The sequence below is a fragment of the Paenibacillus polysaccharolyticus genome (assembly GCF_900102085.1).
Lineage (GTDB): Bacteria > Bacillota > Bacilli > Paenibacillales > Paenibacillaceae > Paenibacillus > Paenibacillus polysaccharolyticus.
Genome location: NZ_FMVM01000003.1, coordinates 57,672 through 173,014, shown reverse-complemented (window position 1 = coordinate 173,014; position 115,343 = coordinate 57,672). Strand labels below are relative to the sequence as shown.

Annotated in this window: 102 protein-coding genes and 2 riboswitches (2 of these 104 cut by a window edge); of the genes, 90 read left to right on the top strand and 12 right to left on the bottom strand. The window is 43.5% G+C overall.

All coding sequences use genetic code 11. The annotated features are described in order from the left end of the window. From BLQ13_RS05425 to glnA, 19 genes are all read left to right on the top strand, one after another. Positions 1-547 carry the 3' end of a carboxypeptidase M32 gene (locus tag BLQ13_RS05425; protein ID WP_090916848.1) on the top strand. Its footprint begins 968 nt before the window's first position, so only the last 547 of its 1,515 coding nucleotides appear in the window; its start codon lies beyond the left edge, outside the window; it ends in the stop codon at positions 545-547. Between the two features lie 132 nt (positions 548-679). Continuing rightward, entirely contained in the window at positions 680-1,687 is a 1,008-nt protein-coding gene (locus BLQ13_RS05420) for an ABC transporter substrate-binding protein (protein WP_090916847.1), read from the top strand. A gap of 6 nt (positions 1,688-1,693) precedes the next feature. Then, positions 1,694-2,488: an ABC transporter ATP-binding protein gene (locus tag BLQ13_RS05415; RefSeq protein ID WP_090916844.1), complete on the top strand. Its 795-nt coding sequence runs from the start codon at positions 1,694-1,696 to the stop codon at positions 2,486-2,488. A gap of 80 nt (positions 2,489-2,568) precedes the next feature. Beyond that, entirely contained in the window at positions 2,569-3,333 is a 765-nt protein-coding gene (locus tag BLQ13_RS05410) for an ABC transporter permease (protein ID WP_090917310.1), read from the top strand. Between the two features lie 356 nt (positions 3,334-3,689). Next, positions 3,690-4,670, top strand: a complete 981-nt coding sequence (locus BLQ13_RS05405; protein ID WP_090916842.1) for an aromatic acid exporter family protein — start codon at positions 3,690-3,692, stop codon at positions 4,668-4,670. 72 nt (positions 4,671-4,742) lie between these two features. Continuing rightward, entirely contained in the window at positions 4,743-5,303 is a 561-nt protein-coding gene (locus tag BLQ13_RS05400; protein WP_090916840.1) for an outer spore coat protein CotE, read from the top strand. A gap of 216 nt (positions 5,304-5,519) precedes the next feature. Then, a complete protein-coding gene (locus tag BLQ13_RS05395) occupies positions 5,520-6,770 on the top strand; it encodes a putative amidoligase domain-containing protein (RefSeq protein WP_090916838.1) in 1,251 nt (416 codons plus the stop codon). Positions 6,771-6,971: 201 nt separating this feature from the next. Continuing rightward, positions 6,972-9,719 carry a DNA mismatch repair protein MutS gene (gene mutS, locus BLQ13_RS05390; protein WP_090916835.1) on the top strand — a complete coding sequence of 916 codons (2,748 nt, stop codon included), beginning with the start codon at positions 6,972-6,974 and terminating at the stop codon, positions 9,717-9,719. A 22-nt stretch (positions 9,720-9,741) separates the two neighbouring features. Then, positions 9,742-11,970, top strand: coding sequence for a DNA mismatch repair endonuclease MutL (gene mutL / locus BLQ13_RS05385; protein WP_090916833.1), 2,229 nt, complete (start codon positions 9,742-9,744; stop codon positions 11,968-11,970). 16 nt (positions 11,971-11,986) lie between these two features. Further along, positions 11,987-12,772: a class I SAM-dependent methyltransferase gene (locus tag BLQ13_RS05380; protein ID WP_090916831.1), complete on the top strand. Its 786-nt coding sequence runs from the start codon at positions 11,987-11,989 to the stop codon at positions 12,770-12,772. Continuing rightward, positions 12,753-13,709: a tRNA (adenosine(37)-N6)-dimethylallyltransferase MiaA gene (gene miaA, locus BLQ13_RS05375; RefSeq protein ID WP_090916828.1), complete on the top strand. Its 957-nt coding sequence runs from the start codon at positions 12,753-12,755 to the stop codon at positions 13,707-13,709. The genes BLQ13_RS05380 and miaA overlap by 20 nt, the downstream gene beginning before the upstream one ends. 544 nt (positions 13,710-14,253) lie before the next feature. Further along, complete coding sequence (hfq, locus tag BLQ13_RS05370; protein WP_090916826.1) at positions 14,254-14,496, top strand: RNA chaperone Hfq; 243 nt, start codon at positions 14,254-14,256, stop codon at positions 14,494-14,496. Positions 14,497-14,662: 166 nt separating this feature from the next. Beyond that, positions 14,663-17,335 (top strand): transglycosylase domain-containing protein, encoded by a 2,673-nt coding sequence (locus BLQ13_RS05365; RefSeq protein WP_090916823.1) that lies wholly within the window; start codon positions 14,663-14,665, stop codon positions 17,333-17,335. A 301-nt stretch (positions 17,336-17,636) separates the two neighbouring features. Beyond that, on the top strand, positions 17,637-18,200 hold the full coding sequence (locus BLQ13_RS05360) for a ribonuclease FAU-1 family protein (protein ID WP_090916821.1): 564 nt from the start codon (positions 17,637-17,639) through the stop codon (positions 18,198-18,200). Between the two features lie 113 nt (positions 18,201-18,313). Further along, positions 18,314-19,285, top strand: a complete 972-nt coding sequence (locus tag BLQ13_RS05355; protein WP_090916819.1) for an AAA family ATPase — start codon at positions 18,314-18,316, stop codon at positions 19,283-19,285. 112 nt (positions 19,286-19,397) lie between these two features. Next, complete coding sequence (gene hflX, locus BLQ13_RS05350; RefSeq protein WP_090916817.1) at positions 19,398-20,684, top strand: GTPase HflX; 1,287 nt, start codon at positions 19,398-19,400, stop codon at positions 20,682-20,684. 86 nt (positions 20,685-20,770) lie between these two features. Beyond that, positions 20,771-22,024, top strand: a complete 1,254-nt coding sequence (locus BLQ13_RS05345) for a methionine gamma-lyase family protein (protein WP_090916816.1) — start codon at positions 20,771-20,773, stop codon at positions 22,022-22,024. An 82-nt stretch (positions 22,025-22,106) separates the two neighbouring features. Then, the gene (locus BLQ13_RS05340; protein ID WP_056689944.1) at positions 22,107-22,520 is read left to right on the top strand and encodes a MerR family transcriptional regulator; all 414 of its coding nucleotides are present in this window, start codon (positions 22,107-22,109) and stop codon (positions 22,518-22,520) included. Between the two features lie 130 nt (positions 22,521-22,650). Beyond that, positions 22,651-23,979 (top strand): type I glutamate--ammonia ligase, encoded by a 1,329-nt coding sequence (glnA, locus tag BLQ13_RS05335; RefSeq protein ID WP_090916813.1) that lies wholly within the window; start codon positions 22,651-22,653, stop codon positions 23,977-23,979. A gap of 144 nt (positions 23,980-24,123) precedes the next feature. Here the strand turns inward: glnA and BLQ13_RS29145 are convergent, their stop codons facing one another. Beyond that, complete coding sequence (locus BLQ13_RS29145; RefSeq protein WP_090916810.1) at positions 24,124-24,360, bottom strand: tyrosine-type recombinase/integrase; 237 nt, start codon at positions 24,358-24,360, stop codon at positions 24,124-24,126. A 908-nt stretch (positions 24,361-25,268) separates the two neighbouring features. Between BLQ13_RS29145 and BLQ13_RS28425 the strand changes: the two genes are divergently transcribed. Beyond that, positions 25,269-25,421 (top strand): hypothetical protein, encoded by a 153-nt coding sequence (locus tag BLQ13_RS28425; RefSeq protein WP_167375647.1) that lies wholly within the window; start codon positions 25,269-25,271, stop codon positions 25,419-25,421. A 21-nt stretch (positions 25,422-25,442) separates the two neighbouring features. Here the strand turns inward: BLQ13_RS28425 and BLQ13_RS05320 are convergent, their stop codons facing one another. Further along, positions 25,443-25,736, bottom strand: coding sequence for a hypothetical protein (locus tag BLQ13_RS05320; protein ID WP_139168856.1), 294 nt, complete (start codon positions 25,734-25,736; stop codon positions 25,443-25,445). 1 nt (position 25,737) lies between these two features. On the opposite strand from BLQ13_RS05320, the gene BLQ13_RS05315 reads away from it, so the two are divergent. The 14 genes from BLQ13_RS05315 (at position 25,738) to BLQ13_RS05250 (ending at position 45,231) form a co-directional block, all read left to right on the top strand. Next, positions 25,738-26,247 carry a hypothetical protein gene (locus BLQ13_RS05315; RefSeq protein ID WP_139168855.1) on the top strand — a complete coding sequence of 170 codons (510 nt, stop codon included), beginning with the start codon at positions 25,738-25,740 and terminating at the stop codon, positions 26,245-26,247. 1,110 nt (positions 26,248-27,357) lie between these two features. Further along, positions 27,358-28,821 carry a citrate/2-methylcitrate synthase gene (locus BLQ13_RS05310; protein WP_208606753.1) on the top strand — a complete coding sequence of 488 codons (1,464 nt, stop codon included), beginning with the start codon at positions 27,358-27,360 and terminating at the stop codon, positions 28,819-28,821. Then, a complete protein-coding gene (locus BLQ13_RS05305) occupies positions 28,821-30,449 on the top strand; it encodes an amino acid adenylation domain-containing protein (protein WP_090916801.1) in 1,629 nt (542 codons plus the stop codon). The genes BLQ13_RS05310 and BLQ13_RS05305 overlap by 1 nt, the downstream gene beginning before the upstream one ends. 9 nt (positions 30,450-30,458) lie before the next feature. Beyond that, positions 30,459-33,146, top strand: coding sequence for an aconitate hydratase AcnA (gene acnA / locus BLQ13_RS05300; RefSeq protein ID WP_090916799.1), 2,688 nt, complete (start codon positions 30,459-30,461; stop codon positions 33,144-33,146). A gap of 7 nt (positions 33,147-33,153) precedes the next feature. Further along, complete coding sequence (locus BLQ13_RS05295) at positions 33,154-34,617, top strand: DUF6025 family protein (protein ID WP_090916797.1); 1,464 nt, start codon at positions 33,154-33,156, stop codon at positions 34,615-34,617. Continuing rightward, on the top strand, positions 34,614-35,624 hold the full coding sequence (locus BLQ13_RS05290; protein ID WP_090916795.1) for a mandelate racemase/muconate lactonizing enzyme family protein: 1,011 nt from the start codon (positions 34,614-34,616) through the stop codon (positions 35,622-35,624). Before BLQ13_RS05295 ends, BLQ13_RS05290 begins: the two co-directional genes overlap by 4 nt. A gap of 22 nt (positions 35,625-35,646) precedes the next feature. Further along, the gene (locus BLQ13_RS05285) at positions 35,647-36,615 is read left to right on the top strand and encodes a D-2-hydroxyacid dehydrogenase family protein (RefSeq protein WP_090916793.1); all 969 of its coding nucleotides are present in this window, start codon (positions 35,647-35,649) and stop codon (positions 36,613-36,615) included. 37 nt (positions 36,616-36,652) lie between these two features. Further along, positions 36,653-37,990: an LLM class flavin-dependent oxidoreductase gene (locus BLQ13_RS05280; RefSeq protein ID WP_090916791.1), complete on the top strand. Its 1,338-nt coding sequence runs from the start codon at positions 36,653-36,655 to the stop codon at positions 37,988-37,990. Positions 37,991-38,039: 49 nt separating this feature from the next. Beyond that, entirely contained in the window at positions 38,040-39,224 is a 1,185-nt protein-coding gene (locus tag BLQ13_RS05275) for an ATP-grasp domain-containing protein (protein WP_090916789.1), read from the top strand. Between the two features lie 7 nt (positions 39,225-39,231). After that, entirely contained in the window at positions 39,232-40,443 is a 1,212-nt protein-coding gene (locus BLQ13_RS05270) for an ATP-grasp domain-containing protein (protein ID WP_090916787.1), read from the top strand. After that, positions 40,440-41,714, top strand: coding sequence for an MFS transporter (locus BLQ13_RS05265; protein ID WP_167375646.1), 1,275 nt, complete (start codon positions 40,440-40,442; stop codon positions 41,712-41,714). The genes BLQ13_RS05270 and BLQ13_RS05265 overlap by 4 nt, the downstream gene beginning before the upstream one ends. Then, the gene (locus BLQ13_RS05260; protein ID WP_090916783.1) at positions 41,715-42,908 is read left to right on the top strand and encodes an ATP-grasp domain-containing protein; all 1,194 of its coding nucleotides are present in this window, start codon (positions 41,715-41,717) and stop codon (positions 42,906-42,908) included. It begins immediately after the preceding gene. A 112-nt stretch (positions 42,909-43,020) separates the two neighbouring features. After that, positions 43,021-43,239 (top strand): hypothetical protein, encoded by a 219-nt coding sequence (locus BLQ13_RS05255; protein WP_090916781.1) that lies wholly within the window; start codon positions 43,021-43,023, stop codon positions 43,237-43,239. A 687-nt stretch (positions 43,240-43,926) separates the two neighbouring features. After that, positions 43,927-45,231, top strand: a complete 1,305-nt coding sequence (locus BLQ13_RS05250) for an aldehyde dehydrogenase (protein WP_244159229.1) — start codon at positions 43,927-43,929, stop codon at positions 45,229-45,231. Between the two features lie 157 nt (positions 45,232-45,388). Here BLQ13_RS05250 and lexA read toward each other — a convergent pair whose 3' ends face one another. Further along, positions 45,389-46,015, bottom strand: a complete 627-nt coding sequence (lexA, locus tag BLQ13_RS05245; protein ID WP_090916776.1) for a transcriptional repressor LexA — start codon at positions 46,013-46,015, stop codon at positions 45,389-45,391. A 295-nt stretch (positions 46,016-46,310) separates the two neighbouring features. Here lexA and BLQ13_RS05240 point away from each other — a divergent pair, with 295 nt between their 5' ends. The 8 genes from BLQ13_RS05240 (at position 46,311) to BLQ13_RS05205 (ending at position 53,343) form a co-directional block, all read left to right on the top strand. Further along, on the top strand, positions 46,311-46,688 hold the full coding sequence (locus BLQ13_RS05240) for a LysM peptidoglycan-binding domain-containing protein (RefSeq protein WP_090916774.1): 378 nt from the start codon (positions 46,311-46,313) through the stop codon (positions 46,686-46,688). A gap of 95 nt (positions 46,689-46,783) precedes the next feature. After that, positions 46,784-46,993 carry a DUF896 domain-containing protein gene (locus tag BLQ13_RS05235; protein WP_090916772.1) on the top strand — a complete coding sequence of 70 codons (210 nt, stop codon included), beginning with the start codon at positions 46,784-46,786 and terminating at the stop codon, positions 46,991-46,993. A gap of 132 nt (positions 46,994-47,125) precedes the next feature. Beyond that, on the top strand, positions 47,126-47,638 hold the full coding sequence (locus tag BLQ13_RS05230; protein WP_090916770.1) for a hypothetical protein: 513 nt from the start codon (positions 47,126-47,128) through the stop codon (positions 47,636-47,638). Between the two features lie 28 nt (positions 47,639-47,666). Further along, positions 47,667-48,458, top strand: a complete 792-nt coding sequence (locus tag BLQ13_RS05225) for an HAD family hydrolase (RefSeq protein WP_090916768.1) — start codon at positions 47,667-47,669, stop codon at positions 48,456-48,458. Positions 48,459-49,066: 608 nt separating this feature from the next. Then, positions 49,067-49,996: an ABC transporter permease gene (locus tag BLQ13_RS05220; RefSeq protein WP_244159238.1), complete on the top strand. Its 930-nt coding sequence runs from the start codon at positions 49,067-49,069 to the stop codon at positions 49,994-49,996. A 12-nt stretch (positions 49,997-50,008) separates the two neighbouring features. Continuing rightward, positions 50,009-50,881, top strand: a complete 873-nt coding sequence (locus BLQ13_RS05215; RefSeq protein ID WP_090916763.1) for a carbohydrate ABC transporter permease — start codon at positions 50,009-50,011, stop codon at positions 50,879-50,881. A 47-nt stretch (positions 50,882-50,928) separates the two neighbouring features. Further along, positions 50,929-52,563 (top strand): ABC transporter substrate-binding protein, encoded by a 1,635-nt coding sequence (locus tag BLQ13_RS05210; RefSeq protein WP_244159228.1) that lies wholly within the window; start codon positions 50,929-50,931, stop codon positions 52,561-52,563. Between the two features lie 105 nt (positions 52,564-52,668). After that, complete coding sequence (locus tag BLQ13_RS05205) at positions 52,669-53,343, top strand: GntR family transcriptional regulator (RefSeq protein WP_090916761.1); 675 nt, start codon at positions 52,669-52,671, stop codon at positions 53,341-53,343. Positions 53,344-53,411: 68 nt separating this feature from the next. On the opposite strand, the gene BLQ13_RS05200 is transcribed toward BLQ13_RS05205, so the two are convergent. Then, on the bottom strand, positions 53,412-53,957 hold the full coding sequence (locus tag BLQ13_RS05200) for a cupin domain-containing protein (protein WP_090916759.1): 546 nt from the start codon (positions 53,955-53,957) through the stop codon (positions 53,412-53,414). Positions 53,958-54,135: 178 nt separating this feature from the next. On the opposite strand from BLQ13_RS05200, the gene metH reads away from it, so the two are divergent. The 26 genes from metH to BLQ13_RS05070 all read left to right on the top strand — a co-directional run bounded on the left by metH (position 54,136) and on the right by BLQ13_RS05070 (position 81,678). Continuing rightward, the gene (gene metH, locus BLQ13_RS05195) at positions 54,136-57,576 is read left to right on the top strand and encodes a methionine synthase (RefSeq protein ID WP_090916757.1); all 3,441 of its coding nucleotides are present in this window, start codon (positions 54,136-54,138) and stop codon (positions 57,574-57,576) included. A 76-nt stretch (positions 57,577-57,652) separates the two neighbouring features. Further along, positions 57,653-58,597, top strand: a complete 945-nt coding sequence (gene rnz, locus BLQ13_RS05190; RefSeq protein ID WP_090916755.1) for a ribonuclease Z — start codon at positions 57,653-57,655, stop codon at positions 58,595-58,597. A 367-nt stretch (positions 58,598-58,964) separates the two neighbouring features. Beyond that, positions 58,965-59,774, top strand: a complete 810-nt coding sequence (locus tag BLQ13_RS05185; RefSeq protein WP_090916753.1) for a TIGR01457 family HAD-type hydrolase — start codon at positions 58,965-58,967, stop codon at positions 59,772-59,774. A gap of 7 nt (positions 59,775-59,781) precedes the next feature. Further along, complete coding sequence (locus tag BLQ13_RS05180; RefSeq protein ID WP_090916751.1) at positions 59,782-60,603, top strand: Fpg/Nei family DNA glycosylase; 822 nt, start codon at positions 59,782-59,784, stop codon at positions 60,601-60,603. Further along, complete coding sequence (locus BLQ13_RS05175; RefSeq protein ID WP_090916749.1) at positions 60,593-61,441, top strand: deoxyribonuclease IV; 849 nt, start codon at positions 60,593-60,595, stop codon at positions 61,439-61,441. The genes BLQ13_RS05180 and BLQ13_RS05175 overlap by 11 nt, the downstream gene beginning before the upstream one ends. A gap of 18 nt (positions 61,442-61,459) precedes the next feature. Continuing rightward, the gene (locus BLQ13_RS05170) at positions 61,460-61,801 is read left to right on the top strand and encodes a cyclic-phosphate processing receiver domain-containing protein (protein ID WP_090916747.1); all 342 of its coding nucleotides are present in this window, start codon (positions 61,460-61,462) and stop codon (positions 61,799-61,801) included. Beyond that, entirely contained in the window at positions 61,798-62,115 is a 318-nt protein-coding gene (locus BLQ13_RS05165) for a thioredoxin family protein (RefSeq protein WP_090916746.1), read from the top strand. Before BLQ13_RS05170 ends, BLQ13_RS05165 begins: the two co-directional genes overlap by 4 nt. Next, positions 62,112-62,891: an ABC transporter ATP-binding protein gene (locus tag BLQ13_RS05160; protein WP_090916744.1), complete on the top strand. Its 780-nt coding sequence runs from the start codon at positions 62,112-62,114 to the stop codon at positions 62,889-62,891. Before BLQ13_RS05165 ends, BLQ13_RS05160 begins: the two co-directional genes overlap by 4 nt. A 6-nt stretch (positions 62,892-62,897) precedes the next feature. Further along, on the top strand, positions 62,898-63,947 hold the full coding sequence (locus BLQ13_RS05155) for a 23S rRNA (cytidine(2498)-2'-O)-methyltransferase RlmM (protein WP_090916741.1): 1,050 nt from the start codon (positions 62,898-62,900) through the stop codon (positions 63,945-63,947). Positions 63,948-64,133: 186 nt separating this feature from the next. Next, positions 64,134-65,621 (top strand): serine/threonine protein kinase, encoded by a 1,488-nt coding sequence (locus BLQ13_RS05150; RefSeq protein ID WP_090916739.1) that lies wholly within the window; start codon positions 64,134-64,136, stop codon positions 65,619-65,621. A 16-nt stretch (positions 65,622-65,637) separates the two neighbouring features. Further along, positions 65,638-66,660: an SAF domain-containing protein gene (locus tag BLQ13_RS05145; protein WP_090916737.1), complete on the top strand. Its 1,023-nt coding sequence runs from the start codon at positions 65,638-65,640 to the stop codon at positions 66,658-66,660. A 60-nt stretch (positions 66,661-66,720) separates the two neighbouring features. After that, on the top strand, positions 66,721-67,434 hold the full coding sequence (locus tag BLQ13_RS05140; protein ID WP_090916735.1) for a hypothetical protein: 714 nt from the start codon (positions 66,721-66,723) through the stop codon (positions 67,432-67,434). Further along, on the top strand, positions 67,431-68,261 hold the full coding sequence (locus BLQ13_RS05135) for a hypothetical protein (RefSeq protein ID WP_090916733.1): 831 nt from the start codon (positions 67,431-67,433) through the stop codon (positions 68,259-68,261). Before BLQ13_RS05140 ends, BLQ13_RS05135 begins: the two co-directional genes overlap by 4 nt. Positions 68,262-68,295: 34 nt before the next feature. After that, positions 68,296-70,095 (top strand): P-loop NTPase family protein, encoded by a 1,800-nt coding sequence (locus BLQ13_RS05130; protein ID WP_090917304.1) that lies wholly within the window; start codon positions 68,296-68,298, stop codon positions 70,093-70,095. Next, on the top strand, positions 70,085-72,151 hold the full coding sequence (locus BLQ13_RS05125) for a hypothetical protein (RefSeq protein ID WP_090916731.1): 2,067 nt from the start codon (positions 70,085-70,087) through the stop codon (positions 72,149-72,151). The genes BLQ13_RS05130 and BLQ13_RS05125 overlap by 11 nt, the downstream gene beginning before the upstream one ends. A gap of 62 nt (positions 72,152-72,213) precedes the next feature. Then, complete coding sequence (locus BLQ13_RS05120; protein ID WP_090916729.1) at positions 72,214-72,699, top strand: ABC transporter permease; 486 nt, start codon at positions 72,214-72,216, stop codon at positions 72,697-72,699. Positions 72,700-72,715: 16 nt separating this feature from the next. After that, positions 72,716-73,114, top strand: coding sequence for a hypothetical protein (locus tag BLQ13_RS05115; protein WP_090916727.1), 399 nt, complete (start codon positions 72,716-72,718; stop codon positions 73,112-73,114). Next, positions 73,111-73,662: a hypothetical protein gene (locus BLQ13_RS05110; RefSeq protein WP_090916724.1), complete on the top strand. Its 552-nt coding sequence runs from the start codon at positions 73,111-73,113 to the stop codon at positions 73,660-73,662. Before BLQ13_RS05115 ends, BLQ13_RS05110 begins: the two co-directional genes overlap by 4 nt. Then, on the top strand, positions 73,649-74,671 hold the full coding sequence (locus BLQ13_RS05105; protein ID WP_090916722.1) for a hypothetical protein: 1,023 nt from the start codon (positions 73,649-73,651) through the stop codon (positions 74,669-74,671). Before BLQ13_RS05110 ends, BLQ13_RS05105 begins: the two co-directional genes overlap by 14 nt. 54 nt (positions 74,672-74,725) lie before the next feature. Further along, positions 74,726-76,279 carry an ABC-F family ATP-binding cassette domain-containing protein gene (locus BLQ13_RS05100; RefSeq protein WP_090916720.1) on the top strand — a complete coding sequence of 518 codons (1,554 nt, stop codon included), beginning with the start codon at positions 74,726-74,728 and terminating at the stop codon, positions 76,277-76,279. Positions 76,280-76,318: 39 nt separating this feature from the next. Further along, positions 76,319-76,428: riboswitch (TPP riboswitch) on the top strand. Positions 76,429-76,677: 249 nt separating this feature from the next. After that, positions 76,678-77,412 (top strand): thiamine phosphate synthase, encoded by a 735-nt coding sequence (locus BLQ13_RS05095; RefSeq protein ID WP_090916718.1) that lies wholly within the window; start codon positions 76,678-76,680, stop codon positions 77,410-77,412. A gap of 79 nt (positions 77,413-77,491) precedes the next feature. After that, positions 77,492-78,736: a glycine oxidase ThiO gene (thiO, locus tag BLQ13_RS05090; RefSeq protein WP_167375645.1), complete on the top strand. Its 1,245-nt coding sequence runs from the start codon at positions 77,492-77,494 to the stop codon at positions 78,734-78,736. Beyond that, positions 78,733-78,936 (top strand): sulfur carrier protein ThiS, encoded by a 204-nt coding sequence (gene thiS / locus BLQ13_RS05085; protein WP_090916713.1) that lies wholly within the window; start codon positions 78,733-78,735, stop codon positions 78,934-78,936. The genes thiO and thiS overlap by 4 nt, the downstream gene beginning before the upstream one ends. An 83-nt stretch (positions 78,937-79,019) precedes the next feature. Beyond that, entirely contained in the window at positions 79,020-79,787 is a 768-nt protein-coding gene (locus tag BLQ13_RS05080) for a thiazole synthase (protein ID WP_090916711.1), read from the top strand. Further along, entirely contained in the window at positions 79,784-80,833 is a 1,050-nt protein-coding gene (locus BLQ13_RS05075; RefSeq protein ID WP_090916708.1) for a ThiF family adenylyltransferase, read from the top strand. The genes BLQ13_RS05080 and BLQ13_RS05075 overlap by 4 nt, the downstream gene beginning before the upstream one ends. A gap of 140 nt (positions 80,834-80,973) precedes the next feature. After that, positions 80,974-81,678, top strand: coding sequence for a response regulator transcription factor (locus BLQ13_RS05070; RefSeq protein WP_090916706.1), 705 nt, complete (start codon positions 80,974-80,976; stop codon positions 81,676-81,678). 126 nt (positions 81,679-81,804) lie between these two features. Here BLQ13_RS05070 and BLQ13_RS05065 read toward each other — a convergent pair whose 3' ends face one another. Continuing rightward, positions 81,805-82,305, bottom strand: a complete 501-nt coding sequence (locus BLQ13_RS05065; RefSeq protein ID WP_090916703.1) for a C40 family peptidase — start codon at positions 82,303-82,305, stop codon at positions 81,805-81,807. 339 nt (positions 82,306-82,644) lie between these two features. Further along, on the bottom strand, positions 82,645-83,286 hold the full coding sequence (locus BLQ13_RS05060; protein ID WP_090916701.1) for a thiamine diphosphokinase: 642 nt from the start codon (positions 83,284-83,286) through the stop codon (positions 82,645-82,647). Between the two features lie 191 nt (positions 83,287-83,477). On the opposite strand from BLQ13_RS05060, the gene BLQ13_RS05055 reads away from it, so the two are divergent. From BLQ13_RS05055 to BLQ13_RS28420, 3 genes are read left to right on the top strand one after another with little or no spacing between them, the layout of a single operon-like run. After that, positions 83,478-84,173 carry a trimeric intracellular cation channel family protein gene (locus BLQ13_RS05055; protein ID WP_090916699.1) on the top strand — a complete coding sequence of 232 codons (696 nt, stop codon included), beginning with the start codon at positions 83,478-83,480 and terminating at the stop codon, positions 84,171-84,173. A gap of 6 nt (positions 84,174-84,179) precedes the next feature. Beyond that, positions 84,180-84,650, top strand: a complete 471-nt coding sequence (locus BLQ13_RS05050) for a low molecular weight protein-tyrosine-phosphatase (protein WP_090916697.1) — start codon at positions 84,180-84,182, stop codon at positions 84,648-84,650. 42 nt (positions 84,651-84,692) lie between these two features. Beyond that, a complete protein-coding gene (locus BLQ13_RS28420) occupies positions 84,693-84,863 on the top strand; it encodes a hypothetical protein (RefSeq protein ID WP_167375644.1) in 171 nt (56 codons plus the stop codon). 35 nt (positions 84,864-84,898) lie between these two features. Here the strand turns inward: BLQ13_RS28420 and BLQ13_RS05045 are convergent, their stop codons facing one another. Then, positions 84,899-85,633, bottom strand: coding sequence for an alpha/beta hydrolase (locus BLQ13_RS05045; protein ID WP_090916694.1), 735 nt, complete (start codon positions 85,631-85,633; stop codon positions 84,899-84,901). A gap of 254 nt (positions 85,634-85,887) precedes the next feature. On the opposite strand from BLQ13_RS05045, the gene pdhA reads away from it, so the two are divergent. From pdhA to BLQ13_RS05000, 9 genes are all read left to right on the top strand, one after another. Continuing rightward, the gene (gene pdhA / locus BLQ13_RS05040) at positions 85,888-86,955 is read left to right on the top strand and encodes a pyruvate dehydrogenase (acetyl-transferring) E1 component subunit alpha (RefSeq protein ID WP_090916691.1); all 1,068 of its coding nucleotides are present in this window, start codon (positions 85,888-85,890) and stop codon (positions 86,953-86,955) included. A gap of 105 nt (positions 86,956-87,060) precedes the next feature. After that, positions 87,061-88,038, top strand: a complete 978-nt coding sequence (locus BLQ13_RS05035) for an alpha-ketoacid dehydrogenase subunit beta (RefSeq protein WP_090916689.1) — start codon at positions 87,061-87,063, stop codon at positions 88,036-88,038. Between the two features lie 176 nt (positions 88,039-88,214). Then, complete coding sequence (locus BLQ13_RS05030; RefSeq protein ID WP_090916687.1) at positions 88,215-89,540, top strand: dihydrolipoamide acetyltransferase family protein; 1,326 nt, start codon at positions 88,215-88,217, stop codon at positions 89,538-89,540. Between the two features lie 3 nt (positions 89,541-89,543). Further along, positions 89,544-90,959: a dihydrolipoyl dehydrogenase gene (gene lpdA, locus BLQ13_RS05025; protein ID WP_036613658.1), complete on the top strand. Its 1,416-nt coding sequence runs from the start codon at positions 89,544-89,546 to the stop codon at positions 90,957-90,959. Between the two features lie 284 nt (positions 90,960-91,243). Then, entirely contained in the window at positions 91,244-92,038 is a 795-nt protein-coding gene (gene thyA / locus BLQ13_RS05020) for a thymidylate synthase (protein WP_090916685.1), read from the top strand. Between the two features lie 37 nt (positions 92,039-92,075). Further along, positions 92,076-92,564 carry a dihydrofolate reductase gene (locus BLQ13_RS05015; RefSeq protein WP_090917302.1) on the top strand — a complete coding sequence of 163 codons (489 nt, stop codon included), beginning with the start codon at positions 92,076-92,078 and terminating at the stop codon, positions 92,562-92,564. A gap of 594 nt (positions 92,565-93,158) precedes the next feature. After that, entirely contained in the window at positions 93,159-94,646 is a 1,488-nt protein-coding gene (locus BLQ13_RS05010) for a glutamate synthase subunit beta (protein ID WP_090916683.1), read from the top strand. A 366-nt stretch (positions 94,647-95,012) separates the two neighbouring features. Then, entirely contained in the window at positions 95,013-95,504 is a 492-nt protein-coding gene (gene fur / locus BLQ13_RS05005) for a ferric iron uptake transcriptional regulator (protein ID WP_090916681.1), read from the top strand. Positions 95,505-95,628: 124 nt separating this feature from the next. Continuing rightward, positions 95,629-97,929 carry a type IA DNA topoisomerase gene (locus tag BLQ13_RS05000; RefSeq protein ID WP_090916678.1) on the top strand — a complete coding sequence of 767 codons (2,301 nt, stop codon included), beginning with the start codon at positions 95,629-95,631 and terminating at the stop codon, positions 97,927-97,929. Positions 97,930-97,976: 47 nt separating this feature from the next. Here the strand turns inward: BLQ13_RS05000 and BLQ13_RS04995 are convergent, their stop codons facing one another. Both BLQ13_RS04995 and BLQ13_RS04990 read right to left on the bottom strand, forming a co-directional pair. Further along, positions 97,977-98,741, bottom strand: coding sequence for an HAD family hydrolase (locus BLQ13_RS04995; protein WP_090916676.1), 765 nt, complete (start codon positions 98,739-98,741; stop codon positions 97,977-97,979). A 67-nt stretch (positions 98,742-98,808) separates the two neighbouring features. After that, positions 98,809-99,729 carry an ArsR/SmtB family transcription factor gene (locus BLQ13_RS04990; protein ID WP_090916674.1) on the bottom strand — a complete coding sequence of 307 codons (921 nt, stop codon included), beginning with the start codon at positions 99,727-99,729 and terminating at the stop codon, positions 98,809-98,811. A 221-nt stretch (positions 99,730-99,950) separates the two neighbouring features. On the opposite strand from BLQ13_RS04990, the gene BLQ13_RS04985 reads away from it, so the two are divergent. The 5 genes from BLQ13_RS04985 (at position 99,951) to BLQ13_RS04965 (ending at position 105,533) form a co-directional block, all read left to right on the top strand. Beyond that, positions 99,951-101,132 (top strand): MFS transporter, encoded by a 1,182-nt coding sequence (locus tag BLQ13_RS04985; RefSeq protein ID WP_090917300.1) that lies wholly within the window; start codon positions 99,951-99,953, stop codon positions 101,130-101,132. A gap of 83 nt (positions 101,133-101,215) precedes the next feature. Continuing rightward, positions 101,216-101,941, top strand: coding sequence for a phosphonate ABC transporter ATP-binding protein (locus tag BLQ13_RS04980; RefSeq protein WP_090916672.1), 726 nt, complete (start codon positions 101,216-101,218; stop codon positions 101,939-101,941). Between the two features lie 57 nt (positions 101,942-101,998). Then, on the top strand, positions 101,999-103,270 hold the full coding sequence (locus BLQ13_RS04975) for a hypothetical protein (protein ID WP_090916670.1): 1,272 nt from the start codon (positions 101,999-102,001) through the stop codon (positions 103,268-103,270). A 14-nt stretch (positions 103,271-103,284) separates the two neighbouring features. Next, entirely contained in the window at positions 103,285-103,983 is a 699-nt protein-coding gene (locus BLQ13_RS04970; RefSeq protein ID WP_090916668.1) for a response regulator transcription factor, read from the top strand. Beyond that, the gene (locus BLQ13_RS04965) at positions 103,980-105,533 is read left to right on the top strand and encodes a sensor histidine kinase (RefSeq protein ID WP_244159227.1); all 1,554 of its coding nucleotides are present in this window, start codon (positions 103,980-103,982) and stop codon (positions 105,531-105,533) included. The genes BLQ13_RS04970 and BLQ13_RS04965 overlap by 4 nt, the downstream gene beginning before the upstream one ends. A 113-nt stretch (positions 105,534-105,646) precedes the next feature. On the opposite strand, the gene BLQ13_RS04960 is transcribed toward BLQ13_RS04965, so the two are convergent. After that, positions 105,647-106,873 carry a glucose-1-phosphate adenylyltransferase gene (locus BLQ13_RS04960; RefSeq protein ID WP_090916666.1) on the bottom strand — a complete coding sequence of 409 codons (1,227 nt, stop codon included), beginning with the start codon at positions 106,871-106,873 and terminating at the stop codon, positions 105,647-105,649. A gap of 196 nt (positions 106,874-107,069) precedes the next feature. Here BLQ13_RS04960 and glgB point away from each other — a divergent pair, with 196 nt between their 5' ends. Beyond that, entirely contained in the window at positions 107,070-109,091 is a 2,022-nt protein-coding gene (gene glgB, locus BLQ13_RS04955; protein WP_090916664.1) for a 1,4-alpha-glucan branching protein GlgB, read from the top strand. Continuing rightward, a complete protein-coding gene (glgA, locus tag BLQ13_RS04950) occupies positions 109,088-110,518 on the top strand; it encodes a glycogen synthase GlgA (RefSeq protein WP_090916661.1) in 1,431 nt (476 codons plus the stop codon). The genes glgB and glgA overlap by 4 nt, the downstream gene beginning before the upstream one ends. 83 nt (positions 110,519-110,601) lie before the next feature. Here glgA and BLQ13_RS04945 read toward each other — a convergent pair whose 3' ends face one another. After that, on the bottom strand, positions 110,602-111,777 hold the full coding sequence (locus tag BLQ13_RS04945) for a M20 family metallopeptidase (protein WP_090916659.1): 1,176 nt from the start codon (positions 111,775-111,777) through the stop codon (positions 110,602-110,604). Positions 111,778-111,975: 198 nt separating this feature from the next. On the opposite strand from BLQ13_RS04945, the gene BLQ13_RS04940 reads away from it, so the two are divergent. From BLQ13_RS04940 to BLQ13_RS04930, 3 genes are all read left to right on the top strand, one after another. Then, positions 111,976-113,442, top strand: coding sequence for an ABC transporter substrate-binding protein/permease (locus BLQ13_RS04940; RefSeq protein ID WP_090916657.1), 1,467 nt, complete (start codon positions 111,976-111,978; stop codon positions 113,440-113,442). Then, complete coding sequence (locus BLQ13_RS04935; RefSeq protein WP_090916655.1) at positions 113,429-114,151, top strand: amino acid ABC transporter ATP-binding protein; 723 nt, start codon at positions 113,429-113,431, stop codon at positions 114,149-114,151. The genes BLQ13_RS04940 and BLQ13_RS04935 overlap by 14 nt, the downstream gene beginning before the upstream one ends. A 185-nt stretch (positions 114,152-114,336) precedes the next feature. After that, positions 114,337-114,533: riboswitch (cyclic di-AMP (ydaO/yuaA leader) on the top strand. Between the two features lie 2 nt (positions 114,534-114,535). Beyond that, entirely contained in the window at positions 114,536-115,207 is a 672-nt protein-coding gene (locus BLQ13_RS04930; protein ID WP_090916653.1) for a 3D domain-containing protein, read from the top strand. Between the two features lie 131 nt (positions 115,208-115,338). On the opposite strand, the gene BLQ13_RS04925 is transcribed toward BLQ13_RS04930, so the two are convergent. Further along, a protein-coding gene (locus tag BLQ13_RS04925) for a polysaccharide deacetylase family protein (RefSeq protein WP_090916651.1) crosses the window boundary here: on the bottom strand, positions 115,339-115,343 show its final stretch. Its footprint extends 814 nt past the window's final position; only the last 5 of its 819 coding nucleotides appear in the window; its start codon lies off the right edge, out of view — the gene reads right to left on this strand; its stop codon occupies positions 115,339-115,341.

Sequence of the window (115,343 nt, the reverse complement as noted above, 5' to 3'; positions counted from 1 at the left end):
ACAGCAACATTTCCCGCAACTGAGCGAAGTGAAGCTGGAAGATTTCTACCGTGCAATAAACCGGGTGGAGAGTTCTCTAATCCGGATTGAAGCAGACGAGCTGACTTACAATCTGCATATCATTATTCGATATGAGATTGAGAAAATGCTTTATAATGAAGGGTTGGAAGTGAAGGATCTGCCAGAAACATGGAATAAAAAATACAAGGAATACCTCGGAATTCTGCCAACGAACGATGGTGAGGGTGTGCTTCAGGATGTACACTGGTCCGGTGGAGATTTCGGTTATTTTGCTTCTTATTCTTTAGGCAATATGTATGCTGCACAGATTATGCATACGTTACGTCGGGAGATGCCGGAGCTGGATCGTCTGATTGAAGAAGGGAATCTGATTCCAATCAAAGAGTGGCTTACAGACAAGATTTATCGCTACGGTAAGAGCCGCACCCCTTCCGAACTCATAGTTGCAGTGACAGGTGAAGAACTGAATCCGGATTATTTGGCAGACTATTTGGAAGCCAAGTATGCTGAGATTTATAAATTATAAAGCGTCTGAATGAAGGTCAGCCAGAAAATTCTGGTTGACCTTTTTTTGTGTGCAAGTTCTTAACCTTTTACTGGGCCTCGGCATATTCATAGTAAAGAGAAACTGCTGAACTCAGAAAAGGAGGGAAATCGAATGAAATATACGCCATGGTTTGTCCGGGGGATTGTAATTTTGTTGATTCTCATTGTAGCGCTGACGAGCTGCAATAAGGAAGAGAATGAAGCCAAGATTACGATTGGTGAAGTGACTCGTTCTGTATTTTATGCACCGGAATATGTAGCCGCGGCTCAAGGTTTTTTTGCAGAAGAAGGGCTTGAAGTGGATATCCAAACAACGGCTGGTGGAGATAAAACGATGGCGGCATTGCTCGCAGGTTCGGTAGATATTGCACTGGTTGGTGCAGAAACATCCATCTATGTCTATCAACAAGGGGCAGAAGACCCGGTCATTAACTTTGCTCAGCTCACGCAGACCGACGGAACGTTTTTATTCGCACGAAATGCCCAGAACAGCTTTGATTGGGAACAATTGAGGCAAAGTGTATTTCTCGGACAGCGCAAGGGTGGCATGCCGCAAATGGCCGGGGAGTTTGTTTTAAACAAACATGGCATTAACCCGTCAAGTGATCTGGAATTGATTCAGAATGTGGATTTCGCGAATATTGCTTCTGCCTTTGCTTCAGGCACAGGGGATTATGTACAGCTATTTGAACCGCAGGCATCGATCTTTGAACAGGAGGGCCGAGGTAAAGTGGTGGCATCGTTCGGAACGGAAAGCGGGCATCTGCCTTATACGGTTTTTATGACCAAACAAAGTTATTTGAACGAAAACAAAGAACTTGTACAAAAATTCACGAATGCATTGCACAAGGCTCAACTTTGGGTAGATTCTCATACAGCGGAGGAGATTGCACAAGTGATCACCCCGTTTTTCAAAGACATTGATCCAGCGATTCTGACCAGCAGCGTAAGCCGGTATAAGGAACAAGGCACGTATGCCATAGATCCGATCATTGATGGCGATGAGTGGAACAATCTGCTGAATGTCATGAGCGCTGCCGGAGAATTAAAAGAGCGGGTTGAATTGAACACCATTGTTGATCCGTCTTTTGCAGAACAGGCGCTCCAGGGAAGGAAGTGAGGAGCAATGCCTGATTCCGGGAACGTAATTCGACTGGACAATATTTCTCAAGTGTATGTCAGTGAACGCGAAGCATCACTCGTCATCGAGGATTTGAATCTGGAGATCAAACAAGGAGAGTTCGTCAGTCTGGTGGGACCGAGTGGTTGCGGAAAAACAACGTTATTGTCGATCATCGCCGGACTGCTAAAACCGACTCGGGGAAAGGTTGAAGTCGAAGGCAAGCATGTTCAAGGTCCCTCTGCCAATATGGGTTATATGTTGCAACAGGACTATCTGTTCCCCTGGCGGACGATTCTGGATAATGCACTGATCGGGCTTGAGTTGACAGGAAATCTGGACGCACAGAGCAGAGAGCGTACCCGTGAACTTCTCGTTAGTATGGGACTTGGCGGGACAGAAGAGCAGTACCCCTCTGAATTGTCGGGTGGCATGAGGCAACGGGTAGCCCTCGTTCGAACATTGGCCACAGACCCTGCGATACTCTTGCTTGATGAGCCGTTCTCGGCCTTGGATTATCAAACCAAACTACAACTGGAAGATCTTGTATCGGATACGTTAAAACAGTATGGCAAAACTTCCGTGCTGGTCACACACGATTTGTCTGAAGCTATTGCAGTCAGCGACCGGGTCATCGTACTTGACCGCAACCCCGGACGCATTCGGCGTGAATTCGATATTCCTGAACAGATTCGGCTGGCACAGCCTTTCCATGCAAGGGAGCAGGCAGGCTTTAATGAGTTGTTCCAGTCACTCTGGGATGAACTTGTTCAGTCTGGAGGAGGTGAGAAAGATACGTGAGTCAGAAAATTCCAGATCAAGGAAAGCAGGAAGTACGTGAAATTTGGCTGGAAGAACTCCATCGTGACCATCATCGTAAGATGGTTAGATGGCGGCAACATATTTTTGCGGTTCAGCTGTCCATGTTAGTCGCTATGTTTTTACTCTGGGAGCTGGCGGGCAGATTACGGTGGATTGATGTATTGCTCTTCAGTTATCCGAGTAAAATCTTTGCTCAGATTGGCAAGGATGTCGTCAGCGGCGAAATATGGGCACATGTCGGGGTAACCGTAGGTGAAACGGTCGTTGGATTTTTACTGGGGACACTTGTCGGAACGTTGCTTGCTGTTCTGATCTGGTGGTCTCCTTTTTTGTCCAAAGTGCTCGATCCTTATATGGTTGTGTTCAACAGCATGCCTAAGGTCGCGCTCGGTCCGATTTTTATCGTTATGTTCGGGGCAGGATTTACAGCCATTGTGATGACAACCCTCTCTATTACGGTCATCATTACAACGCTCGTTGTGTACAACAGCTTTAATGAAGTAGATCCCAATTATGTGAAGGTTATTCGCACGTTTGGCGGTGAACGATCTGAAATTTTTGCCAAAGTTGTGTTTCCTGCTTCATTCCCCACAATTGTATCTACGTTAAAAGTCAATGTGGGTATGGCCTGGGTTGGGGTCATCGTCGGTGAGTTTCTGGTCGCCAAACAGGGTCTGGGATATTTAATCATCTACGGATTCCAGGTGTTCAACTTCACACTTGTGTTATCAAGCCTGCTCATTATTGCAGTCGTAGCTACCGCTATGTATCAACTGGTTGTATATGCAGAACGCAAGTTACTATCGTCTGGTCGTAGATCATAGCTCGAAAATGAAAAGTGACTGACAGAGCCATTTTACAAGTATTCATCATATGTATACAATTTCACAAGAGGTGTCACGTTGCCCCCAATTGTAAAATCAAGTAGGATATTTGATGGAAGGAAAACCTTCATGCCGGGCAGAAACACATGGGATGAGTATAGGTCGGTTACAGGTTTCGACTCTTTCGGTTATCGCAATTGAAAGGGCAGTGTTTCTTCTTCGTGGCATGTTTCTGTGACCGGCATGTGTTGTGCATGCCGGTTGATGTCGTCTAGTTTGTAACTGGTTGAGTTATACTAAATGGACGACCTATGGATCACGAACTTTTGTACAGCTTAGAGGAGATGGAATGTTAAATGGGTTTTAGAGTCATTAAAACGGCAATCGCAGCGCTGATGGCTGTACTGATAGCGGACTGGTGCCGCCTGCCAGGACCAACATCAGCAGGCTTGCTTGCGATTCTGGGTGTGGATGTTACACGAAAAAGGAGTATTCGAACGATATCGGCACGTTTTTTTGCATCCGTGGTTGGTCTTTTGTTTGCAAGTGTACTTTTTCACTTTCTGGGCTTCCATTATTGGGTGTTGGGCGTATACATACTCACGGCTTTTCCGGTGATTGTTCGGGTGGGCTTTAAGGAAGGTATTGTGACAGGTTCAGTCGTGGTGTTTCGGGTATTTAGCGGTGGAGAGATGGATGTGCATGTCATTCTTGTACAGATTGCGCTGCTCTTGATTGGCCTTGGTTCAGCGATGGTTGTGAATCTGGCGTATATGCCTGCGGCTGATCCACAGATGTTCCGTATACGTAAACGTATCGATGAATTGTTCTCGAAAATTTTCCGGGAGTTCGCCACAACGTTGCGTAACCCCAATGAAGTATGGGCAGGCAAAGAATTAATTGAAGCGGATAAAGCCGTACTCGGCGGAATTGAAGCGGCCAAACGTTCACTGGAGAATCAGGTCATTCATCCCAATGAAGGCTGGAGCGTATACTTTTATATGCGTAAAACCCAGCTGGATTCCATACAGCACATGATGCATCTTGTATCCCAGGTCTATCAGAAAATGCCTCATGCCGAGATGGTAGCGGAGCTGTTCGATCAGCTCAGTCAGGACGTGTTGACCGAATCGTACACGGGACGAACGGAAAAGTTGCTTGCTGATGTGCAGGAAGAATTCAGACAAATGGAGTTGCCGGATACAAGGGAAGAATTCGAGATGCGTTCCGCTATTCTCCAGCTGTGCCGGGAGCTCTCCATGTATCTGAAAATCGCCAAGAAGGACAAAGCGCCTTCTCCAATCTCAGACCGCTCGCAATCTGTAAACGAATCATAGAAAATAGTTGTCACCCTAGACGGATGTCCTGCATACACTTGTAGTGAATGATTGTATGGAGGAGGTTTAAAGATGTCATTGAGTCATAAACATCAATGTAGAGAGATTATCACGAAGGCGATCTGCGGCAAAGGTCGTAAGTTCTCTACCGTAACACATACCGTGACTCCGCCCAATGGTCCGACCAGCATTTTGGGGGCTTGGATTATCAACCACCAGTATGAAGCCGTATCAGCGGGGGACGGGATTGAAGTTATTGGTACTTACGATATCAACATTTGGTATTCCTACGACAAAAATTCACAGACAGATGTAGCTAAAGAAACGGTATCGTATGTAGAACATGTACCTTTGTCCTATCTAGACCCGAAACACCGGACTTCCACTGTAGAGGTATCTGCGGATGCAACGCAGGAGCCTAGCTGTGTGGAAGCCACAGTGTCCTCGGGGGGCGGCAGCGTAATTATCCGGGTTGAGCGGGAATTCGCTGTAGAGCTTGTGGCTGAAACGAAGGTCTGTGTCAAGGTATGCACGGATGGCTGCGGTGATTACGAAGACAAGGATTATGACTATGGCAGCGCGGATGGAGACTATGATGATCTCGATCCAGACCTGCTGGATGATGAGTTGTAAATCGCTCATTCGAAAAAGGAAAGTGAATGTTCATAACCTAAGGTATCATATGCACCATAAGGTGCGGCGAAGAGGGCGTAAGCCCTCTTTCTTTCATAAAGTACAAAAAATGGGTTGTGACGAGCCTGATTATGTGCCTGAAGAGTTTAACGGGAAGGCTCCGCAGCTGCGGGGTCTTTTTTTGATAAGCAAGAACATGGCGAAGGGAGGGACGGAATGGACTTCATGGAAGAAGCCGAAAAGGGTGTTCAAGCTTATACACGTCTGGGCGCTGGCGAACGGATAACGCGTTTAAAACAGGCAGGGATCGAAGTGCTGTCCATGAGTGAGCAACGTAAGCGGGAAGCTGGACTCCGTGTGCGGTATGATGTGCATATCAGCTGTCTTCAGGCAATTCGTATCCTACGCAGAGACACCAGCGGGATGGGAACGAGACAGGAAGACGAACTGGTTCGTGAAGCGGCATCATCTGTTTATAAACGGGTAGAGCGCCTTGCGATCAAGACGTTGTATACATTAGGTCTAGATCATGGGGCTGTCCGTTTGGAAGCTTCGGGTAATGGCGGGTGTGCAGTCATTTCGGTTAATCCCGAGCCGTGGAAAGGTGTGACAGACCTTGCTCTGCTTTATAGGGAAAGCTGGCAGCAAAATCAGACGTTATTGAACCAGGAGCGGCAGGAGAACCTGGTTCCTGTGCTCGGCATGGACCCTGAGTTTCTACTGGTGCAGATGCCTGAGTCCAAAATTGTACCTGCTTCTCGTTTTCTCGAACGCACGGGTATCGCAGGCTGTGATTCAGTAACGATTGGTGGCAGACGGGTGTACCCCGTTGCCGAGCTTCGTCCAGCTCCGAGTGCAGAACCGCGTGAGTTGTTGTCGCATTTGTTGCGAGCCTTTGCGGTTGCCTCACGCAGCATAAGTGACTCCTCTTTGATCTGGCAGGCAGGTGGAATGCCGCAACGAGGATTGCCGCTAGGTGGCCACATTCATTTTAGTCGCTTGCATCTAACGGGGGGATTACTCCGTGCTCTGGATAATTATTTGGCACTACCACTGGCAGTGTTGCAAGATCCACGCGGATCAGGAAGAAGACCAAGGTACGGAACGTTAGGTGACTTTCGTCTGAAAGCCTATGGTGGATTCGAATATCGGACACTGCCGAGTTTTCTTGTTTCGCCGGTTGTTGCTAAAGGGGTTGTTGCTCTTGCAGGTCTGATTGCATGCCACTACGATCTGTTAAAACAGCGTCCTTTAGCAGAGGAGAAGGTTCATTCTGCGTTTTACAAAGGACAGCGTGATGTCATGATGACCTGTATCCCGTCACTGATGAACGATCTGAAACAGCTACCCGGATATGCTAGGTATGAACGATATGCTGCGCCTCTCATGCGGCAATTCAAACGGGGGCATACCTGGGATGAGAGCCGGGATATTCGTAAACTTTGGAATATTCGGGCAGGCTCATGAAGAAGCGTCAATTTTTTGTTATAATGAAATATAGGACTTTTAATACGTTAAGATACGGAAGAAATGAAGCAGTAAGCCCATGAAGGAACAGGCGGATAGCCGAACATAAGGCGGAGGTGCGCGATCTTGGTGCCTGACGCCTTATTGCCTTCCAGGGAACTTTCTTCCTGACATCATAGGAACGGATGGTGGATCGATATCATGGCTCAGTACACGCCAATGATTCAACAATATTTGCAAGTCAAATCCGAAGCACAGGATGCATTTCTTTTTTTCAGATTAGGTGACTTCTACGAAATGTTCTTCGATGACGCAATCAATGCTGCAAGAGAACTGGAGATCACGTTAACAGCACGCAACGGAGGCACGGACGACAAAATTCCGATGTGTGGTGTGCCCTATCATTCGGCGGAAAATTACATACAGCGTCTGATTGAGAAAGGGTATAAAGTAGCCATCTGCGAGCAGATGGAAGATCCGACAGTAACCAAAGGCATGGTACGCCGCGAGATTGTTCGTGTAGTTACACCCGGAACGGTGATGGAAGGAAAGACGCTGGGGGACAAGTCTAACAACTACATGGTATGTCTAACCGGTAACCAAAACACGCTCGCTCTTGCTGCCTGTGACCTCTCTACAGGAGAACTGTACGTCACATCAGTTCCATACTCCAAGGAGTGGCTTAAGGACGAAATTGGCATCTATGAGCCGTCTGAACTTGTTGGAGATGAAGCCCTGCTGGAGCTCGTAGAATCCGAATCATCTCCAATCGGCCGTCCGGTAGTATATACCTCATGGACTAAAAGCAAGGAAGACCTCGTGCGTCAGCAGTTTGGCGAGTCGGTATGGGCAAGGCTGGAGCCGGAGCGTCAAGCATGTGTAGCGCGTCTTTTCTCGTATCTAAGTGAAACGCAGAAGCGCTCGCTCGGACAATTGACACAAATCTCTACGTATGAGCCGGATCATTATATGATTCTTGATCCGTTTACACGCCGTAATCTGGAGCTTGTAGAAACGGTGCGAGAACGTTCGAAGAAAGGCTCCCTGCTGTGGTTGCTGGATCGCACGGAGACGTCTATGGGCGCCCGCATGATGCGGCGCTGGGTGGATAAACCTCTTTTGCAAAAAGGAAAGATCAATGAAAGACTGGAAGCAGTAGATACCTTGTATAACCAGTTTATTCTTCGTGAGGATCTGCGAGCTGAGCTGAAAGACATCTATGACTTGGAACGTCTGGTGGGACGAATTGCTTTTGGGAATGCGAATGGTCGTGACCTGAACGCGCTCAAATCGTCACTGGACAAAATTCCGAGTCTGCGCCACCACTGCGCGGCATCTTCGTCTGTAACGCTCCAGCATATCGCTGAAATGATGGATGATTGCGCTGATTTGCGTGATGCGATTGGACAGGCTATCGTGGATGAACCGCCCGTGTCGGTTAAAGATGGGGGCTTGATCCGCGAAGGATACCACGCCCGTCTGGATGAGCTTCGGGAAGCTTCGGTGAATGGTAAACAGTGGATTGCCGAGCTGGAAGCAAGAGAACGTGAAGCAACGGGCATCCGCTCGCTGAAAATCGGGTACAACAAGGTGTTCGGTTATTATATTGAAATCACTAAATCGAATCTTGCTTCACTTCCTGAAGGACGGTATGAGCGTAAACAAACACTTGCGAACGCTGAACGATATATTACACCTGAACTGAAAGAGAAGGAGACACTCATTCTTGAAGCTCAGGACAAAATGGTCGATATCGAGTACGGTCTGTTTGCAGAGCTACGCGAACGTCTTAATCAAGAGATTGCACGTCTACAAAAGCTTGCTGAGCAAGTGGCTGAAATTGACGTATATCAATCGTTTGCAGTGATTAGTGCAGAGCGTAACTTTGTGCGTCCCGTGTTGACAGATGGATATAATCTGGTCGTCGAGCAAGGACGGCATCCGGTCGTGGAGGCCGTCATGCGTGATGGGGCGTTTATTGCAAACCATACTGCGATGACTGAGGAGGAGGCACGTATTCTGCTGATTACCGGACCGAATATGGCTGGTAAAAGTACGTACATGAGACAAGTTGCACTCATCTCGATTCTGGCGCAGATTGGTTGTTTTGTACCTGCTGGTCAAGCTGAAGTTCCGATCATGGATCGTATCTTCACACGGATCGGTGCTGCCGATGATCTGATCGGTGGTCAGAGTACGTTTATGGTGGAGATGGCCGATATTCAGGTCATGACCGAAAAAGCAACGCCGCGCAGTCTCATCATCATCGATGAGTTGGGCCGAGGGACTTCCACCAGTGAAGGCATGGCGATAGCACAATCGGTCATTGAATATGTACATGACGTGATCGGCTGTAAAGCTCTTGTATCCACCCACTTTCATGAGCTGGCTCATCTGGAGGGAAGTCTGGACAAGCTGGCAAATTATTCGATGGCGGTTCAGGAGAGCGGTGACAAAGTAAACTTCCTGCGCAAGTTGATTGCGGGTGCGGCAAGTAGCAGTTACGGCATCTATTGTGCAAGGCTTGCGGGTCTCCCTGACAGCATTATTGAGCGTGCTAATGGACTACTGCATGGTTTCGAACAAGCAGCTTCACAGGTAGCGGTTGGCAGTGAGTATGTGACTGAGAACAGAGCGTCAACCGAACAGTTGGCAAAGGTGCAAGCGGCGACTCGTTTGGAGTCATCGAACGTTGCGGAGGAGCCGTTCATTCGGGAGGAAAGCCCGAAGAGTCTATCCAAACAGGGACAGCAGGAGGTTGTACAGCTGTCGATCTTCGACGACGAGCAGTCAGCAACTGTGCAACCTACAAAAACAGTTATAGTTGAAGATAAACCTGCACGCGAACTGATCCGTCATATGAAAGAAATTGATGTGATGAACATGACGCCTTTGCAGGCGATGCAAATCTTGAATGAACTTAAATTAAAGGCACAGCAATTATCCTGATTAACCGGGAGGAGGAGAATCTGTGGCTAAAATTCATGTGCTTGATGAACATATTGCCAACCAGATTGCGGCGGGTGAGGTGGTTGAACGGCCTGCATCTGTCGTAAAGGAACTGCTGGAGAATGCAGTAGATGCAGGGGCCTCCAAGATTGAAGTGGCAGTGGAGGAAGGCGGTCTGCTTCGCATCCGGGTAAAGGATAACGGCTCAGGCATAGAGCCGGATGATCTGGAGACAGCTTTCTACCGCCATGCGACCAGTAAAATAACCCACGGACGTGACCTGTTTCAGATCACAAGTCTCGGGTTCCGCGGAGAGGCGCTGCCAAGTATTGCAGCCGTCTCCAAGGTGGAAGTGCTGACCGCTAGTGGAGACGACGGGCGGGGACGACGAATCGTGATTGAAGGCGGCAAGCTCTGCACTCACGAGGATGCTGCATCACCACAAGGAACGGAGTTTGTGGTTAAGGAGTTATTTTACAATACGCCTGCAAGACTAAAGTATATGAAAACCATTCAGACCGAGCTGGGACACATCTCGGATGTGTTATATCGGATGGCGATGTCGCATCCGTATATTTCGTTCACTCTTCGGCACAATGAGAATACGTTACTGCAAACGCTGGGTAATGGTGATCTGTTACAGGTGGTTGCGGCGATCTATGGTACGAGTGCGGCTAAAGCGATGCTTCCTATTGAGGGCGAAAATCTGGATTACAAGATCAGCGGTCTGATCAGTCTGCCGGAATGGACACGTGCGAATCGTGCGGGGATGTCAACGATTGTGAACGGACGATATATTCGCAACTATGGATTAAATCAGGCGATTCTGAAAGCCTATCACACGTTGCTCCCTATTAATCGTTTTCCGCTCGTGGTACTGCAGTTGGAAATGCACCCTTCACTCGTGGACGTGAACGTTCACCCGGCGAAGCTGGAGGTTCGTTTTAGCAAAGAGGCGGAACTATACGAGTTTGTGGAAACCACGTTGCGTGGGATTTTAAGGCAAGAGGTATTGATTCCGCAAGTAAGGAAACAGCAAATTAGACGTGGAGATGACAGTTCATTTATCCAAGAACAATTTTTGTTCCCTCGTGGACCCGTGAAAGAGCAGGAAGTAAGTGAAGGATATGGCCAACAAGGACCGCTTGGTAAACCGGTTTTAGAAGATGATCATTCTGACCTGGATGCGCCAGCGGAAATTGAAACAGGAGCAGGAATAGCTACAGTAACAGGAGTCGGCGCAGGAAATGGCCCAGAACCAGCATTACAGCAAAGTTCTTCCGATTTCTCGCAATCGGCTCCTTTGCCCGAAGCACCACCGGAATCTACTCCAGCGTACGGTTCGCTCGATCTCTTGAACGGAGCCCAGTTTGATCAAAGGAATGATTCTGAGCAGGAGAGTAAGGGTGAGGATCATCCAGGCCAACATTCTCGGAACAATGCGGGTGAAAGTGCTGGCGAAGTAGCTGCCACGAGAACAACTGGAACCCGAGCGGCTACCGAGAGTCAAACCGAAGCGTATCATACGCCATCCTACGGCGCTCCAGTAAGGGAAAGCCGTACGCCGTACACTTCGGCAGGTCAAAAAGGAGAACGCAGCTGGAAAAAAGCATCGATACCTGATCCAGCCAAACTGTCGGCTGCAATGCACGCAGATCCTTCTATGCCTGCGTTCCCTGAACTTAGTCTGATTGGTCAGCATCACGGAACGTACTTGATTGCACAAAACGATGAAGGGTTATATTTGATCGACCAGCATGCGGCGCATGAACGGGTAAATTACGAGTACTATTACGAACAGTTTGGCAATCCGGCTCAGGCCTCACAGGAGTTGCTACTGCCGATTACCCTTGAATTCACACCTTCCGAGACAGAAAAGCTAAAAGCAAGACTCGCCTGGTTTGAACAAGCGGGGGTATATTTGGAGCATTTCGGCGGCCAAACCTTCCGTGTGCGTTCTCACCCCTACTGGTTCCCTAAAGGAGATGAAAAAGACATTATTGAGGAAATGTCGGAATGGGTTCTAAGTGAGCGTAGTATTGATGTGGCTAAGATGCGTGAAGCCGCTTCGATTATGTGCTCCTGCAAAGCTTCCATCAAAGCGAATCAAAAGCTTACCGACCGGGAAGCGGAAGTGCTGATTCAGCGTCTGGGTTCATGTCGGCAGCCATACACGTGTCCGCACGGGCGGCCAATAGTAATTTCTTTTTCAACATATGATCTGGAAAAATTATTTAAACGAGTGATGTAGTTTTTAGGGGGATATTATGTATATAACGACGGGTGACAAGGAGGCGGCTTCTCTGGTAGAACGTGCGCGTGCACTGGCTGCTGCGACTGGCGGCACCTATGTAGCACGCAACAGAACATCTCTGCCCAAATTGCTTGAGCAGTATAAGGTTCAGGAGATTCTGGTGGTGCTGAAAGGGAGAGCGCGATTGTTCCGGAAAGATGCATCCGAGCTTGAATTTCACCCGAGTATGGGATTTGTACGTGCCAAACGAGTGTTGAGGGGAGAGCCTGATCCGATGCTTGAAGCAGGTGCTGTTCGCGAAGGAGATACGGTTGTGGATTGTACCGCAGGGCTTGGCTCGGATTCACTCGTTTTTGCGGTGGCGACAGGTGTTCGAGGGCATGTGATTGCCTGTGAAAGCTCCGCGCCACTCTATACACTTTTACTTGATGGCATGTCCCATTATGAGAGCAACGAACCATCCATAGACGAGGCGTTCCGGCGCATTGAACTGCGAAATCAGGATCATCTGGAACTGCTTCGTTCATTGCCTGACCATAGCTGTGATACGGTTTATTTTGATCCGATGTTTCGTGAACCGATGATGGATTCGAGTGCAATCAAGCCTTTACGGGACTATGCCAATGCCCGTGCATTAGCGGAAGAGAGTATTAAAGAGGCGAAGAGAGTCGCACGCAAGCGAGTGGTCATGAAAGAAAAACGCGGCAGCGCAGAGTTTGAAAGGCTTGGATTCCAGGTGCTGGATCGGGCGAATGCAAAAACCTTGTACGGAGTGATTAATGTTGAAACCGGAAGTTGAAAAAAAACCAAAGCTACTGGTGCTGGTTGGACCGACAGCTGTAGGCAAAACAAGATTGAGCATTGAGCTGGCACAGGCTTTTAACTGTGAAATCATATCGGGAGATTCCATGCAGGTTTATCGTGAGATGGATATCGGAACGGCGAAAATAACGACGGAAGAAATGAAGGGCATTCCCCATCATCTGATTGACATTCATGAGCCGGAATATCCGTATTCCGTAGCGGAGTTTCAGGAAAGCTGCACACGTTTGATTCCTGAAATTCATGCCCGGAGTAAACTGCCTTTTATCGTGGGTGGCACGGGATTATATGTGGAATCGGTCTGTTATGGCTTTCAATTTTCGGACAGTGGTTCAGATGAAGCTTTCAGGGAAGAGCAGTTCAGTTATGCTCTGCAGCATGGGGCACAGGCACTTCATGATCGGCTCAGGGAAGTTGATCCAGCCAGTGCGGATCGTCTCCATGCGAATGACCAACGGCGAATTGTACGTGCGCTTGAAATCTTCCATCTTACAGGAGAGAAATGGTCGGAGCAGCTGGCTGTTCAGAAAAAAGAGTCTCCATACGATCTACTCATCATCGGTTTGACGATGGATCGCCAGAAGTTATATGCACGAGTCGAAGAGCGAATCGATCTCATGATCGAGCAAGGACTGGTCGATGAGGTAAAAGCGTTGCTGGAACGCGGAGTCGCGCGAGGTCATATTTCTATGCAGGGCTTGGGATACAAGGAGATTGCTGCATATTTGCAAGGTGAAGTTAGCTGGGATGCTGCGATAGAGTGGCTTAAAAGGGATACACGCCGCTTTGCGAAACGTCAGTTGTCCTGGTTCCGTCATATGAAAGATATTCACTGGGTGGACATGACGGACACCGGGAATTTTGAAGGCCAGTTTAAGCAAATAAATGATTTGATTACACATACATGGAAATAAACTTAGTCAGACAAGACCTCTACTTTTCGATGAAAAGCTGGAGGTTTTTTTATTTTTGATTAGGTATGCTACCCATATATGAAAAAGGGTTCTATCAATATGATTCAAATCGCTGATTTCAGGATAAGATTTAAGTGATCATTCTTCGGAAATCTGAGGTTTTGAGATCGAATGTAGGGGGAACTGATCTGCGATTCAGTCTGCTACGTAACTTTCTCATAGAGCAAATGGTCGTTCCTGTGTGGAACCATTTACTAGTAGTGTGATATTACTTAACACGGTATAAGGCATTAAAACTTGTTTAGTGGAGCCTTGTTATACGGTTATTACGTGAAATTTGTTCCTCTTTTGCAAATCTGTAAGGCAGTGTATAATGGATAAGTCTACTAATTTTATAGCCTCTCCTCTGGGAGATGTGAAAAAGGGACAAGGGGTTTTTGTGGATTATATGAAACTGTTCATGATATAATAGCACGAAAGCTACTCAGCGATATTGAATAATACTTACACTACGAATTCAAATGAACCAATGGGGGTACGGCTAATGAACAAGTCCATCAACATCCAAGATACGTTCTTGAACCAACTGCGGAAAGAAAACATTCCAGCTACGGTCTATCTGACCAATGGCTTCCAAATCCGCGGGACGATCAAGGCATTTGACAATTTTACGATCGTCATTGACAGCGACGGACGCCAGCAAATGGTCTACAAGCATGCCATCTCCACGTTCACGCCGCAACGCAGCGTATCGCTGATGCAGCAAGACAACGGCGGCGAAGCTTAAAAAATCCGAAACCTTTTCACAAACCATTTCGTCTACAAGTATAGGATTGAAACAGAGCAACCTAATAAGGGTTGTTCTTTTCATTCCGGGCAAAATAGGTTTAATATAAGCTTGTGCTCGCCAGAGAAATAGAAAACATGCAACTGAAAGGGAGTCAGGAGGTAACATGCCAAACGATCCGTTATCGAGGTCTAATAATCGCAACACCAATAACAAGTCAAACCAAAAAGCGAAACCTAAGACCTCTAAAAAGAAAAAAATTACGGGGAAACGCGTTGGATGGACTTTGTTTTTTACCATGGCAGTCGCCATATTCTGTGCGCTAGGCGGATATTTGTTTATTTTAATTAGTGGTGAACGCCTGCTCACAGCCAACATGGATAAAACAACAATCAATGAAACGTCAAAGGTTTATGATCGCAACAATAATATTATGGGCGAGCTGTCCATCAAAAAGCTGGAACCTGTGGAATCCGATGATATTCCGAAATTGGTCAAAGAAGCCTTTGTTGCTACAGAGGACAAACGGTTCTATGAGCACCAAGGGGTAGATATCTGGTCCATTGGTCGTGCAGCCGTCAAAGATATCATGGCACGTTCCATGGTAGAGGGCGGTAGTACGCTGACCCAGCAACTGGCTAAAAATATGTTCCTGTCGCGTGATAAAACGTTCTTCCGGAAAGCAACCGAGGTATCGATTGCGATGGCGCTGGAACGTAAGTTTTCCAAAGATGAGATTTTGACGATGTACCTGAATCGGATTTTCTTTGGCCATCAACGTTATGGAATCAAGGCTGCATCGGAGTTTTATTTTGGAAAGAGTAACCTGAACGACCTTAAGCTGTGGCAGATCGCTACACTGGCTGCTATGCCTAAAGGGCCATCTGCATACAATCCGCTGAGTAATCCAAATGATTCGAAAACACGTCGGGGTGTGGTATTGCAATTAATGTATGAGCAAGGTTACATCACCGAGGCGGAGATGAACGAAGCGAAGGCTGTGGTTTATAAATATACGCCGCCTGAGAAAGACAGAAAGTATCAAGCTTTTATTGACTATGTGCTCCGTGAAGCAGAGCGTGTAACGGGCATGACGGAAGACGATCTCAATATTGGCGGTTTCAAAATCTATACAACGATGGATGCGCAGGCTCAAACAGCTGTGGAGAATGCTTTCTCGGATGACAGTTTGTTTGAGGCAAGCAAGGATGATCAACAGGTTCAAGGTTCGATGGTCATTATGAATCATGAAAATGGCAGTCTTGTTGCCTTGTTAGGCGGACGTGATTATCAGACCAAAGGATATAGTCGTGTAACGCAAAGTCGGAGACAGCCAGGGTCAGCGTTTAAACCAATTGTATCTTACGCTCCGGCTCTGGAGACAGGAAAATACAGTGCGAACTCGCCGCTGAGCAATGAGAAGCAGTGTTTCGGAAATTATTGTCCGGGTAACCTGCATGGATACTCTTCTACGATCAGCATGACCGATGCCATAACAAAATCGGAAAATATACCTGCTGTGTGGTTACTGGATAAGATCGGGGTAAATACGGGAGTTAATTTTGCGAAAAGTGTAGGCATTCAGCTGACGGACCAAGACAAAAACCTGGCAATCGCTCTGGGTGGTCTTAGCAAAGGTACGAATACACTGGAGATGGCTCAAGCTTACAGCTCCTTTGCTAACCTTGGGGAGTATCAGCAAGCCTACTCCATAAAAAGTATTGTGGATAGTAGCGAGAAAACCATTTACAAACATGATAAATCAGAAACCAAACGTGTGATGAGTGAACAGAACGCATATCAACTTACGCAGATGTTGCAAAACGTAGTAAATGACGGTACCGGACGCTCCGCTCGTCTGGATCGGCCAGTAGCCGGTAAAACGGGAACTGTGCAAAGTGGTATTGCTGGCAACAGTTCGAACCGTGACGTATGGTTTGTCGGGTACACTCCTGAGTGGACTGGTGCTGTCTGGATGGGTTATGACAATCCGGATGCAAAACATATGCTTAAGAACAGCAGTAAGCTGTCTGCAGCGTTTTTCGCCAAAGTCATGGGAGATGCATTAAAAGGTGTCCCTGTGAAAGAGTTCAAAACGCCAGCTGGCGGTCAGGCACCTCCTCCCGTGGAGCAACCACAGCAACCGACATTATCAGTGAGCGGATTGAATGGATCCTATGATCCATCTACTCAGACCGTTTCACTTAGCTGGACTGGAACTGGAGATGCGAATACGCAGTATCGTGTCTACCGGAAGGAGACATCGGAAGCTCAGTTTACTCATCTGATCGATGCTGTTGGCTCAACAAGTGCGCAGGATTTAAGTGCATTACCTGGGCTAACCTATGAGTATTATGTAACGGCTTATGATACGGCTTCCGCACAGGAAACTAGCCCATCCAATACCATTTCGCTTATGATCGAAGCTCAGGAGATTAATCCGCAGCAACCAGATCCAGGTACAGATCCTGAAACAGGTACAGATCCTGAAGTGCCAGGTACGGATAATCCGGACAATGGTGCCGGCGATAATGGTAACCCGAATGGTAACAATGGTAATGGAAGCGAGAATGGCAACAATGGTAATGGGAATAACGGAAACAACGGAAATGGTAATGGCAACAATGGTAACAATGGTGGATCGGGTCCTGGGAATGGTCAACCGGACGGTGGTGGTACTCCGCCAGGACAAGGAACGACTGATCCTGGAAGTGACGGCTCAAGTGATGGTGGAGTGAGTACCCCGGGCCAAGTCGTTACACCACCAGACAGTGGAACCAGTGGAGACGGCGGAGGAACAGAAGTTCCTTCTACCCCTCAATCCGGTTCGGGAGGATAAAAATCCTATTTCACAATAGTATATATGTGTACTCAAAACTGCTTCCCGGTTCGCCGGTGAAGCAGTTTTTGTTTTGTATGTACAAAAGGAAGGTTGCAATTCGATATCCAAGATCATGTGAACCATGAATAGCGGCACAACAAGCTTAGTTTTGAGTGTATCCTTTAAATATGGTAAGCTGTAGCTATTCGTAATACGTTGTATAGAGCAGATTCATAGCACTTGTTCTCTAGCAGACGTATAAATGTTCACCAATCCAAAATGCAGATCATAGATCTGCAGTCGGCAAAGAGGGGTTCGTATGAAACGGAAATTCGGGGATCGCGCAAACTGGCGCCGGATTACGAACCGACAATTTACATGCCGGTTCGTTCAGTCCAAAATTTTCACAGGTTACATTACGCTGTACACCATACAGGATTTGAAAGAACCTTTGTGGAAGACGTATGGAGGTACAACCTTCTGTATCGCTGACAAGGGATATTCCTGGCTTCAGTATTATCCGAAGGGAGAACACTTTGTTGTTACAGCCATGTTTGATGATCAGCAGCAAATTGTAGAATGGTACATCGATACTTGCCGAAGCCAGGGAATTACCGATCAGGGCGTTCCGTGGTTTGATGATCTCTATTTGGACGTTGTTGTGCTGAAGGACGGAGAGATCTTTTTGCTGGATGAGGATGAGCTTGAGGATGCCTTGTCACGCAAACATATTACAACCGGAGATTATGATCTCGCGAACAAAACGGCGAAGGAACTGCTCCATGCCATTGATGCTCATGTGTTCCCATACTTTCAGTTATCACTGAAGCACAGACAAACGTTGTTTGAGAACGGTGAGTTTCGCAAAAACATCCAGGTCTAAAACGAATTTTTCTGACCAGAACTTTTCTTGTACATCCTTCTAATATCTGGACACCTGATAGAATACATTAATAATCAGGAGAGATCAGCCCGATAAAATAGAGGTGATGGCGAATGAACGGACGGGTCATGGCTGCAGGAGGGCAACCGGGAGGCAGACCATCCAGGCAAATTAATGTGGTACTACGTAACCAGGAACCTCAAATACTCGCTAAAGATGAAGCACTCTCGGTACAAGCGGCTAAAAGTTTAACAAAGCATGCGCATTTTCAGGAGATTCAGGGTGAACTTGAGCAACTGGTGGGACTCGAAAATATCAAAGATTTGGTGTTCGAAATTTATGCATTTCTTCAGATTGCGCAGATGCGCTCCGAGGCAGGTCTGCTAAGTGGTGCACACGTGTATCATATGATCTTTAAAGGCAACCCCGGAACGGGCAAAACCACGGTAGCCAGAATCGTAGCCAAAATGTTTCAGAAGATGGGCGTGCTGAACAAAGGACATCTTATTGAAGTGGAACGTGCTGACCTTGTGGGGGAATATATTGGTCATACGGCTCAGAAGACCAGAGATTTGGTTAAGAAAGCCCTTGGAGGCATTTTGTTTATCGATGAGGCGTACAGTCTGGCTCGCGGCGGGGAGAAAGATTTTGGCAAGGAAGCGATCGATACACTTGTAAAATCAATGGAGGATCATAAAAACCAGTTTATTCTGATCTTGGCGGGATACTCGGAAGAAATTGATTTTTTTCTACAAACGAATCCAGGTTTACCTTCTCGCTTTCCGATTCAGGTTGAATTTCCAGACTATACGATTGACCAGTTGATCCAAATCTCTGAGATTATGGCCAAAGAGCGTGATTATATTTTGATGCCTCAGACCATACTCAAGTTAAAGCAACATCTTCTTCAGGAGAAGAATGATTCGTTGCACGCGTTCAGTAACGCCAGGTATGTAAGGAATGCAATCGAGAGATCAATCCGGCATCAGGCTGTTCGTTTGCTGGAGCAGTACTCGGATGGAAGTCCGGGTAAGCTGGAGCTCATGACTATTCGTACAGAAGATTTGAAGTTTGAACGAAAGTAAGCGATAATAACCTTTTAACAGAGCCGGCCGGGCTAACCGGTTCGGCTTTAACCATGCCACGGGCATTTCGTGGTTTAATGTATTTATACGGAGCAGGGGAGTTGGTATATATATGACAATGGGTACGCACGATACAGATACAACCAAAAAAGACCGCGCAATATTGGTCAGTCTGGTTACCGATGAAGTGAAGCGTTCAGGCATTAATCATGAGTATTCATTACAGGAACTTGTGAAGCTGGCTGAAACCGCAGGCGTTGAAGTTCTCAATGTATTAACCCAGAACCGGGAAACAAGGGACACGAAATGGTTTATTGGTAAAGGTAAAGTGGAAGAACTGCGTTTGGTTGCAGACGAGCTGGGAGCAACGACAGCTATTTTTGATCAGGAGTTGTCTGGCGCTCAGGTTCGAAATCTGGAAGAGGCTTTGGATCTGAAAATTATTGATCGTACACAGCTTATTTTGGATATCTTTGCGCAACGTGCCAGTACACGGGAAGGGATCATTCAGGTAGAACTGGCGCAACATAGCTACTTGTTGCCGCGTTTATCGGGGCATGGTAAAAACTTGTCACGACTTGGGGGCGGTATCGGGACAAGAGGCCCAGGTGAGAGCAAGCTGGAGACAGACCGTCGTCACATCCGGGGACGGATCGATGATCTAAAGCGTCACCTCGAGGAAGTCACACGTCATCGTAAACTGCACAGAGAGCGTCGTAAAAAAACAGGGATTATTCAAGTTGCTTTAGTAGGTTACACAAATGCAGGTAAATCAACATTGTTGAAGCAGTTAACCGCAGCGGATGTATACATTCAGGATCAACTTTTTGCTACGCTCGATCCAACATCACGTACAATGGAGCTACCGAGTGGTAAAGAAATTGTACTGACGGACACCGTTGGTTTTATTCAGAATTTACCTCACGATTTGGTTGCGGCTTTCCGCGCGACATTGGAAGAAGTGAATGAGGCTGATCTGATTTTACATGTTGTAGACGCTTCATCCGAAATGCGTGACGATCAGATGAGCACAGTTCATACCATTTTGCAGCAACTTGGTGCAGGGGACAAGCCTCAGCTTGTTCTGTATAACAAAAAAGATGCCTGCACGCCGGAACAACTACAGATGCTTCCTTTGGATAAAAAGCATATTAAAATAAGTGCACTTGATGAATCAGATTTGATCAAGGTTCGTGAACTGATTCAAGCGGAACTGACAGGCGATACGAAGCGATTCCGTATTCCGGCGGAACGTGGGGATCTGACATCTGTACTCTATAAAATCGGAGACGTTGTAGGAACGGAATATGATGAGAACGATGTTATCTATCAAGTCGAGCTGCAAAAAGGTGAATATGAGAAGTTTGCATATTTACTCGAAGATTTCATTGAACTGTAATATTCATGACATATTAATGTGATAAGTTGACACGAGAATTGATTCGAATGCGTCAGTTTCGTGCTATAAAAGGGGAATGAAGCAAGATGGCAAGGTTTGATTCAACTATTCTAGAACTTCAACATCAGGTGGAACGTCAGATCGAGGGACAACTTCATCAGGTTGATCGTATTGTAGATCACAATCAATGGAAAGTTATCGATGCCTTTCAGCGCAGAAAAGTAAGTGATTATCATTTTGCGGGCTCAACGGGGTATGCCTATAACGATCGTGGACGTGAGGTGCTTGATGAGGTGTATGCGGATGTGTTTGGTGCAGAAACTGCACTGGTGCGTCCTCATTTTGCCTCAGGAACACACACGATAAGTACGGCCCTGTTCGGCGTATTGCGGCCAGGAGACAATCTGTTGTACATCACAGGTAAGCCCTATGACACATTACATAAAGTGATCGGCAAGCCTGGTGATGGAACAGGGTCTCTCCGTGATTTTGGGGTTGGCTATGCTGAAACTGAACTCACAAACGCAGGGCAAGTGGATTGGGGAGCGGTGGAAAAGTCTATTACGCCAGCAACGAAGGTTATAGGCATTCAGCGCTCACGCGGTTACGACTGGCGTTCTTCGTTTACAATTGAGGAGATTGCAGATATGGTGGCACGTGTTAAATCGTTGAAACCAGACGTTATCGTGTTTGTGGATAATTGTTACGGCGAATTTACTGAAGAACGCGAACCTACGGAAGTAGGTGTGGACTTGATGGCAGGTTCGTTGATTAAAAATCCTGGTGGTGGGTTAGCAGAAACCGGAGGATACATATGTGGTAAAGAGAAGTATGTACAACTGGCAGCGTATCGCTTGACTGCACCTGGTATTGGGGGTGAGGTCGGTGCTATGCTGGGGACAACACGAGGCATCTACCAAGGACTTTACATGGCTCCGACCATTGTTGGTCAAGCGATTAAAGGAAGTATTTTTGCTGCGGCGATGTTTGCTGCATCCGGATTTGTAACCAAGCCTGCGTGGGATGAGCCGCGTACCGACCTGATTCAGGCGGTGCAATTCAGCTCTGCGGAGCATCTAATTGCTTTTGTGCAAGGCATTCAGCAGGCAGCAGCTGTTGATAGCCATGTTGTGCCTGAGCCTTGGGATATGCCTGGATATGAGCATCCTGTCATTATGGCGGCAGGTACGTTTATCCAAGGAGGAAGCTTGGAGTTATCCGCCGACGCACCGATTCGAGAGCCTTTTATCGGTTATATGCAAGGTGGGTTGACTTACTCTCATGTTAAATATGGCGTTTTAATGGCATTACAAGCGATGAAAGATCGTAAATTATTGTGAGTTTATCTAACATGTCATTGACACTTTGTAACAACTAAATGTACAATAGGGTCAAGAATAGATGACTGGAAGGTTGATGAACATGGGCGACGAGATTCGCAGAAATATGGCCTTATTCCCGATCGGTATCGTAATGAAACTTACCGACCTGTCCGCGAGACAGATTCGTTATTATGAGCAGCATAGTCTCATTGTTCCTGCAAGAACTTCAGGGAATCAGCGTTTGTTTTCCTTTAACGATGTTGAGAGATTGCTAGAGATTAAAGCTCTGATTGAAAAAGGAGTTAACATTGCAGGCATCAAGCAAGTGATGAATCCTGTCTCGAAAGAGTCTGAAGAGGCAACGGTGATTACGCCAGATACGGAAGTTAAACGTAGAGAGCTGTCCGATACGCAACTGCACCGCTTGCTGAAGCAGCAGCTGGTGTCAGGCAAAAGACCAGGTCAAGTATCTCTCATCCAAGGTGAACTTTCTCGTTTTTTTAATAAAAAATAATCGGTTCACCTAACGAGACGGGTAAGATAAATTTCAAACTTCTGATGTCAGACTCCTTGACCCGTGGAACATTCTAATGTACAAATATAACATGCAAGCCAAATACGCAGATAAGAAAGGGAGAGGAATCATGAGTTATACAAAAGAAGACATTCTCCGCATCTCCAAAGAAGAAAACGTACGATTCGTTCGATTGCAATTCACCGACTTGCTGGGAGCGATTAAAAACGTTGAGATTCCTGTAAGCCAGTTAACGAAGGCTTTGGATAACAAAATGATGTTTGATGGTTCTTCCATTGAAGGTTATGTTCGTATCGAAGAATCCGACATGTACCTCTATCCGGATCTTGACTCTTGGCTTATTTTCCCATGGGTATCCGATAATCGCGTCGCACGTTTGATCTGTGACGTATATCTGCCAGACGGCAACCCATTCCCGGGTGATCCACGTGGCATCTTGAAGCGAAACCTGAAGGAAGCCGAAGAAATGGGATTCACTTCCTTTAACGTTGGTCCTGAACCAGAATTCTTCTTGTTCAAAACGGATGAAAAAGGAAATCCAACAAACGAACTGAATGACCAAGGTGGATATTTCGACCTTGCACCAACAGATCTTGGTGAAAACTGTCGTCGTGATATCGTTATTACACTTGAAGAAATGGGCTTTGAAATCGAAGCTTCTCACCACGAGGTAGCTCCTGGTCAGCATGAGATCGACTTCAAATATGCGGATGCATTGAAAGCGGCAGACCAGATCCAAACCTTCAAACTCGTTGTTAAAACGATTGCACGTCAGCATGGATTACATGCTACGTTTATGCCAAAACCATTGTTCGGTATGAACGGTTCCGGTATGCACTGTAACCAATCCTTGTTCCGTGGCAATGAGAACGCATTTGTTGACGAGTCGGACGAACTGGGCCTGAGCAAAACTGCACGTCACTTCATGGCTGGAACGCTGAAGCATGCACGTGCGTTTGCAGCAATCACTAACCCGACTGTGAACTCCTACAAACGTCTTGTACCTGGCTACGAAGCGCCTTGTTACGTAGCATGGTCTGCAAGTAACCGTAGCCCAATGATCCGTATTCCTGCTTCACGTGGTCTGAGTACTCGTGTTGAAGTTCGTAACCCGGATCCAGCTGCTAACCCTTACCTCGCTTTGGCTGTTTTATTGAAAGCAGGTCTGGACGGAATCAAACGTGAGCTCTCCTTACCAGCTCCGATCGACCGTAACATCTACATCATGTCAGAAGAAGAGCGTGTGGAAGAAGGCATTCCTAGCTTGCCAGCTGACCTGAAAGAAGCATTAAACGAATTGATCCGCAGCGAAGTCATCTGTGACGCTCTCGGCGACCACGCCCTGGCTCACTTCTACGAGCTGAAAGAAATTGAGTGGGATATGTACCGCACACAAGTCCACCAATGGGAACGCGATCAATATATCACGTTGTATTAGAGTGACAAAAGCCTTGGTAATGCTGGATTTTCGGCTTGCCAAGGTTTTTTATTTTCAGCTTGTTTTTAGTGGGATTTTTATTTTGACCGCTGATGTTAATTTTTCTTAGGATACTCCATATATGAAGAATATTTATCAATGCTTCTAGCCCTCTATCACTTCTGTGATGTGCGCATATATATTAGAAGTTACGTTAATTGAGACGTGTCCCAATTTCTTTTGAACTTCTTTCATACTAGCTCCAGATTCTAACATCATGACGGCATGTGTATGTCTGAGCCCATGTATGGTGATTTCTTTATCTATCCTAGCTTTTTTTACATATACGTTTAAGTGCTCTTTGTAAGATTGATTTCGAGAATGGACGACCGTCCCCGCGATGAAAAATTAGTTTCAAGCTATCATCAGTAGCCATTCCAACTTGTTTCTCAAATTCTTCTTGTGAGATAATCTGTTCGTTTAGTTCTTCTGCCAAATTTTTAGTTATCATTATTGATCTTTTTGAAGCAGAAGTTTTAGGCGGGCGAAAATTTTATCTACATTTGTCTGATTGTAAACAATAGTTTTATTAATTGCGATACGTCTATCAGCTATAGTAATGTCATTTCTTTGAAGTGCCAGAGCCTCACCTTTTCTTAAGCCCATATCGATTAGAGTTTTAAACAAAGAATAGTATTTGTGATCATCTTCGTAAGCTGTTGATAGAAATTTAAAAACTTATTCTCTTGTAAGAAAGTTAATTGGATCTGAAGTGTTGATTCTGTTGATATTTGGATCCGGGATGATTATTTTAGAACACGAATTTTTTTAATGATCTCTAGATCGACTGCTTTATTCATCGCGCTTAGCATTGTAGTATGAATAATTTCAACCGCACGTTTACTGAAATTTGAAATTAGAGTGTTAATGAATGTTTGGTACCGGGCATTAGTCAGCTTCGAAACCTTAACAAATCCTAGGTTGGGCACTAAATATTTATTTACGTCGCTGGTGCTATTCGAATTTTAGGTCTTATTGGAATTGTGTGTCCCCCAATGAAACGAGACTTCTCTAAACTATTTCCTGTAGGGCATCTTAAACGTAGTAAACCGTTATAAAAACGGGAACAAATTTGAGCGAGTGCTAATAGGTGCAGCAATCGTTTTGTCAGAGTGGGATCGATCACTTTTAAGATCAAAGTTATTTAAACGATTGATGCAGGAGAGTAAAAAATGTGGGCTTATGTAAATATTTATCAACCCTCAAGTCAGCTAAATTCTGGCTTTTTTTAAAAAATGGAGGTAATTGAAATGAACTTCCAAATCACGCCAATAGATCTGATGAAGGCCCGGAGTTCAAATCCGGGCTTTTACTTTTTCTTACAAGCAGGCTTTGATAAAGCAGTTAAAAGAGAGGGGCTAGGGTTAATATTAATCCGCCATTTGATTCAAAGTTCTGAGTAAGTTTCTGAAATCACTTAGTGATCAATCTCTATCGAAAGCTTCATTTACAGAAATGCTTCTTTTGGCTCTATTCACAAACTCGTCTCCTGATAAGGTATATCCCTCATTTTGGGCAATCTCATAGAGATCCGGAAACTTTTCAGCAGATAAAGCTGCATACTCTTTATTCTCTGATTGATCCAATAGATCTTTACGACCTGTAACTGCATCATTGAACACAATGGAGTATTCATTATTTTCTTCAATGACAAGGACGTTGTAAGTGCTGGCAATTTCACCAACCAGCAAAGAGAGTCCAGCGATTGCAGCGGCCATCGTGACAGTAGCCGCAGTCGAAGCCCAAAAGGAAACCGATGCTTTAGCTGGGATTAATGGGAAGGCATCTGGCACAATTGAGGAACTGACTGAAAAACTAGTTGAGCAAACCAAGGCGCTAAGAGAGTCGGTACAGGTAAGTATTTCTTCTGTTTCCGAACTGAACCAAGTTACATACACACTCTCCAAAGGACAGTCATTAAGTGCGTCTGCTGTAGCAGACTTGATTCTAAAATATCCAGAGTTGGCAGCGCAAATCCGTAAAACCACGGATGGATGGATCTTTGAAGGACAAATATTAGAAAAAATAAGACAGGCTAAATTAAAAAAAGCTATTGACGATTTGAAAGCGGAGGGAGATTCGACACGCGCTGTAGCGATGGAAAGTTTAAAACGGATTCAATTTTATGGTCAGGAGTTTCAATCGATAACAACTTTTGCTGAAGCGCGCGATAAAATTAAAGATATCGAAAAAGAAATTACCGAGGAGCAGAAGAAAAATGCTTCTTAATTGATTAGCACTCTGAGCATTGCCCGGAAACAGAGAAGGGATATCGCATGGATTCCATTTTCCTGACATGCATTTGATGACATAATCTATGAACGAAGAAAATTGAAGTGCAAGATATGATTCAAGTTGCATGTCTTGTCCTTATTATTGGGGAAAGAATCCATCCATGGAGTAGAAGGATTTTCAGATCGAATTATTCGAATCTCTTCGTTTGAGGATCAATCTATACAGCAATTTTTTGATATATGACCAAAGAACAGGACGTACACAACGCGTCCTGTTTTCTTAATGTGAGGAGGTTATAAATATGAAAAGAAAAAGTATTCAGAGAACCACGAAGAGTCTTTTAAGTATGCGTGACCTTGTTCAATTTGATTTGCCACTCAACGCAATAGTATGTGGAAGACTGAGTGGCGCCCGTCCTTAGTCGATCCATAATTCACTACATCCCTTATATCTTTGTTTGGAACAACAGAGAAGGGGGTATCTGGGATTATTGATGGTGGGCGGTAATGATATAGCGGATTTTAATGTGAGCCGTTTGCTCTAAAAATATAACGAATCATCTTCTAATGGGCAATTTCACAGAGACCGAGTTTAGCGAAGAGGCTTTTGAAGAAATAGGGGAGATGTTCTACAGGGGAGGAGCAGTCAGCACTTCTCAAACCTTCATAGAAAAAAGAGTGATTTTTTGATTTAATTGATCATTGATCAATTTCTAATCCGACTAAATAACAAAATATGATTTAACATTTTGTTGCCATGATACAAGATACCTGATTAGGTCATGCTGAGCTAAACTCCGAATCAATAAAATTGTTCTTTTGAATACTCAAATTTTTGTCCCTATTCTCACTGTTGTTCGACTTAATTTTTCCTTTTTTGTAGACAACTAATATTTGGGAATGTATAATACTAACATTATTGTAGTATATTAATTTTTATTTTAAAACTAAGGTTTAAACCCTTGATAATGGGTGATTGCTAGTTTGTAACAATTTAAAATATGTTAGAGCTTTAGTACAGGGACATGCTTGACTGTCTTTACAACTTACCTCAGATTTATTGTGTTAAACAAATTATTGAACAAATGAGGAGAGTGAATTTAGAGTGGAAAGTCTCAGTTCTTCATTTTCTAAAGGATTAAAAGAAAGGGAAAAGACTCTTGAATATGTTATTTCTGAAGCCTTACAGATACCTCAAAGTCAAGTAGAGGATGATTTGGAATATCGATCTATAAGCGAATGGGACTCGATGGGACATGTTAATTTACTCATATCTCTCGAAGAAGAATATGGTGTAACAATTGATGCCCACGACAGATCGAAATTACTTTCTGTCAGAGATCTGCGCAATTTTTTGATGCAAGCAGAAAATAAGGATTCGAATACGGTAGAAATCGTGGGAAATGAGACAAAAGGATACAGTGAGCAGAAACAAACTATATCTAGGGGGCTTGTTGACGTTATTTTAGACAGTACAGAAATAACCTATATTGATGGCGAAAATGGGTTACTCCAATATAGAGGATATTCAATTCACGAGCTAGTTAATAATTCTACTTTCGAGGAAACTGCTTATTTGTTAATGTTCGGCTCTCTACCAACAAGTGTTCAATTAAAAGATTTCGATCAAGAACTGAAGAAAGCTAGAAATTTGCCTGAGCCAATAATCGATTTGCTTATTTCCATGAAAGAGGCTCGGCCAATGGATGCACTTCGAACAGCAGTATCCGCCTTAGGGAATTTTCAAGAAAATTCTTTAAAGCACGATTCCTTAAACAATAAAATTTCACTTCTTTCTCAAATTCCGATTATAGTAGCTTTTCATAATTCAATTCGCTTCAACAGAGAACTAGTAATGCCAAGTGAAAAAATCTCTCATGCAGCAAATTTGCTTTATATGCTCGATGGTAAAATTCCTTCTATAAATGTAGAAAAAGTACTAAATAAAATCCTTATACTTCATGCTGATCATGGTTCAAACGCTTCCGCATTTACTGCTCGTGTTGTTACAGGTACCTCTGCTGATATATATGCGGCATTAACAGCAGCCATTGCTGCATTCTCAGGCAAACTTCATGGAGGCGCTATTGAAGAAGTGTTAACTATGATTAAGGAAATTGGATCTCCGGATAATGCAACTATGTATGTTAAAGAAAAGCAACGTAAAAATGAACCAGTTATGGGTTTTGGGCATAGGGTATATAAAACGATAGATCCACGGGCTAAAATCTTGCGTGAAACGGCACAAGCACTTAGTGAAGAATTTAATACGACTATTTACTTTGAAATACTTGAATCCCTTGTGAGTGCTATGAGACCTTACATAAAAAAAGGAGTCAATGTTAACGTAGATTATTATGCAAGCTTAATATATCAGCTTTTGGGAATTCCACAAGATTTGTTCGTTCCTATTTTTACAATTGGACGTATCCCGGGTTGGATAAGTCAGATTGAAGAACAAAAGTCTAAGAATATCCTAATAAGACCTAAATTAAGTTATACAGGTATAAAAAACCAACCCTATAGGCCAATATCTGATCGAAACCATATTGATAGTGAGGGGTTCTAGTGATAAGTAATTCAATTGAAAAAAGTAATATTGGAAAAAAGTATTTTGGTTTGTATACAGGTTTTTTAAATAATGCACTATTAAAGCCTGATCATACAGCTTTGATAATTGGTAGTAGAGAACTTTCTTATGCTGAAGTAGAGCTTACTGCTCGAAAATGGGCTTCTGCATTAATTGACATATTGGATGGTAGTCCTAAAAGGGTTGGGGTTTTTGCTTATCGTAATGAAACTTCATATATTGGTGTATTGGCTGCGTTATTTTCAGGAGCTACATTTGTGCCTTTAAATCGAAATTTCCCCACTCAACGAACTGCATCGATGATTGAGATAGCGGAGTTAGATGCTTTGATAATTGATAATAATTCACTTAAACAATATCTTGAAATTTCAAATGACGCTAAAAATCTTCCTAAACTCTTGTTATTACCTGATACTGAAACTCAAATAAAGATTAAAAATACTAAAGTATTATCTAAAGAGGTATTGGAGCAGTATGAACCTGAAGAATTTCTACCTACAGTAACAGCTGACTCTCTAGCATACATATTATTTACCTCTGGTAGTACAGGTGTTCCGAAAGGTGTTCCAATCACTCATGAGAATGTTTGTCACTTCATCGAGGTAAATCAAGAAAAGTATAAATTTACTTCTGAAGATAGATTTACTCAAACATTCGACCAGACCTTTGATTTATCTGTGTTCGATTTATTTATGGCTTGGTCAGCTGGGGGCACAGTATGCTCCATGAATCCTATTGATTTAATAGCACCGCTACGATTCATTCAAGAAAAAAAAGTGACAGTTTGGTTTTCGGTTCCTTCAATAGCAGTCATAATGAAGAAACAACATATGTTAACACCAAATGTTATGTCTGGACTTCGTTTAAGTTTGTTTTGCGGGGAAGCACTTCCTAGAGGGATCGTAGAATTGTGGGAACAGGCAGCACCTAATTCAATTATAGAAAATCTATATGGACCAACAGAATTAACAATTGCATGTGCTGCATTTCGTTGGGATTCAGTTAACTCTCCATTAGATTGTATAAATGATATAGTTCCGATAGGCAAATTATATCCAGGTCTTGAAGCTATACTTGTTAATGACACTCTTGAAACTGTCCAAGATAATGAGGGAGGAGAGTTATGTGTGACAGGACCTCAAATGTTTCCAGGCTACTGGCGCAATCCGGAACAAACAAAAGAAAAATTCTTAATATATAAATCAGAATCTGGTTATGATACCACTTATTATCGAACGGGTGATCGTGTACGATATCTCCCTAATGGGAATCTCATTTTTTTGGGGCGAATTGATCATCAGATTAAAGTTAATGGACATCGAGTTGAACTCAGCGAAATTGAAGGTTCTTTAACAAAACTGAAGGGTATTATTTCAGCAGTCGCTTTAGGATGGCCAGAAGAAAACAACACTTTTAAAGGTATAGTTGCTTTTGTCATTGGTCATTCCCTTGAAATCGATTTTATACGGAAATCCTTACAGAATACTTTACCCCCGTACATGATACCGAAGCATATATTTATCGTTGACAAATTTCCAATGAATTCAAATGGGAAAATAGATCGAAATGCGTTGTTAAATAACTTAGATGTAACAGATTATAGTTGAGGTATCATTATGAAAATTAACGATTGTCTAAATATGTTAGAGGAAGTTATCTTTGATGGTGAGCCATACTATTTGTGGTCGTTAAGCAAACTTGAGGAACATATTGGTGTGGATTTTTCATTATTACCGTATTCATTAAGATTATTAGTTGAAGCTCAATTGAGAACTATCGATTCTGATTCAATCGAATTGATGGAAAAAAATGTAATAGAAATGATTCTTTCTAAGAGTACAAATGAAATTAAATTCAAACCGTCTCGAGCTATCATGCAAGATTATACAGGTGTACCAGCCTTAAATGATTTAGCGGCAATAAGAAGTGCCGTTCAGGAAATGGGAGGGGATGCCTCTCAGGTCAATCCTGTAATTCCAACTGTTGTAATTACCGATCATTCAATCATTAACGAAGTAGCTGGATCGAGAGATTCATTTAATTTAAACACCGAGTTAGAGTATAAACTCAATTGGGAAAGATTCTCTTTTTTAAAATGGGCAGAATATGCGTTTGAAAATGTAAAAGTGTTTCCGCCAGGTTCAGGTATTATTCATCAGATTAATCTCGAACATTTGGCAACTGTTTTGAGAGTTGAGGAATCAGAAGAGGGTAAGAAGTTTATGTATCCTGATAGTGTCGTTGGGACAGACAGTCATACAACAATGATAAATGGGCTAGGTCTTCTTGGTTGGGGTGTAGGGGGGATAGAACTTTTGTCCTCTTTATTAGGTGAGCCACTTTCGATGAATATGCCCCAGATTGTTGGTTTTAGCCTAACAGGAAGACTAAATGCAGGTGTGACAACGACCGATTTGGTGTTAATGATTACAGAAATTTTACGCAAAGAAGATGTAGTAGGGAAAATTGTTGAATTTGTTGGCAATGGACTAGAAGTGCTAAGTGTTGCAGAACGTGCAACAATTGCAAATATGGCACCGGAATATGGGGCCATGGTTGCCTATTTCCCAATAGATGAGGAAACGCTTCGATATCTTCGTTCAACAGGAAGACCCCAACACTTAATTAAATTAGTTAAATCTTACTACCAGCATCAGAAGTTATTTCGCTCGAATGTTAGCAAAACACCTCAGTTTGATAAATTGATTTACCTAGATCTTGCTATCGTAACTGCTTCTCTTGCTGGGCCTGCTATGCCTCATCAGCGAGTCGACCTACAAAATTTGAAAGAATCATTTCATAATTGGCTTCATTCAAAGAACTCGAATGCGTATAATAGTTTGCTCTCAAAAAATGATTCTCAAATAAATGAGTTAACTCACGGATCTATTGTTATAGCTTCAATTACATCTTGTACGAATACCTCCAATCCCCTAGTTATGATAGCAGCAGGCCTTGTTGCTCGAAATGCAGTCAAACGGGGGCTGTCCATACCGCCTTATATCAAGACAAGTTTTTCTCCGGGCTCTAAGGTCGTTAAGCAGTATTTACAGGAATCAAATTTGCTAATTGAATTAGAGAAACTTGGATTTTACATTGATGGTTTTGGATGCATGACATGCTCAGGTAGCAGTGGGGCTTTAAGCGAAGAGGTAACCAGAGTTATTGAGGAAAATGACTTAATTGTTTGTTCAATACTCAGTGGTAATCGTAATTTCGAGAGTAGGATACATCCATTAGTTCATGCGAATTATCTTGCATCTCCGCCACTTGTAATTGCATATGCCATCGCGGGTACAGTCAACATAGACTTGACTACAACTCCGTTGGGGAAGGATAGTGACGGAAATTTAGTTTTTCTATTAGATATTTGGCCTCTAGATGAAGAAATTAATACAATTGTGGAATCTTGTATTCAACCTACAATGTATCTTACTCAATATGATCAATCAATCGTTGAAGAACGTTGGGATTCGATAACTATAATAGAAGATCAATTATTTAATTGGGATAAAGAATCTACCTATCTGAAAAAACCACCGTATTTTGAAGGTTTTTACTTTGATGAACCCTTGCAAACATCCATTAATTCTGCTAGAGCATTGGTAGTTCTTGGAGACAGTATTACTACCGATCATATTTCTCCAGGTGGGGCAATTGCGCGCACAAGCATTGCTGGAAAATACCTTGAACAAAGTGGAGTTCATGAAAAAAAATATAATTCTTTTGGGGCAAGAAGAGGGAATCATGAAGTCATGGTTAGAGGCGCATTTTCAAACCCGCGTTTGAAAAATTTGATCACTCCAGAGATTGATGGTGGGTACACCAAATATTTTACCGATAATCAATATATTCCAATATATGAAGCGGCTATGAAGTACAAAATAGATCAAACGCAATTAGTCATCATTGCAGGTGAAGAGTATGGTTCGGGATCATCAAGAGATTGGGCCGCTAAGGCACCTTACTTACTCGGTGTAAAAGCCGTTATCGCTAAAAGTTTTGAGCGTATCCATCGTTCTAACTTGGTCTGTATGGGGATCTTACCTCTCGAATTCGACAGTAATGACAATAAAATTATTGAAGGAAATGAATTGATTACCATTAGAGGTGTTGAAGATTTCTACCCTTCAAAGTATATAATGGCGGAATTAATTCGTGAGAATGGTGATAAAGAAGAAATTTCATTGAAGGTTCGAATAGAATCCGATGAAGAATTAAGATACTTTCAAAATGGCGGCATATTGAAATATTTACTTCGTAATATACTTATCGGTCAAAATATTATTGTTGAATGCAGGTGATAATTGGATGAAAAAGATATTATCCTCGAATATCGTGGAAAATGTAATAGAGCTTTTAAGTGAATCCTATCCGAATTTATTGAATTTATCCGATAGATACCAAGCAAGTTGTTTTGATTGGGTTCATCTTGGAAATTCAGATATTGAAGTGGGGAAGGTTCTTGATTTCATTAGAAAGTCCCCCGAATTAGTTCCTCCCCGAACAGGACATCTTGGAAATTGGGACCCTATAATAGAGGGGAGAGCAGGTGCTCTTGATTTTAACAAAGTGATATGTGACAACAAGTTTGGATACCCGCTTATATATTGTTTTAATCAAACCGAAGATGTAGAGCTCAACCAAGGAGACGCAGTTTATTTACCAGGTTCAAAAATCGAAGGGAATAATCGTGTCTTGTTACCTTTATATACATGGAATGGAGAACAATTTATAGAAAGGGATAGAACGATTCCTTTATTCACACCGTTTGTATTTACTAAAGTTAAAGGTAAGATGCAATCACTTGCGAATTTTCATTTGAACAGATGCAAAGATTTAAACCAATATGAATTTCGTTCAGAAGCAAACATCATTTATTCTCAAAAAGATTTAGTTAAAAAGTTATTATACGTTTTGATGGAAGATGCTGAAAATCAGATCAATTCGAAACGAGCATTTCAGAATTTATTTAGTCATGTTGCAACACTCGAAGGTACGATTAAAAGAGCTGATATTTTGGTTGACTCTAATGGATATAGAATGGGAGAGGCATACTTTAAGAACAAAGATGAATTTATACAATCAGCGATGATTCCATTTCAAGCGGTTGTCGATTCTTGTAACTTTGTTTCGAATCTTCACCAGCTTCCCAATCATGTACCTATCATTTCGAATATTCTTTCAGGAGTATTATCTGCTATCTTTCATTCACATTACAGCTCATCCTCGGTGCAAAGGGATTGTATGACACAACCTTTTAACCCCCATTTTCACTGGGGGGCAAGGGATATGGCAGGTTACCCACCTAGAAGAAAAGGATATTTCGCTGAAAAATCAACAACTAAAAGCTATAAAAAGATTTTACAAGTCATTGTTCGGCATTTTCCGGAAGTCGATCCAGTATTACTTGTGCTTCTGCCATCATCTATCTTTATGCTCTGGCCAGTTGATCTTTATCGCTACGATTTAAGTGCAGTAGAAGAGCTTTTAGAGGATGTTATTGAATCAGGAGACTCGTATGAAAATATGGAACAAATGCATTCGCATATCAACAAAATGGTTGAAAGATGGTTTGAAAAACATAAATATGATATTTCTACTTATTTTTTAAATCGGTTTTATCCGGGTAGTGGGATCCCTTACGGTAGAAATACACATAATTTCAGTAATCCAGTAGAGCCGATGCAATTCAGAAAATTAACTTTTCGCCAAGCTTGTATGATTGTAGGTTGTTTGATGGAGATCGTTCCCAAAAAGGAGAAGAAAGTTTGAAACTTACTCACAAAAACTATATTTTACAATTAGGAGAACCGTTTATTAGTAATAAAGGCATCATATCTATGGTCGAACAACTTATAATTCAGGTCCATTGGGAAACTTATTCCGGGATAGGTACGGCAATCTATGCAAACGAGTATGGATTTACAAAAGAAAATACATCCGAGTTTATGGATTTTGCAAGGGACATCTTATTAGAATATTCACCATATGAATTCGAGAAAGTTACAAAAAAATTATGGGGAATATTCCCTAATTGTGCATCTGCAATATCAGCAGTGGATATGGCTATTCATGATTTGATTGGAAAAGTAACAGGGCTCCCTTTGTATAAGTTATGGGGTTTAGAAAATCTTCCCTTGCCTATGAGCAGTATTTCATTAGGTTCATTACCGAGGACTGATTTGGTTGAAAAAGCAAAGGGCTTGTTAGACTGGCCGATATTAAAAATAAAATTAAAAAAAGATAGTGATTTAAAATGTATTGAAGATTTGCGAAGCATTTATAACGGACGCATATGGGTTGATGGTAATTGTTCATGGAGTCCAGATGAAACTTTAAGAGTATGCGATTACATGTCAAAATATAGTATCGAACTTTTGGAGCAACCCATCGCAAACGGAAATGTACATTCATTACACTACATACACAAACGCTCCCCAATACCGATTATAGCGGATGAAGATTGTGTTAACCCGTCGGATGTTCTTAAATTGCAGGAAAGCGTTAGTGGAGTGAATATTAAACTATGTAAGTGCGGAGGACTTTCACGTGCTGTCGAAATGATCCGTCTCGCGAGATCTCTTAATCTAAAAGTCATGTTGGGATGTAAAACAGAAAGTATAGTCGGGATTAGTGCAATGGGCCAGTTAGCAGGACTTGCGGATTACTTAGACCTTGATGGTCACCTTGATCTAGTTAATGACCCGTTTCAAGGGATTGAACTTCATGAAGGATTAGTTACTCTTCCTTCTTATCCTGGAATAGGAATAACAGTCTAATATAATTTCGGAGGGATAAATTATGAAACTTAGATGTGCAATATTAGATGACTATCAAAATATCGCATTGAAAATAGCTGATTGGTCATCTGTAGCAGGCCGAGTAGAGGTCAAATCCTTTCAGAATCATTTTGAAAGCGAAGCAGAAGCTGTTTGTGAACTAAAAGATTTTGAAATCATTATCATCATGCGGGAACGAACCCCTTTTAAATCATCCCTTCTATCAAAGTTGCCAAGATTAAAATTACTGATCACTACTGGGATGAGAAACGCATCGATAGATATAAAATATGCTGAGGAACATGGTATAGCGGTATGCGGAACTGCGAGTAATTCAGAACCTCCGACAGAATTGACCTGGGCCTTAATCCTCGCATTAACCAAAAATTTAATTCCTGAGAATCAAGCATTTCGAAACAGAGGTGCTTGGCAAAGCACTGTTTGCTCGGATTTAAATGGAAAAACATTAGGATTACTTGGACTAGGGAAAATTGGCTCAAAAATGGCCCTAATTGGGAATGCTTTTGGCATGAAAGTAATGGCGTGGAGTCAAAATCTTACACAGGAACGAGCTGAAGCTGTCGGTGCACACTTTGCAGCAACAAAGGAAGAAATATTAGCCCAAAGTGATATTGTTTCAATCCATCTCGTACTTAGCGAACGTACTCGACACCTGATTGGCGAGAATGAGCTTAAGTCTATGAAGAAAACGGCCTATCTCATCAACACCTCACGCGCTGCTATTATTGACGAGGAAATGCTCATCAAAGCGTTACATAATAACTGGATTGCAGGCGCTGGCATTGATGTATTTAATATTGAACCATTACCCGAGTTCCATCAGTTACGTTCTATTCCTAATTTATTGGCCACCCCGCATTTAGGGTATGTTTCACAAAACAATTACCAAATCTATTATCAACATGCCCTTGAGGATATCAAAGCTTATATTGAGGGGAATCCTATTCGAATAATTAAAAGTAAGAAATAGAATAGCAAGAATAAAAAAAGAAAAGAGGGGATTTTGTATGACCCTATTTAAGAGACAAATGAAACTTGGAGCTTTTTTACCAGCACCCGGTCATCATGTGGCTGCATGGAGACACCCTAACGTAAAACCAGACGGCGGGATGGATTTTGAATACTATAAATCACTTGCATTAAAAGCAGAGGACGGCAAGTTTGATATGTTGTTTCTCTCTGACGGAGTTGGGATAAGAACTCATTACAAAAATAAAGATGAGCTAAGTCGTTGGGGGAGAATTGTACAGTTCGAACCTATAACATTGCTGTCATCCCTAGCTGTAGTTACAAAAAATATAGGTTTAACGGCTACCAGTTCAACCACTTATAACGAACCATATCATGTAGCTCGAAAATTTGCTTCACTTGATCATCTAAGTAATGGGCGATCTGGATGGAACGTTGTTACATCAGTGACGGATGCAGAAGCCCAAAACTTTAATCTTGAACGTCAACCCAGTCACCAAACCAGATATAAACGGGCACGAGAGTTTATGCAAATTGTAACCGGCTTATGGGATAGTTGGGAAGATGATGCTTTTTTATATGATAAAAGGACAGGACGTTATTTTGATCCCGATAAGTTGCATATGTTAAACCATAGTGGTGAGTTTTTTTCAGTACGTGGACCACTTAATGTAACGAGGCCTTTACAAGGGTATCCCGTTATTGTACAAGCTGGATCTTCTGAGGATGGTCAAGATTTTGCTGCCCAATGGGCTGAAGTTATCTTTACTGCGCATCAAACAATTGAGCAAGCTCAATTGTTCTACAAAGATATTAAAAAACAAACTTTAAAGTATAACCGTTCCCCAGAAAATGTTCTAGTAATGCCAGGGGTTTTTCCTGTTATCGGAAAAACACAGGCAGAAGCAGAAGAGAAGTATGCAGTGTTACAAGATCTAGTTGATCCGCAAGTTGGTCTTGGATTATTAACAGGCTTACTTGGTGATGTGGACATCTCACATCTTCCACTTAATAGTTTGTTACCTGAGTTACCCGAAACGGAAGGGAGTACAAGTCGACAAAAGTTGATTTACGAACAAGCTCGCGATCAGGGATTAACTATTCAGGATTTATATTTATCGGTCACTGGCGCACGGGGACATCGTTTTGTAATGGGTTCACCATCAACGATAGCGGATCAACTAGAAGAGTGGTTCACTAATGAAGCGGCTGATGGTTTCAATATTATGCCGCCATATTTGCCAGAAGGTTTGAATGATTTTGTAGATTTCGTTGTGCCTGAATTACAACGAAGAGGATTGTTTCGAAAAGATTATGAAGGACGAACATTAAGAGAAAATCTTGGTCTGCAGAGACCAGTGAATCAGTTCGCATAAAAGTTACTATAATTGCCACTAATTTTTCCTCAACACCGGAGGTGCTTGCATGGGAATTCTGATATTAAATCGATCTGCTTATTACCCGTATAATGAATGGTTAGGCCCACTTAAAGAAGAGTTGTTTCTTTTTACCACGAAGGAAAGAGCAGAAGCATCTGTCGAATTTGAACACGTCGAAGGCTTTAACGAGTATGAGATTAATGATTCCATTGAAGTTCGGGCAATCGAATTCTACCGTAAATATCCTTTTCACACCGTTATCGCAACTTCAGAATTTGATATATTGCGTGCCGCGAGAATTCGTGACTATTTAGATTTAGCTGGGCAAAATGTTGTAAGTGCTCTTACATATCGGAACAAGGTTATAATGAAAGAAACTCTCATAAGACATCAAATTCCAGTTCCTAATTTTGTTAGAGCACAATCTGCAATAGATATTTATAAGTTCATAGAAACAAACGGATATCCTATTGTAATTAAACCTTTTGATGGCTCAGGGTCAGTTGGGGTGGAAATTATTTATAGTGTTGAAGACCTCTATGATTACTTATCGAAAGGGCTGAATTCGAATTTAGAAGTAGAGCAATTTATTGAGGGAGACATGTACCATATTGATGGAATAGTTCTGAGCGGTGAACTGGAGTTTTGTTGGCCCTCAAAATATATAAATGGATGTCTGGCTCATCAAGATAGCAAATTTAACGGGAGCTTTTTATTAGGGCAAGATAATCCTTTAACTGGTCGTTTGATACAATTTATCAAAGACGTAATTAAAGCTTTGCCTACTCCATCAAATACTTCTTTTCATGCCGAAGTATTTCATACCTTAGATGATAAGTTGGTTTTTTGTGAGATCGCATCCCGAACGGGAGGTGGATTCATTCGTGAAACCATTATTCAAGCATTCGACTTAGATTTAACAAAAACAAGTATTCAAGCACAATGTGGAATTATATCTGAATTAAATATGAAAGCAACCCCCAACATCTATAGTGGATTTTTATTGATGCCTTCACAAAAGGGAGAACTTATCAACATACCTGATAGTTGTAACGCAAGTTGGGTAACCAAATACGAAATTGACGCTAAACCAGGAGATTTTTTTGACGGGTCTTCTTCTAGTGTTGATACAATTGCAAAATTTTTAATTATTGGAAGTTCAGAGTCAGAAGTACACTCGCGGATAAATCAACTAGCACTCTGGTTTGAGAAAAATACTTTGTGGGAGTGATATAAAGATGAGAACCGTAGTAATCAATCGCTTATCTCCCGATAAAATTGACTATAGAGAATGCTTACGAGGCATTGTTGGAGAATTTATTTTATTTACAAAACCTAAGCATGCTGAACACTTTAGTTCATGTTTTGATAAGACGATAAGTATTGAAAATATGGACAATAGTGACATGATTTATTCAAAGATAGTAGATTTACATCAAGAAGTAAGAATTGACCACATTATTGCATTGACCGAATTTGAATTGATTAAAGTCGGGCAATTAAGAGATTATCTTAACATTGATGGGCAGAACGAAGTAAGTGCAACGGCATTTCGAGACAAAACTAAAATGAAAGATTACCTTAAAGGTAAAGTAGAAACACCCACATATATGCGAATAAACAACATTTTTGAACTTTTTGAATTCAAAAAAAAATATGGGTTCCCGTTTGTTATTAAACCGGTTGATGGAGCAGGATCTATGGGGGTTAAAGTTATAACAGACGAAGACTCATACCAAAGCTTTCTCCAAGACGGAGTTCAATCAGGATTAGAGGTGGAGACATTTATAAAAGGAGACATGTATCATATCGATGGTTTATTCCATAAAGAACAACTTCTGTTCGCGTGTCCGTCCTTATATATAAATGGTTGTTTAGCTTTTCAAGATAATAAGTATCTGGCTGCAGTCATGTTGGATATAGAAAACCCATTATTTAAACGCCTCAACCAAAAGGTTCTTGATGTGTTACTATCCATGCCGGTTCCAGATCATACCATCGCATTTCATGCTGAATTTTTCCATACTAACGATGATCAGATCATTTTCTGTGAAATTGCAAGCCGAGTTGGTGGTGGGAAAATTGCGGATTGTGTTAAGTATGCGACAGGTGTTGACTTACTGAAGGAAGCATTTCGTGCACAATGTGGATTGGATGTGGAGATTGCTGCACACTATTATCAACCACTCGGATACATTCAAATACCTCCAAAAAGAGGGAGATTACTTGCTATAGATAAAGAGCCTCCTTTTGACTGGGTAATTAATTGCTCAATAAAAAATGAGCATATCGGAGCTTCGTTCAACGGACCGGAGTCAAGCGCTGACACAATAGCTTCGTTACTTGTCCATGGTGAAGGTCATAAAGATATAGTTGAAAAATTCGAGACACTTTATAATTGGTATGAGAAAACTACAGTATGGGAGATACAAGAGGGTCAAGTAAAATGAATTTTTTTGAGTTCCATCCAACAATAAGATTGAGAATTGTTGTGATTTTTTTAAACACCTTGACATCAAATATGGTTTTTCCGTTTATGTCTATTTATTTTGCTCTTAATATCGGAATAGTCTACGCAAGCGCTGCAATTTCGATTGGAATTATTATTAATTTTTTCTCAGGTGTATACTGGGGATTTCATTCAGATCGAATAGGTCGTAAGAAAATAATGATTTATTCAGACGGCTTGAAGATGGCCTCTTATATTGCATTAGCAATTTTTAACTCACCGTGGATATCTTCGCCTGTCTTAACTTTGATTATCTTTCTGTTGCACACATTCTCTACCGGCATGTATGGACCAGCGTCTGAAGCAATGTTATTGGATTTAACCAAGTCAGAACAAAGAAAGTATATGTACAGTATTATTTATTGGACTCAAAATCTTTCAATTGCGATTGCTGGGATCATCGGTTCCTTATTGTTTAAGGAAAAATTATTTTTTCTCTTCATCGGTTTAGTCTTTTCTTCTTTGGTCTCACTCGTTGTTACATGTTTTTTCATAAGTGAATCATTTCAACAACCATCAGAAGCGAAACTAAAACAATCTGGATTCAAAGATCTCTTACAAAATTATCGATTGGTTATCAGTGATCGTGTCTTTATCATTTTCGTCATTTCAAGTATGCTACTATTTTCTATCGAAAGTCATCTTGCGAACTATTTATCCATTCGATTTGAGAGTAGCTTCTCCCAATATACTTTTGAACCGTTGCAATGGTCTTTTAATGGAATTCAATTAATAGGTTATTTAAGAACAGAGAATACGATTGGTATAGTAATTTTCACACTCTTCGTTGGTTTGTTATTGAAACGATTCAGTGATAAGAAATTGTTGTTTATTGGTTATAGTCTTTACCTCATTGGGTATGTAGCCATATCGATTTCTATGCAGCCTGGCGTGTTATTTCTCATGATGTTTGTAGCTGTATTTGGAGAGGTACTATTTACACCGATTCACGAGTCTTTCCTTGGAGATATAACACCAAATCATCTTCGAAGCTCTTATCTTGCATTAAATAAAATCGCGTATAAAGGAAGTGCATTGATTGGGGCAGTTGGAATTTATTTGAGCAGTATGCTACCAGCATGGGCTATGAGCATATTTATTCTAATTTCCGGATTAGTAGCTATTGTACTCTTTTATTCTATATTTCAAGCCATACAAATTAGAAAACTAACTACTCAAACAAATTCAACAGAAGCGGAGGTTACTGGCTAAATGAGAACTGTAATCATTAATAGATTTTCTCCCAAAACTGTAAACTATGAAGAATGGTTAGACGGGATTGAAGGAGAATTTATTTTGATCTGCAAGAAGGAACATGTTGATGATTTTTCGAATTTTTTTGATCTTAAAGTGGGCTTCGATAATTTTGAATACAATGATGCTATTTATAAATACATTGTTGATTTAAATAACGAACAAAAAGTTGATTACATTGTTGCAGCTCACGAATACGATTTATCGAATGCCGGATATCTTAGAGACTACCTTAGGATATCTGGACAAAATGGAGAAAGTGCACTTCGATTTAGGAATAAACTGTTAATGAAGGAGCTCACAAAAGAAATTATAAATACCCCGAATTACTCTCGTGTTAATAATGTATTTGATGTGATTAATTTTGTTGTTCAAAATGGATATCCTATTGTATTGAAGCCGATAGACAAGGCTGGATCCGTTGGTGTTCAAATTGTTCGAGATGAGTATGCTCTTCTTCAGATTTTGGAGAAGGGGATAGAAGAAAATTTTGAAATTGAATCCTTCATTGATGGAGAGATGTACCACGTTGATGGTCTATATCAAAATGGGAAGTTATTATTTGCCCAGCCAGCAAAATATATTAACGATTGTTTTACACTGTTAAACGAAAATAAATGTATCGGATCAATGATGCTAGAAAAGAATAATCCATTGTTTAATCGTTTATGCGATTCAGTAAAATTAATATTAACTAAATTCCCAACCCCATCTCATGCGATCGCTTTCCATGCAGAATTTTTCTACACAACAAGTAATGAAATCGTTTTTTGTGAGATTGCTAGTAGAGCTGCCGGGGGGATGATTCCAGAGACGATTTATCATGCTACTGGAGTTGATATACTTAAAGAATCCATACGTGCACAATGTGGAGGTTCTATTGATTATATTCCTAAAAAAGATCTTCTAGCCGGATCCATATTAGTTCCGCCGAAAAATGGAACTTTAGTTTCTCAAAATCCAATTATCCCCTACGATTGGGTGTTAGAATACTTGAAAAAAACTGAGAATATTGGAAAAAAATTCAACGGTCCAAACACGGGATCACATACAATTGCTTCTGTTATTTTTCGAGGGAAGGACGAGAATGAAATAATGAACCGTTATAAAATGTTAGAAATTTGGTTTGATAACAATTTAGTATGGGAATAAATGAATTTGAAAACTATTTTTTAGCATAGTTAATTATTAAATATCATTTAAAGGATCAAAGACGCGATGTCTTTAATAATAAGGTCCAAGCCGATGATTGTGAGAAAAATTCTTGTTTGCAGTTTATTCAAATATTGGACTTGAGTTAGGTTATTCTGGAAATGACTTTTACGAATGGACAGAATCGTTTTTAATTGATCGATATTATGTGGATTCAGCGTATGGACAGCTTTGCCAGAAAGGTGCGACGAGTATAGCATTCATTGAAAAAAGCAATTGGTTTGATGAAAGAAGATATGAAGCAGTTTCCGTTGCAGATGGAATTGCCTAAACCTTAATTGAAGGTGTATCCGAAAAGAGTCGCTGCATGAAATATGCGCGACTCTTTTGGTAAGCTTATGAAAAATGTTGCACGTTCGTTTCGCTTATTTGCAATTACAACTAACTTATGAAATGGATTTTACTAACCGTGGATGTATGAATATATTTACTCTCATTTACGTTTATTAATCGAAAGTCGAATTTTTTCGATCAAAGTCTTCTTTCTTCCTTATCAATTTTCTAAGCGCGTAACTTTTCTCTTCTTCTTGTTATTTTAGCTTCATCTAACAATCTCTCGCTTTCTTTTCTATATACTCATGCAGACGCTTGGAGTCCGATCACGAATTAGGCTTAAGCATGAAGCGTTGCAAATGATGTTGGAAAAGTGATGCTTGCCACAATAACAGTTAAATCCACAAATAATACATTTTCTTTTTTATACATAAATCTTTTAATATTTGTAATGTATTCATCAGATTTCACTCCATAAATTTCATTATATGAAAAATTCAAAAAAAGATTATACAGAGCAACCAATCAATGAAAAGAATTAAGAATTATTCGTAATTTTTAATCTCTTTTGGTTACTTTATATAAATCCTGTTTCAAAACTATGTTGATAGTTTCATATATAAAAGATATAATTAATTTGATTTTGGACAATATAATTTTTAGAAATTAATTGGAGATGATATTTTTGGAACAACAAGCGAAGCAACTTGTGACTACACAACGTACGTTTTTTAATACAGGACAGACTAAACAAGTGGAGTATCGGATTCAGGCTTTGCAAAACTTGAGAGAAGGGATCGAGAAGTACCAGCAACGTATTCTGGATGCGCTTCGTGCTGATCTCAATAAATCAGAGGCTGAAGGATATGGCTCGGAGATTCGCATTGTATTGGGTGAATTGGATTACACGCTGGAACATCTGCGTGAGTGGGCTACACCACGTAACGTTCCAACGAGCCCTGCAATGCCAGACGCGGCTAGTACGATTTACCCTGAGCCTTATGGAGTTGCTCTGATTATCGCGCCTTGGAATTATCCGTTCCAACTGGCGTTTGGGCCGCTAATCGGTGCAATTGCTGCAGGGAACTGTGCTGTGATCAAACCTTCTGAGCTTACACCAGCGACGTCTCGTTTAATTAACGATCTGATCCAGGACATATACCCTGAGGAGTACATTGCTGTTATGGAAGGAGAGGTTGAAACGAGTACAGCACTGCTTAATGAGAAATTCGATTATATTTTCTTTACAGGCAGTACGGGAGTCGGTCGTATTGTCATGAAAGCTGCAGCAGAGCACTTAACTCCAGTGACGTTAGAGTTAGGCGGTAAAAGTCCAGCCATTGTGCATCGGGATGCTGATCTGAAACTGGCAGCACAACGTCTTGTGCGCGGCAAATTTCTGAATGCAGGTCAAACCTGTGTTGCACCGGACTATTTAGTAGTAGAAGAACAGGTACATGATCAACTCATCGAGGAAATCAGAGCCGAGGTTCGCGATAAATTTGGGGATGATGTGATGCAAAATAAGGATTTTCCTCATATCGTTAACACACGTAACTTTGATCGTTTGACCGCTTTCCTTACGAATGGCAAAACTTTAATGGGAGGGCGCTCGAATCGGGATCAGCTTATGATTGAACCGACTGTTCTTGGCGATATCGATTGGGATTCACCAGTAATGCAGGAAGAGATCTTTGGACCTATTCTGCCCGTATTTACGTATCGTGATTTGAATCCAATGCTCGATGAAATCGCTCGGCGGCCTAAACCACTCGCTTTGTATTTATTTACTGAAAATGAAGCTTTACAGGAGCAGGTATTGAATCAGGTTTCTTTTGGTGGAGGCTGTATTAATGAGACTCTATCTCACATGACCTCGCATTATTTGCCATTTGGCGGTGTGGGAGAGAGTGGCATGGGTTCTTACCATGGACAACAGAGTTTTGAAGTATTCTCGCACCACAAAAGCATTCTTAAACGCACTAAATAATCTCTTGTTCAGCGCATGCACTTATTAGAGTAGTTGGTTAGTAAATGATATGCCCCAATTATTAGAGTAAAAGAAAGAGGTTGTCCTGTTGATCAGGGCAACCTCTTTCGTATTCTATCGGGTAGAACGTATTAGCAATTTAATAAACCAATATGCATTAATGAATATCGCGGAAAAGACCAATGACCTTGCCTAGAATACTAACGTGTTTCAACCGCAACGGTTCTAATGTAGCATTTTCCGGTTGAAGGCGAATATGATCCTTTTCCTTATAAAAAGTCTTTACTGTTGCTTCATCGTCCTCAGTCATGGCAACGACAATGTCACCATTATCAGCGGTTTGTTGCTGACGAACGATTACATAGTCTCCATTAACAATACCGGCTTCAATCATACTGTCCCCAACAACGGAAAGCATAAATACTTTCTGTTCTCCTACATAATGTGTAGGAAGTGGGAAGTAGTCTTCAATATTTTCTGTTGCCGTAATCGGCACACCAGCTGTTACTTTACCCACGACCGGAATTCGTGCAACGCTGTGGGCGAACTGATGAGAATGCTCAGACTCTTCCTGGCTTAACAATTCAATCGCTCTTGGTTTGGTTGGGTCACGTCTGATTAACCCTTTCTTCTCCAAACGATCCAAATGTCCATGCACTGTGGAACTGGAAGCCAGTCCAACGGCTTCGCCAATTTCTCTTACGGAAGGAGGATACCCCTTCAAACGGACTTCATTTCGTATAAACTCCAGGATAGCCTGTTGCCTGCTGGATATCTTCGACATACCGTATCAACCCCATTTTAGTAACGTTTGGGAAAATTATAACATAGAACCTCCGTTCGTACAAACATAAGTTCTAAAGAAATCATATTATTTCTACTTTTTTCGATTCAGACTCATTAGTTTTTTTGGAAAAGAGAGTTTAATTGTTCATTACGCAAGAATTTTCAATACGAAAAAAGATGTTTTAATGTCGAAAAAAGAGCGAACAATTGTTCTAAAAAAGTCTTGAACAAAACAAATGTTCGTGTTATATTGATTCCAAGAGATAGGAACAAACGTTTGGAGGCGGGGGCAAATGAGATATTCTACGTATCAGAGCATTTATAAACCAGTAAATTCAGAAGCTGTAAAGTCTAATATAGGGCAATTCAGAACGTTCATGACACGTCTTAAGTTTTCTAAGGGATTGATTAAGCTGGCAATTGCTTCATTAATTATATTTATTGGATGTAGTACAGTGCTAACTGTCTTTGCTGGTAACGAGAATGATCTACTACCTGGTGGTAAGATTGCTGTATCACAGGGAGAAACATTGTGGAGTATTTCTTTGGAACATAAACCAACGTCGATGGATACGCGTGTATATATAGAAGCAATCAAAAAAGTGAATCAACTTGAATCAGCAACAATCCAGACAGGACAAGTTCTAATATTACCTCAGTTTGTTAAATAGAGTGCGCATCTATGCAGGTTGGCGCGTACTAACTTGACAAGCCGCCTTTCTCATGTCAAAGTTAATATGACTTTGTATTTTTGGAGGGGACAAGCTTGGATATAGATAGTCTGGTAGCACGTATTAACGAATTGGCTCGCAAGCAGAAATCCACTGGACTATCAGAGGAAGAACTTGCTGAACGTGCAAAATTGAGAGAAATTTACCTAGGTAACATTCGTAGCAACTTCAGACAGCAACTCGATTCAATTGAGATTGTTGACGACGACAAGGGCCAAGGCCACCAAGGCAAACTCAAACAATAAATTACGAAACCTAAACTTATCGTTATGATATTTAGGTTTCTTCATGTTAGCTGGGGATGCTTACTATAAGGGGGAACTTCGGTTTGCAGTATAATTATGTAAGCCGATACAAGACACATAAGGGGGATTCACATGTCACGGCGTTCGTTCGAGAGAACGGTTCGGAAAAATTCGAAGCAATTGAATCAGCAACGTAAAAAAAGCGGTCAACCAATCACAGGTAATCCAGGTGAGGATATTTACAAAGGCAGAAGCCTTTTGTTCCCTATCTTTTTAATTGGTTTGGCGTTTTTGTATCTGTTCATGAGTACTTTTTTAGTGAAAGCACCGATGACAACCTGGGATTGGGTCACAATGCTGCTCTATGTATTTTTGGCTGTCATTTTTATGTTGCGCCGTCCTTACGTTAAAATTAGTAGTAATCGGATCATTACAACGAAGGGGAATCGTGAACGATCGATCGGGGTTGACGATATTATCAAATTCCGTTTTGAGCCAGGCACTGTTGTTATTGAACACAACAGTCGTGGAAAAAGATGGGTTTTCACCAAGTTGTTAAATCGTTACGATACAGAAGCGATTACCGAGCGGTTGTTGAAATTTGCAAAAGCACACCAGATTACCGTAGAAACGATTGATAAGTAATTAACGTGTAAAGGGGCAGATGATCGGAATGGCGTTAAAAGCGATTATGTTTGACCTGGATGATACTTTATTATGGGATGAACGGAGTGTACGAGAAGCCTTTCATGAAACTTGTCTAATTGCTGCAGCAGAAACAGGTGTTAATGCTGAGGCACTCGAAGAGGCTGTTCGTAATGAAGCACGTGAACTATATGAATCTTATGAAACGTTCCCTTTTACCAAAATGATTGGAATTAACCCTTTTGAAGGACTTTGGGCGAACTTTACGGGAGGAGAACAACCGGAATTTCGTCAGCTTGAACAATTGGCTCCAATTTATCGCAAGGAGTCTTGGCGCCGTGGTTTACTAAAGCTGGGTGTCGATCATGATGAGCTTGCAGAGCGCCTGGCCTCTCAGTTTGGTGCAGAACGTAGATCGAGACCTCATGTATATGAAGAAACGATGGAAACGTTGCGCCATTTGCAAGGCAAGTACAGATTGTTGCTTTTGACTAATGGATGTCCTGCTTTACAGCAAGAGAAACTTGATGGTGTTCCAGAGTTATCTCCTTTCTTTGATGAGATTATTATCTCAGGTAGCTTTGGTAAAGGTAAGCCAGATCCATCTATTTTTGAGCATGCGCTAAGTAGACTGGGTGTTCAACCAGAAGAAAGTATGATGGTAGGCGATAAGTTAACAACAGATATTCGTGGTGCGTTGTCTTCAGGTATTCGTGCAGTATGGATTAACCGCGAGAACAAAACAAATAATGAAAGTTATTCACCGAACCACGAGATTAAACATTTGTCTGAATTAGAGGGGCTTATCGCAAATTTTTAAAATCATAAATGACATAAAATCTTCGCCCAAATAGCTATTCATTTAACATTGGTTATGACATGAATGATCGTTTGTTCATGTATCGTAACCAATGTTTTTTTGTTTTAATACATTCCATATAAGAGTGTTTTTAATGCATTGTTAGGGGCGATTATTTAAATTTTTAATGAAAAGTTATTGAAATTAAAAAAAAGCTGCTTTAGAATACAACTAACATACTAGTATGACTAGTTTTTAATTATAAAACATTCGAGAGCATTCACTGATCAACTACAAGTACATTTTCAGATGCATGAAAGAAGAAAAAGGCGAATGATTTAATGGCCGTTTTGTAAGCGCTTTATACAATGACTGATTCAATTTAACGACATTCAAGCAATGCATGCTCAGTCAGGTTCACACGTTTGCATATGCTTGAGTGTACATATATCCCAAATTGATACCGTTTACATTTTTGATTTTGTAGTGGAGGTGAATCGAATAGACAGGTATCCTTTGCAACATGAGGGAGAGAAAGACTTGTCAAACAGCGATTAAAGCATTTTTAATCAAGCATGGATCGGAGTGAATGACACATGAAGTCAGAAACATCTAAGGCAACGATACCGATGATATCTTCACGTAAAGAAAGCAAGTTGCGAACAGCTACCATATTGATTCGTAAAGATTGGCAGTTGTACTCGCTACTAGTTCTTCCCATCATTTATCTGATTATTTTCAAATATGGCCCGATGTTAGGCAACATAATCGCCTTTAGGCGATTTGTACCGGGTGGCAGTATTTTTGGAGAAACCTGGGTTGGATTACGATACTTCAAAATGTTCATTGAGGACCCAACGTTCTGGCGAGTTTTTAGTAACACACTTATGCTCGGCGGGCTTGCGTTGTTATTTACGTTTCCCGTGCCGATTATTTTCGCACTGATGCTTAACGAGGTGAAGAGCAAACGATTTAAAAAATTTGTGCAAACAGCGTCGTATCTGCCTCACTTTCTATCGATTGTTATCGTAGCAGGTATGATTCTGCAATTAACGGCAGTGAATGGTTCGATCAACGGTCTGGTTGCATTTTTTACTGGCGATAACATTCCATTCATGCAACGTGCAGAGTGGTTCAGAACCATCTATATCTCTTCTGAAATCTGGCAGGGTATGGGTTGGGGAGCTATTTTATATCTGGCAGCACTAACTACGATTGATGAATCTTTGTATGAAGCAGCACGAATCGATGGAGCGAATCGCTGGAAGCAAACGATACATGTAACCATTCCAGGCATTTTGCCAACGATTGTTACGTTACTGATTCTAAACATGGGGAACTTTCTGGCTGTAGGCTTTGAAAAAATCTTGCTTTTGTATAATCCGCTTATTTATGAGACTTCCGATGTAATATCGACTTATTTGTATCGTGTGGGTCTTGAATCCAGCAATTTCAGTTATGCAACGGCCATTGGTTTGTTCGAATCGATCATTGGACTGACTCTGGTATTCACTGTAAACGCGATCTCACGCAAACTGACACAACGAAGTTTATGGTAAAGGAGGAACACCATGCAGGAATCACGATCATACAAGGTGTTTAAGGTATTTAATGTAACATTCTTGCTATTTATTGTTTTTATTACACTATATCCATTCCTGAATGTTGTTGCACAATCCTTCAGTAGTGAAGCGTACATTAACTCAGGTAAGGTAAGCTTGTTCCCGAGAGGGTTCAATGTGGAAACGTATAAAACCATTTCGAAGGACAATATGTTCTGGTTGAACTATAAAAATACGATCATTTACACAGTGGTGGGGACTTTAATCTCAATGTTTATGACGACGATTTTTGCTTATGCATTGTCCAAAAAAAGATTGATGGGACGTAAATTTCTGACCATGTTTGCGGTGTTTACGATGTTTTTCAGCGGGGGTCTGATTCCTAACTACGTACTCATTAATTCCCTTGGTTTTAATAACACCATGTGGGCACTGGTTGTCCCAGGTGCAATCAGCATATATAACATGCTCATCATGAAATCCTTTTTTGAGAACATGCCAGAAGAGTTAGAGGAAGCAGCCGCCATTGACGGGTTAAACACATACGGTATTTTGCTTCGTATCATTTTGCCTCTCAGTAAAGCGGTCATGGCCACGATGGTGCTGTTCTACGCTGTTGGACATTGGAACTCCTGGTTCCCTGCCTTCTTGTATTTGGACAAAAAAGAGCTGTTTCCGGTCACGATCTATTTGCGTAATATGATTGCCGGGGCAACGAGTGGTGCCACTGCGGGAGCAACCTCTGCGGACAATCTCACTCAGATTGCTGCCAACATCAAATCGGTAACGATGGTGTTAACGATCCTGCCTATATTAACCATCTATCCATTTGTACAGCGATACTTTGTAACCGGTATCATGTTGGGTTCTGTTAAGCAGTAACCTTTTCACACATAGGTTTGGAAACTAAACAAAAGGGGATGAATGGATTGAAAAGAAAGCCTCGTAAACGGATTGGCAAGATGATTCTGGCAATGACAATGTCTGCTGTACTTGCTGCTTGTAGCAGTGGTGCCGGGACTGGCCCAGATGTTACCGAAGTGGGCACGAAATCAGCCATGGAGAGTTATAATGTGGGCGAAACATTCAAAGCGACGGAACCATTTAATCTTTCTATTTTGTATAGTGATCATCCGACGTATCCTTATAAAAAAGACTGGCTGTTATTCAAAAAAATATCGGAGATGACAGGAGTTACGTTGGAGCCAACCATCGTGCCGATGAGTGACTATCCACAGAAGCGATCGCTGTTAATCAGTTCTGGCGATGCTCCGCTCGTTATTCCAAAGACTTATCCGGGTGAAGAATCTGCTTTTGTATCTTCTGGAGCGATTCTTCCGATCAGTGATTACATTGATTTGATGCCAAACTTCAAGGACAAAATTGAAAAGTGGAAACTTGAACCTGAACTTGAAGGACTGCGTCAGGAGGACGGTAAATATTATGTTTTACCGGGATTACATGAGGAAGTATGGCCTGATTATACACTGATCATAAGAACAGACATTTTTAAAGAAAATAATATCGCCATTCCTACAACTTGGGATGAACTCTATACCGCAGCAAAAAAATTAAAAGAAATCTATCCGGACTCCATTCCATTTTCAGACCGTTTCAAATTCAACAGTACACTTGGCATTGCAGCTACGGGTTTTGGGACTAAGGCTGGATGGGGATATGGAAATGGCTTGACCTACAAAGCCGACCAGGATGAATTTGTTGCCACGGCAACGACGCCAGAGTACAAAGAATTGCTGACGTTTTTTAACAAAATGGTTGCAGAAGGACTCCTTGATAAGGAAAGCTTCACGCAAGACGATGATCAAGCTACTCAAAAGTTCGTTTCGGGCAAGTCCTTTATAATTAATGGTAACTCTCAGACGCTTGTGCTTCATCGAAATGATATGGATAAAACGTTGGGTGAAGGGAAATTCTCGATTGCTAAGATCACAGTTCCGGGAGGGCCGAAAGGGCAGCTGATGTCGGGTTCCAGACTCGAAAACGGTGTGATGATTTCCGGGAAGATTAAAGATAGTGACAATTTCAAAGCGATTTTACAATTTATCGACTGGTTGTATTACAGTGATGAAGGACAGGAATTTGCGAAGTGGGGTGTAGAGAACGAGACATACACTAAAGAAGGTGGCAAACGCAAGTTAGTAGATGATATTAATTACAATGGTTTGAACCCTAAGGGTAAGAAAGACCTTCGCGTTGACTTCGGATTCTCTGGTGGTGTATTTGCTTACGGTGGAACAACAGACCTGCTTCAATCCATGTTTAGCGAAGAAGAACTTGAGTTCCAGAAAAATATGAAAGAGACAAAGGAAGTGATTCCGGCTGAACCACCTATCCCTTATTCTTCCGAAGATCGTGAACGTGTAACTCTGATGAGCACGCCGCTCAAAGACTACACAGACCAGAATACGTTGAAGTTTATTATAGGTGAACGGAAGTTATCCGAGTATGATACATTCTTAAAAGAGCTGGAAAGTCAGGGCTTGTCCAATTATGTGAAGATGGCGAACGACACTTATAAGACGTATAAGGAAAACAAAAAGTAATTTGTAAGATTTGAAGCCGAGCTACCGTTTCGCTAAAGTTATTTAAGTGGAGCGGTAGTTTGTGCTAATATGAAAGGAATATGGCTGAGAGAAAGAGGTCAAGGCATGGCATTTAATCAGAAAACAAGAGGCTCTACCAGGGCTTATTCTTATAATTTGCTCAAAGAACGAATTCTTCATCTGGAGCTTGAACCAGGTACCAAAATTTCCGAAAAAGAAATCGCAGATGAATTACAGGTAAGCCGCACACCAGTACGAGAAGCTTTTATGAAGCTTGCCGAAGAAGAACTACTGGATATCATTCCACAGAGTGGCACTATTGTTTCGCATATTAACCTGGAGCATGTGGAAGAAGGCAGGTTTATGCGCGAGAAGATGGAGAAGGAAATTGTCATGTTAGCATGTACTTCGTTTCCTGAAGAGTACATGTTCAAATTAGAAACCAACATTGCCATGCAGGAAGTGTGTATTGGGAAAAAGAACTTCTATCGACTGTTCGAATTGGATGAGGAATTCCACCAGATTTTGTTTCAGGGCACTGGAAAGCTACGGACGTGGAAAATGTTGCAACAGTTGAACATGCCATTTAATCGATTACGATTACTCCGGTTAGCAGAAGACTCGAATCTTGAAGTGATTATCTCTCAACATAAAGAGATTCTGAGGCTGGTTACAGAGCGTCAGACGGAGGAAGCGGCACAGGTCATGGAAGCACATCTCAGGCTTGTAGTATACGAGCAGGAGATTTTAAAGGACAAGTATCCTCACTATTTCATCTAGGTTATCACACTAACCCCCGACTCTTATGAGCAGGGGGTTAGTTAAGCACGTTAACTTTTTAATCAAAGTTAGGCGTTTTTGATAAACGTTGGATCAGGATACGGATCGGCGATCCAGCCATCTTTTTCGATGAACAGGCGCACCGCAATAATTTGTTTGTTCTCCATTAAAGTGAAGAAGTGCGGTGTGTTTTCAGGAACGGAAATAACGTCACCCGGAGACAATTCTACATTGAAGTAACCTGTATCATCAGTTGCTTTAATAACAAAGATACCTTTACCCGCAACAATTGCACGGATTTCATCTTCCGCATGCGTATGGATCTCTTCGAACTTGGCCAGTTTCTCTTCGATGTCTGGTGTTTGCTCGGAAAGGGTGATGACATCCCAGATTTGATAACCGCGGCGTGCCGCCAAGTCTTTGATCTCATAATCGAAGGTTTCTAATACTTCTTGCTTCTGATCATCCGTTAAGCCGAAGTTGTTTTGCAGTTCCGTGTTTAATTTGGAAGCGTCCCACTTCTCGTATAATACGTCATATTTGTTCAAGAAATTTCGAACGTTCTCGTCTCCAGTGATTCTTTCGTTCGTATTTCGGATAACAATTTCAGCCATGCGCTTTCCCTCTTTTCCACTTGGTTTAATTGATATTATATCGGAATGCTCAAAATTTGTCGATTCACATTTCTGCTTCATTCCTGCAAATCCGCGACCTTTCGGGAGCAAAACCGATCTTTCACATTAAGTAAGTTTCTGTTAAACTAAGATTTAACGTTTTGCGGGGGTGAAGATATTGGATAAGCTTAGTCTACACGATGCATTAAAACAACGAATATTAATCCTCGACGGCGCAATGGGGACAATGATTCAACAAGTGGATCTGACCAGCGAAGATTTCGGCGGCGAAGATCTGGATGGATGTAATGAAATGTTGGTTCTAACCCGTCCAGACTTGATCCAACGTATACATGAGGATTATCTGGAAGCTGGTGCCGATTTAATTGAGACCAATACATTTGGTGCAACCTCAGTGGTTCTTGCTGAATACGATATTCAAGATCGTGCACGTGAAATAAATCTCGAAGCGGCCAGAATTGCGAAAGCTGCAGTAGAACGTTTCTCCACACCAGAGTCACCACGATACGTGGTCGGAGCGATGGGACCAACAACCAAAACGCTGTCTGTGACTGGCGGGGTGACATTCCAAGAGCTGGTGGACAGTTATTTCGAGCAGGCCCTCGCTTTAATAGAGGGAGGCGTTGATGCGCTACTGCTTGAAACCTCACAGGATACTCTTAACGTCAAAGCAGGTAGTATCGGTATTCAGCAAGCATTTGATCAAAGCGGTATCAAGCTGCCTCTCATGATCTCAGGAACCATAGAACCGATGGGTACGACCCTGGCCGGTCAGAACATCGAATCTTTTTATATATCCCTAGAACACCTTAACCCAATCTCGGTAGGACTAAACTGTGCGACGGGTCCGGAGTTCATGCGTGACCATATTCGATCTCTGTCTGGCATGGCATCTGTAGCTGTGAGCTGTTATCCCAATGCAGGTTTGCCTGACGAGAATGGTAACTATCACGAATCACCGGATTCACTTGCGCAGAAGATCGGTGCTTTTGCAGAACAGGGTTGGTTGAACATTGCAGGAGGATGTTGCGGAACAACGCCAGCACATATCCGGGCCATGCGTGATACACTCGCCAAATACCCCCCAAGAGAATTGAACGGAACACACCCGCCTGCATTGTCGGGAATTGAACCGGTATATGTCGAACAGGACAATCGTCCATATATGGTTGGTGAGCGCACCAACGTGCTTGGTTCACGGAAATTCAAACGGCTAATTGTCGAGGGCAAGTACGAAGAAGCTTCCGAAATTGCCCGGGCTCAAGTGAAAAACGGTGCACACATCGTTGACGTCTGCGTACAGGACCCTGACCGTGAGGAAACGGAAGATATGATCAAGTTCCTTGAACTTGTGGTCAAAAAAGTAAAGGTTCCGTTGATGATCGACACAACAGATGCCTCAGTTATTGATACAGCGCTTCAATATTCTCAAGGGAAGGCGATTATTAACTCCATTAACCTTGAGGATGGCGAAGAGAAATTTGAGTTGGTAACACCTTTGTTGCATAAATATGGCGGAGCGGTAGTTGTCGGAACGATTGACGAGCGTGGTCAGGCGATCAGCCGCGAGGACAAGCTTGAAGTAGCCAAACGTTCGTATGATTTACTAGTCAACAAATACGGGTTGAAGCCTGAAGACCTGATTTTTGATACACTGGTCTTTCCGGTAGGTACGGGTGATGAGCAGTACATCGGATCTGCGAAAGAAACAATCGAAGGTATACGTATCATTAAAGAAGCGTTACCAGAGTGTCATACGATTCTGGGTATTAGTAACATTTCCTTTGGTCTGCCTGAAGCAGGTCGTGAGGTGTTAAACTCTGTTTTCCTGTACGAATGTACCAAAGCAGGGCTCGATTATGCCATCGTTAATACCGAGAAACTGGAGCGGTATGCGTCCATTCCAGAAGAGGAACGCAGACTCTCGGAAGAGCTTTTATATAATACAAATGATGATACGCTCGCTGCCTTCGTAGCCGCATTCCGTAACAAAAAGGTAGAGAAGAAAGAAAAAATATCTAACCTTTCATTAGAAGAACGTCTCGCATCTTATGTCGTTGAAGGAAGCAAAGAGGGTTTGTTGCCCGATCTGGAGCAGGCTCTCGCCAAATATTCAGCGCTTGAAGTCATCAACGGTCCGTTGATGCGGGGCATGGAAGAAGTCGGGCGTCTCTTTAACAACAATGAGTTAATAGTAGCAGAGGTGCTTCAGAGTGCAGAAGTCATGAAAGCTTCTGTAGCATATTTGGAGCAGTTCATGGAGAAGAACGAAACTTCTGTTAAAGGTAAGATCATTCTCGCCACCGTTAAAGGGGACGTACATGATATCGGTAAAAACTTGGTAGAGATCATCTTGTCCAATAACGGTTACCGGATCATTAATTTGGGTATAAAAGTACCACCAGAGCGTATTATTGAGGCGTATAGGGAAGAAAAAGTGGACGCTATTGGCCTCTCAGGTTTGCTCGTTAAGTCTGCTCAGCAGATGATTCTTACCGCTCAGGATCTGCGCACGGCTGGTATTGATGTGCCAATCATGGTAGGTGGAGCGGCATTGACTCGTAAGTTTACCAAAAACCGGATTCGCCCTGAATATAACGGCATGGTAGTTTATGCGAAGGATGCAATGGATGGTTTGGATCTGGCCAATAAGCTGATGAATCCTGTGACACGGGAAGCCATGCAAGCAGAGATGGATGCGGAAAAAGAAGCCGATGCTTCAAATGCGGGAGAGGTTCAAGCACTACCTGAGTTAACCCGGGTAGAGCGCTCGGCCATTTCAGCTGATCATCCGGTGCTTGTACCACCTGATTTAGATCGTCATACATTGCGGAATTACCCGTTATCACACATCCTGCCTTATGTGAATATGCAGATGTTACTTGGGCATCATTTGGGACTTCGTGGTTCAGTAGAGCAATTGCTCGCTGCGGGTGATCCTAAGGCTACGGATTTGAAAGCGGTCGTTGATGGCATTATGCAGGAAGCGGTTCGTGACGGAATCATTCAGGCTCATGCGATGTATCGTTTCTTCCCGGCGCAGTCGAGCGGCAATAGCGTCATCGTTTATGATCCGCAAGATACGAGCAACATCCTGCATACCTTTACGTTCCCACGCCAGAAGGTGGAGCCGTTCCTGTGTCTGTCCGACTTCCTGAAGCCAGTTGAATCCGGTGAAATGGATTATGTGGGCTTCCTCGTTGTCACTGCGGGACATGGTGTGCGCGAGCTTTCGACGGCATGGAAGGATCAAGGGGATTATCTACGTTCGCATGCGTTGCAGTCTGTAGCACTGGAAGTGGCGGAAGGACTGGCAGAACGTGTGCATCACATGATGAGGGATATCTGGGGCTTCCCAGACCCGGCTGATATGACGATGAAACAACGTCATGGCGCACGTTATCAGGGAATTCGAGTATCCTTTGGATATCCGGCTTGTCCGGATCTGGAGGATCAGGGTCCGTTATTCAAGCTGATGCAGCCTGAAGATATCGGAGTAGAGTTGACGGAAGGTTTCATGATGGAACCTGAAGCATCGGTGTCCGCGATGGTATTTAGCCATCCGCAGGCCAAATATTTTAACGTCGAAAAAGCATAAATTGATAAGTTGTTCAGGCAGGCCCTCCGCATGGTCGGAGGTTTTTTGCTGGCAACAGAAAGAGGTGCGATCCAGAATGGAACTATATTTCCTGGGAACTAATGCTGGTGTACCTACGCTGCAACGGAATGTAACGTCCATTGGACTACGCATGTTGGATGAGCGCAGAGCGCTGTGGTTGTTTGACTGCGGGGAAGGGACACAGCATCAGATTTTAAGTTCTCCGCTTAAACTAAGCAAATTGGAGAAAATATTTATAACCCATCTGCATGGTGACCATGTGTTTGGATTACTTGGTTTGCTGTCCAGTAGGGCATATCAGGGGGGAACGACTCCGCTCACGGTGTATGGACCACCAGGGACCGAGCGTATGATTGCAACAACGATGGAGATTAGCCAATCTCGTTTGAATTACGATTTGAATATTGTGGAGCATACTGGCGGTGTACTGTTCGAAGATGACAGCTTTATCGTCGAATCGGCCCTGCTCGAACACCGTATTGACAGCTATGGATATCGGGTTACGGAGAAAGATCGCCCGGGTAGTCTTGATTCGGCTAAATTAGCGGCTTACGGTCTGAAACCAGGCCCGTTGTTCGGACGGTTAAAGCGGGGCGAGACGATTACATTAGACAGTGGTGATACGGTACGTCCTGAGGATGTTTTAGGAGCACCGAAACGTGGAATGGTGATTACGATTTTGGGTGATACCCGTCCTTGCGAAAACGTGAAACCTCTGGCCCAGGATGCAGACGTTCTTGTTCATGAAGCGACGTTTATGCATGATCTGGCTGACACTGCTCATGAGTACTATCATAGTACGTCCAGACAAGCGGCGGAAGCGGCCCTAGCGGCGAATGTGGGTCAGCTTATTATGACTCACTTCAGTTCCCGTTATAAAGATGAGGAACAGCTTCAGCCACTACTCGATGAAGCTAAGAGCATCTTTCCGAACACAAGGCTTGCGAACGAGCATCAACTGATTCCTGTGGTTCATGGGAAGCATGATTCTTCGCAATAAAGCAGAGGCTTTGATTTATGACGCAGGTCATATCAACAACCGGCGAGTGAGACGGGACTGAGGGAGAAATATTCCCGAGGTCCCTTTTGCAATCTGTTCAGAAAGCGTGTAGGATGGGCAATATGAGCAGGGAAATTTTCTGAATTATTTTCCGGGAAAGCGCAGGAAATGACAAGCTTGTACAGAAGACGCGCGAGTTAAACCGTCTGTGTTCGATCCGGTTCGACTTGTTATGTGCCTCTTTCTATGAGGCTGAACCCTCCTACATGCTTGAATACATAGTATAAAGGTTAGTTTGCATCGCCTGATATTGTTAAGGGGATGAAATGTTAACAGAATGATGGAATGAAGAGAGGAAGTGCAATGTATGATTAAGGCCTATCTGATCGATCTGGATGGTACATTGTATCATGGCAGGCATCGTATTGATGGAGCCGATGAGCTCATTCGCACGTTGCGAAAGCAGGGAGTACCTTATTTGTTCGTGACCAATAATTCTTCCCGTACACCTCAAGGTGTGGCTGATCATTTGAATGGCATGGGGATAGAAGCGGATGCTTCCGAGGTATGTACCTCTGCGGTTGCCGCGGCTGAATACGTTGCTGCAGATTTTCCGGGGGCGAAGGTAGCATGCATCGGGGAAGGTGGGCTGTTACAGGCCATTGAAGAAGCGGGTTTAATTCTGACGGATGATGAGCCAGATGTTGTGATCCAAGGCATCGACCGTGATTTTACCTATCAAAAATTAACGAAGGCTCTCCGCTGGATCAATGGGGGAGCTAAGTTTATTATGACTAACCCGGATCTTCAACTTCCCGCTGATGATGGATTAACGCCTGGCGCGGGTACGATTGGGGCTGCCATCGAGGCAGCGACCGGCGTGCAACCAACGGTGATCGGCAAACCTTCAAGCATTATTATGAGATCAGCCATCCGTCGGCTGAATTTGAAGGCGGAAGAAGTGGCTGTTATCGGAGATAATATGCGCACGGATATTGCTGCAGGTGTGGCAGCAGGTTGTGAAACGATACTTGTTCTGACAGGTATTACTACACATGAAAATATGGATGGACATATTCAGGCCGTGAAAGCACGTCCAGATCATGTTTTTGAAGATTTGAATACACTGACTGCATGGTTAGCCCAAAAGGCAGGCCAGGCTACCAAGAAGGAGTAGATAAAGAATGCCAGAGTTACCGGAAATGGAAAATTACAGGATGTTATTGTCCGAGCATATACTTGATTTACCGATAACAGGGGTGGTTGTGAACCGTGAAAAGACGATCAATACGACTGCTGATGTGTTCATAGATGAGTTAACAGGCAATCGGATTATATTTGTGGAACGGCGCGCTAAACATCTGATCTTTCACCTTGCAAACGGCAAACGTCTTGTGTTGCATCTTATGCTGGGTGGCATGTTGTTCTGGGGAACAGAGAACGAGCGTCCTGACCGCACCACACAGGTAGAGATTCAATTCGGAGAACATATTCTGTTCTTCATCGGTTTGCGTCTTGGGTATTTGCATCTGATGACTTCCAAGGAGACAGAAGAAGCGATGTCCGATCTAGGTCCAGAACCTCTGGATCGAAGAATGAATAAGGAACGTTTTGCTGGACTGCTTAAAGGTCGCCGGGGAACACTCAAAACAACCTTGGTAAATCAACATATTATCGCTGGCATCGGCAATTGTTATTCAGATGAAATCGCCTTCGCTGCGGGACTTAGACCAAGCTCAAAAACGCAGAACATTGCAAATTCGACTGAACTGACAGAGCGACTGTATCACTCTATGCAATCGGTGTTACGTGAGGCTGCGCACGAGGGCGGTTATATGGAAATGCCGCTAATGCAGGGAGACAACAAAACAGGAAAGTTTGACGAGCAGTGCCGGGTCTATGACCGGGAGGGTGAAACTTGTCCTCGCTGCGGGGGAACCATTGAACGAGTTGAAATTACGGGCAAAAAGGCATTTTTCTGTCCGCAATGTCAGCATGAGGCCTAAAACCGGCATCGGCGCACATGTAAGCACTAAAGGTGGATTTTTACAGGCGGCCAAGAGAGCATATGAGATGGGAGCGACGGCTTTTCAGTATTTCCCGAAAAATCCGCGCAGTCTTAGCCTGAAAAGTCTTGATCGAAAAGATGCTACATTGTGCAGGGACTGGTGTGAAGAACATGGTATGGCATCCATTGCTCACTCACCTTATCCTACCAATCCGGCACTAGGTATGACCCGTGGAGAGGCGGGGTTTCATGCTATTGTTTCATCGATTCGCAATGATCTTGAGATTTCTAATGCATGTGGTTCGGTTGGAACGGTTGTTCATTTTGGCCATATACAGACGAAAGATCCGCTAGAGGGATATCGTAATTTGATTCACTGTCTGGACACTGCGCTGGAAGGGTGGCAAGGCGAATCCAAAATTTTGCTTGAAAATCAGGCAGGGGATCATGGACCCATGGGGACAACGATGGAGGAAATGATCCAGATTCGCAAGCTGAGTCGATTCCCTGAGCATATTGCATTTTGTTTCGACACATGTCATGCTTTTGCTTCAGGGATGTGGAAGGCTGGAGATGAGAGCATTTTGTTGGAAAAAGGCAGGCAGCTGGAATATTGGAATGACCTGGCGGCTGTTCATTTTAATGATTCCAAATATGCATCCGGTCTGAACAAAGACAGACATGCGAGAATTGGTCATGGACATATGGGCTATGAATCAATGAAGAAACTGCTGCAATCACCCCATATTAAGCAGGCGGTAGTTGTAATGGAGACGGAAACAGGAGAAGACGGAACGCACAGTGAAGATATACAGCTCATGCGTTCGTGGTTATAAGTTGGGAGGTGCGAGACGATGCATGTTTTTCTGGATGACTATCGTTCTTGTCCAAGAGGGTTTGTTCTGGCTACCAATGCTGAGGAATGCCTTTTGTTATTGCGAGACGGCGAAGTAGACATTCTATCGCTGGACTATGAACTTGGGCCGGATTCGATGAATGGCGGTGAAGTAGCTGCGGCGATTGTACGGGAAGGGCTCTATCCGCGTGAGATCTATTTACATACGTCGAGTATGTACGGAAAACGCCAGATGTACGAGATGTTGTATAGCAACAAACCTGATTCCGTTATAATTCATAACGGTCCGATGACAGGTGAAGTCATGTTGCGAGTGGCTGCGGAGGCTGAAAAGTTATGAAGCCGATTACGTCTAAAATGGTAATGCGCGGTGTATGGGAAGGGTTGCCTCAAGCGGTATTTATCTATACTCCGTTATGCGGAACGTGTGCAGCGGCACGTCGTATGCTGGAGGTCGCTGAGCATATGTTGCCAGAAGGTGTTTTATATGAGATGAATATTCATGATATTCCGGAGCTTGTGCAGCAGTTTCAGATTTCGAGTGTACCGGCTTTAATGTTGTTTGATGGTGACCAAGATGTACCCAGGATGGTCTATCGGATGAACTCGGTTGAGCATCTGCTCAATGAGATTCGGAAGGCGGTGTTAAAATGAGTGTTGTAGTGATGGAGAATATCTCGCTTCGTCGCGAAGAAAATCAGATACTTGATGACGTTCATTTACGCATTGAACCAGGCGAACATTGGGTCATCCTGGGGCGTAATGGATCAGGTAAAACTACACTGCTGGAAATGATGAATGGATATATGTTTCCAAGTTCGGGACGCATTGAAGTGCTCGGTAATGTGTACGGGCAATGCGATGTCCGGGAGGTTCGCAAAGAGATCGGTTATATCAGCCAAACACTGATTGAAAAACTGACCTTACGTGATCCGGTATGGGAGGTTGTCGCTACAGGAGCCTATGCTTTTTTGCGTTTTTATCAGACGATTCCAGATGAAGTGAAAACAAAGGCGATGCAGCTGCTGGAGGAGATGGGTTTCGCAAAACTGGCAAATCACCCGCTGGGAACGTTATCCCAGGGAGAACGCAAAAAAGTCATGTTGGCACGTTCGTTAATGGCTGAACCAAAGCTGCTTATTATGGACGAGCCTTGTGCTGGCCTTGATCTGTATGAACGTGAGAAGATGCTGATTGAGATTGATCGTCTGCGCCAGCGGAATATGACGGTGGTGTACGTCACCCATCATGTGGAAGAGATCGTGCCGTTGTTTACTCATGTCGCATTGATCCGTGATGGACGCATTGCTGCGGCGGGGCCAAAACATGAGATTTTAACAGAAGATACAATTAAGCATACGTATGATATTCCGGTGGAAATTCAGTGGCATGAGGATCGTCCATGGATACACGTACGTTCTGGAGGGTAACACAAGTTGAGTACACAATCACTTTCGGGAGAAACAGACTTTTCCCGTTTTATATGCACGGCCAATCACGGCTTTGCACCTTATGCGCAGGAGGAGCTGCGTCGCACTTTTGGAGCAGTGAAAAGCACGGTGCTGGTTCCAGGTGAGATTCTACTGGCTGGTTTACCAGTTGCAGAGGAAGAAGTATCGATTAGACTTTCGCAAGAGTCTCCAACGTTTTTGCGTCACATTCAGCCTGTTCAATTTCAAGAGAACACAGAGGATGCGGAGCAGTCTCTGGAGAAATTGATTGCATTTATTCTGAACCATAAGGAATTGTTTGGTGCGCAGGTCGTCTTGCAAACTCGCAAAACGGAGGGTTCCTTTTGGCGCGAAAACGCAGCTTCTTTGAAACAAATGCTGACGGAAAAACTGGGTGATCTAGGCTGTGAATGGGTTATTCGGGATGCGGAATATGTCATTTCGGTATTTGCTGCTAATGATATGTTATATGCAGGTGTATCCAGACCCGAACAGAATCTGTCCGACTGGAGTGGTGGAGCGATCCGTTTTCAGAAGGAAGAAGGACAAATCTCACGAGCCAAGTTTAAGTTGCTTGAAGCGGAGCAAACGTTTGGTATTGATTTTACTTCGTTTCACAAGGCACTTGATATTGGCGCAGCACCTGGGGGATGGACATCATTTCTGCTTGAGCGCGGGCTTGAGGTAACAGCAGTAGACCCGGCAAAGATGGATGCAACCTTGCTCGCTTCGCCTAAATTGACGTTTTTGAAAAAAAATGCAGGCGATGTGCGTTTCCGCGAAGGTGAATTCGATCTGCTTGTATGTGATATGAGCTGGAGTCCGAAGCTGATGAGCAGACTGGTATCTGACCTTCTGTATAGTCTCCAATCCGGTGGGACAGCCATTGTTACGGTGAAATTGCTTCACAAAAAACCACTTGCGCTTATAAAAGAAGTGATCGATACGTTTGAGCGTTCACGGATGCAGATTCAGCGTTCAAAGCAGCTGTTTCATAATCGTGAAGAGATCACATTATATATGATTAAATATTAAGTCATTTAACTTATAAAATATTCTGCTTTACAACGGTTGATTATGTGTACTATAATGATACCAATATTAACCATAACGACAATAAATTTGAGGGAAAGCATCCCGAAGTGAGCATGACTGGAATTCCAGTGTGCTCATTATCGGTGAAGCTTTCCCTTTTTATGTTGTTTGGAAGGAGGTAGACCTATGAGACATCCGGCGAGGCTGGAACGCGGGAGCCTGCTGGGAGGTAGATATCGCATCCTATCGATTCTTGGTTCAGGAGGAATGAGCCATGTGTATGAGGCAGAGGATTTGAAGCTGCCAGGTAAGATCTGGGCTGTGAAGGAAAGTGTCACGAAGATGCCCTATGAAGGCAGTATGGAGAGAGAAGCGGCTCTGTTGACATCACTTCGGTATCCGAGACTTCCGCAGATTGTTGATTTTTTTGCTCCTGACGATGACGGTTATACGTACCTTGTCATGGAATATATTGAAGGGTTAACGCTGAGCGACTACTTCAAACAGTGCCGGGGTAAAATTCCGGTGGAACAGTTGATGGAATTTGTACTTCAATTACTGGATGTTCTAAGTTATTTGCATAACTTGGATCCTCCTGTCATTTACCGAGACCTGAAGCCGTCCAACATTATGATTACACCAGAGCATGAAGTGCGCTTGATTGATTTTGGCATTGCCCGCAGTTATAAGACGCATCTTGCTGAAGATACGGTTAAACTCGGGACTGCCGGATTTGCGGCACCAGAACAATATGGTTCCGGACAAACGGATGCCCGTTCAGATCTATATGGTCTTGGAGCCCTGATGCTGTATCTAATGACGAGTGGAGCTTACACCGAATGGATTCAAGGCGTAGAAAGTTCTATACGGAGTGATGTCCCGCGAACATACGCCCCTGTTGTCAGACGATTGCTACGATATGACGTGAATGAAAGGTTTCAAACGGCGAATGAGGTGAGGAAGGAGCTGCTTCGAATACCGGGAATGATGTCCTCGCCTGTAGATCAACAACTAACGCTTGGCGGGGGTACGAGAGTGATTGCTCTTACCGGGGTTTCAGCTGGTGCTGGAGTTACTCATACAGCTATAGCGATCAGCCATTATCTGGAGAGGCAGAACTTTAAGGTCGCAGTGATCGAAATGTCGCCTCGCTCTCAATCATTTACACGTATCCAGCACATTGCGCTAGGTGGTAAACCTGTAGCATCAAGCAGGCAGTTTGCGGTGGATGGCGTGCATTATTGGAAGCAGTCTGGCCGGGCCGATATTTTATCCCTGCTGGGCGGCAGCTATCAATTTATTGTGATGGATCTAGGAAGCGGACAGGATCAGAATCGATTAGAGGAGTTTTTACGCGCGGATCTGCCTATCATTATTGGTTCTGGTGCTGAATGGAAACAAGCGGAGATTGGAGCTTTTGTACGCACGCATTATCGCTTTCCCCGAGAGAAATGGATATACTGCCTTCCGCTCGCCGCAACAGACGCAGTGGAGCGTGTACGTAGAACACTGGATACATCCCACGTATACGGATTACCACTGCAGCAGGACCCATTTGACAAGGATGTTCATATGGATAGGGTATTCTCACAAATTCTAGGGCATTTAATGGTAGGGCAGACCCCAAAACGTTCATTTTTTTCACTTAAAAAGTACATGAGTAGAGGAGATTAGGAAAGGAGAGCCTCTTTTGTCCAAATTAAGAAAACAAAGTCGTCAACTGATTTATGCAGGACTGATTGGAGCAGGAGCTGTCGGTATGATTTTTGGAGGTTATGTGGTATATCAGCTGAGCACCAAAGAGGATGTCAGATCAGCTATGGAGGCCCGTTATCTATCAGCGTATGAGGAGAAAGAAGCGGAATTGTTGCAGCAGTGGAATTCTGGTGCCCGAGGGTGGGTAACCATCAGGGATATCGAAGCGGGAGAACTTATCTCACCAGAGGATCTGAAACTGATTGCAATACCGGACGCTCAGGCTCCACGCAATCTATGGTCTAGTTCGCAAAAGCTGGAAGGACAGTCAGCTAAAATTGAGCTTAAAAAAGGAACGGCGATTACAACGGAGATGGTATATGAGGGAACACCTGCATCGGCTGATTTAAGAAATCGCGAGTTGCAAGTGGTATTGCTACCATCTTCGCTAGCCAAAGGAGACATGATCGACGTACGTATTCAGTTTCCTACAGGTCAAGACTACATTCTCTTGTCCAAGAAAAAGGTGGAACGGTTAAACGCAGCAACACTATGGATTACGATGACAGAAGAAGAAATTTTGTCGTTGTCCAGTGCAATCGTGGATGCCTATTTACATAAAGCTTCAATCTACGCTCTAACCTATGTAGAACCACAATTTCAGACAGCAGCTATTCCGACGTATCCAGCCAATTCCGAAGTGTTAAAGCTACTGGAGAGTGATCCCAACATCGTTCGTCATGCCGAGCAGGAATTATCGAGACAAGTTCGAAGTTCACTCGAAAGTTCGCTCGCTGCCTCCATGTCAGCCCCATCTAATGGTGTCGAACAAGATGTGGCACAGTCTTCTGTTACGTATAATAAAAGGCCAACAGTTCAAGATTCATCTGAGCATCAAGGAACGATCTGGAACGACGGATCAGGCAATAGGGGAACAGATCACACGGGAGAGGCACCGGACGTTATTGAATCTTCAACTTTGAACGAGCAACAGCAATTGCTGACGGGAAATGAGTAATTTGCATTAAATCATTAATTCTTATAACAACATTAAATTGAGATTGAGGGGCGCTGATCAGTGCACATTTGGATTTTTGCAGGATTATGTGAGAAAAATGATCTGATGTTATATCTGAGTAAAATACTTGCTTCAACAGGTAAGCGGGTTCTCTTAGTGGACGGTACGTTGCAACAAAAATATGGATACAGTGTCGGAGATCATCAGCAATCATTACGAGTTGTGGAATTTGAGGGATTTGATATTGCATGTCATTTTGTTACTTCAATGGCGGTAGAACAGCATTTGCAGATCAACGGTGAGAGCCTGGATGGTTATGATTATGTGTTATATGACATCGAGACCTTGCACTTTGCTTCACGTCATTTATGGCTTACCGCAGAAGTTCGCGTCTGGGTGAGCGATTATGAACGATATAATCTGGAACGAGGGAAAGGGTGGCTGGAAAAGTTATTCAACGAGCATGAGTTTCCTGAAGAGCTGGCTTTCCAACGAATGCTGATTAATGGAGTGGATTGTAGACTTGAAGCCCGTTATCTGTGGGCCTACCTTGAGGGTGTTCCCTTTCGTTGGACCGGGGAGTCCCTGATCCTCCCGTGGGATGAACTAAGTGCTGCGGTCAAGCTTGAAAATGAACATTACCACCGTGTGAATCTCGGCCCACTGTCCAGAAATTACAAAAAATCCTTATGTCGTGTTGTGGAACAACTGACCGGGTGGGAGAGCGTTAGCAGCCGCCGTGCGATCAAAGAAGCGGGGAGGATGAGGGCATGAGTACGATTGCTTTTTGGAGTCCATTTGCTGAAACGGGATGTTCCTCAAGTGCATTAATGAGTGCCTATGCGACAGCATTCCAGTATAGAGCCAGAGTATTGCTTGTCAACACAGGTCCGGCAAATTATGGTGTAGAATCAGGAATATTTCAGGATGAGAAGAGTTCAGCCGATGTCTCATATTCTTTTGAAGAAAATGGTTGGGATGCTGTCGAACGGCTGTTTATTAGTGGTAGCCTTAACAAGCACAACCTGAAAGATTACACCAAACCGCTGTTGAAAGAGCAGCTTGATCTACTGACTGGGAGCATCTATAGAAAGGAGCGCTCTGTGAGTGAAAAAGAGGAGTTGTTAAAAAAACTGCTGGAGACTGCTAATCAATGTTATGATCTTGTGCTTCTGGATGCAGGGCAATCTAATGTTGATTCACAGCTTATTGTGCAGCAGGCTGATGTTGTTGTCGTTGTTCTGAATCAGAATATGAGGCATCTGGAACACTTTTTCGAAGAGATCCTGCCTGAACAAATAACGGAACGGAAGCTACATGTACTTATCAATAAATATGATTCGCATTCTCGTGCTACACTCTCCAATATAAAGCGTGGTTTTAGATACAAGGGAAGTCTTTCCGCTGTCCCGTATACGACCGGGTATCTGGATGCGATCAACCGCAGAGATGTCGCCAGATACTTGCAACTGGAGAGTCTGACTGAGAAAAAACAAGTTCAAAAAGGGAGTTTTGCCTCAGCTATGGCTGAACTCGCTCGCCTGATTATGGATGGTACGGGCATGCGTACTGTGCTGAAGAGGCTGGAAAGGGGAGCCTGAATCTCTAGTGGTCTGGAATGCGATATTCATCACAATGATTCTAATTACAGGTATATGGTATGTATGGTTCAAGTATCGAGCCTATATGCGGGAAAAAAATGAACGTATACCTGAGCAAGAGTACCTTACGTTTGAGACATTGATTGAACAAGTGAAAAATTCATTGCATGAAATAAGCCATAGCCAGCTTGCCGATGCCGGGTTACATGAAGAAGAGTATCGCCGCAGAATCAATCAACGAGCTGAGATGAGAAAGGCGCTCAAAAGCTGTGTATCAGGAAGCATCAGTGACAAGACGTATGTCAAAAACCTGATTAGTGACTTGTTGACACGAAGTATTGGTTTGAATAAATCCAACGTCGATGAAGTGATGATGTTTGCTGAACCAGAACGGTTAAGCGTGCAAGACCGCTTCGAGATCATCTTTTATTTATACCGTGAGCAATTTGGGGTAGATGCTCTTTCCAGAATGATTGATACCTATGATTTAGGTAAACTCCGATTGGAAGAAGGCTCAGAAGATGGCGGAAGTTACTATATTTCCGATCAAGATATCCAGCATGTTTTTGATTGTGAATACCGGGAATTGGGATTTAGAGAAAAGGTAGAAATTATCGTGCAGCGTATATATCAGCAATATAAAGGGTTCTCGGTAGTAGATGAAATCAGGGATCAACGGATCGATGGTGTCAGTGGAGGGGTAAGCGGGGCTCTTGAAATACTGCCACATACGGGAAATCATGTACCGGCTTCATGGAATGATCTGTTGGAACATGCTTTTGAGGATGAGCATAACGAGCAACCGCTAAGCGGGATGGAGAGTGTATGGATTTTTTATAAAGGGAAGTCTATTCATTTGTCTTTCTTAAGCTTTGGCAGTATCCGGGAATTGAAACGAGTGTGTCAGAACATATATAAATACAATTATCCTGGTCAATTATCGGAAGCAAGTGGTTATAAAGTGAATGAGATGAAAGACGGCTCACGTGTTGTCGTTGTGCGTCCTCCTTTTGCGGAATCCTGGGCATTCTTTGTTCGGAAGTTTGATATTCCCAACGCCTCCCTTGAACAATTGATTACAGGTAACAACGTACAATTACCAATAGAACTGTTGCAATATTTGATGAAAGGTAGTCGGATCACGGCAGTAACCGGTGCACAGGGCTCTGGTAAAACAACATTGCTGATGGCGATGGTGAAACATATCTATGCTTCCTATACTTTGCGTGTACAGGAGATGGCATTTGAGTTGCAATTAAGACGGATATACAGTCGCCGTAACATTCTGAGTTTTCGGGAAACGGAACATATATCGGGTCAGCAAGGACTAGATTTACAGAAAAAAACAGATGGGACAGTAAACATTCTTGGTGAGGTTGCGAGTGATGAGGTGGCTGCCTGGATGATTCAGATGTCACAGGTGGCGAGTTTGTTTACCCTGTTTACGCATCACGCCAAGACATTCCGTGATCTGGTGTTTTCACTCCGGAATTCATTACTTAAAACAGGCATGTTTCAGCATGAACATATTGCCGAAGAACAGGTTGTCAGTGTCATTAACTTTGATGTTCATATGAAAAAAGATGCAGAGGGCCACAGATATATTGAGCGGATTACTGAATGTATTCCCCATTTCCGTGAAGCGGAAAGTATGGAAGAAAGGGCGGGGTTCACATTTAGAAATGTCGTAGAGTATCGTCATGGGAAATATGTGGCTACTGCTCCGATCTCGGCTTCTAGCATCGAAGACATGCAGGAGCAGATGACGCTACCAGATGCCGAGAAGTTTGGGCGGTTTATTGGACAACACTGGGGTGAAACCTATGAGCATTAAATGGCTATTGTTGGTTGTAGTCGGTTTTTGTGTAGTTGGTTTAGTCATCACGCTGATCATTCTTCGTATGCTGAGGCAGAGGGAGTTAACCTCGATGTACGCTGCGGGGAAAATCGTGAATTTTCAAGGTAAGAAGTATAGAGATTGGGGAAGTTTCCTGTTGCAGGCATATCAAGTCGGTATGAAGATACCCTTGCTTTCCACGTATATTTTGCAAGTGCAAAAAAGAATCTCATATCGTTATGCCAGTGATGAACCAGCGCTTCGCAGAGTCACGATGACTGTTGTTCTGATTATTATGGGCGGGTACGGAAGTGTTAGTACAGTGTTGTTTTGGTTACAGCCAGGTATCGCTTTTATTCTTCTGGCTGCGCTGTGTGCTATCGTGCTGAACAGTCTTGTGTTAGATATGTGCCTGAGTCGTATGGAGAAAAAACTGCTGGTGCAAATGCTAGATTTGTTCGCCGATGTAAGACATCGGTATCATCAGCATGGGATGGTTGAGGAAGCGCTCTATGAAGCGTCCGAAGCAGGTACAGGAGAAGCTGCCGAGCAGGTGAGGCTAATCTATGAAGCGTTGACTTCTCCCGACCCCAATGAAGCACTTGAACGATATTATGAAGTGGCACCCAACCGTTTTCTCAAAGGTTTTGCCGGGGTATCTTATATGGTGATGGAGTTCGGAGATAAGGACAAGGAGCAGGGCTCCATCTATCTGAAAGGTATAGGTAATCTTACTCAGGAGATACACCTGGAGATATTAAGGCGTGATAGGCTTGATTATCTGCTACAAGGGTTAAACGTGATTGCTCTTGTACCTGTACTCTTTACAGGGCCAATTGAGCGTTGGGCTCGGGTCAGTTTCCCGACGATGGATGATTTTTATCGTAGCAAACTTGGTTTTATCACTAAAATATCCATATACATTATCATCATTGTTGCTTACTTGCTATTACAGCGTCTTCAGCAATATGATGAAACCCGCTACCGTTCCGGGAAGAAACAATACAGACTGGATCGTTTTTTGTATAAGCAACTTTTTTTGCGGAGGCTGGCGATACTCTTTGCAGCCAAACCAGGAACAACTCCTTACAATCAGACGATCAGGTTAATGAGAGAGAGCAGTACCGAGCTGAAATACGAATGGTTAGCTATTCGCAGATTATTGCTATTCGCAAGTTGTCTGGTTCTGACTGTAGGCTTGATTCTTTTGCTACATCAAGTCGAGCGGAATCACATATTGCACGATCCAATCAGGGATGACCGCATGTTTGGTGCAATGTCAGAGGCAGATTTGAAAGTTGCCCGAGAGAAGACCGCACTGGATGGAAAAGTTATGGCGTATGTTGAGATGAAGCGAGCAACCACATATGAGGATATTTCCAATGCGCTGTTGCAACTTGCACCAGCCCAGCTTAATCATGATGCTCAGACGGCAACAATTCAGCGGATTATAGACAAGATCGAAGCATATAACAACCAATATATGCGATGGTGGGAGATTGTTTTAGCACTGCTTATAGGTATAGGGGGATATAATCTGCCCATCTGGCTTATGTTGTTCCAGCGTAAAATGCGAAGGCTCGATATGAGGCATGAAATTTATCAATTTCAGACAGTCATTTCGATTTTACGAGAGATGGATCGAATGTCTGTGGAGGAGATCGTAGAATGGCTTAATCGATTCGCTGTCATTTTCAAAAGGCCACTACAAAAGTGTTTGTTGCACTTCGAACATGGGCCTGAACAAGCGCTTGAACAATTAAAAGAGGAGGTGGGTTTGCCTGAATTTCAACGTTTGATTGATAAACTGCAACTGGCTCTAGGTAAAATATCCATTCGAGAAGCTTTCGATGATTTAGAAAGCATGATGGCCTTTTATTTTGAACAGCGCAAACAGGAGTACAGCAAAATCATAGATATCAAGGCTGGATGGGGGAGGACGATCGGTTTTACACCCATGTACGCTCTGATCTTCATGTATCTTGTTATTCCGCTGGTAGGCATGAGTTTTGTACAGATGAGCATGTATTATGAACAAATCCAGAAACTGTAGTGTTTCGCTTGTGCGAAGAACTGAAAAATAATCATTCATAACACTTTAGGAGGGTATTTAGTATGAATAATGCATCAAGTGCTTTAAAGGTGGCAGCGGGGATATTTTTGACGATTGCTTTGATTACGATTGTAGTGTTGTTATTTATTTCGGCTCAGGAGGCAACGAAAACAGCCCAGAATAACTTTGCAGATATTCAAACCGAGCTTTCTCAGGCAGCATTTACGGTGTATGACGGAACAACCATCAGTGGATCACAAGTGACCAATGCTTTACGGAAATACGCGGACAAGGACCAGTTTGGTATTCAGGTTATTACAGGTAAAAACAAAGGCGGACAGTGGTACGGTAATCAGCTCAACATCTCTCAGGACGTTAATAATGCGGACTATGGTTCTGTCATTGCACCTGATGACAAGGTAGGCAGCATTAATCAGACGATGAGTGAAAAGGACAATCAATACGTTAATCCAAGCGGTAAATTTAAGGCCATTATCGTTAAAGACCGATCCAATGTGGTTAGAGGTCTGATTTTCCAGCAATCCTGACTGGAGCTGGTTGAATATGACCCGGAACACACAGCATATGATGCTGTTCTGTACGGCGGTTGTCCTTTTTGTGACAGCCTGCCTGCACGGGCAGTGGAATATCCGTATTTTAAACGAAGCCTTGAATGACAGGGTGAAAACAAATGCGGCTATGGAAGGAAGAGTTCATACGACACTTCTTACAGGTGGTTTTGTCGGATACACCGGAGCTGAGGTTCTGCATACGGTGCGGCAAATGACAGGTACAGGGGTTCATGTTGAGTTAGACGGTCATGAGTATGTGGTTGATGCACTTGAACATCGATCAGCTATGATTCCGGTTGAGCTGGATGGGAATTATCGAGTTGAATATAACCGAAGTGCATCGGGTGAATTGTTAAAGCTTTCTTTTTGGAAGGAGGTACAGAGACCGTGATCAATGCAGTATCCAAATTGTTTGCGGTATTGCTTGCCGTTTTACTGCTCTATGTGTATCCTGCAGCCGAGACTGCTGAACGTCAGGATGATATTGCACGCTTGACAGCGACTCAGAGTGTCATACGATTTGTGGATGCTGTCCGCACCAAGGGATATATCTCACCTCGAATGCTCGCGGAGTTTCAAGAACAGTTAGCCCAAACGGGCAACAACTATGACATATCCATGGAACATTTACACAAAAAATATGTCCCCCAGTATTCAGATCCGATGATTCAGAGTAGCTTCACGGGTACATACGAGGTTGTTCATGATGCATACTACTTGTCACAGATTCAGGAGCGGTTATATCCGTTGTCTAGCACATTGTCCGTCGATGATCCCGGGCGCAGATATACGCTCAATATGGGTGACTTCTTCACCGTGAGTCTTAAAAGTACCAACCGCACACCTTCCATGATGATACGAGAATGGTTACAAGGTACAGTTCAGGCTTCTGCGGTTTTTGCTTCTTATGGAGGTATGGTACTGAATGAAGATTACTGAGCTTTCTATCGTGTTTATTCTCATTTTCTTTCCGTTATTTTATATCCTCTCGTTTCATACGCAAGATGCGCAAGAGGCCAATGAACTGGCTTATCGCTACAAAACAGCGTTACAAACCGCAGTGATGGATGCTGGCGCGGTCATGCACCAGAATGAAAAACAACATACTGAAGCAGGTTATGATTCTGCCAAGTTTGTTAAAGCGGATAAGGAACTGGCGTTGACCACCTTTACCCAAACGATGGCATTAAACATGCGCATACAGGATGACAAGGAAGCTATTCAACATATGTTTGATTATATTCCAGCGATTGTAGTTCTGGATTATGATGGTTATTACATTTTTGCCAAGGAAACTGAGATGACTGGGGAGATGGAAAAGTCTCATAGACATGTGTGGAGTCCCAAAAAACCTTATACATATTCAGATTCAGACGGAAATAGCATTAATTTCACACTTGACGGTTATGTGTATGCTTATGATGCTGGTGCAGGAAAATGGATCGAAGGATTTCAGCAGGAGCTGGCTTCGAATTCCACGATTCCATTGCTTCAGGACTCTACAACTTTTGAACAGGTGCGGCGTAGCCGGATCGTGACCCGAATACAGGAAGAGCTTGTAGACGTAATCAATCGACATAATGAATTTTCCAGGAGAAATGGTGTCTCTTATCTATTCACGATGCCTTTAGTCTCGCAGGAAGATTGGTACAATTCGATCAATGATACGGGTATTATGGCTTTTATACAGGGGATCGCTGTAGGGGGTCAGAAGATTAACAATTATGCCATTGGTGGAGGCCGGCTAGTCAAAAAAACGGCGGTTGTTGGCGGGATTGATCCCGCAACAGGCATAAAATATCATTATCCTGCCACCTGTAACCCCGGTTTTCGTGCTGAAGAGGTGTTTACAACTGCAAGGCAGGCAGCCGCCAGAGGTTATTTCGAATATGATTGCTCCGCGCAAGTGTCATTACTTTCAGAAAAGACTGAACCTGTGCTAGAATAGGGTTTTGGAACGTGAACTAAAAGTAATGTATATAGATAGGAGCAGTCTCATCTTATGAGTTTATTGTCAGTAGAGAACGTCAGTCACAATTTTGGAGACCGTACGTTATTTAAAAATGTTTCGTTTCGTCTGCTTGCTGGAGAACGAGTGGGTTTGGTTGGAGCTAATGGTGCCGGAAAATCAACCCTAATGAATATTCTCACCGGAAAATTGCTTAAGGATAGCGGTAAAGTGGAATGGACGCCAAAAGTTCGATATGGCTATTTGGATCAACATACGAAGTTAACACCAGGCAAGACCATTCGTGATGTGCTTAAAGATGCTTTTTTGCCGCTACTGGAACTGGAGAAGCAAATGATGGCCATTACGGATCAGATGGCTGATGCCGATCCAGACAAACTTGAGCAGTTGCTTGAAGAAATGGGAGATATTCAGGAACAGCTTGAACAGGGCGATTTTTATCTGATTGATGTGAAAGTGGAAGAAATGGCAAACGGTTTGGGATTAAATGCAATTGGCCTTGATCGGGATGTTGCAGCTCTCAGTGGTGGACAACGTACGAAAGTCCTGCTTGCAAAATTGTTGTTGGAGAAACCCACTGCCCTTTTGTTGGATGAGCCGACAAATTATCTGGATGTAGAGCATATTGAGTGGCTAACTAGATATTTGAAAGACTACCCATATGCTTTTCTATTGATTTCCCATGATACAGAGTTCATGAATGAAGTGGTTAATGTCATTTATCATCTGGAATTTGCTAAATTGACGCGTTATGCGGCCAACTATGAGAAATTTCTTGAAATGGCAGATATGCAGAAAGCACAGCATATTGATGCCTATGAGAAGCAACAGGAATACATCAAAAAGCAGGAAGATTTCATTCAACGCAACAAAGCTCGAGCTTCGACCTCTGGTCGAGCGAAAAGCCGGGAAAAACAACTTGGAAAGGTCGAGCGAATTGATCGACCAGACGAAGCAGCAAAACCAACATTTAAGTTCAAGGATGCCCGCGCAAGCAGCAAAACCGTTTTTGAAGGTATTGATTTTGAGATCGGTTATACGTATCCATTACTACCTAAGATGACCATGACGATTGAACGTGGTGAAAAGATCGCGATTGTGGGGTGCAACGGGGTAGGTAAATCAACACTGCTTAAAACGATCTTGGGTAAAATAGCGCCAATTAGCGGAAAAACGTTTCTTGGAGATTATTTGGAGACGGCATACTTTGAACAGGAAGTACGAGCCGGGAATATTACACCGATCGATGATGTATGGAACGAGTTTTCACATCTAACGCAGAACGAGGTGCGAGGACATCTTGCACGTTGCGGGCTCAAAAATGAGCATATTACGCGTCCGCTTAACATGCTAAGCGGGGGAGAGCAAGCCAAAGTCCGTTTGTGCAAACTGTTGATGCGGGAGAGCAACTGGGTCTTGTTTGATGAGCCGACGAACCATCTGGATGTAACGGCGAAGGCTGAGCTACAGCGGGCACTGAAGGAATATAAAGGAACCGTTTTGCTTGTATCGCACGAACCGGATTTTTATGAAGGCTGGGTCACCAAAACGTGGGATGTAGAAGAGTGGTCCGAAAAAGCACGATGACAAAAAAAACCGGTTGTGGTAATATAGGCTACAACTTCATATGAACACTAGGGGGGCCGCACGATGCGGCTGAGATGGAAGAATGCGATTCCGGACCCTTTGCACCTGATCTGGATCATACCAGCGTAGGGAAGTGGCGCGTTTCAGCGAAAACGATAGTAAATGATTCTTAACGTAAGAACAGGATCTTATTACATCGTGATGCCAAGCGGTTCAATATCAAAATAAACAGTTATCGATTTGACTATCAAACTGTTTAACAGGTATTTTTCAGACGCTTGTGATTGAACTGAACCTTTGTTTATACGCAGCCACTCCCCTACGGGAGTGGCTTTTTTGGTTTTATATTTGTCATTACTACTTCTCCAAGCCTGTAGCTGAAAGGAGCGAGAACGAGATTGCATACCTTGATGTTGTTTGATTATGATGCTCATGAATCAGGTAAAACTTCAACAGACCAGTGGTACAAGCGGACAGATAAATCTGTACCAACGTGTGGACTAGAGCAAGATTTTTTTGAGTTACATGTGATATCTACGAATAAAGCGGAACAGTCAGCCATGTTGAAGGCAGCCAAAGATATTTGGCCTTATGTGCATTACATTCATATCCGGGAAAAGCAACTCTCGCAACAGGAATGTTTTAACTGGGCCAAATTGATGGCAGAGGCGGGTGTTCCAGCTTCCCGCATTGTAATCAACGGTGCGAACCTATATTCGTCAGGCTATTTTTATCAAGGAGTACATTGGAGCCAAGATATGCTGGAAAGGGCAAAAGTAATGGTAAAGCCCGAGAACAAGCATGATTTGAGGCTCCGGTTGGGGATATCGGTGCATTCGTTGCATGAAGCGAGAAATGCCGAAGAGTATGGCGCGGATTACCTTTTTTTCGGGCATGTGTACGCAAGTGCAAGCAAACCGGATTCTGTAGCGAGGGGATTAGATGCATTATCGGAAGTGTGCTCCAGTGTCAAGGTACCTGTTATTGCAATTGGGGGGATTCAGCCGGATAACATTCGGGCCGTCAGGTCTGCGGGAGCCAGGGGTGCTGCTGTGATCTCAAGTGTGTTAAAACATGCAAACCCTGCTCATGCTGCTGCGCTTCTTAAACAGGCTGTGGAAGCGGTGAAGTGAATGTTTCTCTCGATCAAAAAGTTGGAAATAACGCCAACCTAATAAGATCGGAATGTTGTTCAAACAAGGAGATGACAAAATGGTACAGAGAGGACCGAGTCAACCCGAGGAAGTGATCGACTCATCGTGTGAACAAGATAAGTTTAAGCGGCTACCGCTATCCGAAACTTTAACTAAGAAACCAGAAACCTTTCATGCAGAAACAATCATTGTGGGCGGTGGAGTCATAGGCTGTGCGATTGCTTTTGAACTGGCATCCCGAGGTCAGGAAGTACTGCTTGTTGAGCAGTCGGAGATTGCCAGCGGAGCTTCATGTGCAGCTGCCGGCATGCTGGCAGCAGATAGTGAGGATTTTGCTCATCCACTCATGGCACAAGCCGCATATGACAGTAGGGAATTACTTCATAAGCACAAAGAGCAGATATCCGCTTTAACAGGTATGGATCTTGGCTTAAGGCGCAACGGATTTATCACACCGTTTCGTTCATACGGTGATCTAAGTAAATACAAGGATAAACGAAATACCACTTCCGGAGTGCAGCAACTTTGGTGGGATCGAAGCACAGTGCAACGAGAAGCGTTGTGGTTGAATCGGGATACGTACGGCGCTTATTACCGATCATTGGAGAGCGAAGTGTTGCCCGTGTCATTGACAAGAGCTTATGCGAGGTCAGCTGAAATGATGGGTGCCCGCATTTTGGAAGGAGTTCAAGATGTTCAGCTGATCGTAGATAAGCATGGTGTTCAAGGGATTAAAACGGCTAAGGGAGAGATGTGTTGCAAACATATCATCATAGCTGCTGGTTTACACGGGGAGCAACTCATGCATCAAGTGGGGGTCGTTTTGCCTTCAAGTCCGGTGAAAGGTGAAATGTTGGCCGTTCGGTTTACTACAGATCAGGCTGGAGGCAGACCCGATCGCACGGTATATGCAGAAGATGTCTATATTGTTCCGAAAGCAAACGGAGAGGTATGGATCGGCGCAACCAGTTTACCAGGAAGAAAAGATCACAGCGTATCGGCAAATAGTATGCAACGATTGCTTGGAGCGGCAAGTTATTGGGTTCCGGGAATCAAGGAGGCGGACTTTGTGCGGGCATGGGCAGGTATAAGACCTTCCACCCCTGATGGGCTGCCGTATATAGGCAAATGTGAAGGGATTTCAGGCTTGTATGCAGCGTATGGACATTTTCGTAATGGGATATTGCTTAGTGCAATAACAGGTCGCTGGATCGCAGACATGGTAGAGGGCAAGAGTGCCGAAGAGATCGGGATCGAAGCATTTTCGCCTGAACGATTGAACAGAAAGGGGGTTATGTCGTGAACATTATCGTGAACGGCCAAAAGATGGAGGTTGAAGACGAGTTAAATCGTGTCGACAAATTACTGCAATCATTTAACTTACAAGTGAAAACCGTGGTGGTTGAGTTGAATCGCAATATTTTGACCAAAGATCACCATGGAACAACAACGCTAAGAGAAGGAGATCGGATTGAGATTGTTCATTTTGTCGGAGGCGGCTAAGCAAAGTGATTCACAGGCGTCGTTGAATCTTGTTGATTGAGTAGTTGGTAGTTGATACTTGCTAAAACCTAGGAGGTTGAAAGATGTTAACGATTGGTAAATACTCGTTTGAGTCAAGGTTGTTGCTTGGAACAGGCAAGTTCAGCGATATGGAAGTACAGAGTCAGGCTGTGGAAGCTTCAGGTACCCAGGTGCTGACCTTTGCTGTACGTCGTCTGAATCTGAAGGAGACGGGCAAGCAACACTTTCTGGATACGCTGGATCTGAGCAAATACACATTGCTACCCAATACGGCGGGTGCTTCGACTGCGGAAGAAGCCGTAAGGATCGCTGAGCTTGCGCGAGCTTCGGGGCTTTGTGATATGATAAAAGTCGAAGTCATCGGAGACGGAGTGACGTTACTCCCTGATCCGCTTGAAACGTACAAGGCTTGTAGCATTTTGCTCGAAAAAGGATTCACCGTGTTGCCCTATATTTCGGACGACGTTATTTTAGCTAAACGGCTTCAATTGCTTGGTGTACATGCAGTCATGCCTGGAGCTTCGCCAATTGGAGCAGGTAGAGGGATCATTAACCCTTATAATCTCGAAATCATCATAGAGCAAGCGGCAGTGCCTGTTATTGTAGATGCAGGGTTACGCTCTCCCAAAGATGCTGCTTATGCCATGGAACTTGGGGCGGATGGTGTATTGCTTAACACAGCCGTATCTGGATCAGATGATCCGGTTGCCATGGCAAAAGCGATGCGGCTTGGGGTCGAAGCGGGCAGACTGGCGTATACGGCAGGCATGATTCCGGTGAAACGTTATGCAGCAGCAAGCAGTCCGGTGGAAGGAATGGTTCATACATGACAGATCAGTTACATCATACGGAGCAGAGTGATCGTTATTCCAGACAGGAACGATATGCTCCGCTCGGTAAAGAAGGTCAAGCGAGGTTAAAAGACAGCAAAGTTTTAATTATCGGAGCCGGCGCACTTGGAACAGGTATTGCAGAAACGCTAGTGCGTTCCGGTGTCGGACAAATTACCATTGTAGATCGGGACTATGTGGAGTGGAGTAACCTCCAGCGGCAACAACTTTATGTTGAACAAGATGCGATTGAGCGTATGCCCAAGGCGATGGCGGCTGTCAAACGTTTAACAGAAATCAATTCAAGCGTTCGCATCGAAGCCAAAGTGATGGATGTGCGCGTGGATGAACTTGAAGAGCTAGTGGAGCATACCGATTTAATCATGGATGCAACGGATAATTTTGATACAAGATTACTGATTAATGATATGGCACAGAAACACAATATACCTTGGATATACGGAGGATGTGTGGGTAGCTATGGCATTACGTATACGTTTTTGCCTGGCGAAACACCTTGCTTAAACTGCCTCTTAGGAGAAGTACCACTTGGTGGGGATACTTGTGATACGTCGGGCATCATTCCTCAAGCGGTGCAAATGGTGACAGCCAATCAGACAGCAGAAGCGATGAAGTTGCTAAGTGGTAACACAGCTGCTCTTCGGCGTAAATTGTTGTCATTTGATGTGTGGAGGAACGAGTACATATCCATTAATGTAGATGGGGCAAAAAAGCAAGAATGTGCATCATGTAGCCCAGCGGCTACGTACCCGTTTCTTTCTGCATCCAATCTGGAGAAAACCGATGTGTTATGTGGTAGGGATACTGTTCAGATTCGTCCTGCGCGCCGCATACAACTGGACCTTCCGCAGACAGCAGATCGATTGGAACGGCTTGGTGAAGGAAAAGTGGAAATGAATCCTTTTCTGGTGTCATTCACAACAGGTCAACATCGATTGGTCATTTTTCAGGATGGTCGTGTGCTTGTTCATGGCACAAAAGATACGTCTGAAGCGCGTACGCTGGTTCATCGATATTTTGGCTAAACCACATCAATTACTTGTAATATCAAAACTCATTCATTGACAAGTCTGTTCCCCGCGGGGATGGACTTTTTCTTTTTATGGCATCCTAACGGTACAATCCATGCCAAGTAGCAACGGAAACCAGACGGGCCGGGTGAGAAATGATGAAAACAGCTATCATATTAGTGGGTACTGGGGATTTAATGGGCCGTATAGAGCGTATCATGCAAGACGAGGGTTATGAGGTGAAGCATGTAGAATGGTATGAGTTGAACGACATAGAGGACTTTAGGGCTGTTCGTCCGCATTTGATTATTTTGGTGGATCGAGAGTCTGAGGATATGCATCAGAGTGAACAGGATAAAATTGCATTGAAGCGGTGGATGAATCCGAGTGTATCCACGCCTCTAATCGTAATTATTCCTGAAGTTTCGCCGCAACGGGTCATTGATTGGCTTGATTTTGGAGCGAATGATGTAATGGAGGAGCCTCTTCATTGGAAGGTTATGCTTGCGAGAATTCGTAGCTTGCTCCGGTTGTTTGCCAGTGCTTCCCATGAAGGTGAGGAAATGATTATAGTTCAAGACCTCAGAATTAATCTGCGTTCGCGTAGAGTGAGTCGTGGAGGGCAATATTTGAACCTGACCCCGAAAGAATATGAATTATTGGAGTTTTTAGCCTTGCATTTGAATGAAGCCTGCACACGGGGAGATATTTTGCGCGATGTGTGGGGATATGAGTTTGCCATGGATACGAACGTTGTTGATGTTTACATTAAACACCTACGGGTGAAAGTGGATAAAGGCAGAGAGGTGAAGTTAATCCAGACGGTTCGAGGGATAGGTTATATGTTGGTGGATAGCTGATTTTTAAATATTCCACCATTCTCCAGTTTGAAACAAGGATTAATCCGGGTATTTAAAGGATAGGATGATATGAAAAAACCGGATCAATTGATCCGGTCGTCAGTTTAAATTATAAAGGCAGATGGACTAAAGGACGCGGCGAGCTGTAATGTAAGTTCTTTTCCACGTACCGGAGTTCAGATCAGACAGGGTTACACCTGGAGAGCCGTACGTGTGAAGAATTTTACCGTTTCCAGCATACACACCAACGTGAGTAATGTTAGAACCCGTAGAGCGGCTGCCGCTCGAGAAGAACACCATGTCACCAACACGAAGGTTGGCTTTAGAGACGAATTTACCTTCTTTGGATTGTTGTACGGAAGTGCGCGGAAGATCTACACCATATTTTTTGAAAATGTACTTCATAAAAGAAGAACAGTCAAAGTATCTGGTTGTCGTTGTTGAAGCACCAAATTTATATGGAGTTCCAGTGAATTTTTTACCATAGTTTACAATTTGCTGTCCTGTTGATACGGATGCCGTTGCGGCTTGTGCAACAGGTGCATTTGTCATTAATACAGCTCCAAAACCTAGTGTAGCGCACAACCCGACGGTTACGGCCTTTTGGATGAAGAAGTTTGTTTTCATGTAGTTAGTACCTCCAAAATTCGTTTTCGTTAAGTTGCTAGAGCGAGTATAACAGGTTTGTAACACCCTAGAAATTGGATACATAAGCAAAAAGGTTGATAGGACAGTACTTTAGATGTAATTATTAAAATACGATTAAAAATGTCAAAAAATTAATCATTGACGAATCCAGAAATGACTATAAAACAAAAATCCCCTTGATAATCAAGGGGATTTCTTCATTTAATTTGATTTGGGAAACAAAATAACAGGTTACAAAAACGTAATAATTAAGCGTTGAGCTGTGGGTTTTGACTCGTATTAACTTAAAAAATGCCTTACTAATATAGTATTTAGTGTTCAGTCTTTGCTTTGAATAATAAGTAACAGGCCGCTATCAATCGTAACTGTGCCCGACTTGTCCAATAGCTTGTTACTGATCCCTAAGGATTGTCCCATACGTATAGTAGCGTGATCCAAAGGGTACATGAATCCTTCCAGGCATATCCCTGTGACCTCATGTGTTAATGGAAGCAAAGAGACATAGGTAAAACCGCGTTGTTCGACAACAGCACTCGAAGTGGTTAACGTCATATAATTGTGCTCATCTTGAAGCGCACATGAGATATGATGTTGCATAGCACGAACCATGATATGAACATTGGCGAGGGTGTGATCCATTCGTGTGCCCGTTGCGCCAAAGATGAGAATATGAGTAGGTTCATGATCCAGAGCTGTTTCAAATGCCATTTCGGTATCTGTCAAATCTTTATGGATCGGATCACAAGCAATGAATTCTACACTGTTACTGTTTACGATCTCTCGTTCTTCTTCCGTTATAGAATCGAAGTCTCCCACTGCGATGTGCGGTTGGATACCATGTTCGATTAAATACAAGGCTCCGCGGTCTGCCGCAATAATAACGTCATCGGGCTGAATCTCCTGAAGGAATTCCTGCGTGAGTTGACCACCTGTGAAGATGACAATACGTTTATAATCCATTCTATTTCATCCTTCCTTATTTATAGAGGGACACCCTTTGATTTTCTAATTGAAGCCAAATCCTGCGCTAAGCTATAAAACTATACACCAAACCAGTATAATCGACAAAATGTGGTTGCACAATTTCCGTACTCGCGGATACAATGGGGAGAGCGACATGGAGATGACTTGAAAAGTGAGGTTTGAACAGGTTGGACTTACACATTTTTGAAGTATTCAGCATTATCGGTACGATCGCATTTGCAATGTCCGGTGCATTTGTAGCTATGGAAGAGGAATATGATATTTTGGGTGTATTGGTACTTGGGCTTGTGACAGCATTCGGAGGCGGAGTGATCCGGAATGTGCTTATTGGCGTGCCTGTAACAACATTATGGAGTCAGGGCTCGTTAATCATGCTTGCGCTGGTTTCTGTAGCTGTTGCTTTTGTATTGCCCTTGAAGTGGATTAGTCACTGGAAACGGACTGAAGCTTTGTTTGATGCAATTGGACTGGCTGCCTTTGCAATTCAGGGCGGATTGTATGCGGCTAATATGGGTCATCCCATCAGTGCTGTAATCGTTGCAGCTGTACTGACGGGAATTGGTGGAGGAATCATTCGGGATCTTCTTGCCGGACGTAAACCACTTGTTCTTCGTGACGAGATCTATGCGGTATGGGCAATGGCAGCGGGGTTTGCCATCGGAATGGGCTGGTTTACAACAAACATTGGTTTGCTGATCTGTTTTGCAACAGTTGTCTTTTTCCGGATGTGTTCCGTGCACTACAAATGGAAGCTGCCGCGCCGCTCGTTGACGCCTAACGAAACCGTCGTTTTGAAGCCGGAGAAACTTATTCCGCAACATGCACCATCCGTAATTCAAGGGACTTTGAGCAAGGGGGAGTAACTTATCATGATTAACGTTGTATTTGTATGTCTCGGTAACATTTGCAGATCCCCTATGGCGGAAGCAGTAATGCGTCATAAAGTGATGGAGAAGGGGCTTGTGGAACAGATTCGGATTGATTCGGCTGGTACAGGCAACTGGCATGTGGGCAAACCTCCGCATGAGGGTACCCGTAAGTTGCTTGATGGTTATCAAATCTCTTATGCCAACATGACAGCAAGACAATTTGTGAGTGCAGACTTCACTGAATTTGATTACATTATATGTATGGATAATTCCAATGCAGAGAATGTACGTAGCCTGCCAGGTGGAGAAGAGGCAGAGATTATCAAGTTCATGGATTTGCTGCCGAACGAAAAGCTGAGAGAAGTGCCTGATCCGTATTACACAGGGAACTTTGAAGAAGTGTACGAGCTGGTGAACGCAGGTTGCGATGTCTTGCTGAACAGAATTCAAGAAGAGCATCCTTTAACCTGATCTTAATTAGATAAAATACAAGCCAAGCTTGAGTAGCTCATTATGATTGGTGAAATGGCAAAGAAGCAGGAACAGAACGAATTAGAACTCCTGCTTCTTTTTCAGGGCATGAATGTAAGCGGTAACAACGCATTGTCCAAAAAATCGAAAAAGAAAAGCGGCTATGCAGCCGCCTGTTCAACGAAATATTTAATTGTAGCTAGAACCTTTTAGCCATTCCTGCATTAACTTTTTGAGACAATCTTCTATTAACCTTCTTGTAAAAAGTAAAGCAAGGCATCAGGCAGTTCATTTTGCCAGAAGCCCCATTGGTGATTCCCGTCTTTTTCCTGATAGGAGACGAGAGCACCACGTTTCTCCAGCAGATCACGAGTATCCCGGCTCAGCTGTACAAAATCATACGTTCCGGTATCGGCTTCAAAGGCCGTCTCCTGCAAACCAACAATCATCCAGATCGACAGCCAGGACAAGTCTTCGGCCGCAGCATAAATTTCCTGAGAAGCGGAGTAGAATGCACCAGACATGCTGATAACGCGGGTGAACAGCTCAGGATATTTCAGTGCAAGATGCAATGAAACACTGCCTCCCAATGAATCACCAGCAAGAACACGTTCCTGCGGAGAGCGTCTTACAGGATATTTCTCTTCGACATAGGGAATAATCTCTTCTGCAAAGCACTTCGTATAAGCTTCAAACCGACTGCCAAAGGGAGCATACTCCTGCGTCCTTACAGAGACGTCCACTTGAACCCCTACAATAATGAAAGGTTCGGCGCCTTCATCCAAAATGATGCGGTTAGCTGTGGTAGCGATTCGGCCAAAGTTGAAAAACTCTTCGCCATCCTGACAATAAACGACAGGGTAGCTAAGCAGTTCGTTATAGCCTGGGGGGAGATAAATACGTAAGGTTCGTTTCTCGCCGAGATAACGGCTTTCAATCTCTTCCTTAACAATTGTACGTTTCAAATAGCGGGAATCCGTCATAAAACGTCACCTTTCCGGGTTATTTTTGCATTCACCCGCGCAATACGGTAAGATTAACCTGGTGCGGGGATGGGTCAAACACGCAATCATGTATTATGCTGTTATACCAATATTAAACCCCTGTTATACATACAATCCAAAAGGAAACATAAAAATATTACGGATTTCTTTGACGTATGCAGTGAAACAGGTGTATAATAATAATATAACAGCGGAACTTGATATTCAAATTTTTTGTTGAGGTGAAGAAAAAAATGAGCAAGGTTCCTTATGAAGTATACACGGAGGATGTAGAAGCTCTGTCCGTGCTGTCTCCTGACGGCGAAATTGTTAACAAAGACATGATGCCTAAGCTTTCCGACGATCAATTAAAAGAAATTATGTATCGCATGGTATTTACCCGTACTTGGGATGACCGTGCAGTAAACCTTGGCCGTCAAGGTCGTCTTGGTTTCTATGCTCCAGTATCTGGTCAAGAAGCTACAATGGTTGGTAGTGAATTTGCAATTGAAAAAGAAGACTTTGTATGTCCTGGCTATCGTGACATTCCGCAACTCGTATGGCATGGACTTCCTCTTTATCAAGCATTCTTGTACTCCCGTGGACACCAACATGGTGGACAAATCCCGGACGGCGTTAACGTATTGATGCCGCAAATCATCATTGGTGCTCAAATTCTGCACGCAATGGGTATTGCTATGGGTTACAAATTGAAGAAACAAAAACAAGTGGTTATCACTTACACAGGTGATGGCGGATCTTCCGAAGGTGACTTCTATGAAGGTCTGAACTACGCTGGTGTTTACAAACTGCCAGTTATCTTCTTTGTACAAAACAATGGTTATGCCATCACAACTCCTTTTGCTAAACAAACAGCAGCTCTGTCCATCGCTCATAAAGCGGTAGCAGCAGGGATCAAAGGTGTTAAAGTTGACGGTATGGACATCTTCGCTGTTATCAAAGCGGTTCAGGAAGCTGCTGAACGCGGACGTAACGGAGAAGGCGCTACTTTGATCGAAGCGGTAACTTATCGTTTCCGTCCACACTCCCTTTCTGATGATGCTTCCAAGTATCGTACGAAAGAAGAAGAGGCTGAGTGGAGCGAAAAAGATCCAATCGCACGTTTCGCTAAATATCTGGAGAAAAAAGGTCTGTGGACTGAAGAAGATACAGCACGTGTGAAAGAAGAAGCAAAAGCAAAAGTGAACGAAGAGATCAAAAAAGCGGAAAAAACCGAGAAAATGACGATTTCAGGCTTGATCGACAGCATGTTCGAACAAACGCCTAAGCACTTGGAAGAGCAAAAAGCTGATTTCCAATAAGTTTTTTCCGATAAAGCATAAACATCCGGCGCCGGTAATGGTGTCTCGGTATACATGTATGAATTCAAATGTGAACTGTCAATGTTTAAGGAGGAAATGAAGCAAATGGCACAATTGAACATGAAAGAAGCAATTCGTGATGCGCTTCGCGTAGAGTTGAAACGTGATCCTAACGTTCTGCTTTTCGGTGAAGACGTAGGTAATGTAGGCGGCGTTTTCCGTGTAACGGAAGGCTTGCAAAAAGAGTTTGGCGAAGAGCGTGTATTTGATACACCACTGGCTGAATCCGCAATCGGCGGTCTGGCTGTAGGTTTGGGTATTCAAGGCTTCCGTCCGGTAGCTGAGATTCAATTCGTAGGTTTTATCTTTGAAGCCCTTGACCAAATGGTAGTTCAAGCTGCTCGTATGCGTTTCCGCTCTGGCGGCAAATACAATTCTCCGATCGTATTCCGTACACCATTCGGTGGCGGCGTAAAAGCGGCAGAATTGCACACAGACTCTCTGGAAGGTTTGCTCACGCAAACTCCGGGTATTAAAGTGGTAGTTCCTTCTAACCCTTACGATGCAAAAGGTCTGATGATCGCTTCCATCCGTGACAACGATCCAGTATTCTTCATGGAGCACTTGAACCTGTACCATGCTTTCCGTGCAGAAGTTCCTGAAGAAGACTATGTTGTTGAACTGGGTAAAGCGAACGTTGTTCGTGAAGGTTCCGATGTTACCATCGTTACTTACGGTATGATGGTTCATACTTCTGTAAAAGCTGCAGAAGAGCTTGAAAAACAAGGGATCAAAGTTGAAGTGATCGACCTTCGTACGATCAGCCCGATCGATATCGATACAGTTGTTGCTTCCGTTAAGAAAACAAACCGTGCAATCGTTGTACAAGAAGCTCAAAAGAGCGCAGGTGTTGCAGCTGAAGTCATTGCGCAAATCAATGAAAAAGCAATCCTGCACTTGGAAGCACCGGTTCTGCGTGTAGCTGGCCCGGATACGGTATATCCTTTTGCACAAATCGAAGATACATGGTTGCCTAACCCGGCGCGTATCGTTGCTGCGGTTAACAAAGTCATGAACTTCTAATATCAATCATCTGACATGCCGCAAGGCGCAGTATGGTGATTCACATCGCAGCGCAGCTGCACTGTAAACAGCCATTAGCCCCTTGATTGACAGTTATTTGCACTCGCAGTAACAGTTAGTTTGTGGAGCTAAGGGTTGTTTTCAGGATGGAGCAAATAATCAAGGAGGTTTTTCAGTTGGCTAAATTTGAATATAAATTCCCTGAACTGGGCGAAGGCCTTCACGAAGGCGAAATCATCAAGATGCACATCAAAGTTGGGGACAAAGTAACTGACGACGATATCATCATGGAAGTACAGAACGACAAGGCGGTTGTTGAAGTTCCTTGTCCGGTAAACGGAACAGTAACTGAAGTTTTCGCTAAAGACGGTCAAGTCTGCCACGTTGGTGAAGTTGTAGCGGTTATCGATGCAGAAGGCGAACTGCCTGAGCAAGACGACGCTCCCGCTGAGGACCAAGGTGCACAAGAGAAAGACGCAGCACAAGGTGGAGCTGATACTAGCGGTTCTTCTGCGGCAGCTTCAAGCTCCAATGCAGCTCAAGAAGGCGGCAACAACAGCGTTCCTGCAGTTCCTGCAAAAGACGTTTTGGCTACGCCAAGCGTTCGCAAATTTGCTCGTGAGCAAGGTGTAGACATCGCTCAGGTTAACGGCACTGGCAACAACGGTAAAGTAACCAAAGAAGATGTAGAATCCTTCAAAAACGGTGGCGGATCTTCCGCAGCGGCAACTTCTTCTGACGCTCCGGCTCAAGAAGAGAAAAAATCCGCAGCACCTGCAGCTGCAGCAGCTGATCAACGCCTTGAAGAAGAGCGCGTACCTTTCAAAGGTATCCGTAAAGCGATCTCCAATGCAATGGTTAAATCGGCTTACACTGCACCTCACGTTACAATCATGGACGAAGTGGACGTAACTGAACTGGTTGCATTCCGTACTCGCATGAAACCAATCGCAGAGAAAAAAGGCACAAAAGTGACTTACTTGCCATTCATCGTTAAAGCATTGGTTGCAGCTTCCCGTCAATTCCCAGCGTTGAACGCAATGATTGATGAAGAAGCAAATGAAATTGTGTACAAAAAATACTACAACATCGGTATCGCTACAGATACAGACAACGGCCTGATCGTTCCTGTAATCAAAGATGCTGATCGTAAATCCATCTGGATGATCGCTGATTCCATTCGTGATCTGGCAGCTCGTGGACGCGATGGCAAACTGAGCGCGAATGAAATGAGAGGAAGCACAATCTCCATCAGTAACATCGGTTCTGCTGGCGGTATGTTCTTCACTCCAATCATCAACTTCCCAGAAGTTGCTATCTTGGGTACAGGACGCATCAGCGAAAAAGCGGTTATCAAAAATGGCGAAGTTGTTGCAGCACCTGTAATGGCACTGTCCTTGAGCTTCGACCACCGTATCATCGATGGCGCAACAGCACAAAACTTTATGAATTACATTAAACAGCTGCTCGCTAACCCTGAGTTGCTTGTTATGGAGGTGTAAGATATGGTAGTAGGCGACGCTTCTCTCAATATCGACACATTAGTAATTGGTGCAGGACCTGGCGGCTATGTAGCTGCCATCCGTGCTGCACAACTGGGCCAAAGCGTATTGATCGTAGACAAATCCGAGCTGGGCGGCGTATGTTTGAACCGTGGATGTATCCCATCCAAAGCTCTGATCTCTGCTGCACATCAATATGAGTCTGCTCTTCACGGCGAAGCTTTTGGTATCTCCGCTGAGAACGTTAAAGTAGACTTCAGCAAAACTCAAGAATTCAAAAACGGCGTTGTTAAGAAAATGACTGGCGGCGTAGCTGGTTTGCTCAAAGGCAACAAAGTTGAAGTTTTCAACGGTGAGTGCATGTTCATCAACGAAAACGAAGCTCGTGTATTCAACGATCACGAGTCACCACGTTACAAGTTCAAAAATGCAATCATTGCAACAGGTTCCCGTCCAATTGAATTGAAACCTTTCCCGTTTGGCGGACGCATCTTGTCTTCGACAGAAGCATTGAACTTGCCTGAAGTACCAAAAAGCATGATCGTAATCGGTGGCGGTTATATCGGCGCTGAGCTTGGTCAAATGTACTCCAAATTCGGTGCTAAAGTAACAATCATCGAAGGTTTGGATACGGTACTGCCAGGTTTCGATAAAGACATGACTAGCCTTGTAGCTAAAAACATGAAGAAAACAGGTATCGAAATCGTAACGGGTGCAAAAGCGGAAAGCGCTGAGCAAACGGATAAAGATGTAACTGTTAAATATTCTGTAAATGGTGAATCCAAAGAAGTAACTGCAGATTACCTGCTCGTTACTGTAGGACGTCGTCCTAATACAGACGGAGAACTTGGTCTGGACATGATCGGTGTTGACGTTGACGAGCGCGGATTCGTTAAAGTTGACCACCAAGGTCGCACTAGCATCCCGCACATCTTCGCAATTGGTGATATCGTATCTGGTCTTGCTCTGGCACACAAAGCTTCTTATGAAGGTAAAGTGGCTGCCGAAGCAATCGCTGGACAACCATCTGTAGTAGACTACAAATGTATGCCAGCTGTTGTATTCACAGATCCTGAGTGCTCCAGCGTAGGTTACACGGAGAAAGAAGCAAAAGAAAAAGGTTACAAAGTAAAAGCAGGTAAATTCCCTTACGCGGGTAATGGCCGTGCAGTATCTTTGAACCATGCAGAAGGCTTCGTGAAAATCGTTGCTGACGAAGAAAGTGGCCTTGTATTGGGTTGCCAAATCGTTGGTCTGGAAGCTTCCAACTTGATTGCTGAGCTTGGTCTTGCAATCGAGATGGGCGCAACGTTGGAAGATCTGGCGCTTACTATTCACGCTCACCCAACTTTGGGCGAAATCGTGATGGAAGCAGCGGAATTGGTAATGGGTCACCCGATCCACATCATCTCCCGTTAAGATCATCGAAGTATCGGATTCGTCCGGCATTATATGTAGATTCGAAAGAGACGAGTGGCGCTAATTGCGTTGCTTGTCTCTTTTTTTTTGAGTTGTAATTGAGAAGATCAAGATATCGGTGTCCATAGAATGATAGAAGCATACACGCCTCAACTTGTTTAGCGAATTCATTTCTTCCTAGTACTCAATTGTGGTACACTTTAGTAATGAACAGACCTCTCGAAGTCTGTGGCCCAGATGGGTATGAGTGCGAAACATATATAGAGATGCGAGGAGATACCAACATGAAAAACTATCTCGATTTATTACAAGATATATTGGATAACGGGGTTCACAAAGGAGATCGTACCGGAACGGGCACACAATCCGTGTTTGGCCGACAGCTTCGTTATGATTTATCGAAAGGTTTTCCGCTTGTAACAACCAAACGAATTCACCTCAAATCCGTTATTCATGAGTTGTTATGGTTTTTGAGCGGGGATACGAATATTTCTTATCTGAAAGAAAATGGTGTGAAGATCTGGGATGACTGGGCAGACGAAAATGGCGATCTTGGACCGGTTTACGGCTCACAATGGCGGACATGGGAAGCGCCGAACGGGGAGAAAATAGATCAGATCGCTGCTGTAGTGGATTCAATCAAAAATAATCCCGATTCCCGCCGTCATCTGGTGAGTGCGTGGAATGTAGCCGAAATTAACAACATGAAATTACCGCCTTGTCATTTTGCGTTTCAGTTTTATGTGGCGGAGGGTAAACTATCTTGTATGCTGACGATGCGCTCCGTGGATACCTTCCTTGGTTTACCGTTTAATATAGCCAGTTATGCACTTCTGACACATATGATTGCACAGCAATGTGATCTGGAAGTGGGCGACTTCATCTGGTCTGGTGGTGATGTGCACATCTATTCCAATCATGTGGAGCAGGTGAAAACGCAACTAGAGCGCGAACCTTTTGCTTTGCCTAAGCTGGTGATCAAACGTAAGCCTGATTCGATTTTTGATTACAAATTTGAAGATTTTGAATTTGAAAATTATGAACATCATCCAGGTATCAAAGCACCGATTGCAGTATAAACACAATAACGTATTCGATGAAAGGGATGTGCAGCCTTTGAGTATTGAATTGGTATGGGCAATGGGAGAGAATGGTGTGATTGGACATCATAATTCTCTTCCTTGGCGATTGCCAAAAGATATGGCTTTTTTCAAGCAACAAACGATAAACAAAACGATAATTATGGGACGTAATACGTGGGAATCATTCGGCGGCAAGCCACTCCCTCACCGTCGTAATATTGTTGTGACTCGAGACTTGAATTATAGAGCGGATCAAGCAGAGATCGTACATACGATTGAAGAAGGTCTGAAGGCTGCTCAAGGTGAAGAACTTTGCGTAATTGGAGGTTCTCAGGTATATCGGGAGTTTCTACCGTTTGCGGATCGGCTTGTCGTCACCAAGATTCATGAGCAATTTGAGGGAGATACGTTTTTCCCGGAAGTGGACTGGAGCGAGTGGGAGTTAAAGAAGCAGATCGAAGGCGAGCAGGATGAGAAAAATGTATATCCTTTTACATTCGAGTTTTACGAGCGTAAACGTTAGAAAAACATGTAAAGACACTGAACACAGGAATTTTCCGTGAACAGTGTCTTTTTTAATATAATGTTTTGTATTGATTGTGAACAATCATTTCAAATCGTATTCCATTACATCAATATGACACATTGACTGGTGAATTTTGCATAATATACATTGGATCAACATTCGTTTATGGTCGAATAGTCTAAAAACTGTAGGAATTCAACGTTGTAAAGCTTTAAATTGAGCTTTATTTTCGTAAATGAGCATAAACTTCACTAAAAAGCTTGATTTTAATGACAATTTATCTTACATTTATATGACGTTATCGCTTTTTTTATTCTCAACTTTCGCTTGTAAAAAAACATTATACTCTGGTTTAAGACCAAATTTAAGCTATTGACCATACGTTCAGTTGAAAGCTATGATGTATAAAATACAAATAATTATGCGGATAATCCATTTAATATTCAATGTCGTAAGTGCTACTATAATTGAAATATCTTTGAGTAGATTTTGTGATACAATAGACAAAAACTCAAGTAAAAGAGTAATCCATTTCATATAGAGCCATACGCATGAAGGGATTAAGACAAGAACGGATGGGGGAAACGTAAGATGTCTACACCTACTGGATTTATGGAATACAAACGGCAGCTCCCTGCCGATCGAGAGCCAGCGGAGCGCATCAAGGATTGGGAAGAGTTTCATAAACATATGGCTGAAGAAGAGCTCAGAACACAAGGTGCAAGGTGCATGGATTGTGGTACCCCTTATTGTCATACAGGTATAGATATGACTGGCGGTACGTCAGGCTGCCCGGTTCATAACCTGATTCCAGAATGGAATAATCTCGTTTATCGCGGTTTGTGGAAGGAAGCGCTGGAGCGTCTTCACAAAACGAACAATTTTCCGGAGTTTACAGGCCGTATCTGCCCAGCTCCTTGTGAAGGATCATGTACAGTGGGCCTGATTGGTCAGCCTGTAACGATCAAAACGATTGAAGAAGCCATTATTGAAAAAGGCTTCGAAGAAGGTTGGGTTGTACCACAGCCACCGGAGAAACGCACAGGTAAGCGTGTAGCTGTAGTTGGTTCAGGTCCAGCGGGACTTGCAACAGCGGCTCAATTAAACAAGGCTGGACATACGGTAACCGTATATGAACGTTCAGACCGTGTCGGCGGATTGTTGATGTACGGAATCCCTACGATGAAGCTGGATAAAAAAGTGGTACAACGTCGTGTAGATTTGCTGGCAGCTGAAGGAATTGAGTTTATTACGAATACAGAGATCGGAAAAGATATTCCGGCTGAGCAACTTGTTAATGATTATGATGCTGTTGTTCTGTGCGGCGGTGCAACCAAACCTCGTGAGTTCAACATTGAAGGTGCTGATCTTAAAGGAGTTCATTATGCAATGGATTTCCTGAATGGTAGCATAAAAAGCTTCTTGGACTCTAACTTGGAGGATGGCAACTACATCTCTGCAAAGGATAAAGATGTTATTGTAATTGGTGGCGGGGACACAGGTTCTGACTGTGTGGCTACATCGCTGCGTCACGGATGTCGCACGATCACACAATTCGGTACGCATACTCAGGCGCCGATGGAGCGTGATCCAATTAACAATCCTTGGCCACAATTCCCGAACGTATACACACTGGATTATGCACAAGAAGAAGCCAAAGCGTTATTTGGTCAAGATCCACGTGAATTCTCCATCATGACTACCAAATTTGTGGGTGATGAAGAGGGCAATCTCAAAGAACTGCACACGATTCAAATCGAACGTATTGTCGATGAGACAGGCCGCAAGATTTATCAGCCAGTTCCAGGTACAGAGCGTGTATTCCCTGCGCAGATGGCGATGATTGCGATCGGTTTTGACGGACCGGAGCAAACGCTTGTTGAACAGTTGGGACTTGAAACGGATCGCCGCACGAACGTGAAGGCGCGTTATGGCAAGTACAACACGAACGTAGATAAAGTATTTGCAGCAGGTGACATGCGCCGTGGTCAAAGTCTAGTAGTATGGGCTATCAATGAAGGCCGTGAAGCCGCTCGTGAAGTGGATAAATATTTGATGGGCGCAACAGTACTGGCATAAACCAGTACCATTGTTCGATCTTTCTGTCTTCTTAATTTACATCATAAAGTATTTACATTATGAACAAAGCGATGAATACCCCTCGTATATGCGAGGGGTATTTGCTATATATTTTGATCAATAAACTTTCTTTGAATTGTTCCATTTCTGATGACAATGTGAATAAGAGCATTGCATTTTCTAAGATAAAGACTTATTATTAGATTATAATTATTATAAATAAGATTGAAGTCGGATTGATTCATAATGGGAAATAGAATTTTAACTTTGACGATGCTGTCTAAACATGACATTGAATTGAGTACATGACTGTAGATACGTTTAAGTAAAGATAGGTAACATAACATATAACGGAGGTGCACCCGTATGGCAAGTAATCGGGACAAGTCCATTTCAGAGCAAATTGATCAAATCAAAAGCCAATTGGTTGATAAAGGATATAAGTTAACTCAGCAACGTGAAGTGACGGTACGTGTGTTGTTGGAACATGAGAAAGATCATTTTAGCGCAGAAGAAGTATTTCTCCTGGTAAAAGAAAAGTTTCCGGAGATTGGACTCGCAACCGTTTATCGTACGCTAGAGCTACTCAGTGACTTGCAGGTTGTAGAGAAAATTAACTTCGGCGATGGAGCTGCACGTTTTGATTTGCGTAGCACAGACGGCTCTCACCATCATCATCACTTGATTTGTACGGAATGTGGCAGTGTGGAAGAAATTATGGAAGATGGATTGCTTCGATTGGAGCAACAGGTATTGCGTCAGTATGGTTTTGCTGTGACCGATCATCGACTTGATTTTCAAGGTGTGTGTAAAGAATGCAGACAAAAACATGAGCTTGATGAGCCAGCGGCTGGTTAATTCATCCCGAATAGGTGCTCTTGAATCCAAAATCTGATATAATAAGTTTCAGAAGCAGGGGCTTCCGTCGGCGGAAGGCCCCTTTTTGCCGTCATAGTGACGGTTTAGGAGGAGAGATGGACGGATGAAGACACTGGTTATTGCGGAGAAACCCGATATGGGGAGAACCATTGCCGCCGTCATAGAACCAAAAGCCAAAAATAATCGCACGTATCTGGAAGGGGAACAGTACATTATCACCTGGGCGATTGGGCATTTGCTTGGACTGGCTGAACCGGATGCCTATGATTCGAAATACAAACGCTGGAATATTGCGGACTTGCCGATCATTCCGGATCAATTCAAAATTGTACCGAATCCACGGACAAAGGATCAGCTCAAAATCATCGGAGAACTCGCAAAGCGTGCTTCAGCGATTGTTAACGCTTGTGATGCAGGGCGGGAAGGACAATATATTTTTGCGCTGATTCAGCAGCAATTAAAGTTGCGTCAGCCTGTAAAACGTCTGTGGATATCGGATTTGACAGCTGAAAGTATTCGGCGTGGATTTGATGGATTGAAAGATGCCGCAGAATTCGAAAATCTGACTTTTGCTGCCCGGGCACGCAGTGAAGCGGACTGGCTGATTGGCATGAATGCTTCACGGGCGTTTACAACAAGGCATAATGCACTATTGTCTGTTGGACGAGTGCAGACACCTGTGTTGGCTCTCATCTATGATCGTGAGATGGAGATTGAAGCGTTTCAGTCACAGACGTTCTATGAAGTGGCGGCCTGGTTTCGGCAGGAAGGTGTTGAATACCGGGGTGTACGTCAAGGAGATAAACTTACGGATGCAGCAACAGCAGAGGCTATTGCAAACAGTGTAAAGGGCAAGACAGGTCAGATTATTAAATATGAAGCCAAACAAACCAAGGAGTATCCATACCGGTTGTATGACTTGACTCTTTTACAGCGTGAAGCGAATGCGAAATTTGGCTACGGCGCGAAAAAAACACTGGATATTGCACAGGCCCTGTACGAAAAACATAAAGTGATCTCGTACCCGCGTACCAATTCCAACTATGTTACGGAGCAGAACATTGAAGGCATGCACAAAACATTGAATTTGCTCAAAAACGGAACTTACAGTGAGCTGGCTTTGGGCGCAAAGCCGGAATTGGTGCATAAAAATAATAAAGGGGTCTGCAATCCGAGCCGGGTGGAAGACCACCATGCGATTTTGCCAACACTGAAACGACCAGGGACACTATCCAAGGAAGAGCAAAATATATATGACTTAATTGTGAGACGTTTCCTGTCTCATTTCTATCCCCCCGCCGAGTATAAACAGCATACGGTACTTACGGAGGTTGAGAAACATCAGTTCAGAACGTCTGTGAAAGAACTATTATTCATCGGTTGGAAAGTAGTGCTTGGTTCTGGCGATCAGGAACAAGGTGCTTCTGGTAAGAAAAAAGCGAAGAAAAATAGCAATGAAGAAGAGGAAGCAGAGGAATGGACGGACAAAGCTTTCGCTGTACAGCCTGACTTGCCTGTTCAATGTACGAAGAGTGAGTTCAAGGAGAAAGCTACTCAACCGCCCAAAAGTTATACTGAGGGCACACTGCTCAAAGCAATGGAGAGTGCAGGTAAACAGATCGAGAACGAAGAACTTCGTGATGCGATGAAGGATAGCGGTCTGGGAACCCCGGCTACACGGGCGGCTACGATCGAACGTCTCAAAAACGTAGGTTACATTACGATGCAAGGGAAAAAGATGGAACTGACGCTGAAGGGACGAACAGCGATTGAGTTAATTCGTCGTGCCGGTGTAGATTTGCTGACTTCGCCTGAGATGACGGGGCAATGGGAGCGCCGGTTACATCAGATCTCTAAAGGTGAAGCTGGACAGGACAAGTTCATGGAAAATGTCAAGAAATTCACATTATCAATCATTGAAAAAGTGCGTGTACAGGCTCCCGCTGCTGCTGATGCCTTTGGTGAAGATGCGAGAGGCAAAGGTAAGGGGAAAGCGAGAGGATCTGGCAACAAAGCAGGTAACAAGGTAACGAGTAGTAGCAAAGCGACCAGGACTTCAACGGCAGACGCAGCTTCAAGTACAGGCACAACTGTGAAATCGGGTACCGCAAGTTCTGGTGTACGTGAAGTGCTTGCTTCATGTCCTTCACCTGGTTGTTCCGGGCATATTATTGAGGGCAAGAAGGGGTATGGCTGTTCCCGTTTCAAAGAAGGATGTACATTTGTCGTCTGGAAAGAATACGCTGGCAAGAAAATAACAAGTACAATGCTGAAGTCATTGGTAGAGAAGGGCAGTACGCAAGTTCTCTCGTTCAAGCGCAAGGATGGAAGTACGGTGAAAGCTCGAATTATTTTAAAAGATGTAGTTACCGGTCAATTATCCGGTGAAAAACAGGAAGCATGATCATAGGCCGCTGTAGATTTTATAGTTGAAAGTAAAAAAAGAACCCTTTAGCCAAGGGTTCTTTTTTGTTGTTTCTGCTCTATATCTTCATGAATGACTTTCGGGACCTCTTCCAGTGCTGTAATGGTATACATGGAAGTTTCCGGATTCGGTTGCAGTTCAACAATGTTATATTGCCATTCATTTGGCTGTTTGATATAGATGCTATGAATTCCGGCATTTACGGCAGGCATAATATCTGTGCGAAGTGAATTGCCAATCATCCATGTTGCTCGCCGGTCAAAAGGGCCTTTGGACAGGATGCCTTCCAATGCTTCAATATTTTTGTGCTGACGAATATAGATTCGATCATCGAAATAGATGGAGAGTTTCATCTGGTCAATCTTTCTTTGTTGAATGACGGTCTCACCGCCTGTGTACAAATAAAGAGAGTGCCCTGCAGACTTCAGTTCTTCCAACGTTTCTACCATATGCGGATAAGGCTCAACTTCCTGGGTGTAGACACTCATGCCCAGTTTGCTCAAATACGTTTCTTCTTTAGTAGATGTTACACGTGCATATTTTTTGGAAAAATATCGATACGTATCAATCAAAGACTGTGGAAAATGGTGACTTGCAAACCCGACTTTGTTCACTCCCGTCACGTCTATTTCGAGTTGCTTCTCCCGAATCTGCTGTGTGGTCAGGGCATGTCCGTCGAACCATTGTTGCATGTTCTCAAAGAATTCTCCCAGAACAAGATTGAAATATTTGTTGCAATATACGAGTGTATCATCAAGGTCAAACAAGATATGTTGTTTTAATAAGGTCAATGCTAGTTCACTCCTTGCCTGCGCTTGCCTGCGGATCATTCACTATCCTATAAAATAAAATAACGAGTTAGATGCGAATGTAGGATTCTAAAAACATATTCAATTCAGATACTCCGTCAGGTCTGATGCTATATTTTTCTTTACGATTGCTTCCTAGTAAATGAGTACGCAGTAGACCTGCAATGCGAAGAGCTGTAACCTGATCTTTGACAGGATCTTGTTCTTTGCCAAGCTCCTCACACATCTCCGAGAGTGACTTCGGTTCGTCCGAAACATATCTTAACAGGCGAAGTCTTTCCGGGTCTGCCAATGCATGTGTGAACCTGAGCAAACACGTTGGCGGCTCATCTTCACTCTCTTCAGGTATATCTACGGGATACTGAATAATCATCATGCCTTCATAGAAGCAGTACATGTTAATAGGACGGTTATGCACCGTTGGGAACAGAATCACTTCGTTTAATCCAGCGATGGGTTCCACAATAACACCTGCGGTAGCATATTCTATTAACAGTTCAGGGCCCATTTTTTCGAGCAAAATGCGTTTTTCTTCAGCATCCTCTTCAAGCCATACACGATGATCTTCGCTAATGTTCCGGCAATAGTGCTGATCCCATAGTCGCAGTAATGGGACGTAGCTGTTTCGAATACGCGTCGATTCTTCTATCGTAAGCGAAGGCATTAATGAAGACACGCGCGCAAATAATTCGTCAGCCGAAAGCTCTGTGAGCATGTCCAGAAAGTCTTGATTTTCTAAAGTGGTATTCTTATATGCTGCCCAGGCGAACAGGACATCAAAATCGTCAAAAGGCCACGTAGCAGCGGGTGCAAGCGCAGCACGTACGTTGGAACTTAGCTTGCGCTCAACGTCCAGAATCCATTCAGGACCAATGTCCAGATGCTGAATCCACTTTTTCGTGACATAAACTAAAAAGCTGTTGAGCATCTCATATATCGGTGAAACATCAATTTTAACGTGATAAGCCATAATGATGCAGAATCCTCCCGTCACATCTAGGTATTCACAGCGACTTATGTACTATTATGGCTTGTTTTACCGGGCGTTGTCCACTATAATGTTCAAGTTCGGAGCTTAGACCCGATTTATAAAGAAAGTATATACCCATATAAATAACAGCCTAGAGATCGTCAGCAATGGCGATTTTTCTTTGTTTGCGCTTGCAGGAGGAATGAAATGTCGTGGCATTGATGTTCAAATCTAAAATATCACCCTCAACTTTTAATTATTTGATTTTAATTACCGTGATCGTTGCAGCAGGGATCAGTCAGGGATTGTTGCTACCTGTCTTATCCATTTTTCTGGAACAGCAAGGGGTTTCTCCCGGGTTAAACGGGTTAAATGCCGCTGCGCTCTACATTGGCTCATTCGCAATGACACTGGCAGCCGAACGTTTACTGGGGGTACTGGGATTCAAAAAACTGATTGTTGGCGGCTTGATTCTGGTTATGCTTCCCTTGATCCTATTCCCGTATTTTCCTGATATTAAAATTTGGTTTGTGCTACGCCTGATTGTCGGCATCGGAGACAGTGCTTTACATTATGCAGCCCAGCTATGGGTGCTGTTAGTCACTGCGCCAGAGAAGCGAGGACGTTATATATCCCTTTACGGTATGTCTTACGGACTGGGTTTCAGTATCGGGCCATTTGGAATCAAGTTGCTCGGGTATGGTGATGCTGTGCCATTTTTGGTGCTGTTTGTTGGCATGGCCGCTGTACTCATTCTGGTGCTGATGAAGCTACCGGATACCAAGCCGGAAAAAGCAGAACATGCTCATTTTCCTGAAAGACGCTTTCGCCGCAGTTTCGCTTGGGCATGGTATGCGCTGTTGCCAGCTCTTTTATACGGTTATATGGAAGCAGGCATGAACAGCAACTTTCCCGTTTACGGACTTCGTGTGGGATATGATACGGATCAGATAGCCTCTTTGCTTCCTTTTATAGGGATTGGTGGACTGTTCCTGCAGCTTCCGCTCGGCATATTAAGTGACCGATATGGTCGAAAAGTAATTCTTATGATAGCCGGAATGGGTGGCGGTTTAGCATTTATGCTAGTTCCTTTGGCGGGTACGAATTTCTGGCTGACACTTGTACTGTTGCTTATCGCCGGAGGACTCGTAGGTTCATTTTTCTCGCTGGGACTCGCTTATGCCGCAGATATTTTACCTAAAGTTTTGTTACCTGCAGCCAATGTGGTAGCGTCCTTTCACTTTACGATCGGAAGTATCGTGGCACCGAATCTGGGAGGTCAGTTGATCAACTGGGTTTCACCTGGCAGTATGTTTACGATGCTTGGTTGCTTGTATTTCATTTTTGGTGTTACAGGACTATTATTTCGGCGTAAACGCGAAGCGGAATTTGTGTTAAAATAGAAGCTGGTGTTCGCATGGAAATTGATGTCCATTTCCGAGTACACTAGTAGTAAGGAAAAACATGGACAAGAGGAGACATCGCGATGATCAGAGTGGAGAACTTGAGTAAATCCGTTGGAGCGGATCGTATTCCGATTCTACGTGATATTCGTTTTGATATGCAACAAGGGGAAATGATTGCGGTAGTCGGCTCCAGCGGGAGCGGCAAAAGCATGTTGCTGAAATGTTTGGCGATGAAGGAGACGTGGGATTCAGGGCGTTTTACTGTTGACGGCATGGATATTTTGAAAGAAGGCTGGAGCGGTAAACAGAGAATTCGGCGGGAATGGGCATACTTGGAACAGAACCCACAGTTATATCCCAGAAAAACGGCGCTGAAGAATGTACTTATCGGGCGTTTTGGTCAAACTCCATTATGGAGGATGGCAACGGGCATGGTGCGTTCGGATGACTACATGGGAGCGATGGACCACCTCGAAGGTTTAGGCTTACTGGATAAAGCGCATCAGCTTGCTGAAAAAATGAGCGGCGGCGAGAAGCAGCGTGTTGCTATTGCAAGGGCGCTTGCTCATGGTGCCAAGGTTGTGTTGGCGGATGAACCTGTCATTGGACTTGATCCTCATACGGCTGATGCCGTGCTGGAAACGTTACGCAAATTGTGTGAAGAGGAACGAGCTACGGTCATTGCCGTGTTACCGATTGAACTAGCAGAGAAACATGCTTCGCGAATCTGGGGAATCGCAGAAGGCCGGATCGCTTTTGATATACGAGGACGGAGATTAACACAGCAGGAGAAAAATCAGATTTAAAATGAGTGCTTAATGAAAAGAGTGATGAAATTGCTTAATTCGCGATGGGGACGCTGCATGGCAGCAGGTACAATGGCTGTTTTGCTCGGAACCGTGCTAAGTGGCTGTACAGTGATCAGTGACCCCAAGCTTCTAATGAAGCCGCCGATGATGTCGACGGACAAAGAGAAACTGTATAATATTGTGCAGAAGGAAACACCGCCTGAAAGTAAGTTGATTCGGCCCAAAGATATGAGCAATACCAGCATGATTCGTGTGGAAGATCTGAACGGTGACGGTATTCGCGAGGCCATTGTTTTCTACGAGACGCCTAATGAGAATGTACGTATCCACGGTATGATTTTGGAAGAGCAGGGGGGAACCTGGGTCAAGAAACTGACGTTTGATGTACCAGGCAATGAGTTGGAATCGTTCAAAGTAATGGATATTACGAATGATGGGAACCCGGACATTATCGTAGGTGTCAGCTTGCAGGATCAGAAAGCCCTAACTGCATATTCATATAAAGGCGGAGTCTTGGAACAAGTGCTGGGCGGCGTGCCTTACAATCAGGTCATTATCGATGATATGCAGGGTAACGCGCTGGATTTAAGTGGAGATGGCAAGAGTGATTTTGTTGTTGTTTCGCTAAACGCCAGTGGTTTTGCCAGCATAGCCTTGTATCAGTATCAGGATGACAGCTTTAAGGAAATGGATCGTGTTGTTACTGACTATACGGTTAAAGAAGTGTATAACGCTCTTGGCGGTGAGATCGCTGACGGAAAAATGGGGATTGTACTTGATGCGGATCTGGATGATCGCAGTTCGTTTACACAGATCATGTATGTGAAAGACAATAAACTTGTTAGTGCTTTTAAATCACCGGATCAAACGTACAGAGATGACAAAATTTTAAGCGGTGATGTGAATAATGATGGTATTATTGAGTTTGGATTAAAAGAAACACCAAAAGGTTGGGAGCACTACGTATTTGATTCGCGCATGTGGTTTTATACATTCTACCAGTGGGATGGCAAAGAGGGGAAAAAGTTTGTGTCGTTCCAGTTCCGGGATGATGCGGATTTGTTCCATTTGAACTTAAAGCCTGAATGGTATGGCAAGATCACGATTGACACCAAATCGGAGAAGGAAAAATACATTCGGTTTAAGATGATCAAAACGGATGAAACCGTGGCCGAAATCAAATATTTCACGTTTTCTCAGTGGGATCTTGAAAAGGGAAAGAGCTGGAAGGAAATTACTCGAACAAAAGATCGGGTGATTGCATCGCGTGTTGCACAATCTGAGGCGGGCAAGGATGCATTAAGTAAAAACTTCTCAGCTGAATAGAAAGGAAGAACTTGATGAGTAAAGTACTTATTCTTGAGGATGAAGAATCTATCCGCAGTTTTATCGTCATTAATTTAAAAAGAAATGGATTCGAAGTGCTGGAAGCGGGCGATGGTCATGAGGCCTTACGCATTTTGCAATCCGTACCCGATATTGATCTTGCACTGCTGGACGTTATGGTTCCTGGCATTGATGGGTTTGAAGTATGCAGACGGATTCGTGAAACGAACGAACGGCTCGGTATTATTTTCTTGACAGCCAAAGTTCAGGAGCAGGATAAAGTATACGCTCTTTCAGTAGGGGCAGACGATCACGTAAGCAAACCTTTCAGCCCGACTGAACTGATTGCACGGATTCAATCACTTCTTCGTCGTGTCAATGTACATCGTGAAACTGCGGCTAAAGTAACGTTCCAATCGGGGCCGTTTTCACTGGATCTGATCTCCAAACAGTTTAAAAAGAATAATGAAGCCATTGAATTAACACCTACGGAATTTTCTTTAATTCAGTTCTTCTTGGAAAAAGAAAATACGCCGCTGAGCCGTGACTTGCTACTGGACCATGTGTGGGGCAAAGAATATATGGGTGATCCCAAAATTGTTGATGTTAACATCCGTCGTCTACGTCAAAAAATTGAGAACAATCCTTCCGAGCCTGAATACCTGCAAACTGTATGGGGTCACGGGTACAAATGGAAGGGCCGGGATCAATGATCAAAAAGGGGATCACGCGGCAGATCGTATTACACTACTTTATTGTCGTTTTCCTCGCTCTGGTGCTTGTTGAGTTTGTGTTTATGCTAGCTGTGCAACGGTATTATTATGAGAGCATTTACAATACCATTAGCACGCACATTACCAATAACAGAGACTTTCTTGAGCCAATAGCCAGAGCTAGTAATGGAGAAGACGGCAACAACAACTTGTCCAGACTCCTTGTTCGACTTGCATTAGACAATACTGAACTGGAGATTCTGGATCTGAACGGCCGCGTGCTGGCGAGTTCGACGGCCTTTGAGTCAGATCGAGCGATGTTACAAACGAGCGACGTTATGCAGGCTTTGAACGGGGATATGGGACGATGGATTGGCAGACAACCCAACACCGGAGAATCGGTGATGGCAGTTGCCAACAAATTCGACCTCGGTGGTGAAAATACGTACATTGTACGTTATCTGACTTCGCTCGAATCCGTAAACTCTAAACTACTTGTCATGGGGTTACTGGCTATTGCCGTAGGCGTTGGTGTACTTGCCATCGTGTTAATTATCAGTATTGGAATGGCCAACTCCATTGTAAGGCCTATTAACAGTATCACAGCGGTATCTGCTCAGATGGCGAAAGGACGGCTGGATGTCAGAGTCAAAGGGAATTATAAACATGAACTGGGCGAACTCGCGTCAACGCTTAACTTCATGGCCCATGAGATTGTACGTAGTAACCAGATTAAAGACGATTTTATTTCGTCCATTTCCCATGAACTGCGCACACCGCTGACCAGTATTAAGGGTTGGAGTGAAACGCTTGATTCAGGTGGATACGATCCGGAAGAAACACGTATTGGTATGGGGATTATCGCGAAGGAAACAGAGCGGCTAATCGGGTTGGTAGAGGAGATGCTTGATTTCTCCAAACTGCAACAGAACCAGATGAAGCTTGTGAAAGGCACAGTTAATATTCGTGAGGTTGTGCAAGAGACCATGCTGAACGTATGGGCCAAAGCTGAACAAAAGCAGGTACATCTGAAGTTAGAGACGGACGAAACACGCGCCTACAATGTATATGGCGATGGGAATCGTTTGAAGCAGGTGTTCTTAAACATTGTGGACAACGCGATCAAGTTCTCACATGAGAACTCGTGGATATTCCTTACGGTCAAAGAAGAGAATGGTCAGATTGTGGCTGTTGTGCAGGATACAGGAATTGGGATCAGTGAGGAACATTTGATTAAGGTAAGGGATCGTTTCTTCCAGGTAAACCACCAAAATGGAGGCACGGGACTTGGTCTTGCCATTACTCAGGAGCTTGTGGAACTGCATGAGGGCACCATTACGATGCAAAGTGAGCTTGGTTCAGGGACAACGGTGACTGTTTCCTTACCTATGCTTAATCAGGAGATAGCTTCAGTAGAACAAGATATAACGGATGAGGTAGCACTGATCGAAGCTGGTACACCGGAGAAACCGGCAAATACAACTTCGGAGCCAGACCAGAATGAGCAGATACAGGCTCATGACTCATCAACTGAGGGTGAGAAGCGCTAGTTCGTCATTATCACACGTTCGGTGGTAGCAGACGATGAAATCTTATACAGCGAAACCAGAAAGGCGAGCCATAATGGCTCGCCTTTTTATATCTAAGGTACATCTTAAAGAATTTATGAGGATAATTCACCAGCACGGAGACGACCACTTTTTTCATACACTTCTTTGAGCATACGTACAGGTTGCGTGCGTACGGCTGGTTTAGGTGCGACAATCTCATTTGGGCCAACGACCACAATTTCATCGGCTGTACCTTTAACAATGGCACCATCTTTGATAATGGCTCCCTCGCCGATAATTGCACGTTCGATATGAACACCGCGGCCTACGCGTGCATTAGGCATAATGACACTGTCAAGCACTTCAGAGCCTTTGCCAACTTCGGCACCGCAGAAAATCACGGAGCGTTCAGCCCGGCCTTCAATAGCGCAAGAGTCGTGAACCATGGAAGCCAGATGTTGCATCTGATTTTGTCTCGCTTTGATCGCGCTTGGTTTGGAGCGCCATTCGCGGGTGAACATAGGCCAATCTTCTCGTTGCAAGCTCCAGTTTTCTTCGTTATATAACAGATCCATATGCGCATCCCAAAGACTTTTCACCGTACCGACATCTTTCCAATAACCATTGAAGTTATATACATAAAGCGAATTAGTTTCGTTTAACATCTGTGGAATAACGTCTTTTCCGAAGTCATGACTGGAATTTGGATTCGCAGCATCTTCAAGCAAGTGACGTTTCAGATATTGCCAATTGAACATGTAAATGCCCATCGAGGCCAAGTTACTTTTAGGTTCGGCCGGTTTTTCGGCAAATTCGGTCACGCGCATATTTTCATCTGCTGCCATAATTCCGAAGCGATGGGCTTCGTCCCAAGGCACTTCCATGACAGAAATCGTAGCGAGGGCATTGTTAGCCTTGTGTTCCTCGAGCATCTCGCGATAATTCATATGATAAATATGGTCACCCGACAAAATTAGAACATTTTCGGGGTTTTGCTGGTCAATATAGTCCATATTTTTATATATGGCATCCGCAGTTCCCAAGTATTCGTCATTTCCTGTATGATAAGATGGAAGCAAGGAGATTCCGGTCTCATTCGAATTGCCAGGTGTCCATGGCTCTCCTTGACCAATATGTTCGTGCAATGATTCCGCCTGGTACTGCGTCAGAACACCTACAGTGTCGATCCCTGAGTTGACGCAGTTACTGAGAGGAAAATCGATAATCCGGTAATGCCCGCCAAACGGTACAGCGGGTTTTGCAATCCTCGAGGTTAAAGGAGCTAATCGCTTTCCTTCTCCTCCCGCCAACAGCATAGCGATGCAATCTTTATTAAACATGATCGTTTCCCTCCCAAAATATTTGTGCAGTGTAGTACATTAGTAAACGAAAGCGAAGCCTCTGAAACGATAGCTATTGTAAAAATTCTGAAAAAATACATCATTTTTAAAAACAACGCATTTTTCTTTTCAACTTGGCTAGAATGGGGTAATGGTTAACGTTATATCTATTTTCTGGAGAAAAGAAGGTGATCCCTTGGCTATTGAACCGTTGGCACAACCGGATAAGTTATCTGATCTTATTTATTTATTTCATGAAGGTAATCTTCATCACAGTTATCGAATGTTGGGCGCGCATCCTGAGACTCGCGATCACCGTCAAGGATTCCGTTTTACCGTATGGGCACCCAATGCCGTAGAGGTGGGACTGGCTCTGGACCGTAATGGATGGCAAGGGGAAAAGGAACCTTTATATAAGATACCCGAATCTGGATTTTGGAGTCGTTTTATTCCGGGAATCGAAGAAGGTACTTTATACAAATTTCGCATTTTAACGGAAGATGGGACTGAAATTCTCAAAGCGGATCCGTATGCATTTGAGGCAGAAGTTCGTCCTCGAACGGCGTCAATCACAAGTTCCATTGAAGGTTACAAATGGAATGACGGTGCTTGGAGGCGTAAACAACGCTCAATGTACAACAAACCTTTACATATTTATGAAATGCATCTGGGTACCTGGAAGCGCAAGGGCGATGGGAGCCTGTATAGTTATCGTGAGATGGCGGATTTGCTCGTTCCTTATTTGCTTGAGATGAATTATACCCACGTTGAAATGATGCCCCTTAGTGAGCATCCATATGACCTGTCATGGGGATACCAAAATACGGGTTTTTACGCACCTACAAGCCGCTACGGGCAACCCAAAGATCTGATGTATCTGGTGGATACACTACATCAGGCGGGCATTGGTGTATTACTGGATTGGGTGCCAGCTCATTTTGCCAAAGATGCGCATGGCCTACGCTTGTTTGATGGTACACCTTTGTTCGAGTACGCAGATCCAATGTTAGCCGAGAAGCCGGGCTGGGGAACGCTTAGTTTTGATTATTCCAAACCTGAGGTTCGCTCATTCCTTATTTCGAACGCACTGTACTGGATGGAAATGTATCATTTTGATGGACTTCGTGTTGATGCGGTGACAAGTATGCTTCGTCTTGATTTCGAAAAGCAGCCAGGTCAATATCGTACGAACGATGAAGGTGGCCTGGAGAATAAAGAAGCTGTCGCTTTTTTACAACAGTTGAACACAACTGTTTTCGAATATTATCCTTATGCTTTAATGATGGCTGAAGAATCCAGTGCATGGCCAATGGTTACCATGCCAGTGGACAAAGGTGGTCTGGGTTTTAACTATAAGTGGAACATGGGCTGGATGAATGATACGTTAGATTACATGGAATCTGATTTTCATGAACGTGCTTCCAAACATCATTTGCTGACATTTCCGGTGGTATACTCCTTTTCTGAAAATTATGTGCTTCCTCTGTCTCATGACGAGGTAGTGCATGGTAAAAAGTCCCTTTTGAATAAAATGCCAGGAAGTTATGAGCAAAAATTTGCGGGTATGCGCGCGTTTCTCGGTTATTTCATGACATTTCCAGGCAAAAAGCTGTTGTTCATGGGTGGAGAGTTTGGACAGTTCATCGAATGGAAAGATGAAGATCAGTTGGACTGGTTTTTGCTGGACTATGATAGTCACCGCAACCTGCACAAGTTCGAGCGCGAGCTATCTGAGCTGTACGTCCGTGAAAAAGCTTTGTGGGAGCTTGATCATTCCTTTGACGGTTATGAGTGGATCACTCCGGATGACCAGGGCCAAAGTGTCATTTCATATGTACGCAAAGGAAAAAAACCTGCGGATACACTCCTTGTGCTCATTAACTTTCAGCCTGTCAAAAGGGAGCGTTACCGGATTGGCGTCATGCGTCCCGGTATGTATACCGAAATATTAAATAGTGATCATTCGGATTACGGTGGTTCAGGGATAATTAATGATATGCTGATCCCTACGGAAAAGATTCCATTTCACGGGCATGCAAACAGCCTGGAACTGGACTTACCACCGCTAAGTATCGTTATTTTAAAAAAGAATACACGCCGGAAAACGGAGCCCATCGCTGAAGGTAGCGCTTCCGTGAAATCAAGAAAAAAGACTGAAAAAAATACAGAAAAAAAAGGGAACAGCACGCTTAAACCGAATAGGGGGACAAAAGCATGAATATTTTATTTGCAGCAGCAGAGGCCCATCCGTTTATCAAAACGGGAGGTCTGGCTGACGTTATCGGTGCTCTGCCGCAAGCGTTGAAAAATAACGGAGCAGATGTACGCGTGATTTTGCCGAAATATAAAGGGATACCTGAAGAATACAAAGAAGCTATGAAACCCGTGCTCGTGACGGATGTTCCGCTTGGTTGGCGTAGAGCCTATTGTGGCATTGAGATGCTGGAGTATGAAGGAATTCCAGTTTATTTTATTGACAATGAGTATTATTTTGCACGGGATGGCGTTTATGGGTACATGGATGATGGCGAGCGATTTGCATTTTTCAACCGCGCTGTACTCGAGGTGCTTCCACAGCTGGATTTTAAACCAGACGTTCTACACACACATGACTGGCATGCAGGTATGATTCCGTTGTTGCTCAAGGCTCACTATGCCCATGATGCGTTCTATCGTGAAATCCGAACGGTATTCACCATACATAATTTGTTGTATCAAGGTGTATTTCCACACCAGTTGTTCAGCGAAATTTTGGAGCTTGATGATCGGTATTTTACGATGGAAGGCGCCGAATATTATGGGAATGTCAATTTCTTGAAATCAGGTATTGTGTATTCTGATCATGTGACAACGGTGAGCCCAACCTATGCTCGAGAAGTGCAGACATCTTATTATGGGTATGGGCTGGACGGATTACTAAGTTCGCTTGGTGATCGCTTCAGCGGTATTGTGAACGGCATTGATACCAAAAGTTATAACCCGGCAACGGACAATAAAATTGCAGTCAAATACAGATCAAGCTTGTCCAAAAAAATCGAAAATAAAATCGAATTGCAAAAAGAACTGGGACTTCCTGTGCGTCCAGATGCACCCCTGATGGTCATGGTGACCAGGCTCGTTGATTCCAAAGGACTTGATCTGGTATGTCGGGTTCTGGATGAACTGCTCTACTACGATGACATTCAATTCGCCGTGCTGGGGACTGGAGATTCAGCTTATGAACATTGGTTCAGAGAGGCAGCTAACCGGTATCCACTAAAAATGTCAGCACAGATTACATTCAATGACGGATTATCTCGTCGTTTCTATGCGGGCAGTGACATCTTCCTGATGCCATCCAAATTTGAGCCGTGCGGAATTAGCCAGTTGCTGGCATTGCGTTATGGCAGTGTACCACTGGTAAGGGAAACAGGGGGATTAAACGATACGGTTCAAGCTTACAATGAGTTCACAGGAGAAGGTAACGGCTTTTCATTTACAAGTTTTAATGCACATGACATGATGAATACCATTCGCCGTGCAGAAGAGTTCTATCGTAAACCGGCTGAGTGGAAAAAAATTGTGAAAAATGCAATGAGCGGGGAATACAGCTGGGATGTATCGGCTGAAGAATATATGGATATTTATCGTCGAATTCAGGTGTGATCTAAGAGTAAGGTTTTATTTCGATTTTCGTATGGAGTGCCGCAGTTTAATAACTGCGGCTTTTGTTGTTACTCCAGAATCACTTAGCGAGTAATTTGGTCAAATTCCTTACGGATGGCTTGCAACAGTTCAGGCTTGCTTAGAACATCATAAGCTGTAGCAGCGAGCGCTTTGGCTCCTAAAATCATGCCATCCAGAGCGCGTTCCTGCAACGCCAAATCACGGAATTCAATAGAATGCAGGGTATGAACTTCATCAACGACACGGATATAAGGGTGAATCGCTGGGCATCTCAAGGAAACATTACCGATATCCATCGAACCATGGTCGTCTCCACTGACGATTTCTTCCTGCGGAATGCCAAGTTCCATTAAATTCTGACTGAACGCGTCAGAGAAGGTCTCATTCGTGACCATCTCATCATAGGATGTTTCGTAGTTGGATGTCACGAGTTTACATCCGGTCTGAAGTGCAGCGCCTTGTGCAATCTGAACGACACGTTCGGTTAGAACGTTCAGTTCTTTGCGTGTGGCGGCACGCACGTAAAACTGAGCAGATGCATAGTCCGGGATAATGTTAGCTGCTTGTCCGCCGCTATTTATGATGCCGTGAATACGGACGGTGCTTTTCACCTGCTGTCTAAAGGCATTAATTCCGGTGAATGTTTGGATAACCGCATCGAGGGCATTAATACCTTCATGTGGGCTGGCTGCCGCATGTGAGGATTTACCATGGAACTCGAACTGTACGGCATCGATTGCAAGGGAGCTGCCTGATTTTTCATAAGCATAGAATGGATGGGCCATCAGTGCGACATCACAGTCGTCGAATAACCCCGCTTCCGCCATCGGAACTTTAGCCCCGCGTGTCTCCTCTGCAGGTGTACCAAACACCTTGATCGTTCCGCCGACTTCGTCCACTTTGGCTTTCAGTCCAACGGCTGCGCCAAGGCTCATCATGCAGATCAGGTGGTGTCCGCAAGCATGACCAATTTCGGGCAAAGCATCATATTCACATAATAGGGCAATGGTCGGGCCTGGCTTGCTCGAAGCATAAGTACCGATGAAAGCTGTTTCCAGTCCGAGAATCGGAGCTTGTACTTCGAACCCATGATAAGACAATTCTTCCTTCAAACGGGCAGAAGCAAGATATTCCTCATTTCCAAGTTCAGGATGAGCTCCGATATATGATGAAATGTCTTTGAAACGGGAAGCATATTGATCAATAACGTTAAAAATTTGGGTTTTATTTGTTGTCATGGCTAAACTCCTTAGGCAAAAATGAAAATAACTCCATGAGTATAACATGTTTGCAGTATTTTTTCAGAAACAAGTCAAGATTTGATCTTGAAAATGCATTGCATAATCATGCATTGTACTTTATAATGACTCAGTCATCAACATGACTGACGAATCAGTATGTAATCGTAATTATAGCATTGTAAGGGGAGAACAAGGTTGAAATTAATAAGTCGTTATACCGTAATGTTGTTAACGTTCCTTCTTTTTCTGACGGCGGCTGCACCTGCGGCACTGGCGAGTGGAACGACAGATAACAGCTCAGGCGGTAAAAAACTGGTACTCGGTACAAGTGCCGATTTTGCACCGTATGAGTTCCACAAAGTCATCAATGGTAAAGACGAAATCGTCGGATTTGATATTGCGATTGCCAAAGAAATTGCGGCGGATCTTGGAGCTGAACTCGTTATCGAGGATATGGGCTTCGACGGACTTTTGCCCGCACTTCAGAGTGGTCGTGTAGACTTGGTCGTCTCAGGCATGACGCCGACAGATGAGCGTAAGAAAAGCATTGATTTCTCAGATACGTATTACAAATCCAAACAAGTGATTATGGTTCGAAATGTCGACAAAGACAAATATCCGGACATGAAATCACTGGAAAATGTCAAGATTGGAGTGCAAAAAGGATCCATTCAAGAAACCATCGGACAGAAGATTCCTGGTGCAAAGCTCACTTCACTGGATAAAATCTCCGACATCGTGCTACAACTGCAAACGAAACGCGTTGACGCAGCTATTGTAGAAGATACCGTAGCCGCTGGTTACCTGGATGACATTATCGGTCTTGCGGCAGCAGTTCCTGACGAAGAACAGGCTGAAGCCGCTGTCGGGATTCGTAAGGGCAATACGGAGTTATTAGCCTCTGTAAACAAAACCTTGGACCGCTTGAAAAGCGAAGACAAGATCAGCCAGATGGTTACAGAAGCAAGTCTCCTGATGGCTGACAAAGTCAAAAAATCTCAAAACATTTTTCAATTGTTCTGGGAATACAAAGGCTTATATGCAACAGGTATCGGTTACACGCTCCTGTTGTCAGCGCTAGGCGTAATATTCGGGGTCATCATCGGTCTGATTATTTGCCTGTTCCGTCTTCATAATATGGCGATTCTTCGCTGGATTGGTACAACTTATGTAGAGGTGATCCGCGGGACGCCAATGCTGGTACAACTTATGATTATCTATTACGGGGTGTCGCTAACTTTTGGCATTAACTTCTCAGCACTTCAAGCAGGGATTATGACGCTTTCCATTAACAGCGGTGCGTATCTCGCCGAGATTTTCCGTGCCGGTATTCAAGGCGTTGATCGTGGTCAACTGGAAGCAGCCCGTTCATTGGGTATGGGCAGAGGCGCAGCGATGCGTTACATTATTCTGCCACAGGCCTTCAAGGCCGTTTTGCCAGCCATCGGTAACGAGTTCGTAACGATCATTAAAGAATCATCCATTATTTCGGTCATCGGTATGGTGGATATTATGTATCAAGCAAGTGTAGTCAAAAATCTCACATTCCAGGGTCTGAACCCGTTCATTATTGCGGCAGCGATTTACTTTGTGATGACATTTATTCTGTCCAAGCTGCTCGGACGATTGGAAAGGAAGTTGGGTGCAAGTGATAGACGTTAGGCAATTACACAAATCATATGGTAAAAATGATGTCCTGAAAGGCATCGACGTAACGATCGGCAAAGGTGAGGTCGTTGTAGTTATTGGTCCTTCCGGTTCGGGTAAAAGTACATTTCTGCGTTGTCTGAACCTGTTGGAACAGCCATCATCGGGACAGATCGATTTCGAAGGTGTTTCGATCACCGATCCCAAGCATAACATTAATGCTACACGTGAGAAGATGGGCATGGTGTTCCAACATTTTAATCTGTTCCCTCATAAAACGGTTCAGCAAAATATTACGATTGCTCCAATCAAGGTGAAGAAACAATCGACGGATGAGGCTAACCGAATTGCCGAGGATCTTCTGAAGACAGTGGGTTTGGCGGACAAAAAAGATGTATATCCTAACCAGCTGTCCGGTGGTCAAAAGCAACGGATTGCCATTGCAAGAGCACTCGCGATGCAGCCGCATGTGATGCTGTTTGATGAGCCAACATCGGCCCTTGATCCGGAGATGGTCGGAGAGGTATTGGAAGTCATGAAACGGCTTGCTGAAGGCGGAATGACGATGGTCATTGTAACGCATGAGATGGGTTTTGCGCGTGAGGTGGGAGACCGCATTCTGTTCATGGACGGCGGCGTCATCGTTGAGGAAGGTACCCCGGATGAAGTGTTTGGTGCGCCAAAACATCCGCGTACACGAGACTTTCTTGCAAAAGTACTTTAATTCATGCCATTCCGTATATAGAATCAAATGAATAACAGCGTTATCGGATCGAAAGATCCGGTGACGCTTTTTTGTTGTTTGCAGAAAAGGTAGAGCTGAAAAAGTAACTTTTCTGTTACCTGTAAAATGAATTAAAACGCCAAATGGAAACATTTACTACAGCTTAAGGTTACAAATTTGTGATATATTCAAGACTGCCGAAACTTCCGAAGCGGAAGTGCGGGGGACGTAACAATGCAGACATAGTTAATGATTTGAGAAATATGCTGCTTGGGGTGAATTAGGAATACATAATGCTTCAGCATGTCACGTACAGCCTATAGGGTGGGTTCCTCCATCCGAATCCGACAACTAACTTCGCAGGCATCATGAGGGAGGAAGACCATGTATAACAAGAAACGTTTAGCCAAAACAGCCATCGCACTACTGACATCCATTCTATTCATTCAAGCCGTTCCGGCTCACGCGGATTCCGTTCATGTGGCCAAAGAAGGGGATACCTTCTTCACCTTATCCAAGCAATACGGCGTTGATATGAACACATTAATTAAAACGAATAAAGACATCTCACCTTATAACATCTATGGTGGTTTGAAAATTACAATCCCAGGTAACGAAAACAAAGTAGAAGCGGCACCAGTTCAAACGAAGTCGCAGGAAAAAACGGTGACTGCTGCAAGCCTGGACGTGAATACAGATAATAAAGTGGTACAGGCTTGGGGGAAAACATTCGACTACAGCAAAACGCTTAGTGTTAAAGCAACAGCGTATTCCGCGGATGCTTCCGAGAATGGTGGATGGGGCCCCGTTGATTATTTTGGCAACCCGCTCGAACTCGGCACAATCGCAGTGGATCCCAAGGTTATCCCTTTTGGAACCAAGGTACTAGTGACAGGGCATACACACCCTGGATTGCCGAAACAGGCTTTCGTAGCAACGGCTTTGGATGCAGGTAGCGCGATCAAGGGAAATCGTATTGACATCTTTATCCCTGGAAGCAAACAGTTCGTTAGTTCGTTTGGTTTTCAGGATATTGAGTTGTACATTCTAAAATAAGGCTTAAACCCTCTCATTTATGGATGTGAGGTCATAAGTTGAATTGAGCATTAATAGACAGGGTGTTCTTTCTTGCGTAATCATGATAGGCATAATTCATGACGACGTAGAGGGACACCCTGTTCTTTTAATTATT

Excerpts from the sequence above, each read along its gene's own strand:
- BLQ13_RS05420 (WP_090916847.1), top strand. The coding sequence starts at position 680 with ATGAAATATACGCCATGGTTTGTCCGGGGGATTGTAATTTTGTTGATT.
- BLQ13_RS05415 (WP_090916844.1), top strand. The coding sequence starts at position 1,694 with ATGCCTGATTCCGGGAACGTAATTCGACTGGACAATATTTCTCAAGTG.
- BLQ13_RS05410 (WP_090917310.1), top strand. The coding sequence starts at position 2,569 with ATGGTTAGATGGCGGCAACATATTTTTGCGGTTCAGCTGTCCATGTTA.
- BLQ13_RS05405 (WP_090916842.1), top strand. The coding sequence starts at position 3,690 with ATGGGTTTTAGAGTCATTAAAACGGCAATCGCAGCGCTGATGGCTGTA.
- BLQ13_RS05400 (WP_090916840.1), top strand. The coding sequence starts at position 4,743 with ATGTCATTGAGTCATAAACATCAATGTAGAGAGATTATCACGAAGGCG.
- BLQ13_RS05395 (WP_090916838.1), top strand. The coding sequence starts at position 5,520 with ATGGACTTCATGGAAGAAGCCGAAAAGGGTGTTCAAGCTTATACACGT.
- mutS (WP_090916835.1), top strand. The coding sequence starts at position 6,972 with ATGGCTCAGTACACGCCAATGATTCAACAATATTTGCAAGTCAAATCC.
- BLQ13_RS05380 (WP_090916831.1), top strand. The coding sequence starts at position 11,987 with ATGTATATAACGACGGGTGACAAGGAGGCGGCTTCTCTGGTAGAACGT.
- miaA (WP_090916828.1), top strand. The coding sequence starts at position 12,753 with ATGTTGAAACCGGAAGTTGAAAAAAAACCAAAGCTACTGGTGCTGGTT.
- hfq (WP_090916826.1), top strand. The coding sequence starts at position 14,254 with ATGAACAAGTCCATCAACATCCAAGATACGTTCTTGAACCAACTGCGG.
- BLQ13_RS05365 (WP_090916823.1), top strand. The coding sequence starts at position 14,663 with ATGCCAAACGATCCGTTATCGAGGTCTAATAATCGCAACACCAATAAC.
- BLQ13_RS05360 (WP_090916821.1), top strand. The coding sequence starts at position 17,637 with ATGAAACGGAAATTCGGGGATCGCGCAAACTGGCGCCGGATTACGAAC.
- BLQ13_RS05355 (WP_090916819.1), top strand. The coding sequence starts at position 18,314 with ATGAACGGACGGGTCATGGCTGCAGGAGGGCAACCGGGAGGCAGACCA.
- hflX (WP_090916817.1), top strand. The coding sequence starts at position 19,398 with ATGACAATGGGTACGCACGATACAGATACAACCAAAAAAGACCGCGCA.
- BLQ13_RS05345 (WP_090916816.1), top strand. The coding sequence starts at position 20,771 with ATGGCAAGGTTTGATTCAACTATTCTAGAACTTCAACATCAGGTGGAA.
- BLQ13_RS05340 (WP_056689944.1), top strand. The coding sequence starts at position 22,107 with ATGGGCGACGAGATTCGCAGAAATATGGCCTTATTCCCGATCGGTATC.
- glnA (WP_090916813.1), top strand. The coding sequence starts at position 22,651 with ATGAGTTATACAAAAGAAGACATTCTCCGCATCTCCAAAGAAGAAAAC.
- BLQ13_RS28425 (WP_167375647.1), top strand. The coding sequence starts at position 25,269 with ATGAACTTCCAAATCACGCCAATAGATCTGATGAAGGCCCGGAGTTCA.
- BLQ13_RS05320 (WP_139168856.1), bottom strand. The coding sequence starts at position 25,736 with ATGGCCGCTGCAATCGCTGGACTCTCTTTGCTGGTTGGTGAAATTGCC.
- acnA (WP_090916799.1), top strand. The coding sequence starts at position 30,459 with ATGAAAATTAACGATTGTCTAAATATGTTAGAGGAAGTTATCTTTGAT.
- BLQ13_RS05295 (WP_090916797.1), top strand. The coding sequence starts at position 33,154 with ATGAAAAAGATATTATCCTCGAATATCGTGGAAAATGTAATAGAGCTT.
- BLQ13_RS05285 (WP_090916793.1), top strand. The coding sequence starts at position 35,647 with ATGAAACTTAGATGTGCAATATTAGATGACTATCAAAATATCGCATTG.
- BLQ13_RS05280 (WP_090916791.1), top strand. The coding sequence starts at position 36,653 with ATGACCCTATTTAAGAGACAAATGAAACTTGGAGCTTTTTTACCAGCA.
- BLQ13_RS05275 (WP_090916789.1), top strand. The coding sequence starts at position 38,040 with ATGGGAATTCTGATATTAAATCGATCTGCTTATTACCCGTATAATGAA.
- BLQ13_RS05270 (WP_090916787.1), top strand. The coding sequence starts at position 39,232 with ATGAGAACCGTAGTAATCAATCGCTTATCTCCCGATAAAATTGACTAT.
- BLQ13_RS05265 (WP_167375646.1), top strand. The coding sequence starts at position 40,440 with ATGAATTTTTTTGAGTTCCATCCAACAATAAGATTGAGAATTGTTGTG.
- BLQ13_RS05260 (WP_090916783.1), top strand. The coding sequence starts at position 41,715 with ATGAGAACTGTAATCATTAATAGATTTTCTCCCAAAACTGTAAACTAT.
- lexA (WP_090916776.1), bottom strand. The coding sequence starts at position 46,015 with ATGTCGAAGATATCCAGCAGGCAACAGGCTATCCTGGAGTTTATACGA.
- BLQ13_RS05240 (WP_090916774.1), top strand. The coding sequence starts at position 46,311 with ATGAGATATTCTACGTATCAGAGCATTTATAAACCAGTAAATTCAGAA.
- BLQ13_RS05230 (WP_090916770.1), top strand. The coding sequence starts at position 47,126 with ATGTCACGGCGTTCGTTCGAGAGAACGGTTCGGAAAAATTCGAAGCAA.
- BLQ13_RS05225 (WP_090916768.1), top strand. The coding sequence starts at position 47,667 with ATGGCGTTAAAAGCGATTATGTTTGACCTGGATGATACTTTATTATGG.
- BLQ13_RS05220 (WP_244159238.1), top strand. The coding sequence starts at position 49,067 with ATGATATCTTCACGTAAAGAAAGCAAGTTGCGAACAGCTACCATATTG.
- BLQ13_RS05215 (WP_090916763.1), top strand. The coding sequence starts at position 50,009 with ATGCAGGAATCACGATCATACAAGGTGTTTAAGGTATTTAATGTAACA.
- BLQ13_RS05205 (WP_090916761.1), top strand. The coding sequence starts at position 52,669 with ATGGCATTTAATCAGAAAACAAGAGGCTCTACCAGGGCTTATTCTTAT.
- BLQ13_RS05200 (WP_090916759.1), bottom strand. The coding sequence starts at position 53,957 with ATGGCTGAAATTGTTATCCGAAATACGAACGAAAGAATCACTGGAGAC.
- rnz (WP_090916755.1), top strand. The coding sequence starts at position 57,653 with ATGGAACTATATTTCCTGGGAACTAATGCTGGTGTACCTACGCTGCAA.
- BLQ13_RS05185 (WP_090916753.1), top strand. The coding sequence starts at position 58,965 with ATGATTAAGGCCTATCTGATCGATCTGGATGGTACATTGTATCATGGC.
- BLQ13_RS05180 (WP_090916751.1), top strand. The coding sequence starts at position 59,782 with ATGCCAGAGTTACCGGAAATGGAAAATTACAGGATGTTATTGTCCGAG.
- BLQ13_RS05175 (WP_090916749.1), top strand. The coding sequence starts at position 60,593 with ATGAGGCCTAAAACCGGCATCGGCGCACATGTAAGCACTAAAGGTGGA.
- BLQ13_RS05170 (WP_090916747.1), top strand. The coding sequence starts at position 61,460 with ATGCATGTTTTTCTGGATGACTATCGTTCTTGTCCAAGAGGGTTTGTT.
- BLQ13_RS05165 (WP_090916746.1), top strand. The coding sequence starts at position 61,798 with ATGAAGCCGATTACGTCTAAAATGGTAATGCGCGGTGTATGGGAAGGG.
- BLQ13_RS05160 (WP_090916744.1), top strand. The coding sequence starts at position 62,112 with ATGAGTGTTGTAGTGATGGAGAATATCTCGCTTCGTCGCGAAGAAAAT.
- BLQ13_RS05150 (WP_090916739.1), top strand. The coding sequence starts at position 64,134 with ATGAGACATCCGGCGAGGCTGGAACGCGGGAGCCTGCTGGGAGGTAGA.
- BLQ13_RS05135 (WP_090916733.1), top strand. The coding sequence starts at position 67,431 with ATGAGTACGATTGCTTTTTGGAGTCCATTTGCTGAAACGGGATGTTCC.
- BLQ13_RS05130 (WP_090917304.1), top strand. The coding sequence starts at position 68,296 with ATGATTCTAATTACAGGTATATGGTATGTATGGTTCAAGTATCGAGCC.
- BLQ13_RS05125 (WP_090916731.1), top strand. The coding sequence starts at position 70,085 with ATGAGCATTAAATGGCTATTGTTGGTTGTAGTCGGTTTTTGTGTAGTT.
- BLQ13_RS05120 (WP_090916729.1), top strand. The coding sequence starts at position 72,214 with ATGAATAATGCATCAAGTGCTTTAAAGGTGGCAGCGGGGATATTTTTG.
- BLQ13_RS05115 (WP_090916727.1), top strand. The coding sequence starts at position 72,716 with ATGACCCGGAACACACAGCATATGATGCTGTTCTGTACGGCGGTTGTC.
- BLQ13_RS05105 (WP_090916722.1), top strand. The coding sequence starts at position 73,649 with ATGAAGATTACTGAGCTTTCTATCGTGTTTATTCTCATTTTCTTTCCG.
- BLQ13_RS05100 (WP_090916720.1), top strand. The coding sequence starts at position 74,726 with ATGAGTTTATTGTCAGTAGAGAACGTCAGTCACAATTTTGGAGACCGT.
- thiO (WP_167375645.1), top strand. The coding sequence starts at position 77,492 with ATGGTACAGAGAGGACCGAGTCAACCCGAGGAAGTGATCGACTCATCG.
- BLQ13_RS05080 (WP_090916711.1), top strand. The coding sequence starts at position 79,020 with ATGTTAACGATTGGTAAATACTCGTTTGAGTCAAGGTTGTTGCTTGGA.
- BLQ13_RS05075 (WP_090916708.1), top strand. The coding sequence starts at position 79,784 with ATGACAGATCAGTTACATCATACGGAGCAGAGTGATCGTTATTCCAGA.
- BLQ13_RS05070 (WP_090916706.1), top strand. The coding sequence starts at position 80,974 with ATGATGAAAACAGCTATCATATTAGTGGGTACTGGGGATTTAATGGGC.
- BLQ13_RS05065 (WP_090916703.1), bottom strand. The coding sequence starts at position 82,305 with ATGAAAACAAACTTCTTCATCCAAAAGGCCGTAACCGTCGGGTTGTGC.
- BLQ13_RS05060 (WP_090916701.1), bottom strand. The coding sequence starts at position 83,286 with ATGGATTATAAACGTATTGTCATCTTCACAGGTGGTCAACTCACGCAG.
- BLQ13_RS05050 (WP_090916697.1), top strand. The coding sequence starts at position 84,180 with ATGATTAACGTTGTATTTGTATGTCTCGGTAACATTTGCAGATCCCCT.
- BLQ13_RS28420 (WP_167375644.1), top strand. The coding sequence starts at position 84,693 with ATGATTGGTGAAATGGCAAAGAAGCAGGAACAGAACGAATTAGAACTC.
- BLQ13_RS05045 (WP_090916694.1), bottom strand. The coding sequence starts at position 85,633 with ATGACGGATTCCCGCTATTTGAAACGTACAATTGTTAAGGAAGAGATT.
- pdhA (WP_090916691.1), top strand. The coding sequence starts at position 85,888 with ATGAGCAAGGTTCCTTATGAAGTATACACGGAGGATGTAGAAGCTCTG.
- BLQ13_RS05035 (WP_090916689.1), top strand. The coding sequence starts at position 87,061 with ATGGCACAATTGAACATGAAAGAAGCAATTCGTGATGCGCTTCGCGTA.
- lpdA (WP_036613658.1), top strand. The coding sequence starts at position 89,544 with ATGGTAGTAGGCGACGCTTCTCTCAATATCGACACATTAGTAATTGGT.
- thyA (WP_090916685.1), top strand. The coding sequence starts at position 91,244 with ATGAAAAACTATCTCGATTTATTACAAGATATATTGGATAACGGGGTT.
- BLQ13_RS05010 (WP_090916683.1), top strand. The coding sequence starts at position 93,159 with ATGTCTACACCTACTGGATTTATGGAATACAAACGGCAGCTCCCTGCC.
- fur (WP_090916681.1), top strand. The coding sequence starts at position 95,013 with ATGGCAAGTAATCGGGACAAGTCCATTTCAGAGCAAATTGATCAAATC.
- BLQ13_RS05000 (WP_090916678.1), top strand. The coding sequence starts at position 95,629 with ATGAAGACACTGGTTATTGCGGAGAAACCCGATATGGGGAGAACCATT.
- BLQ13_RS04990 (WP_090916674.1), bottom strand. The coding sequence starts at position 99,729 with ATGGCTTATCACGTTAAAATTGATGTTTCACCGATATATGAGATGCTC.
- BLQ13_RS04985 (WP_090917300.1), top strand. The coding sequence starts at position 99,951 with ATGTTCAAATCTAAAATATCACCCTCAACTTTTAATTATTTGATTTTA.
- BLQ13_RS04980 (WP_090916672.1), top strand. The coding sequence starts at position 101,216 with ATGATCAGAGTGGAGAACTTGAGTAAATCCGTTGGAGCGGATCGTATT.
- BLQ13_RS04975 (WP_090916670.1), top strand. The coding sequence starts at position 101,999 with ATGGCAGCAGGTACAATGGCTGTTTTGCTCGGAACCGTGCTAAGTGGC.
- BLQ13_RS04970 (WP_090916668.1), top strand. The coding sequence starts at position 103,285 with ATGAGTAAAGTACTTATTCTTGAGGATGAAGAATCTATCCGCAGTTTT.
- BLQ13_RS04965 (WP_244159227.1), top strand. The coding sequence starts at position 103,980 with ATGATCAAAAAGGGGATCACGCGGCAGATCGTATTACACTACTTTATT.
- BLQ13_RS04960 (WP_090916666.1), bottom strand. The coding sequence starts at position 106,873 with ATGTTTAATAAAGATTGCATCGCTATGCTGTTGGCGGGAGGAGAAGGA.
- glgA (WP_090916661.1), top strand. The coding sequence starts at position 109,088 with ATGAATATTTTATTTGCAGCAGCAGAGGCCCATCCGTTTATCAAAACG.
- BLQ13_RS04945 (WP_090916659.1), bottom strand. The coding sequence starts at position 111,777 with ATGACAACAAATAAAACCCAAATTTTTAACGTTATTGATCAATATGCT.
- BLQ13_RS04930 (WP_090916653.1), top strand. The coding sequence starts at position 114,536 with ATGTATAACAAGAAACGTTTAGCCAAAACAGCCATCGCACTACTGACA.